The 113783-nt window shown below is 72.7% G+C and carries 94 protein-coding genes, 3 pseudogenes and 1 riboswitch (1 of these 98 running past the window's edge); of the genes and pseudogenes, 32 read left to right on the forward strand and 65 right to left on the reverse strand.

What is annotated here, in order from left to right:
* Nucleotides 1–558: 558 nt before the first annotated feature.
* Both ACFC09_RS13245 and ACFC09_RS13250 read right to left on the reverse strand, forming a co-directional pair.
* Nucleotides 559–1599, reverse strand: coding sequence for an NUDIX domain-containing protein (locus tag ACFC09_RS13245; protein ID WP_376526813.1), 1041 nt, complete (start codon nt 1597–1599; stop codon nt 559–561).
* Between the two features lie 46 nt (nt 1600–1645).
* Nucleotides 1646–1780: a hypothetical protein gene (locus ACFC09_RS13250; RefSeq protein WP_376526816.1), complete on the reverse strand. Its 135-nt coding sequence runs from the start codon at nt 1778–1780 to the stop codon at nt 1646–1648.
* 218 nt (nt 1781–1998) lie between these two features.
* On the opposite strand from ACFC09_RS13250, the gene ACFC09_RS13255 reads away from it, so the two are divergent.
* Entirely contained in the window at nt 1999–2370 is a 372-nt protein-coding gene (locus ACFC09_RS13255) for a YciI family protein (protein ID WP_376526818.1), read from the forward strand.
* A complete protein-coding gene (locus tag ACFC09_RS13260; protein WP_376526821.1) occupies nt 2367–3626 on the forward strand; it encodes an RNA polymerase sigma factor in 1260 nt (419 codons plus the stop codon). Before ACFC09_RS13255 ends, ACFC09_RS13260 begins: the two co-directional genes overlap by 4 nt.
* A gap of 67 nt (nt 3627–3693) precedes the next feature.
* Here ACFC09_RS13260 and ACFC09_RS13265 read toward each other — a convergent pair whose 3' ends face one another.
* Nucleotides 3694–3885 carry a hypothetical protein gene (locus tag ACFC09_RS13265; protein ID WP_376526824.1) on the reverse strand — a complete coding sequence of 64 codons (192 nt, stop codon included), beginning with the start codon at nt 3883–3885 and terminating at the stop codon, nt 3694–3696.
* A 7-nt stretch (nt 3886–3892) separates the two neighbouring features.
* Nucleotides 3893–4219, reverse strand: a complete 327-nt coding sequence (locus ACFC09_RS13270; protein ID WP_376526827.1) for a DUF6191 domain-containing protein — start codon at nt 4217–4219, stop codon at nt 3893–3895.
* Nucleotides 4220–4691: 472 nt separating this feature from the next.
* On the opposite strand from ACFC09_RS13270, the gene ACFC09_RS13275 reads away from it, so the two are divergent.
* Nucleotides 4692–6767: an NPCBM/NEW2 domain-containing protein gene (locus ACFC09_RS13275; RefSeq protein WP_376526830.1), complete on the forward strand. Its 2076-nt coding sequence runs from the start codon at nt 4692–4694 to the stop codon at nt 6765–6767.
* A gap of 48 nt (nt 6768–6815) precedes the next feature.
* On the opposite strand, the gene ACFC09_RS13280 is transcribed toward ACFC09_RS13275, so the two are convergent.
* Entirely contained in the window at nt 6816–7769 is a 954-nt protein-coding gene (locus tag ACFC09_RS13280) for an ROK family protein (RefSeq protein WP_376526832.1), read from the reverse strand.
* 203 nt (nt 7770–7972) lie between these two features.
* Between ACFC09_RS13280 and ACFC09_RS13285 the strand changes: the two genes are divergently transcribed.
* Nucleotides 7973–9034, forward strand: a complete 1062-nt coding sequence (locus tag ACFC09_RS13285) for a LacI family DNA-binding transcriptional regulator (protein WP_376526835.1) — start codon at nt 7973–7975, stop codon at nt 9032–9034.
* 6 nt (nt 9035–9040) lie between these two features.
* Nucleotides 9041–9802: a hypothetical protein gene (locus ACFC09_RS13290; RefSeq protein ID WP_376526838.1), complete on the forward strand. Its 762-nt coding sequence runs from the start codon at nt 9041–9043 to the stop codon at nt 9800–9802.
* A gap of 156 nt (nt 9803–9958) precedes the next feature.
* Here ACFC09_RS13290 and ACFC09_RS13295 read toward each other — a convergent pair whose 3' ends face one another.
* The gene (locus ACFC09_RS13295; RefSeq protein WP_376526841.1) at nt 9959–11263 is read right to left on the reverse strand and encodes a DUF6986 family protein; all 1305 of its coding nucleotides are present in this window, start codon (nt 11261–11263) and stop codon (nt 9959–9961) included.
* Nucleotides 11264–11472: 209 nt separating this feature from the next.
* Here ACFC09_RS13295 and ACFC09_RS13300 point away from each other — a divergent pair, with 209 nt between their 5' ends.
* Nucleotides 11473–12378, forward strand: a complete 906-nt coding sequence (locus ACFC09_RS13300) for an endonuclease/exonuclease/phosphatase family protein (protein ID WP_376526844.1) — start codon at nt 11473–11475, stop codon at nt 12376–12378.
* A 68-nt stretch (nt 12379–12446) separates the two neighbouring features.
* Here the strand turns inward: ACFC09_RS13300 and ACFC09_RS13305 are convergent, their stop codons facing one another.
* The 4 genes from ACFC09_RS13305 to ACFC09_RS13320 all read right to left on the reverse strand — a co-directional run bounded on the left by ACFC09_RS13305 (nt 12447) and on the right by ACFC09_RS13320 (nt 15572).
* Complete coding sequence (locus ACFC09_RS13305; RefSeq protein WP_376526846.1) at nt 12447–13409, reverse strand: electron transfer flavoprotein subunit alpha/FixB family protein; 963 nt, start codon at nt 13407–13409, stop codon at nt 12447–12449.
* 51 nt (nt 13410–13460) lie between these two features.
* Nucleotides 13461–14249, reverse strand: coding sequence for an electron transfer flavoprotein subunit beta/FixA family protein (locus tag ACFC09_RS13310; protein WP_376526849.1), 789 nt, complete (start codon nt 14247–14249; stop codon nt 13461–13463).
* Nucleotides 14250–14467: 218 nt separating this feature from the next.
* Nucleotides 14468–14977: a flavin reductase family protein gene (locus tag ACFC09_RS13315; RefSeq protein ID WP_376526852.1), complete on the reverse strand. Its 510-nt coding sequence runs from the start codon at nt 14975–14977 to the stop codon at nt 14468–14470.
* 208 nt (nt 14978–15185) lie between these two features.
* Nucleotides 15186–15572 carry a thioredoxin family protein gene (locus ACFC09_RS13320; RefSeq protein WP_376527142.1) on the reverse strand — a complete coding sequence of 129 codons (387 nt, stop codon included), beginning with the start codon at nt 15570–15572 and terminating at the stop codon, nt 15186–15188.
* A 405-nt stretch (nt 15573–15977) separates the two neighbouring features.
* On the opposite strand from ACFC09_RS13320, the gene ACFC09_RS13325 reads away from it, so the two are divergent.
* On the forward strand, nt 15978–16703 hold the full coding sequence (locus tag ACFC09_RS13325; RefSeq protein ID WP_376526855.1) for a lysophospholipid acyltransferase family protein: 726 nt from the start codon (nt 15978–15980) through the stop codon (nt 16701–16703).
* Between the two features lie 96 nt (nt 16704–16799).
* Here ACFC09_RS13325 and ACFC09_RS13330 read toward each other — a convergent pair whose 3' ends face one another.
* The 5 genes from ACFC09_RS13330 to ACFC09_RS13350 form a co-directional block, all read right to left on the reverse strand.
* Nucleotides 16800–17516, reverse strand: a complete 717-nt coding sequence (locus ACFC09_RS13330) for a B3/4 domain-containing protein (RefSeq protein ID WP_376526858.1) — start codon at nt 17514–17516, stop codon at nt 16800–16802.
* Between the two features lie 10 nt (nt 17517–17526).
* Nucleotides 17527–18099 carry a transglutaminase domain-containing protein gene (locus ACFC09_RS13335; protein ID WP_376526862.1) on the reverse strand — a complete coding sequence of 191 codons (573 nt, stop codon included), beginning with the start codon at nt 18097–18099 and terminating at the stop codon, nt 17527–17529.
* A 117-nt stretch (nt 18100–18216) separates the two neighbouring features.
* Nucleotides 18217–19296, reverse strand: a complete 1080-nt coding sequence (locus ACFC09_RS13340) for a threonine aldolase family protein (RefSeq protein WP_376526865.1) — start codon at nt 19294–19296, stop codon at nt 18217–18219.
* Nucleotides 19293–20045, reverse strand: a complete 753-nt coding sequence (locus tag ACFC09_RS13345) for an SDR family NAD(P)-dependent oxidoreductase (protein ID WP_376526868.1) — start codon at nt 20043–20045, stop codon at nt 19293–19295. The genes ACFC09_RS13340 and ACFC09_RS13345 overlap by 4 nt, the downstream gene beginning before the upstream one ends.
* Before the next feature lie 41 nt (nt 20046–20086).
* Nucleotides 20087–21484, reverse strand: coding sequence for a DUF6421 family protein (locus tag ACFC09_RS13350; protein ID WP_376526871.1), 1398 nt, complete (start codon nt 21482–21484; stop codon nt 20087–20089).
* 418 nt (nt 21485–21902) lie between these two features.
* Between ACFC09_RS13350 and ACFC09_RS13355 the strand changes: the two genes are divergently transcribed.
* Nucleotides 21903–22586 (forward strand): glycerophosphodiester phosphodiesterase, encoded by a 684-nt coding sequence (locus ACFC09_RS13355; protein ID WP_376526874.1) that lies wholly within the window; start codon nt 21903–21905, stop codon nt 22584–22586.
* A 3-nt stretch (nt 22587–22589) separates the two neighbouring features.
* Here the strand turns inward: ACFC09_RS13355 and ACFC09_RS13360 are convergent, their stop codons facing one another.
* Nucleotides 22590–23129: a GNAT family N-acetyltransferase gene (locus ACFC09_RS13360; protein WP_376526876.1), complete on the reverse strand. Its 540-nt coding sequence runs from the start codon at nt 23127–23129 to the stop codon at nt 22590–22592.
* Between the two features lie 71 nt (nt 23130–23200).
* Here ACFC09_RS13360 and ACFC09_RS13365 point away from each other — a divergent pair, with 71 nt between their 5' ends.
* The 5 genes and pseudogenes from ACFC09_RS13365 (at nt 23201) to ACFC09_RS13385 (ending at nt 27094) form a co-directional block, all read left to right on the forward strand.
* The gene (locus ACFC09_RS13365; protein ID WP_376526879.1) at nt 23201–23593 is read left to right on the forward strand and encodes a VOC family protein; all 393 of its coding nucleotides are present in this window, start codon (nt 23201–23203) and stop codon (nt 23591–23593) included.
* Nucleotides 23594–23975: 382 nt separating this feature from the next.
* The gene (locus ACFC09_RS13370) at nt 23976–24521 is read left to right on the forward strand and encodes a DUF5134 domain-containing protein (protein ID WP_376526881.1); all 546 of its coding nucleotides are present in this window, start codon (nt 23976–23978) and stop codon (nt 24519–24521) included.
* 164 nt (nt 24522–24685) lie between these two features.
* Nucleotides 24686–25621: a M56 family metallopeptidase gene (locus ACFC09_RS13375; protein WP_376526883.1), complete on the forward strand. Its 936-nt coding sequence runs from the start codon at nt 24686–24688 to the stop codon at nt 25619–25621.
* A 45-nt stretch (nt 25622–25666) separates the two neighbouring features.
* Nucleotides 25667–26367: pseudogene (locus ACFC09_RS13380) on the forward strand (phosphatase PAP2 family protein).
* 10 nt (nt 26368–26377) lie between these two features.
* Nucleotides 26378–27094 (forward strand): HAD family hydrolase, encoded by a 717-nt coding sequence (locus ACFC09_RS13385; protein WP_376526885.1) that lies wholly within the window; start codon nt 26378–26380, stop codon nt 27092–27094.
* Here the strand turns inward: ACFC09_RS13385 and ACFC09_RS13390 are convergent.
* Nucleotides 27082–27330, reverse strand: a complete 249-nt coding sequence (locus ACFC09_RS13390) for a DUF2630 family protein (RefSeq protein WP_376526887.1) — start codon at nt 27328–27330, stop codon at nt 27082–27084. The genes ACFC09_RS13385 and ACFC09_RS13390 overlap by 13 nt on opposite strands.
* A gap of 215 nt (nt 27331–27545) precedes the next feature.
* Between ACFC09_RS13390 and ACFC09_RS13395 the strand changes: the two genes are divergently transcribed.
* Nucleotides 27546–28268: a TetR/AcrR family transcriptional regulator gene (locus tag ACFC09_RS13395; protein ID WP_376526889.1), complete on the forward strand. Its 723-nt coding sequence runs from the start codon at nt 27546–27548 to the stop codon at nt 28266–28268.
* Here the strand turns inward: ACFC09_RS13395 and ACFC09_RS13400 are convergent.
* Nucleotides 28253–29758 (reverse strand): LVIVD repeat-containing protein, encoded by a 1506-nt coding sequence (locus ACFC09_RS13400; protein ID WP_376526891.1) that lies wholly within the window; start codon nt 29756–29758, stop codon nt 28253–28255. The two genes, ACFC09_RS13395 and ACFC09_RS13400, sit on opposite strands and share 16 nt — an antisense overlap.
* Before the next feature lie 263 nt (nt 29759–30021).
* Between ACFC09_RS13400 and ACFC09_RS13405 the strand changes: the two genes are divergently transcribed.
* Nucleotides 30022–30615 (forward strand): DUF305 domain-containing protein, encoded by a 594-nt coding sequence (locus ACFC09_RS13405; protein ID WP_376527144.1) that lies wholly within the window; start codon nt 30022–30024, stop codon nt 30613–30615.
* Between the two features lie 167 nt (nt 30616–30782).
* On the opposite strand, the gene ACFC09_RS13410 is transcribed toward ACFC09_RS13405, so the two are convergent.
* Nucleotides 30783–31250, reverse strand: coding sequence for a DUF6214 family protein (locus ACFC09_RS13410; protein ID WP_376526893.1), 468 nt, complete (start codon nt 31248–31250; stop codon nt 30783–30785).
* 197 nt (nt 31251–31447) lie between these two features.
* On the opposite strand from ACFC09_RS13410, the gene ACFC09_RS13415 reads away from it, so the two are divergent.
* Nucleotides 31448–32794, forward strand: a complete 1347-nt coding sequence (locus ACFC09_RS13415; RefSeq protein WP_376526895.1) for an FAD-dependent oxidoreductase — start codon at nt 31448–31450, stop codon at nt 32792–32794.
* Nucleotides 32795–32993: 199 nt separating this feature from the next.
* Here ACFC09_RS13415 and ACFC09_RS13420 read toward each other — a convergent pair whose 3' ends face one another.
* Nucleotides 32994–33347 carry an ArsR/SmtB family transcription factor gene (locus ACFC09_RS13420; protein ID WP_376526897.1) on the reverse strand — a complete coding sequence of 118 codons (354 nt, stop codon included), beginning with the start codon at nt 33345–33347 and terminating at the stop codon, nt 32994–32996.
* 123 nt (nt 33348–33470) lie between these two features.
* Here ACFC09_RS13420 and ACFC09_RS13425 point away from each other — a divergent pair, with 123 nt between their 5' ends.
* Nucleotides 33471–34550, forward strand: a complete 1080-nt coding sequence (locus ACFC09_RS13425; RefSeq protein WP_376526899.1) for an NADH:flavin oxidoreductase/NADH oxidase — start codon at nt 33471–33473, stop codon at nt 34548–34550.
* Between the two features lie 163 nt (nt 34551–34713).
* On the opposite strand, the gene ACFC09_RS13430 is transcribed toward ACFC09_RS13425, so the two are convergent.
* The gene (locus tag ACFC09_RS13430) at nt 34714–35472 is read right to left on the reverse strand and encodes a PaaX family transcriptional regulator C-terminal domain-containing protein (protein ID WP_376526901.1); all 759 of its coding nucleotides are present in this window, start codon (nt 35470–35472) and stop codon (nt 34714–34716) included.
* Nucleotides 35473–35543: 71 nt separating this feature from the next.
* Between ACFC09_RS13430 and ACFC09_RS13435 the strand changes: the two genes are divergently transcribed.
* On the forward strand, nt 35544–37205 hold the full coding sequence (locus tag ACFC09_RS13435) for an acyl-CoA dehydrogenase family protein (RefSeq protein ID WP_376526903.1): 1662 nt from the start codon (nt 35544–35546) through the stop codon (nt 37203–37205).
* Between the two features lie 345 nt (nt 37206–37550).
* Nucleotides 37551–38716, forward strand: a pseudogene (locus tag ACFC09_RS13440) (WD40/YVTN/BNR-like repeat-containing protein).
* A 46-nt stretch (nt 38717–38762) separates the two neighbouring features.
* Here the strand turns inward: ACFC09_RS13440 and ACFC09_RS13445 are convergent.
* The 11 genes from ACFC09_RS13445 to ACFC09_RS13495 form a co-directional block, all read right to left on the reverse strand.
* Nucleotides 38763–39785 (reverse strand): helix-turn-helix domain-containing protein, encoded by a 1023-nt coding sequence (locus ACFC09_RS13445; RefSeq protein ID WP_376526905.1) that lies wholly within the window; start codon nt 39783–39785, stop codon nt 38763–38765.
* A 129-nt stretch (nt 39786–39914) separates the two neighbouring features.
* Nucleotides 39915–40949: a hypothetical protein gene (locus tag ACFC09_RS13450; RefSeq protein WP_376526907.1), complete on the reverse strand. Its 1035-nt coding sequence runs from the start codon at nt 40947–40949 to the stop codon at nt 39915–39917.
* Nucleotides 40946–42214, reverse strand: coding sequence for a CHAT domain-containing protein (locus ACFC09_RS13455; protein ID WP_376526910.1), 1269 nt, complete (start codon nt 42212–42214; stop codon nt 40946–40948). The genes ACFC09_RS13450 and ACFC09_RS13455 overlap by 4 nt, the downstream gene beginning before the upstream one ends.
* A 6-nt stretch (nt 42215–42220) precedes the next feature.
* The gene (locus tag ACFC09_RS13460; RefSeq protein WP_376526912.1) at nt 42221–47734 is read right to left on the reverse strand and encodes a tetratricopeptide repeat protein; all 5514 of its coding nucleotides are present in this window, start codon (nt 47732–47734) and stop codon (nt 42221–42223) included.
* Nucleotides 47735–47817: 83 nt separating this feature from the next.
* The gene (gene folE / locus ACFC09_RS13465) at nt 47818–48477 is read right to left on the reverse strand and encodes a GTP cyclohydrolase I (RefSeq protein ID WP_376526914.1); all 660 of its coding nucleotides are present in this window, start codon (nt 48475–48477) and stop codon (nt 47818–47820) included.
* Complete coding sequence (gene folP / locus ACFC09_RS13470; RefSeq protein ID WP_376526916.1) at nt 48474–49334, reverse strand: dihydropteroate synthase; 861 nt, start codon at nt 49332–49334, stop codon at nt 48474–48476. Before folP ends, folE begins: the two co-directional genes overlap by 4 nt.
* Before the next feature lie 69 nt (nt 49335–49403).
* Complete coding sequence (locus ACFC09_RS13475) at nt 49404–50759, reverse strand: aminomethyl transferase family protein (protein WP_376526918.1); 1356 nt, start codon at nt 50757–50759, stop codon at nt 49404–49406.
* Between the two features lie 462 nt (nt 50760–51221).
* Nucleotides 51222–52133 (reverse strand): formyltetrahydrofolate deformylase, encoded by a 912-nt coding sequence (purU, locus tag ACFC09_RS13480; RefSeq protein WP_376526921.1) that lies wholly within the window; start codon nt 52131–52133, stop codon nt 51222–51224.
* A complete protein-coding gene (locus tag ACFC09_RS13485) occupies nt 52130–53071 on the reverse strand; it encodes a bifunctional 5,10-methylenetetrahydrofolate dehydrogenase/5,10-methenyltetrahydrofolate cyclohydrolase (RefSeq protein ID WP_376526923.1) in 942 nt (313 codons plus the stop codon). The genes purU and ACFC09_RS13485 overlap by 4 nt, the downstream gene beginning before the upstream one ends.
* On the reverse strand, nt 53068–53700 hold the full coding sequence (locus ACFC09_RS13490; protein ID WP_376526925.1) for a cyclodeaminase/cyclohydrolase family protein: 633 nt from the start codon (nt 53698–53700) through the stop codon (nt 53068–53070). Before ACFC09_RS13490 ends, ACFC09_RS13485 begins: the two co-directional genes overlap by 4 nt.
* A 27-nt stretch (nt 53701–53727) precedes the next feature.
* Nucleotides 53728–54591, reverse strand: coding sequence for a methylenetetrahydrofolate reductase (locus tag ACFC09_RS13495; protein ID WP_376526927.1), 864 nt, complete (start codon nt 54589–54591; stop codon nt 53728–53730).
* Between the two features lie 168 nt (nt 54592–54759).
* On the opposite strand from ACFC09_RS13495, the gene ACFC09_RS13500 reads away from it, so the two are divergent.
* Nucleotides 54760–55335, forward strand: coding sequence for a MarR family winged helix-turn-helix transcriptional regulator (locus ACFC09_RS13500; protein WP_376526929.1), 576 nt, complete (start codon nt 54760–54762; stop codon nt 55333–55335).
* A gap of 196 nt (nt 55336–55531) precedes the next feature.
* Here ACFC09_RS13500 and ACFC09_RS13505 read toward each other — a convergent pair whose 3' ends face one another.
* Complete coding sequence (locus ACFC09_RS13505) at nt 55532–56209, reverse strand: uracil-DNA glycosylase (protein WP_376526931.1); 678 nt, start codon at nt 56207–56209, stop codon at nt 55532–55534.
* 384 nt (nt 56210–56593) lie between these two features.
* Between ACFC09_RS13505 and ACFC09_RS13510 the strand changes: the two genes are divergently transcribed.
* Both ACFC09_RS13510 and ACFC09_RS13515 read left to right on the forward strand, forming a co-directional pair.
* Entirely contained in the window at nt 56594–57571 is a 978-nt protein-coding gene (locus ACFC09_RS13510; RefSeq protein ID WP_376526933.1) for an N-acetylglucosamine kinase, read from the forward strand.
* A 174-nt stretch (nt 57572–57745) separates the two neighbouring features.
* Nucleotides 57746–58669, forward strand: coding sequence for a sirohydrochlorin chelatase (locus ACFC09_RS13515; protein ID WP_376526935.1), 924 nt, complete (start codon nt 57746–57748; stop codon nt 58667–58669).
* 246 nt (nt 58670–58915) lie between these two features.
* Here ACFC09_RS13515 and ACFC09_RS13520 read toward each other — a convergent pair whose 3' ends face one another.
* Entirely contained in the window at nt 58916–59947 is a 1032-nt protein-coding gene (locus ACFC09_RS13520; protein ID WP_376526937.1) for a lactonase family protein, read from the reverse strand.
* Nucleotides 59948–60607: 660 nt separating this feature from the next.
* On the opposite strand from ACFC09_RS13520, the gene ACFC09_RS13525 reads away from it, so the two are divergent.
* A complete protein-coding gene (locus tag ACFC09_RS13525; protein ID WP_376526939.1) occupies nt 60608–62032 on the forward strand; it encodes an MFS transporter in 1425 nt (474 codons plus the stop codon).
* A gap of 98 nt (nt 62033–62130) precedes the next feature.
* Here ACFC09_RS13525 and ACFC09_RS13530 read toward each other — a convergent pair whose 3' ends face one another.
* Nucleotides 62131–62979 carry a LysR family substrate-binding domain-containing protein gene (locus ACFC09_RS13530; protein WP_376527146.1) on the reverse strand — a complete coding sequence of 283 codons (849 nt, stop codon included), beginning with the start codon at nt 62977–62979 and terminating at the stop codon, nt 62131–62133.
* Nucleotides 62980–63055: 76 nt separating this feature from the next.
* Here ACFC09_RS13530 and ACFC09_RS13535 point away from each other — a divergent pair, with 76 nt between their 5' ends.
* Complete coding sequence (locus ACFC09_RS13535; protein WP_376526941.1) at nt 63056–63445, forward strand: DUF5997 family protein; 390 nt, start codon at nt 63056–63058, stop codon at nt 63443–63445.
* A 24-nt stretch (nt 63446–63469) separates the two neighbouring features.
* Here ACFC09_RS13535 and ACFC09_RS13540 read toward each other — a convergent pair whose 3' ends face one another.
* The 20 genes from ACFC09_RS13540 to ACFC09_RS13635 form a co-directional block, all read right to left on the reverse strand.
* On the reverse strand, nt 63470–64369 hold the full coding sequence (locus ACFC09_RS13540; protein ID WP_376526943.1) for a peptidoglycan-binding protein: 900 nt from the start codon (nt 64367–64369) through the stop codon (nt 63470–63472).
* Nucleotides 64369–65919 carry a DUF6519 domain-containing protein gene (locus ACFC09_RS13545; protein WP_376526945.1) on the reverse strand — a complete coding sequence of 517 codons (1551 nt, stop codon included), beginning with the start codon at nt 65917–65919 and terminating at the stop codon, nt 64369–64371. The genes ACFC09_RS13540 and ACFC09_RS13545 overlap by 1 nt, the downstream gene beginning before the upstream one ends.
* Nucleotides 65920–65987: 68 nt before the next feature.
* A complete protein-coding gene (locus ACFC09_RS13550; protein ID WP_376526947.1) occupies nt 65988–68192 on the reverse strand; it encodes a hypothetical protein in 2205 nt (734 codons plus the stop codon).
* Nucleotides 68192–72022 (reverse strand): putative baseplate assembly protein, encoded by a 3831-nt coding sequence (locus ACFC09_RS13555; protein WP_376526949.1) that lies wholly within the window; start codon nt 72020–72022, stop codon nt 68192–68194. The genes ACFC09_RS13550 and ACFC09_RS13555 overlap by 1 nt, the downstream gene beginning before the upstream one ends.
* On the reverse strand, nt 72019–75183 hold the full coding sequence (locus tag ACFC09_RS13560; protein ID WP_376526951.1) for a putative baseplate assembly protein: 3165 nt from the start codon (nt 75181–75183) through the stop codon (nt 72019–72021). The genes ACFC09_RS13555 and ACFC09_RS13560 overlap by 4 nt, the downstream gene beginning before the upstream one ends.
* Nucleotides 75180–75566: a GPW/gp25 family protein gene (locus ACFC09_RS13565; protein WP_376526953.1), complete on the reverse strand. Its 387-nt coding sequence runs from the start codon at nt 75564–75566 to the stop codon at nt 75180–75182. The genes ACFC09_RS13560 and ACFC09_RS13565 overlap by 4 nt, the downstream gene beginning before the upstream one ends.
* Nucleotides 75563–75898 carry a hypothetical protein gene (locus ACFC09_RS13570; RefSeq protein ID WP_376526955.1) on the reverse strand — a complete coding sequence of 112 codons (336 nt, stop codon included), beginning with the start codon at nt 75896–75898 and terminating at the stop codon, nt 75563–75565. The genes ACFC09_RS13565 and ACFC09_RS13570 overlap by 4 nt, the downstream gene beginning before the upstream one ends.
* Nucleotides 75899–75914: 16 nt before the next feature.
* Nucleotides 75915–76451 carry a phage baseplate assembly protein V gene (locus ACFC09_RS13575; protein ID WP_376526957.1) on the reverse strand — a complete coding sequence of 179 codons (537 nt, stop codon included), beginning with the start codon at nt 76449–76451 and terminating at the stop codon, nt 75915–75917.
* Nucleotides 76452–76484: 33 nt separating this feature from the next.
* Entirely contained in the window at nt 76485–77624 is a 1140-nt protein-coding gene (locus ACFC09_RS13580; RefSeq protein WP_376526959.1) for a hypothetical protein, read from the reverse strand.
* Nucleotides 77617–77979, reverse strand: a complete 363-nt coding sequence (locus tag ACFC09_RS13585) for a hypothetical protein (protein WP_376526961.1) — start codon at nt 77977–77979, stop codon at nt 77617–77619. The genes ACFC09_RS13580 and ACFC09_RS13585 overlap by 8 nt, the downstream gene beginning before the upstream one ends.
* A 10-nt stretch (nt 77980–77989) precedes the next feature.
* Entirely contained in the window at nt 77990–78679 is a 690-nt protein-coding gene (locus tag ACFC09_RS13590) for a hypothetical protein (RefSeq protein ID WP_376526963.1), read from the reverse strand.
* Nucleotides 78676–79218 carry an SUKH-4 family immunity protein gene (locus ACFC09_RS13595; RefSeq protein WP_376526966.1) on the reverse strand — a complete coding sequence of 181 codons (543 nt, stop codon included), beginning with the start codon at nt 79216–79218 and terminating at the stop codon, nt 78676–78678. The genes ACFC09_RS13590 and ACFC09_RS13595 overlap by 4 nt, the downstream gene beginning before the upstream one ends.
* 16 nt (nt 79219–79234) lie before the next feature.
* A complete protein-coding gene (locus ACFC09_RS13600; RefSeq protein ID WP_376526968.1) occupies nt 79235–85768 on the reverse strand; it encodes a DUF4157 domain-containing protein in 6534 nt (2177 codons plus the stop codon).
* Nucleotides 85765–86061: a hypothetical protein gene (locus ACFC09_RS13605; RefSeq protein ID WP_376526970.1), complete on the reverse strand. Its 297-nt coding sequence runs from the start codon at nt 86059–86061 to the stop codon at nt 85765–85767. The genes ACFC09_RS13600 and ACFC09_RS13605 overlap by 4 nt, the downstream gene beginning before the upstream one ends.
* Nucleotides 86052–88085 (reverse strand): ATP-binding protein, encoded by a 2034-nt coding sequence (locus ACFC09_RS13610; RefSeq protein ID WP_376526972.1) that lies wholly within the window; start codon nt 88083–88085, stop codon nt 86052–86054. Before ACFC09_RS13610 ends, ACFC09_RS13605 begins: the two co-directional genes overlap by 10 nt.
* A gap of 33 nt (nt 88086–88118) precedes the next feature.
* A complete protein-coding gene (locus ACFC09_RS13615) occupies nt 88119–89057 on the reverse strand; it encodes a DUF4255 domain-containing protein (protein WP_376526974.1) in 939 nt (312 codons plus the stop codon).
* Between the two features lie 61 nt (nt 89058–89118).
* Entirely contained in the window at nt 89119–89865 is a 747-nt protein-coding gene (locus ACFC09_RS13620) for a hypothetical protein (protein WP_376526976.1), read from the reverse strand.
* A complete protein-coding gene (locus ACFC09_RS13625; RefSeq protein ID WP_376526978.1) occupies nt 89858–90586 on the reverse strand; it encodes a hypothetical protein in 729 nt (242 codons plus the stop codon). Before ACFC09_RS13625 ends, ACFC09_RS13620 begins: the two co-directional genes overlap by 8 nt.
* 31 nt (nt 90587–90617) lie before the next feature.
* Nucleotides 90618–91142, reverse strand: a complete 525-nt coding sequence (locus tag ACFC09_RS13630) for a phage tail protein (protein WP_376526980.1) — start codon at nt 91140–91142, stop codon at nt 90618–90620.
* A 42-nt stretch (nt 91143–91184) separates the two neighbouring features.
* Nucleotides 91185–93044 carry a phage tail sheath subtilisin-like domain-containing protein gene (locus ACFC09_RS13635; protein ID WP_376526982.1) on the reverse strand — a complete coding sequence of 620 codons (1860 nt, stop codon included), beginning with the start codon at nt 93042–93044 and terminating at the stop codon, nt 91185–91187.
* 588 nt (nt 93045–93632) lie between these two features.
* Between ACFC09_RS13635 and ACFC09_RS13640 the strand changes: the two are divergent.
* Nucleotides 93633–94037: pseudogene (locus ACFC09_RS13640) on the forward strand (DUF4132 domain-containing protein); the annotation flags it as partial.
* 119 nt (nt 94038–94156) lie between these two features.
* On the opposite strand, the gene ACFC09_RS13645 reads toward ACFC09_RS13640, so the two are convergent.
* The 3 genes from ACFC09_RS13645 to ACFC09_RS13655 form a co-directional block, all read right to left on the reverse strand.
* Nucleotides 94157–94780 carry a hypothetical protein gene (locus ACFC09_RS13645; protein ID WP_376526984.1) on the reverse strand — a complete coding sequence of 208 codons (624 nt, stop codon included), beginning with the start codon at nt 94778–94780 and terminating at the stop codon, nt 94157–94159.
* A complete protein-coding gene (locus ACFC09_RS13650; RefSeq protein WP_376526986.1) occupies nt 94777–96483 on the reverse strand; it encodes a histidinol-phosphatase in 1707 nt (568 codons plus the stop codon). Before ACFC09_RS13650 ends, ACFC09_RS13645 begins: the two co-directional genes overlap by 4 nt.
* Before the next feature lie 291 nt (nt 96484–96774).
* On the reverse strand, nt 96775–97407 hold the full coding sequence (locus ACFC09_RS13655; RefSeq protein WP_376526988.1) for a DUF1345 domain-containing protein: 633 nt from the start codon (nt 97405–97407) through the stop codon (nt 96775–96777).
* A 221-nt stretch (nt 97408–97628) separates the two neighbouring features.
* Nucleotides 97629–97798, forward strand: a riboswitch (cobalamin riboswitch).
* Between the two features lie 209 nt (nt 97799–98007).
* Here ACFC09_RS13655 and metE point away from each other — a divergent pair.
* Complete coding sequence (gene metE, locus ACFC09_RS13660; RefSeq protein WP_376526990.1) at nt 98008–100326, forward strand: 5-methyltetrahydropteroyltriglutamate--homocysteine S-methyltransferase; 2319 nt, start codon at nt 98008–98010, stop codon at nt 100324–100326.
* A gap of 40 nt (nt 100327–100366) precedes the next feature.
* Here the strand turns inward: metE and ACFC09_RS13665 are convergent, their stop codons facing one another.
* From ACFC09_RS13665 to ACFC09_RS13675, 3 genes are all read right to left on the reverse strand, one after another.
* Nucleotides 100367–100645 (reverse strand): hypothetical protein, encoded by a 279-nt coding sequence (locus ACFC09_RS13665; RefSeq protein WP_376526992.1) that lies wholly within the window; start codon nt 100643–100645, stop codon nt 100367–100369.
* Nucleotides 100642–101487, reverse strand: a complete 846-nt coding sequence (locus ACFC09_RS13670) for an MgtC/SapB family protein (RefSeq protein ID WP_376526994.1) — start codon at nt 101485–101487, stop codon at nt 100642–100644. The genes ACFC09_RS13665 and ACFC09_RS13670 overlap by 4 nt, the downstream gene beginning before the upstream one ends.
* Nucleotides 101488–101987: 500 nt before the next feature.
* Entirely contained in the window at nt 101988–102809 is an 822-nt protein-coding gene (locus ACFC09_RS13675; RefSeq protein WP_376526996.1) for a FadR/GntR family transcriptional regulator, read from the reverse strand.
* Between the two features lie 247 nt (nt 102810–103056).
* On the opposite strand from ACFC09_RS13675, the gene ACFC09_RS13680 reads away from it, so the two are divergent.
* The 4 genes from ACFC09_RS13680 to ACFC09_RS13695 all read left to right on the forward strand — a co-directional run bounded on the left by ACFC09_RS13680 (nt 103057) and on the right by ACFC09_RS13695 (nt 106627).
* Nucleotides 103057–103299, forward strand: a complete 243-nt coding sequence (locus ACFC09_RS13680; protein WP_376526998.1) for a hypothetical protein — start codon at nt 103057–103059, stop codon at nt 103297–103299.
* A gap of 610 nt (nt 103300–103909) precedes the next feature.
* Nucleotides 103910–104965, forward strand: a complete 1056-nt coding sequence (locus tag ACFC09_RS13685; protein WP_376527000.1) for an ABC transporter substrate-binding protein — start codon at nt 103910–103912, stop codon at nt 104963–104965.
* Nucleotides 104966–104979: 14 nt separating this feature from the next.
* Entirely contained in the window at nt 104980–105774 is a 795-nt protein-coding gene (locus tag ACFC09_RS13690; protein ID WP_376527002.1) for an ABC transporter ATP-binding protein, read from the forward strand.
* Between the two features lie 16 nt (nt 105775–105790).
* The gene (locus ACFC09_RS13695; protein ID WP_376527004.1) at nt 105791–106627 is read left to right on the forward strand and encodes an ABC transporter permease; all 837 of its coding nucleotides are present in this window, start codon (nt 105791–105793) and stop codon (nt 106625–106627) included.
* Between the two features lie 214 nt (nt 106628–106841).
* Here the strand turns inward: ACFC09_RS13695 and ACFC09_RS13700 are convergent, their stop codons facing one another.
* Nucleotides 106842–107264, reverse strand: a complete 423-nt coding sequence (locus ACFC09_RS13700) for a YjbQ family protein (RefSeq protein ID WP_376527006.1) — start codon at nt 107262–107264, stop codon at nt 106842–106844.
* A gap of 134 nt (nt 107265–107398) precedes the next feature.
* Between ACFC09_RS13700 and ACFC09_RS13705 the strand changes: the two genes are divergently transcribed.
* A complete protein-coding gene (locus tag ACFC09_RS13705; RefSeq protein WP_376527008.1) occupies nt 107399–108493 on the forward strand; it encodes an NAD(P)-binding domain-containing protein in 1095 nt (364 codons plus the stop codon).
* A gap of 12 nt (nt 108494–108505) precedes the next feature.
* On the opposite strand, the gene mltG is transcribed toward ACFC09_RS13705, so the two are convergent.
* Nucleotides 108506–109393 carry an endolytic transglycosylase MltG gene (gene mltG / locus ACFC09_RS13710; protein WP_376527010.1) on the reverse strand — a complete coding sequence of 296 codons (888 nt, stop codon included), beginning with the start codon at nt 109391–109393 and terminating at the stop codon, nt 108506–108508.
* Between the two features lie 43 nt (nt 109394–109436).
* A complete protein-coding gene (locus ACFC09_RS13715) occupies nt 109437–111239 on the reverse strand; it encodes an ABC transporter ATP-binding protein (RefSeq protein WP_376527012.1) in 1803 nt (600 codons plus the stop codon).
* A gap of 113 nt (nt 111240–111352) precedes the next feature.
* Between ACFC09_RS13715 and ACFC09_RS13720 the strand changes: the two genes are divergently transcribed.
* Complete coding sequence (locus tag ACFC09_RS13720; protein WP_376527014.1) at nt 111353–111802, forward strand: MarR family winged helix-turn-helix transcriptional regulator; 450 nt, start codon at nt 111353–111355, stop codon at nt 111800–111802.
* Nucleotides 111803–112136: 334 nt separating this feature from the next.
* Here the strand turns inward: ACFC09_RS13720 and ACFC09_RS13725 are convergent, their stop codons facing one another.
* Nucleotides 112137–113783: the 3' portion of a peptide-N4-asparagine amidase gene (locus tag ACFC09_RS13725; RefSeq protein ID WP_376527016.1), read on the reverse strand. Its footprint extends 48 nt past the window's final position; the window shows 1647 of its 1695 coding nt (coding positions 49–1695); its start codon lies off the right edge, out of view; it ends in the stop codon at nt 112137–112139.

Here is a 113783-nt window from a genome sequence, read left to right on the forward strand (position 1 = left end):
GTCCCCGTCAGCGGACGGGGACCCTCCCTGCGGTCGGCGCACGGACGTGATCGGGCTGCCGCCCCGCCTCCACCTGCCGCGCTTCCCGGTCGGCCAGGTCTGCCTCCTGGGCCGACGGCGTCACGGCCACGCGGATCGACGCCGGGGCGGTCGACTCCGGCCGGGAGGTCGACTCCGGCGAGGCGATCGGCTCCGGTCGCGCGATCGTCGCCGTGCTCGCCGCGCTCGGCCGGGCCCGTCGCCGGTGCGGCGGATCGTGCCGACCGCCTTCCCCGAGAACCAGGCGGGCGGGGCGGGCGAGTTCTCCGCGCCGGGCGGCGCCGAGTGCCGGCGCACCGAACGGACGCACCGGCGGTCCGGGGTACGGCTGCCGGCCCGCCGCCGGTCTTCGCGGACCGGGAACCACCCCCGCGCGCAGGCCGTGCGGCGCCTGCCGCGGGGGGCCGGTGTGCCCCGGCCGGGTGACCGGCCTGTCCGACGGCGGTGTCGTCGGCCGCGCACCGGATCCCGGCCGCCGCTCGCCGCGGCGCGGCCCGGCAGCGGACGGACCGCATGCGCTCAGCCCTGCGGGACGCCGGCCTCCAGGTACAGCGCGGCACCGCGCTCACGCGCCCGCAGCGCCCACCGCAGCCGCTCGTACCGTACGGGCGGCAGCAGTTCGGCGGCCTCCTGCTCGGTGACGAAGCGCCAGGCGCGCAGTTCGGGCCCGGGCAGCAGCAGCGAGCCGGCCTCCGCGGACGCCAGCCGGCCGCCGTCGAACAGCAGGCGCAGCCCGCCGTAGCCGGGTGGTACGGGCGATTCCCAGTCCACGACGAGCAGCCGCGGTACCTCGGCCAGCCGTATCCCGGTCTCCTCGGTGACCTCGCGCATTCCGGCGCGGGCGGGTGCCTCGCCGGGCTCGACGACGCCGCCGGGGAACTCCCAACCCGGTTTGTACGTCGGGTCGACGAGCAGGACGCGGTCCTGATCGTCGAAGAGCAGCACCCCGGCCGCGAGCGTCTCCGCGGTGGGTTCCGGCGTCTGCACGATGTCGCAGGGGGCGACGGCACCGCCGGCCACGGCATCGGCGATGCGGACCGCCGTCTCGTAGGGGGTGAGCGCGCTGGTGTCGACGGGATGGGCGTCGGCGGCGAGCCAGGAGGCGAGCGCGGCGCGGTACGGCTCGATGTGGTCGTACGCCCACTGACGCATCCGCAGTTCGCCGTCGGGCAGGTCGGGCGGGACGTGCCGGCCGGCTATGCGCGCCCGCAGGATCGTTTCGGCCGGGGCGAGCAACAGATGCCGTACGGCTATCCGGCGGGCGGCGAGGCCACCGAAGATCTCGTCCCGGTACTCCTGGCGCAGCAGGGTCATCGGGACCACGAGGGTCCCGCCGAGTTCGGCCAGCATGGCGGCCGCCGTGTCGATCACCAGCCGGCGCCAGATCGGCAGGTCCTGGAAGTCGCCGACCTCGGCGAGGCGTTTGGGCGGCAGCAGGTGTGCGAGCGCTCCGCCGATGGCCTCGGGGTCGAAGAGCGTGCTGTTCGGGATCAGGTCGATCAATTCCCGTGCGGTGGCCGTCTTCCCCGCACCGAACGCGCCGTTGATCCAGACGATCATTCATACTCCAGAGCTGGAAGGCCGCTGAGCAGCGACGGAGCCGTCTTCAGGAGATCACCTGGGAGCGAACATGGGAAAAGGAGGCGTCCACAAACCCCGCACCCACTTCTTCCTTCTCCCATACGCCCCGAAGGTACTCCACGAACCGCGCCTCCATGACGACCGTCACGTCGCTGTACATACCCTCCACACCCGGAGGCCCGTGCCCCTGCCCGGCCACCGCCGCCGGAAAGGGCATCGCCGGCCCGCGGCCCGGGGCCGTCTCCCCGCACCCGCGCGAGAGAGACACGAGAGAAATTCGTGCGACGGTCGGGACAGGGGATGTCAAGACGGCGGCGCCGGCTCCGACCAAGAGGTCGAAGGGGCCCGCCAGGGCCCGCGAACCACGAGGAGTACGCGATGAAGTTCCTGATCAGCCTGCACATCAACCCGGCCGTGCTGGACGCCCTGACCGAAGCGGAGAAGGAAGCGATCGGCACAGGCCACGGCAAGTTCATCGAGACGCTGAAGGAGTCCGGCGAGCTGATCACCACGCAGGCGCTGGTCGACCCGTCGCAGGCCGCCGTGGTCTCGGTGCGGGAGGGCCGACCGGTGGTGACCGACGGACCGTTCCTGGAGGCCAAGGAGCATCTCGGCGGCTTCTACCTGATCGACTGCGAGAACAAGGAGCGGGCGATCGAGCTGGCGGCGCAGATCCCGGACGCCGCGATCGGGGGGCTGGGGGTCGAGGTGCGGCAGGTCATGTTCGCCGACGGACAATTGGAGGCATGACGGCAGCGCACTTCGAGGACCTGCTGCGGGAACTCACGCCGCAGGTCCTCGGCACCCTGGTACGCCGGTACGGCCAGTTCGAGGGATGCGAGGACGCCGTACAGGAAGCGGTCCTCGCCGCCGCCGTGCAGTGGCCGGCCGAGGGGGTGCCGGACAACCCGCGTGGCTGGCTGCTGACTGTCGCGTCCCGGCGGCTCGTCGACCAGGCGCGCAGCGACCGGGCGCGCCGCGCCCGGGAGTCGGCGGCGGCCACCGAGGTGGTGCCCGAGGACGTACCGGACACCGACGACACGCTCGTCCTGCTGTTCCTGTGCTGCCATCCGGCGCTGACCGCGGCCTCCCAGACCGCGCTGACGCTGCGCGCGGTCGGCGGCCTGACCACGGCCGAGATCGCCCGCGCGTTCCTGGTGCCGGAGGCCACCATGGCGGCCAGGATCAGCCGGGCCAAGCAGCGGATCAGGGCCGCGGGCAGCTCGTTCGGGCTGCCGGACGGCGCGGAGCGCGAGGAGCGGCTGCGGGTCGTCCTGCACGTCCTCTACCTGATCTTCAACGAGGGCTACACCGCCTCGTCGGGCAGTGCGCTGCACCGTGCCGACCTCGCGCGCGAGGCGATCCGGCTGACGAGGACGGTGCACGCGCAACTGCCCGCGGACGACGAGGTGACCGGGCTGCTCGCGCTGATGCTGCTGACCCATGCCCGCAGCAGGGCGCGGACGACGGCGGCCGGGGATCTCGTACCGCTCGACGAGCAGGACCGCGGGAACTGGGACCGCGAGCTGATCGAGGAGGGCACCGAGTTGGTCAAGGCGGCGCTGGCCGGTCCGACGCTGGGGCCTTACCAGGTGCAGGCCGCCATCGCCGCCACGCACGCCGACGCGGCCACGGCCGAGGAGACCGACTGGCGCCAGGTGCACGCCCTTTACCTCATCCTGGAGCGGATCGCGCCCAACCCGATGGTCACCCTCAACCGGGCCGTCGCGCTCGCCGAGGCCGAAGGCCCGCCGGCCGGGCTGGCCCTGCTGTCCCCGCTGGACGCCGACCAGCGGATGGCGGGGCATCACCGGCTGCTGTCCGTACGGGCGCACCTGCTGGAGAGGAACGGGGACCTGGCCGGGGCGTACGCGCTGTACCGGCGTGCCGCCAAGTCCACCGCCAGCATCGCCGAGCAGCGCTTTCTGGAGTCCCGGGCCGAACGGGTGGCGCGCCGCGCGCCGGAGGTGCCGCGCTCGGGTGGCCCGGAGACCGGGCACGGCTGAGGGATCTGCGCGGGTGCCGGTGCGCGCACCGGCACCCGACCGGGGCGGCTGAGCCGGAGCCGGGGGTCTACTCCTCGAACAGGACGTGGTCGGCGGGGGCGAAGCCGTCCTGGCTGACGGTGTGGTCGGCGGTGTCGAGGGTGTCCGAGACGTGCAGATCGTCGAGGACCGCGTGGTCCGCGCCGTGCGACGGGGTGATCGCGGCCACGACGAAGCCGGTGGCGAGGGAGGCGAGGGCGAGCATGCTGCGCTTCTTCATGCCCCTATCAACTGTGCGAGCCGCCCGGAGTCACGCGGATCACGGCCGTTCCCCCCTCCAGGTCCACCGTGCTGCGGTGCGGCGGCGCCCCGTCCTCGTCGTCGTCACGGAGCAGCAGTGCGGACTGCCGTTCCCGCAACTCGTGCTGCTTGCCCGGCGACAGGGTGCCGTGCAACTGCTCGAACCCGGTGGCCGACACCTGCCCGGTTCTCGCTCCGTTGCGCCACGGCAGCACGCCCGCGCGCCCGGCCCGCAGCAGCAACTGGTCGACGAAGGCCACCACGGTGAGCAGGATGACGAGCCCCGGCAAGGTCATGAGGACGGCGAACTGCATGTACCGAGTATCGGGGGTGGTGGTCAGCGGGGAAACCGCCTGGTCCGGGGTTCCGGTCGGGACGGGGGCCGGACCCGGGTGTTCCCGGCCGCGTGCGTCGCTCCCGGCCTGTCGCAGTGGCGGCCGACATGGGGTCGGGGGCAGGTTCCGGAGAGCGTATGACCGGCGATGACCGGCGATGACCGGCGATATAGATACCCCGGGACATCCGATGTCCCGACGGATCGACGGGCGGAGCGCACCGGTCGGGTGAGGAGCGAACCCGTCGGTCTGCTGGAAGGTGATCCCACACAACCGAACGCGTGGTGCGACATCCCTCGCAAATACTCTGCCCCATCAGAGAGTTTGGCGCGATATCGGTCGGCCGCCACCGCTTCTCTTCCACCATAGTCCGACACGTCCTACCGTAAACGCACTGTTATGACGCGCACATGACGTCATCCCATCTTTCGCGAGTCGGAGGAACGTAATGATGCGTCACCCTCGTACCCGCACGACCCGCACGCTCCGCCGAAGAGCGGTCGGGGTCCTCGCCGCAGGACTGCTGTCCTCGGCCGGCCTCGCCGCCCCCGCCGCCGCGGCGGCCCCGGCGGATCAGCCCGTGGCCCCCGCCGCCGCGGCGCCCGCCCCGGCCGGGCCGTCCCGGACGTCCGCGCCCGCCGACGGCCTGGCCCTCACCCCGCCGATGGGCTTCAACAACTGGAACTCCACGCACTGCCGCGCCGACTTCGATGAGGAGATGGTCAAGGGCATCGCCGACATCTTCGTGGCGAAGGGCCTCAAGGACGCCGGGTACCAGTACGTCAACCTCGACGACTGCTGGGCCCTGCCGAGCCGGGACGCGGACGGCAAGCTGGTCCCCGACCCGGTCCGGTTCCCCGGTGGGATCAAGGCCGTCGCCGACTACGTCCACGAAAAGGGCCTGAAGCTCGGTGTCTACACCAGCGCCGGCACGAAGACGTGCAACCCCGCCGGGTTCCCGGGCGCCCTCGGCCACGAGTACAGCGACGCCCAGCAGTTCGCCGACTGGGGCGTGGACTACCTCAAGTACGACAACTGCAACAACCAGGGTGTGGACGCCAAGCTGCGCTACACCACCATGCGGGACGCCCTGCGGGCGACCGGGCGGCCCATCGTCTACAGCATCTGCGAATGGGGCCAGAACAAGCCCTGGGAGTGGGCGGGCGACCTCGGCCAGCTGTGGCGGACGACGGGGGACATCAGTGACAGCTGGGGCTCGATGCTGTCGATCCTGAAGCAGAACCTGCCCCTCGCGCCGTACGCCGGGCCCGGCCGCTGGAACGACCCGGACATGCTGGAGGTCGGCAACGGCGGCATGACCGACACCGAGTACCGCTCGCACTTCTCGATGTGGTCGGTCATGGCGGCGCCGCTGCTCATCGGCACCGACCTGCGCAAGGCGTCCCCGTCGACCTTCGACATCCTGGACAACAAGGAGGTCATCGCCGTCGACCAGGACCCGCTGGGCAAGCAGGGCACGGTCCTCTCGTCGGAGGGCGGACGCTGGGTCGTCGCCAAGGAGATGCGGGACGGCAGCCGCACGGTGGCCCTGTTCAACGAGTCCGGCACCGCCCAGCGCATCACGACGACCGCGCGGGCCGCGGGCCTTCCGGACGCCCCTGCCTACACCCTGCGCGACCTGTGGCAGCACCGGAGCTACAACACCGCGGGCACCGTCTCCGCGACCGTACCGGCCCACGGCACGGTCCTCGTCCGGGTCTTCGCCGACCACGACTGGGCCGCGCACCCGCCGGCGGTCGAACTCGGCCTGGACGGCAGCCCGTACGTGGAGGCGGGCACCCCGGCCGAGCTGACGACCACGGTCACCGACCTCGGCCGCACCCCGGCCCGGCAGGTGTCCGTGACCCTGACCGGCCCCGAGGGCTGGACCGTCACCCCGACGTCGGCCACCCGGGCGGCGTCCCTGGCGACAGACCGGTCACTGCGCACCCGCTGGCGGGTGACCGCCCCTTCGGGCACGCCGACGGGGTCGTACGGCCTGACCCTGAAGGCCGCGTACCGCTCACCGTCGGGAACGCCCGTCGACAGCACGCTGCCCCTGACGGTGTCCGTCGCGGTGCCGCCCCCGTCCGGCACGTCGTACCTCGGTGATCTGCCGTGGCTGGAGGCCGTCAACGCCTGGGGCCCGGTGGAACGCGACACCAGCAACGGTGAGAGCGCGGCCGGCGACGGCCGCACCCTCACCCTGGGCGGAACGGCGTACGCCAAGGGGCTCGGCGTGCACGCCGACAGCTCCGTCGCCTACTACACGGGCGGCGCCTGCGAGACGGTCACCGCGGACGTCGGGGTCGACGACGAGAAGGGCGCGAGCGGCACCGTCACCTTCGAGATCTGGGCCGACGGCACGAAGGCCGCCGCCACCGGAGTGCTGACCAACGCGATGCCGGCCCAGCCGCTGACCGCGGACGTGACCGGCGCCCGGGTGGTCCGGCTCGTCGTCACCGACGGCGGCGACGGCATCGACTCGGACCACGCGGACTGGGCGGACGCACGGCTCAGCTGCTGAGCCCGGCCATCGACAGGTGAACGTCGCGGCGGCACCGGGCGACCGGTGTCAGACCCCCGCCGCGGTCGCGTCCGGCCTCCGCGCCAGCGCGGCCGCGGCGGCGCCCACCAGACCCGCGTCCGTGCCCATCTGCGCGGGGGTCACCGTCAGCCGCTGGACGAAGGAGAGGGTCGCGTAGTCGCCGAGGGCCTTGCGCAGCGGCGCGAAGAGGATGTCGCCCGCCTTGCCCACGCCGCCGCCGATCACCGCGATGTCGATCTCGACGAGGGTCGCGGTGGCCGCGATGGCGGCGGCCAGCGCCTGCGCGGCCCGCTCGAAGGACGCCACCGCGACCGGGTCCCCGGCGCGGGCGGCGGCCGCGACCGCGGCCGCCGAGGCGTCCCCGTCGGGACCCGGCTGCCAGCCGCCCTCCAGCGCGCGCCGGGCGATGTTGGGGCCGCTGGCGATCCGCTCGACGCAGCCGCGCGAGCCGCACGGGCACGGATCGCCGTCGAGGTCGACGCTGATGTGGCCGATGTGCCCCGCGTTGCCCGTGGGCCCGGGATGCAGCTGGCCGCCCAGGACGAGACCGCCGCCGACACCGGTCGAGACCACCATGCACAGCGCGTTGTCGTGGCCGCGGGCGGCTCCTTGCCAGTGTTCGGCGGCCGTGATCGCCACGCCGTCGCCGATCAGCTCCACCGGCAGGCCGCCGGTCGCCGCCCGGACCCGCTCCACCAGCGGGAAGCCACGCCAGCCGGGCACGTTCACCGGGCTCACCGTGCCCGCGGAGGCGTCCACCGGACCGGCGCTGCCGATCCCGATGGAGCCCGCGCGTGACCACAGGGGCGATCCGGCGAGTTCGCCGAGCACCTCCGTCACGGCTCGCATGACGGTCTCGCCGTCCTGCCGAGCGGGCGTCGCACGCTGGGCGCGTACCTGAATCCGTCCGTGGCCGTCCACCAGCGCGCCGGCGATTTTGGTGCCGCCGATGTCGAGCGCAGCCACGAGGTCGGTGTGCATCAGAGTCGAATCTCCCCGTCAAACATGAGAAAACGAAGTGCGAGACAGCCCGGTCTCGTCATCGGGCGCAGGCCGGTGATTGCGGTGGACAGTCTCCCCCGGATCTGACAACGTTGTCCAGGCTCTATGCTCGACGCCACATCCTCATACGACCCCATGGGCCTTCGCACCACCCCGTGGACGACAGGACAGGACGCCGCATCGTGCCAGAGACCACCCGCCGCGCCGACCGGCTCGCTGACCGCCACTCCGGGTCCCGCTACGGCAACCGTCCGACGATGAAGGACGTGGCGGCCCGGGCCGGTGTCGGGCTCAAGACGGTCTCCCGGGTGGTCAACGGCGAGCCGGGGGTCACCCCTGACACCGAGCGCCGCGTCCAGGAGGCCATCGACGCGCTCGGCTTCCGGCGCAACGACAGCGCGCGGGTGCTGCGCAAGGGGCGGACCGCCAGCATCGGCCTGGTCCTGGAGGACCTGGCCGACCCGTTCTACGGTCCGCTCAGCCGCGCCGTCGAGGAGGTGGCCCGCGCCCACGGCGCCCTGCTGATCAACGGTTCCAGCGCCGAGGACCCGGAACGCGAGCAGGAACTGGCGCTGGCCCTGTGCGCGCGGCGGGTGGACGGGCTGGTGATCATCCCCGCGGGAGGCGACCACCGCTATCTGGAGCCGGAGATCAGGGCGGGCGTCGCGACCGTGTTCGTGGACCGTCCGGCCGGGAAGATCGACGCCGATGTCGTGCTGTCCGACAACTTCGGCGGCGCCCGCGACGGTGTGGCCCATCTGATCGCCCATGGGCACCGCCGCATCGGGTTCATCGGTGACATGCCCCGCATCCACACCGCGGCCGAGCGGTTGCGCGGCTACCGGGCGGCCATGGAGGACGCCGGGACAGAGGTCGAGGACGGCTGGATGTCCCTGGGCGCCACCGATCCGGAGCGGGTGCGCCGGGCCGCGGTGGACATGCTGGCCGCGGACTCCCCGGTCACCGCGATCTTCACGGGCAACAACCGGGTGACGGTGACGGTGATCCGGGTCCTGGCCGAGCACACCCGGCCCGTCGCCCTGGTCGGTTTCGACGACATCGAACTCGCCGACCTGCTCCGGCCGGGTGTGACGGTCGTAGCCCAGGACTCGGCGGCCCTCGGCCGCACCGCCGCCGAACGCCTCTTCCGGCAGTTGGACGGCAGCCTCGTCACCCCGGAGCGCATCGAGCTGCCGACCCGGCTGATCACCCGTGGCTCGGGCGAGCTGCCGCCGGCGGGCTGAGCGCCGATGACCGGACGGACCCTGGAGGAACTGGGTCTCGCCGAGGCGCCGCGGGACCATCCCCTGAGTTATCCGGGTGCCTGGCCCGCGGACTCCGGAATCCTGTGCGGGGACCGGATGCTGCCGGTCGACCGCCTGGTGCACCCGGACCGGGTTCCGGTCCTCGCGGTCGGCTCCAACGCCTGCCCCGGCCAGTTGCGGCACAAGATGGCCGAGTCCGCCGAGTTCTCGGTCACCTCCGGCATCCCCATGGTGAAGGCCCGGGTGACGGGCCTCGGGGTCGGCGTCTCCGCGCACGTGAGCCGCATGGGGTACGTCTCCGCCTCACCGTTCCGCGCGCCCGCGGCGGTGCGGGAGCTGTTCGTGACCTGGCTCGACGCACGGCAGCTCGCGGTGGTCGACGCCAGCGAGGGCGTGCCGCTGCCCACCGGGAACTACGCCCGGGTCTGGCTGCCCGCGCCCGACGTGCGGATCGAACTGGCCGACGGTACGGCGCTCGCGGGAGCGTACGCGTACGTCAACCGGCACGGCGTCCTGCGCGACGGGGACGGAGCGCCTCGGCACCATCCGGGCCAACGGCCGCTGCTCGCGGGGCTGCTACGGGCATCCGCCGAGCTGCGCGAGCTGTTCGGGGGCACGCCCGAGGAGTTCTGCGCGCGGGCGCGGGCCGAGGCGGGGCTGTGCGACCGCGGCACGGAGCTGTTCGCGCAACGGGGCTGGGCGACGGCGTCCGGCCTTGAGCGGTACGCCGACGCGCGGCGGTCCTAGGAGCGGACCGGCGGCCCGGGGCCGGTCCGTGGGCGGCACCGCCCTTGAAGTGGACGTTCCTCGCCCCGGACACCGTGTCGCGTGGTCGCCGCCGGATCTCGTCCATGGGATCCCCGCGGAGTCGGGAGCCGCGGCGCGCCGCGCGCGCCGGGGCCGTTACCCGGCCGACGCGGTGAGGTCGCCGCGCCTTGGCGCGGCGAAGCCCTCCAGGTCCGAGCGGGTCAGACCGGTGCGCCTCGTGACCTCCGCGAGGTCGAGGGCGCCGCAGTCCAGGCCGCGCAGCAGGTAGCCGCCGAGGGCCTTGGCGGTGGCGGGCTCGTCCATGATGTCGCCGCCGGTCCGGTTGGCGTACCGGGCCAGACGGTCCGCGGCCGGTGCGAAGCCCTCGCGGTAGAAGGCGAACACGGCGGCGTAGCGGGTGGGCAGGTGGCCGGGGTGCATGTCCCAGCCCTGGTAGTAGGCGCGGGCCAGCGCGCGCCGGGTGAGTCCGTAGTGCAGTCGCCAGGCGGCGTGCACCTGTTCGGCCGGGCCGACCGGGAGCACGTTGGTCGAGCCGTCCGAGAGCCGTACGCCCGTACCCGCGGCCGCGACCTGCATGACCGCCTTGGCGTGGTCGGCGGCGGGGTGGTCACTGGCCTGGTGGGCGGCGGAGACACCGAGGCAGGCGCTGTAGTCGAAGGTGCCGTAGTGCAGTCCGGTGGCGCGCCCCTCGGCGGCCCGGATCATCCGGGCGACCGTCGCGGTGCCGTCGTCGGCCAGGATGGACTGGCTGGTCTCGATCTGGATCTCGAAGCCGATCCGGCCGGGCGCGAGACCTCGTGCCTTCTCGAAGGCGTCGAGCAACCGCACCATGGCGGTGACCTGTTCGGCGTAGGTCACCTTGGGCAGCGTGAGGACCAGCCCCTCCGGCAGGCCCCCTGCCTCCGTCAGGCCGGTCAGGAAGATGTCGAGGGTGCGGATGCCGCGCTCGCGCACCGCCGCTTCCAGGCACTTCATGCGGATGCCCATGTACGGTGCCGCGGTGCCCCGCGCGTACGCCTCGGCGATCAGCCGGGCCGCGCGCGCGGCCGTCTCGTCCTCCTCGGCGTCCGGACGCAGTCCGTAGCCGTCCTCGAAGTCGACCCGGAGGTCTTCCACGGGCTCGCGCTCCAGTTTGTCGCGCACCCGGTCGTACACGGGCCCGGCCAGTTCGTCGGCGAGGCCGAGGACGGCGGCGAAGGAGTCCGCGTCGGGGGCGTGTTCGTCGAGTGCCGCAAGGGCCTGCTCGCCCCAGGTGCGGATGGTGTCGGCGGCGAACAGGTCGCCGGGGACGTAGACGGTGTGGACGGGCTGGCGGGTGCCGGGGTCTCCCGGGTAGCGGCGCTCCAGTTCGGCGTCGACGGGGGCGAGGGCCGCGCCGATGTCCTCGCTGACGGCGGCCGCGAGGCTCGTCGAGACCTTCTCCTGCCGGCCCTGGCCCATCGCCACATCCTCCACTGTCCGCCTGATCTTCCGCCCTGCGGAATCAACAATCCGTTGAATGAAGGTATCCGGGCGCCTTCCGGATGGTCAACACCGTGTCCGCGGGCAGCCACTCGGCCATGTCGCCATGTTCACGCCCATCCGGTAGGGCAGTGTCACGCGTAGTCCGCCCACCGACTCGTCCGGCCGTCACGACCGAAGGAGCCCCTGTGCCGAACCACAGCCGAGTCACGCGCCGTCTGGGCCTCAAGGCCGCCCTGTCCGCGGCGGCAGCCCTGCCCCTCACCAGTACAGCACCGTCCGCCTCGGCCGCCCCCGCGGCGCCGGAGCCGAGTCGCGGGCTGGAGGTCATGTCCTTCAACCTGCGCTTCGCGAGCACCACCGAGCCGAACAGCTGGGCGGTCCGCCGGCCGGTGCTGCACGCCCTGCTGCATCGCGCGGCCCCGCACGTCATCGGCACTCAGGAGGGCCTCTTCCCGCAGTTGCTGGACATCGCCTCCGACCTGGGGCCGCGCTACGACTGGATCGGCACCGGCCGCCTGCACGGCAGCCATGACGAGTTCATGGCCGTCTTCTACGACACCCAGCGCCTCACCCCGACCGAGTACGACCACTTCTGGCTGTCCGACACCCCGGACGTGATCGGCTCGAACACCTGGGGCGCCTCACTCCCCCGCATGGTCACCTGGGTGCGCTTCCGGGACCGGCACGCGGACGGCCAGGAGTTCCACCTCCTCAACACGCATTTCGACCATGCGAGCCAGTCCGCGCGCGAGCGCTCCGCCGCGCTGGTCGCCGAGCGCGTCCGGAGCCTCGACGGCTCGCTGCCGCTCGTGGTGACCGGCGACTTCAACGTCCCCGCCCACCATAATCCGGTCTACGACACGCTGCTGGCCGCCGGTCTTGCCGACACCTGGGACACCGCGGGCGAGCGCGGCCCGCTGTACGGCACCTTCCACGGCTACAGGCCGCTGACACCGGACGGCGACCGCATCGACTGGATCCTGACCACCCCGGGGGTGACCACGCGGCGGGCGGTGATCGACACCTTCTCCGCCGACGGGCAGTTCCCGAGCGACCACCTGCCGGTGCGGGCCTTGCTCACCCTGGGCTGAGCGCGTCGGAACGAACCGGGGCCCCGCGACCGGCACTCGGTCGCGGGGCCCCGTACGGCCGGCGGGGATCAGCCCTTGCGGGCCTTGATCTCCTCGGTGAGCTGCGGGACGACGTTGAAGAGGTCGCCGACGACGCCGTAGTCGACCAGGTCGAAGATCGGGGCCTCCGGGTCCTTGTTGATCGCCACGATGGTCTTCGAGGTCTGCATGCCGGCCCGGTGCTGGATCGCGCCCGAGATGCCGGAGGCGATGTAGAGCTGCGGGGAGACCGACTTGCCGGTCTGGCCCACCTGGTTGGTGTGCGGGTACCAGCCCGCGTCCACCGCGGCGCGCGAGGCACCCACCGCGGCGCCCAGCGAGTCGGCCAGTCCCTCGATGATCGCGAAGTTCTCCGCGCCGTTGACACCGCGTCCGCCGGAGACCACGATCGCGGCCTCCGTCAGTTCGGGACGGCCCGTCGACTCGCGCGCCGTGCGGCCCGTCACCTTGGTGCCGGTCGCCTGCGCCGAGAAGGTCACGTCCAGGGCCTCGACCGTGCCGGCCGCGGACGCCGCCTCCACGGCCGCGCTGTTCGGCTTGACCGTGATGACCGGAGTGCCCTTGGCGACGCGGGACTTGGTGGTGAAGGACGCGGCGAACACCGACTGGGTGGCCACCGGGCCCTCGCCACCGGCCTCCAGGTCGACGGCGTCGGTGATGACGCCCGAGCCGATGCGCAGCGCCAGCCGGGCGGCGATCTCCTTGCCCTCCGCGGAGGACGGGACCAGGACGGCGGCCGGGGACACGGCCTCGTGGGCCGCCTGCAGCGCGTCGACCTTGGGCACGACCAGGTAGTCGGTGTACTCGGCGGCGTCGTGCGTGAGGACCTTCACCGCGCCGTGCTCGGCGAGCGTGGCGGCGGTGCCGGCGGCGCCCGCGCCGAGGGCGACGGCGACCGGCTCGCCGAGCCGGCGGGCCAGGGTCAGCAGCTCCAGGGTGGGCTTGCGGACGACACCGTCCACGTGGTCGACGTAGACGAGGACTTCAGCCATGGGATTGCTCTCCTGCGTACGAAAGTTGAGGGGCGGTCGGCGGTTGCGGGCTCAGATGAACTTCTGGCCCGCGAGGAACTCGGCGAGCTGCTTGCCGCCCTCGCCCTCGTCCTTGACGATCGTGCCCGCCGTACGGGCCGGGCGCGCGGCCGCGGAGTCGACCTTCGACCAGGCGCCCGCCAGGCCGACCTCCTCGGCCTCGATCTCCAGGTCGGACAGGTCCCAGGACTCGACCGGCTTCTTCTTGGCCGCCATGATCCCCTTGAAGGACGGGTAGCGGGCCTCACCCGACTGGTCGGTGACCGACACGACCGCCGGAAGCCGGGCCTCCAACTGCTCGGAGGCGGCGTCGCCGTCGCGGCGGCCCGTGACCGTGCCGCCCTCGACCGCGACCTCCGACAGGAGGGTGAGCTGCGGGACGCCCAGGCGCTCGGCGAGCAGGGCCGGGACGATGCCACCGGTGCCGTCGGTGGAGGCCATGCCGGAGACCACCAGGTCGTACCCGGCCTTCTCGATCGCCTTCGCCAGCACCAGGGAGGTGCCGATGGCGTCGGTGCCGTGCAGGTCGTCGTCCTCGACGTGGATCGCCTTGTCCGCGCCCATGGACAGCGCCTTGCGCAGCGCGTCCTTGGCGTCCTCCGGGCCCACCGTCAGGACGGTGATCTCAACGTCGTCATCGGAGTTCTCGGAGATCTGCAGCGCCTGCTCGACCGCGTATTCGTCCAGTTCGGAGAGCAGACCGTCCACGTCGTCCCGGTCGACGGTCAGGTCATCGGCGAAGTGCCGGTCGCCAGTGGCGTCGGGCACGTACTTCACAGTGACAACGATCCTCAAGCTCACGCCGGCTCTCCTACTGCTTCGTCTGTTCCGGTCTGCCTCTTCCAGGCAGCATAGGCGCCTGCGGCGGCCGATCCCGGTCGGGTCGGCCACGCGCTCCGAACTGAATATTACTCACCAGTACACCCAGTTCATTCCCGCTGAGCAAGCGCTTTGAACTGTGACCTGCGCAACGCAGCGTAACCGGAACCCGACAGCTTCGCAGAAGGGCGGGAGCGTGCTCAGTCCCTCAGCGCGCCGAAGCCGCCCTCGTGGTAGAGGAGGGGGCGGCCCGCGCCGGCGGGGTCGCCGAGGACGACCTCGGCGAGCACGATGCAGTGGTCGCCGGCCGGGACCCGCCCGACGACCCGGCACACCAGCCAGGCGAGCACTCCGCCGAGCACCGGTACGCCTTCCGGCCCCTCGCGCCAGGCGGTGGGCGCACCGAACCGGTCGGCGCCGCTGCGGGCGAAGGTCGCGGCCAGCTCGCGCTGGTGCTCGCCGAGTATGTGGACGCCGACATGGTCGGCCTCGGACATCGCGGGCCAACTGGAGGCGCCGACGCCGATGCCGAAGGAGAGCAGCGGGGGCTCGGCCGACACGGAGGTGAGGGAGGTGGCGGTGAAGCCCACCGGCCCCAGGGTGCCGCGGGCGGTGATCACCGCGACCCCCGCGGCGTGCCGTCGGAAGGTGGAACGCAGCAGGTCGGTGGAGGCGGGCCGGGAAGTGCCGAGACCGGGCGTGGCCGTCATGGAGGTGTCCTTCTCGGAGAGGTGGAGAGCGGTTCCGTTGCTGCTCAACGGCCCGGACAGCGCGCACTCGCGGTACGGGACAGGTCGACGTGGGCCCGTCCGAAGAGAAGGAGATCCTTGGGCATGGGGTCAGATTGACGATAGGTGGTGTGCGCAGTCAAGTACGTTCCGGCATCCGGGAGCTGTCTCGCCGTCACGGGCAGCGTCATCACACCGCCTCCCCCAGCGCCGCGATGACATCTGCCTTGCGCGGTTGTCCCGCGGCCCGCCGCACCACGCGGCCGACCGCGTCCAGGACCAGCACGGTGGGGGTTGCGCGGATACCGAGTTCCCTCACGAGGTCCAGCCGGGCCTCGGCGTCGATCTCCACATGGGCGACCCCGGGGACCAGGCCGGCCACCTCGCCGAGGACCCGCCGGGTCGCCCGGCAGGGCGCGCAGAAGGCGGTGGAGAACTGTACGAGCGTGGCCCGCGCCCCGAGTTCGCCGCCCAGCTCGGCCGCCCCGAGCCGCCTGCCCTCGTCCTGTCCGCGCACCCGTGTCCTCCCGCTCCGCCGCCGGTGCGGCACTCCTTGGCCGCGCGCCGCGGCGCGCACCGCCGGCCCGGTCCTTCTCAACAGGAGCACTCGCGCCACCGCAAAGATTCCCGGTACCCGCACCTGTTTCCACCGCGGAACGCTGCCGGGCCCGGGCCGGCCGGGGCTCGCGGCCACCCGCTCCGCGCTCGCCGCCGCCTTCTCGAACGCGGCGTTCGCCCACTGCCCGGGGGCGAGTCGTCCCGGCTGCCGCGGCGGCCGGTGCGCGTGCCGGGCGGAAGGGAACGTGACGGGCCGGTGCGACCGCTGGGCCGACGTGACGAGTATCTCGCCGCGTCGGGGTGCCAAGGCTGGCTCCCCGTCCGTTCTTCGGGCACGATCTGCGATGCGCCGTAAACCTACGGCTGCGTAACTTGTCCGCCGGGAGTGCCTTCCCAGGCTGAGCAGGAAGGGTCCGCCCCGCCCATGGAGCTGGTCTACCGTCCCGTCATCGGTTTCGCCAAGACGATGTTCAAGGTCTGGGACCTCAGGATCGACTGCAAGGGTTCGGAGAACATCCCGCGCTCGGGCGGCGCCGTCCTGGTGAGCAATCACATCAGTTACCTGGACTTCATCTTCAACGGGCTGGCGGCACTGCCGCAGAAGCGGCTCGTGCGTTTCATGGCGAAGGAGTCCGTCTTCCGCCACCGGGTCTCCGGGCCGCTGATGCGCGGGATGAAGCACATCCCGGTGGACCGCGGACAGGGCGAGGCGGCGTACGCGCACGCGCTGGACTCGCTGCGCTCCGGCGAGGTCGTCGGGGTGTTCCCGGAGGCCACCATCTCGCAGTCCTTCACGCTCAAGAGCTTCAAGTCGGGTGCCGCGCGGCTCGCCCAGGAGGCGGGCGTCCCGCTGGTCCCGATGGCCGTGTGGGGGACGCAGCGGCTGTGGACCAAGGGCCACCCGCGCAACTTCAGACGCAGCCACCTCCCGGTCACCGTCCGGGTGGGCGAGACCGTCGAAGCCCCTCGTGACCAGTACGCCGGCGCGATCACCCGCCGGCTGCGCGGGCGGGTCCAGGACCTCCTGGACTCCGCCCAGCGCGCCTACCCGGGAGGCCCCAAGGGCGCCCACGACTACTGGTGGCTGCCGGCCCATCTGGGCGGCACGGCCCCGACGCAGGAGGAGTTGCGCGCCGCCGAGGCACACTGACGCCCGCCGCCGCGCCGCCGCGGAGTGCCGGAGCGGCTTCCGCGGCGCGGTCGCGCCGGCCGCGCGTCGTACCGGCCGGCCGCCGGGACGCGCCGGTCATCCGTGTGCTCGGCCGTCGGCGGGCTCGGGGGCGCCGACGGAGATCCGGGCGCCGGGGCTGAACTTCTCCAGCAGTTCGGCGAGTTCGGCCGCGGCCCGTTCGACGTCGGCGGCCGGCATCGGGGCCAGGCCCTCCAGCAGGAAGACACCGGAGGCCGTCGCCTCGGTGAGCCGGGTGCGCGGGCCCTGGCGCCAGTTCCAGCGGCGGCACGTCACGCCCGTGTCGTCGCGCCACACCACTTCGCCCGGGGCGGGGTGCTCGACGGTCTCCTCGCCGCCGGCGACGGTCACGAAGTCCTCGTCGCCCGTGGCGCGCACGAGCCGCATGGCGCCCTCGACGCGGTCGGCGTCCTCGCCGCCGACGGGGAGCAGACGGGCGACGCTGACGGCGTTGTAGACGTCGACGAGGAGATTGATCCGGGGCAGCCCGGACTCCGACAGGGCTCGCTTCGCCAGCGCCTCCGCCGAGTTGCGGGTGCGGGACGGCTTGGCGCCGAACGCCGTGTACACCTCGCGCCAGGCCGCCATGTGCGGGTCCTCGTGCGGGGCGCGCCCGGCCAGGCGGGCGGCGAGCCTGCGGGTGGCGTCGTCGAGCAGCGCCGAACTCGCCTCGGTGCTGGGCCCGCCCCTGAGGCCGTGCGCCTCGATCACGACATGGGTGAAGCCGGGTGCGAGGGCACGCACCTCGTCGGACACGGTGAGGGTGCGGGGCATGTGTCTCACCTCAGAGTGCGGTGGGGAGCGTCTTCCAGAGGCCGGGCCGGTCCTGGGCGGCCCGCAGGGCACGCAGCACGGCCGGGTGAGGTGCAGCATACAGGACCGGATAGTCCACCTCATTGGACTCCGGGTCGGGCGTCCAGGCCAGCCGCTCGCCGTCCAGGGAGAACCGCGCGTCGACACCGGGCTTGTTGCCCCGCGGATCCTGCCGGTGCCACGCCCCGTTGAACCGGACGGCGACCAGTCCGTGCACCACGTCGAGCTTCTGGTAGCACAACGCCGTGGGGATGTCCTCGGCCCGCAGCAGCGCGGCCAGCGCGTGGGCCTTCGCGTAGCAGATGCCGGTCCGCAGCGCGAGCACGTCGGAGGCGCGCCAGGTGACCCGCGGGTCCCCGGAGTCCTGCGAGTGCGGAACGGCGTCCCGGACGAACTCGAAGGCGGCTCGCGCATAGGCATACGAGTCCGCGACCTTCGCCGCCAGCCGGGCGGCCGTCTCGCGCACCACCGGGTGACCATGGTCGATGGCCTCGTCCGCGGCCAGATAGGCGGACAGGTCAGGGGTGTTCTGGATCAGCTCCATGCCCGTAGAGCATAGGAATGCGATCACCCAACAGTCAATGACTTTTCAGGTGACCGCATATCTATGCACTATGCGATGTGGCCTCTGTGCCAGGGGCCTGGCGCCGCGGCCCACTGCCTACCGGTGCGCGTGCGCCATCTCCTCCTTGACCGCCGCCACGAACGCGTCCACGTCCTCCTCGGTGGTGTCGAAGGCGCACATCCAGCGCACCACGCCCGCCGCCTCGTCCCAGAAGTAGAACCGGAACCGCTTCTGCAACCGCTCGCCCACGTCGTGCGGGAGCCGGGCGAAGACACCGTTGGCCTGCACCGGGTAACAGATCTCCACGCCGTGCACCGCGCGCACGCCCTCGGCGAGCCGCTGGGCCATCTCGTTGGCGTGCCGCGCGTTGCGCAGCCACAGGTCCTTGGCCAGCAGTGCCTCCAACTGCACCGAGACGAACCGCATCTTGGAGGCCAACTGCATGGACATCTTGCGGATGTGCTTCATACGGCGCACGGCGTCCTGGTTGACGACGACGACCGCCTCGCCGAACAACGCGCCGTTCTTCGTCCCGCCCAGGGAGAGGATGTCGACGCCGACGGCGTTGGTGAAGGACCGCATGGGCATGTCCAGGGAGGCCGCCGCGTTGCCCAGCCGGGAGCCGTCCACGTGCACCGTCATGCCGTGCGCATGGGCGTGCTCGCAGATCGCGCGGATCTCGCCGGGCGTGTAGACGGTGCCCAGTTCCGTGCTCTGGCTGATCGAGACCACCTGCGGCGTCGCCCGGTGCTCGTCCTCCCAGCCGTACGCCTGCCGGTCGATCAGCTCCGGCGTGAGCTTGCCGTCCGGCGTGGGCACGGTGAGCAGCTTGAGCCCCGCCATCCGCTCGGGGGCGCCGCCTTCGTCCGTGTTGATGTGCGCGCTCTCGGCGCAGATCACCGAGCCCCAGCGGTCGGTGACCGCCTGGAGGGCGACCACGTTCGCGCCGGTGCCGTTGAAGACCGGGAACGCCTGGGCCGTGGCCCCGAAGTGACTGCGGACGATCCGCTGGAGGTGCTCGGTGTAGGCGTCCTCGCCGTAGGCGACCTGGTGGCCGCCGTTGGCCAGGGCCAGGGCGGCGAGCACCTCGGGGTGGGCTCCGGCGTAGTTGTCGCTGGCGAAACCCCGGACCTGCGGGTCGTGATGGCGGCGGGCGTCGGTCCTGGGCGGGTTCATGGCTTCTCGGTCAGCCACAGATGGTGTCCGTTCACTTCTGCGGCGGGCTTGCTCCAGACCTCGGCGATGGCCTCGGCGAGGTCCCCGACGTCCGTGAAGCCCGCGAACTTCGCGTTGGGGCGGTCGGCGCGCATCGCGTCGTGCACCAGTGCCTTCACCACCAGGATCGCAGCCGCCGAGGTCGGCCCCTCGGGGCCCCCGGCCTTGCGGAAGTAGTCGGCCAGGGCCAGCGTCCATGCCTCGGCGGCGGCCTTGGCGGCGGCGTAGGCCGCGTTGCCCGCGGTGGGCCTGCTCGCACCGGCGGCGCTGATCAGCACGTACCGGCCGCGCTCGCTGCGCTGCAACGCCTCGTGGAAGGCGAGGGTGGTGTGCTGCACCGTGCGGATGAGCAGCAGTTCGAGGAAGTCCCAGTCGTCGAGGCTGGTCTTGGTGAAGGTCTCGCTGCCCCGCCAGCCGCCGACCAGGTGCACGAGTCCGTCGATCCGGCCGAAGTCCTTCTCGATGTGGGTGGCCCACTCGCGAGTGGACCGCAGGTCGAGCAGGTCCACCGTGTCCCCGGTGACGGTGGCGCCACCGGAGGCGTAGCGGGCCGCGTCCACGGCCTCGAACAGCCGTTGCGGATCGTTGTCCGCGCCGACCACCGTCGCCCCGGCCTCGGCGAGCCTGCGCAGCGTCGCCCGGCCGGCGGGTCCGCCCGCGCCCGCCACCGCGATGACCGCCCCGCTCAGTGCCCCGTTCCCGTTCCCCATCGTCGCCTCCTGAGCCTGCCGAGCGTCTGTCGTACGGCCGCTCACGCGGCGACCCGCTCGGCGCTGTCCGCCGTGATGCCCCGAGTGGAGGCGATCACCTTCTTGAGTTTCTTGGACAGTGCCTCATAGAACATGCTCAGCGGAAACTCGTCCGGAAGCACATCGTCCACGAGCTTGCGCGGCGGCTGGCTCAGATCGAGGGCGTCCGGGCCCTTGGCCCACCTGGAGCCCGGGTGCGGGGCGAGGTAGGTGGCGACGAGTTCGTAGCCGGCGAACCAGTGGACCAGCTTGGGGCGGTCGATGCCGTCGCGGTAGAGCTTCTCGATCTCGGCGCACAGCTGGTTGGTGACCTGCGGAGCCCGCTCCCAGTCGATGGAGAGCCTGTTGTCGGTCCAGCGGACGACATCGTGCCGGTGCAGATAGGCGAAGAGGAGCTGACCGCCGAGCCCGTCGTAGTTGCGCACGCGCTCGCCGGTGACCGGAAAGCGGAACATGCGGTCGAACAGGACCGCGTACTGCACGTCCCGGGCCTGCGGCACGCCGTCGGCCGCGAGCTTCACGGCCTCCTTGAAGGCGGTGAGGTCGCAGCGCAGTTCTTCGAGGCCGTACATCCAGAACGGCTGCCGCTGCTTGATCATGAACGGGTCGAACGGCAGGTCGCCGTGGCTGTGGGTGCGGTCGTGCACCATGTCCCACAGCACGAAGGCCGCCTCGCAGCGCTTCTGGTCACCCACCAGCGCGGCGACGTCATCGGGCAGCTCAAGGCCCAGCACGTCGACGGCCGCGGCGGTCACCCGGCGGAAGCGGGCGGCCTCGCGGTCGCAGAAGATGCCACCCCAGGAGAATCGTTCCGGCGCTTCCCGCACGGCGATGGTCTCGGGGAAGAGCACGGCCGAGTTGGTGTCGTAGCCCGCCGTGAAGTCCTCGAAGGTGATGCCGCAGAACAGCGGGTTGTCGTAGCGGGTGCGCTCCAGTTCGGCCAGCCAGTCGGGCCAGACCATGCGCAGCACGACCGCCTCCAGATTGCGGTCCGGGTTGCCGTTCTGCGTGTACATCGGGAAGACGACCAGGTGCTGGAGGCCGTCCGCGCGCTGCGCCGCGGGCTGGAAGGCGAGCAGCGAGTCGAGGAAGTCGGGGACCCGGAAGCCGTCGTCGGCCCAGCGGCGCAGGTCCTGGGCGAGCGCCCGGTGATAGGCCGCGTCGTGCGGCAGCAGCGGGGCCAGCCGCCCGACGGCGTCGATCATCCGGTCGACGACCTGCTCGGCCTCGGTCCGGTCCGGCGCGTCCTGCGCGTCGAAGTCGATCGACCCGTCCTTGGACTGCCATGGCCGGATCTCTTCCACGGCATCCTTGAGCACGGGCCACGCCGGGTGCTCGATCACCCTGGCCACCGGAGGAACCTTCCCCTCCGCACCCACTTGCACAAGAATTTCCGTCATCTTCCATCCTCCACGGGAGAACCTCGCGTAAGGACACCGTATGCATCCAGCCTTTCCCCTAGCAAGGGGGCCCTCGGGAAATTATCCTGCCGCACCGCACAGTCACCGCTGTTTTTCCTGTCGTCAACCAAGACGACGCTCACTTCGCCTTCACAGCGGGCGGATGCCGGGTCGACGGAGCGTGTCGGGCAGGGTGCGGATCCGGCCGGTCAACCCCGTGGGGGACTCGCCCACGCCGGGGTGACCGCCAACCGGCGGTACGGGCGCGGAACCGCCCCGCCCGTCACCCCAATCCCCCGTGTACGCGCGGGTTCAACGGCCCATGCGGCGGTTAGGCTGCGATTCCGCCGCGTGGACGATGGGGTCCGTCCGGTCCGCGCGTGTGCCGAGCCGCCGTCGACGGAAAGCGAGTCGAACCTTGAACCTCCTTACCATCGGTCACCGCGGAGTCATGGGCGTCGAGCCCGAGAACACCCTCCGTTCCTTCGTCGCCGCCCAGCAGGCCGGCCTCGATGTCATCGAACTCGATCTGCACCTGAGCAAGGACGGTGCCCTCGTCGTCATGCACGACGCGGAGGTGGACCGCACGACCGACGGCACCGGCCCGATCGCCGAGAAGACCCTCGCCGAACTGCGCGCGCTCGACGCGGGCCGCGGCGAGCGGGTTCCGGTCTTCGAGGAGGTGCTGGACGCCGTGAAGGCGCCGTTGCAGGCCGAGATCAAGGATGTGGCGGCGGCCCGCGCGCTGGCCGAGGTGATGACGCGCCGGGACCTGGTCTCCCGGGTCGAGGTGTCCTCGTTCCACGACGAGGCGATCACCGAGATCGCGCGGCTGGTGCCGGGCGTGCGCACCGCGCTCGTCGCCGGCCGCTACGGCACGGACGTCGTGGAACGCGCCGTCACGGCCGGTGCCGCGACCCTCTGCCTCGACATCCGGCGGCTCACGCTGGAGGTCGTCGAGCACGCCCGCAGGGCGGACCTGAGGATCATCGGCTGGGTGGTGAACACGCAGGAGCACCTGCGGCTGGTGCGGGCCCTGGAGCTGGACGGCGCGACGACCGACTACCCGCAGATCAAGCGGACCGGCCGGTTCACGGCGTGACGGTCAGCCGAGTTCCTTGACCAGCAGCTCGAACTGGAGGTCGTCGCGCTGCGGGATGCCGAAGCGCTCGTCGCCGTACGGGAACGGCGTCATCCGTCCCGTACGGCGGTAGCCGCGCCGCTCGTACCAGGCGATGAGGTCCGCCCGCACGGAGATCACTGTCATGTGCATCTCGGTGACGGCCCAGGTCTCGCGGGCCCGCCGCTCCGCCTCCGCGATGAGCAGCTTGCCGACACCCGCGCCCTGGAGCACGGGGCTGACCGCGAACATGCCGAAGTAGGCGTGGTCACCGCGGTGCTCCAGCTGGCAGCAGGCGACCACCTGCTCCTGCCGCCACACCGTCAGCAGCTTGCTGTCGGGCGACTTGATCACCTCCAGCACGCCCTCCGGATCGGTCCGCTGCCCTTGAAGGATGTCGGCCTCGGTGGTCCAGCCGACCCGGCTGCTGTCCCCGCGGTACGCCGATTCGACCAGCGCGACCAGCGTGTCCACATCGGCGTCGGTGGCGTCGCGGAAGACGAGTCCGGCGGTGGCGGTGTCCATGGGCAGGTGTCTCCGATCTGAGGCGCGGCTCGGCACGGACGAGGGTAACCCTGCCATTAGGGTGCTGGCGCATGGTGCATGTACTCAGCAGCCGGACGCTTCTGCGGCCCACCGACCCCGAACGCTCCAGGGTCTTCTACGGCGAACAGCTCGGTCTCCCCGTCTACCGCGAGTTCGGCACCGGGCCCGAGCGCGGGACGGTCTACTTCCTCGGCGGCGGCTTCCTGGAGGTCTCCGGCCGGTCCCGGACCTCGCCGTCCGCGGCCCCGCAACTGTGGCTCCAGGTCGAGGACGCGGAGGCGGCACACGCGGAGCTGCGCGCGAAGGGCGTCGAGATCGCGCGTCCGCCGGTGCGGGAGCCGTGGGGGCTGATCGAGATGTGGATCACCGACCCGGACGGCATCGGAATCGCCCTGGTCGAGGTACCGGCCGACCATCCGCTGCGGTACCGGCCGGGGATCTAGTGCCTCGGCAGGCAACGTTTGCCCCGGCCGCCCGGGTCCACCGGCCGGAAGCATGCGGCCACGGCATGCGGCCACGGCATGCGGCCACGGCGTGCGGTCCCGGTCGAGGAACGCCGGGCGCACGGTGGGCGTACGGCGCCGAACCGCTCGGCGAGCACGGCCCGCTGCCAGGCGCCGCCGGCGGCTCGCCCCGACCCCCGGACGGCCCCGGCGGCCGTCCCGGAAAAGACGCACCTCACCGACTGTGCTCCACCGAGTGCTCCCCGTGTACATCCTTGCGCTCGCGTGCGCGCCTCATGTCCCGGGCATCGCAACCAGTGAGGCCCCATGGAGCGCGGAACGGGCAACGGGGAACTGGTGACGGGGAAACCGGGAGGCGCGCGTGCACGGACCGGCTTCACCCGGCTGGCTGCTGGTCGCGCTGTGCGCGGTCACCGGCGCCTACTGCCTGGTGCGGATGCGCAGCGTCGTGGCGGAACAGCGGCGCTCTGCGGGCGGCGAGGCGCTCATGGGCTTCGGCATGGCGGCCATGGCCGTGCCCGCCACGGTGTACACCCCTCCGTCCTGGGCGTGGCCGCTGTACGCGGCCGTGTTCGGCGCGGCCGGGCTGCACGCCCTGTGGGTGGCGCGGGGCAGACCGCACCATCTGCACCATGTGGTGGGCACCGCGGCGATGGTCTACATGGCGGCCGCGATGGCCCTCTCCCCGGGCGCGCCGCACCACGCGCACGGCGGCGCCGGGATCCCCCTGGTGACCGGGGCGCTGCTCCTCTACTTCACCGGGTACGTGCTGCTGGCGGGCGTCCGGCTGGCCCCGGTCGCCGCAGCGGCGGGCGGCGGGCCCGGCTGGAGCGACCGGCCGGAGCTGGCGCTGGCCTGCCGGCTGTCCATGGGCATCGGGATGGTCGCGATGCTGCTCGCGCTGTGACGGGGCGGCCCGGGACCTCCATGAGGTCCGGATCGTCGATGGTCGCGATGCTGCTCGCGCTGTGACCCGGGGCCCGGGTGCCGCGCGGGTCACGGACGTTGTCTGCGTCACTTTGCCGCGACCGACCGTACCCCTGGAGGGTGCCCGCTCATAGGGTGCTGACCATGATGGTCCCCGCGGCACTGTTGCTGCTCGGCGCCCTGACCGCCGTCGTCGCCCCGAGGCTGCTCGCGCGGGCGGACTGGCCGGACCGGGAACCGGTGGTCGCCCTGTGGATGTGGCAGTGCGTGGTCGCGGGGGTGCTGCTCTGCTGCGCGCTGTCGATGACACTCAGCGCGGCGGCCGCCTGGCAGGCGGTGCACGGGCACGTCTTCGCCTCGGCGCCGCGTGCGGTCGTCGACGCGTACCCGTTCGGCACGGCCGGTCCCTGGCCGGCCACGACCGCCGTGGCCCTGGCCGGGGCGGGCCTGTGGAGCGCGGCGATGCTGGTCCGCGAGGTGGCACGGGCCCGGACACGGCGGCGCAGGCGACGGGCCGAACTCCTGGTGCGCGCCCCGCTGCTGCCCGGTGAGGAGCCGGCGGCCGGCCGGCTCGTGGTCCTGGAGGGCGAGCGGCCCGACGCCTGGTGGCTGCCCGGCCCGACCTCCCAGCTCGTCGTCACCACGGCCGCGTTGCGCCGTCTGAAGGGGCAGCAGTTGGACGCCCTGCTGGCCCACGAACAGGGGCACGCGCAGGCCCGGCACCACTGGCTGCTGCACTGCTCGGCCGCGCTGGCCGACGGGTTCCCGCAGGTGCCGGTGTTCGGCGCGTTCCGTGACGAGATGCACCGGCTGGTCGAACTGGCCGCCGACGACGTGGCCTCCCGTCGCTTCGGCCGGCTCACCACCGCGCTGGCCCTCGTCGAACTCAACGAGGACCGCGGCGTGTTCGGCCCCGGACCCGCTCCGCTGGCCCATGTCCCGCAGCGCGTGCACCGGTTGCTGGCGCCACCGGACCGGCTGACCGCGATGCGCCGTCTGCGGCTGACGGCCGCGGCGGCGCTGGTGCCCGCGATTCCGGTACTGGTCGCGCTGCTGCCGGGGCTGCGGGCGCTCAGCTGACCCCGTGCCGCCCGCCCGCTGCGCGCATCCGCGATGATCGGCCTCATGCGCCGCGCATCCACCGACTCCTCGTACCGCCCACCGGGACACCGCGGCACCGCCCGCCTCGCCCTGGCCCTCGCGGTCTGTTCCGCCCTGCTCCTCGCCCTGGTCGCCGCCGAGTGGCACCCCCTTCTCCGGCTGGACGGCGCCGTGGCCCGCACCACGCACCGCTGGGCGGTCGCCGAGCACGGTCCCACCCACGCCGCGCGGATCCTCACGGACTGGATCTTCGACCCGCTGACGATGCGACTGGTGTGCGCGGCGGCGGCCGGGTGGCTGGTGTGGCGCCGCCGGGCCTGGTGGACGGCGCTGTGGCTGGGCGTGGCCTGTGCGCTCGGCACGGCGGTGCAGCAGTCCCTGAAGGCCGCCGTCGGCCGTCCGCGCCCCCTCGGCCGGACCCCGTCGACTCCGCGCACTACGCGGCCTTCCCGTCCGGGCACGCCATGACCGCCACCGTGGTCTGCGGCCTCCTGCTGTGGCTGCTCCGCCACCTGGGTGCGGGCCGCGCCCGGTGGCGGGCCGCCGTCGCGGTGGCCGTGGTCTGTGTGCTCGGCGCCGGACTGACCCGGGTGTGGCTCGGCGTCCACTGGCCCTCGGACGTGCTGGGCGGCTGGCTGCTCGGGGCGCTCGTCGTGGCGCTCGCGGTGCTCGGGTACGGCAGGGGCCTGGAGCGGGGCGGCGGGCCGCGCGCCGCGCACCGGTAGAGTGCGCCGCATGGCTGCCGTGCTGTTCGACTTCTCCGGGACCCTGTTCCGCGTCGAGTCCACCGAGTCCTGGCTGCGGGCCGTCCTCGCCGAGGCGGCCCTGACGCTGCCCGAGCCGGAGCTGACCGGGACGGCGCGTGCGTTGGAGGCGGCGGGCGCGCTGCCGGGCGGCGCGTCCCCGCGGCGGGTGCCCGCGGACCTGGCCGGGGTGTGGGCCGTGCGGGACGAGAGCGCGGAGCTGCACCGGACGGCGTACACGGGCCTGTCCCGCCGCGTACCGCTGCCCGACCCGGACCTGTACGACGCGCTGTACGAGCGGCACATGTCCCCGGACGCCTGGTCCCCGTACCCGGACGCCGCCGAGGTGCTGCGCGGCCTGCGCGAGCGCGGTGTCCCGGTCGGCGTGGTCAGCAACATCGGCTGGGATCTGCGCCCGGTGTTCCGCGCGCACGGCCTCGACGCGTACGTGGACGCGTACGTCCTGTCGTACGAGCACGGCGTGCAGAAGCCGGACCCTCGGTTGTTCTCCGTGGCCTGCGACGCGCTCGGGGCCGCGCCGCAGGAGGTGCTGATGGTGGGCGACAGCCGGTCCGCGGACGGCGGTGCGGCGGCGCTGGGCTGCCGGGTGCACTTCGTGGACCACCTGCCGGCGGCCCAGCGGCCGGACGGGCTGCGGCCGGTGCTCGACCTGGTGGGTCCGCCCGGCCGGCCGGTTCAGCCGCGGTAGTCCTCGACCTGGGACGCGGGGCGCACCCGGGCGTCGTCGGGGTTCTCGCCGAACTCGGACTTGGCCCGGCGCTGCCGCAGCAGATCCCAGCACCGGTCGAGTTCGCGCTCCAGTTCACCGAGCCGCTGCCGCTCACTGGCGCCGTCGGAGTCGCCCGACGCGAGCGCCTCGCGCAGCTTGTGCTCGTCCTCCACCATCTCCGTGATCCTGGCCAGGATCCGCTGGTCCTGTTCCATCTCCGCCCGCCTCCTCGGCTCGCTTCCCGTGCTCACTGTAGGGACGGGTGGGCCGCTGTGCGACAGGGGTACGGATGGGGCGTGCCGGCCGCCCGCCGAGGCGATCCCCCGTGTCGCCCCGGACGGACGGCAGCCCTCAACAGGCCCGCTCAACGGCCGGGCCCGATGCCTTGAGTATAGTTGGCTGGCAGCCAGTCAACACAGGAGTTTTCAGCATGTCCCCGCGCAGCGCCTCGGTCAACGAAGAGTTGCGGCGGCGTTCCCGGGAACGGCTTCTGCAGGCCGCGGTCGAGCTGGTCGACGAGCACGGTTTTGAAGCCACCACCCTGGGCGCCATCGCGGACCGGGCGGGCTCGGCCCGCGGACTGGTCTCGTACTACTTCCCCGGCAAGCGCCAGCTCGTGCAGTCGGCCGTGCACCGGCTGATGCACCGCACGCTGGAGGAGGCGCTGGAGTCCGAGCCGCACACCGAGGACGGCCCGGAGCGACTGGCGCGGGCCATCGACGCGATCCTGGGCCTGGCACGCGACCGGCCCAAGCTGATGCGCCAGCACATGGCGGGCCTGTTGCAGGCCGAGGGCTTCGTGCAGTGTCCCGAGCAGCGGCGCCTGTCCGAGCTGCTGAGCGACACCGTCGACCGGTGCGGCTCCCAGGACGTCGGCGCCGACTACCCGATGCTGCGCGCGTTGCTCATGGGCGCGGTGTTCGCGGCGCTGGTGCCCGGGGTGCCGATGCAGGTCCCGGTGCTGCGGGCCGAGTTGTTCGAACGCTACCGGCTGGACTGGGAGATGGGCGTCCCGCCGGACACCGCGGGGGTGTCCGGCGGGAGGTGCGCATCGGATCTGTCACGGTTCTTCGCCACCGACGCGGAACCGGTGGACCGGTCCGACGGCTCCGACCGGTCCGGTCCGCCGGATCAGGCTCAGCGGTCGAAGTAGTCCGGCTGGGTCTGGACGTTGAGTTCGCCCAGGCGGATCCGGCTCGCCTGGTCCGTGCGCCGGTCGCTGAGCTTCAGGACGTCGAAGCCCTTGGCGATGTCGTTCGAGTAGATGTAGCCGTTGTAGTAGTACGCCGACCACGAGCCGCCGACCGTGAGGGTGTCGGTGGTCAGCGGGCCGCGCTCGAAGTAGGCGATCTCCTTCGGCTTCGTCGAGTCGGTGAAGTCCCAGACGGAGACACCGCCCTGGTACCAGGCCTGGACCATGATGTCCTTGCCCTTCACCGGGATCAGTGAGCCGTTGTGGGCGACGCAGTTCTCGGTGTCCGCCTGGTGGCGCGGGATCTTGTAGTAGCTGCGGAAGACCAGCTTGCGGTCATCGCCCTTGCCGACGATGTCGTAGATGCCGTCCGCGCCGCGGTTCGGGCCGATCGCGGCGTTGCAGGTGGCCGCGCCGCCACCGCCCAGCTCGTCGGTGAACACCACCTTGTCGGCGGTCTGGTTGAAGGTCGCCGAGTGCCAGAACGAGAAGTTCACGTTGTCCTGGACCCGGTCGATGACCTTCGGGTGCTCCGGGTCCTTCACCGAGAACAGGATGCCGTCGCCCATGCAGGCGCCGGCCGCCAGGTCCAGGGAGGGCAGCACCGTGATGTCGTGGCAGCCGGTCGTCTTGGACACGCCCGGGTTGGTGGGCGCACCCGGGTTGCCGCCGCCGTCGGGGCCGTCACCGGGGAAGAGGACCGGGAAGCCGACGACCGCCGCCTTCTCGGGGTGGCTGCGCGGCACCTTGATGACGGAGATGCCGTCGTGCGGCGGCTGGCAGTCGGGGTAGGTGGCGCTCGGCGAGTACGAGGAGACGTAGATGTAGACGTTCTTGCGCTCGGGCACCAGCGAGTGGGTGTGCGAGCCGCAGGCGGTCTCGACGGCGGCGACGTACTTCGGGTTCTTCTTGTCGCTGATGTCGAAGACCTTCATGCCCTCCCACGAGGACTTCTCGGTCGCGGGCTGGGTGGTGCTGTTGCAACTGCTGTCGCTGCGCGAGGAGTCGGTGGACAGGAAGAGCAGGTCGCCGGAGACCGAGACGTCGTTCTGCGAGCCCGGGCACAGCACCTGGGCGACCGTCTTCGGCGCCTTCGGGTTGCTGATGTCGAAGACGCGGAAGCCGTCGTAGTTGCCGGCGAAGGCGTACTTGCCCTGGAAGGCGAGGTCCGAGTTCGTCCCGGGGAGCGCGTCCTTGGGGACGTTGACCAGATGGTCGATGTTGGCGGAGTGGACGACCTCGTCCTGGGCGGGTATCTCTCCGGTGGAGATGGCGTCCCGCACCTCGGCCCGGACGCTCGCGGACACGTCGTCCCGCGTGGCCGCGCCGTCCCCCGGGTCGGGGGTCGCGACGGCCGGCTGGGCCGTCAGCAGGGCCGCGAGCAGTCCCGCGGCCGCCGCGGCAATGCCCAGACGTCTGCGCCGCGTTCGGGGATCATTCAACAGGATCACTGTTTCCTCCCTAGTTCCGTTCACGTCGGAACGGGTCACGCACCCTCGAAGTATCGTCTTCATCATGCACATATCAATAGTGGGCAACGAAGTCGTAATGAAGGTTTTTGATCAGTCACGCGCGGAAGCGTGCTAACACGTTCATCGGCACCCTCCAGGTGCCGACCGGCCATCACCCGCCCCACCTGCCACCGGAGGTCGTCGTGCCCCACCGCCGAGCGTTCCGCGCGTCCCTCGTCACGGCCTCGCTGGCCGCGGTCGCCATGCTCGGACTGGCCGGCTGCGACTCCGGGCCGGACCCGGAGCCGCCCGCGGCCGGCGGCCCTTCGGTGATCGTGCCCGGCGAGCCGGGCGGGGAGAACCACACCCTGTCCGCCGCGGACGCCGCCGAGCAGCGCGCCGAGGACGACTCGCCCAACTCGGCGGACGTCGACTACGCGCGGATGATGATCCAACACCATTCCCAGGCCCTGGAGATGACCGAACTCGTCCCGGACCGCGCCCGGTCCGCCCAGGTCAAAGGGCTCGCCGAGCGGATCGCCGCGGCCCAGGGCCCGGAGATCACCGCCATGCGGGACTGGCTCGTGTCGTACGGCAAGGACGCGCGGCCCGCGCAGCACGACCACGCCGGGATGCCCGGAATGGCGACCGAGGCCCAGCTGAAGGAGTTGCGCGCGGCCCGGGGCAAGGCGTTCGACGCCCTGTTCCTGACGCTGATGATCACCCATCACGAGGGCGCGATCACCATGGCCACCGACGTGAAGGCGCAGGGCAACAACATCCGGATCGAGGAGATGGCGGACGACGTGGTCGCCCAGCAGACGAGTGAGATCGCACGGATGCAGGACATGCGGTGACGCCCCGCCGCGGCAGGGCGGGGCGGTGACACGGCATCAGCAACCGGCGCCCGCCACGGCGGGCCCGCCCCGCGGGCGAGCGGGACCGCGCCCCGCCCACGCCCGCAGGGGGCACCAGGCGTGACGGGCCGCGGGGCCCACCGCGGCGGCAGGACGCCTGCGGCCGGTCAGCGCCGTGCGTGACGCGGGGTCAGGAGGCCCGCTTCCCGGGCCTGTCCGATCAGCACGAGCGACTGGCGGCGGCCGTAGCCGGTCGCGGACATCACCGCGAGGACCGGGTCCCGGCCCTCCTCCTGGGCGGTCCGGTACACGCACGCGGCCCGCCGGCACCCCTCGGTGCCGCGCGGCCAGGCCGGGCGGGCCCGCCGCGCCCCGGCCGAGATCCCATCGCCCACCCGGGAATCCGCGCCGAGGCCGCACGCCGCCAACAGCGGCTCCTCGATCCAGTCGGCGAGCACCGTCAGGTCGTCCGGGGACAGCGCGGGCCGGGCCCGGACGTCCTCGAAGAAGACGCACGCCTCGCAGACCACGGCGAGCACGTCGATCCGGGCGCCGTCGGCGAACGCCAGCCGGACGGTGAACCACGACGCGGCGCCCTCGTCCTCCCGCACTTCCCAGGCCGGCCCCACGGACACCGTGCCGTCCGCCGCGCAACGACCGGAAAGATTAAGAAAGGATGCTTCTAGCACACACGCAACGTAACCGCATGATCACATGCCGTTGGCAACAGACACGCGTGCCTGTCACCCCGTCGCACCCTGTCAGCCGACCCCCGGCAGTGCGATGCTGGAGCCACCAGCGCCCCCTGCGCCCCCAGGGTTAGGAGTCCGCCGTGCTGCGTGTCGCCGTCGTCGGTTCCGGGCCGAGCGGGTGCTACACCGCCCAGAACCTGGTCCAGCAGGACGCCCATGTGCTCGTGGACGTCCTGGACCGCCTGCCCTGCCCGTACGGCCTGGTGCGCTACGGGGTGGCCCCCGACCACGAGAAGATCAAGTCCCTGCAGGGGAACCTGCGGACGGTCCTGGAGGACGACCGGGTGCGGTTCCTGGGCGGCATCCGGGTCGGCGGGCCGGGTGGGCCGGGCGTGGCGCGGCTGCGCGAGCTGTACCACGCGGTGGTCTACTGCGTGGGAGCCGCCACCGACCGGCACCTCGGCATTCCGGGCGAGGACCTGCCCGGCAGTTGGTCGGCGACCGAGTTCGTGTCCTGGTACAGCGCCCATCCCGACGCCGTCGACGCCGGTTTCGTGCGGGACGCCCGGTCGGCCGTGGTCATCGGCGTGGGCAATGTCGCGGTGGACGTCACGCGGATGCTCTCCCGCGGCAGGGCGGAACTGAGCCCGACCGACATGCCGCAGGACGCGTTGACCACGCTGGCCGCGAGCCGGGTGTCCGAGGTCGTCATGGTGGGCCGGCGCGGCCCCTCGCAAGCCCGCTTCACCACGAAGGAACTGCGCGAGCTGGGCGCCCTGCCCGGCACCGGCATCGGCGTGGACCCCGCCGAACTGGCCATGGATCCGGCGTACCGCGATCCGTCCGGGCTGGCCGGGCCGCAGCGCCGCAACCTGGAGGTGCTGCGCGGCTGGGCGGCACTGCGCCCCGGGGACACGGCGCGCAGGATCGGGCTGCGCTTCTTCCTGCGGCCGGTGGAACTGCTGGCCGGCGACGGGCGGGTGGCCGCGGTGCGTTTCGAGCGGACCGCGCCGGACGGCCACGGCGGGGTGACCGGCACCGGCCGGTTCGAGACCGTCGAGGCGCAACTGGTGCTGCGGTCGGTCGGCTATCGCGGAGTACCGCTGGCGGGGCTGCCGTTCGACGCGCGGAGCGCGACGGTGCCGAACGAGCGGGGCCGCGTGCTCCGGTCGGGCGTCCCGTCGGAGGGCGAGTACGTGGCCGGCTGGATCAAGCGCGGCCCGACCGGGGTCATCGGCACCAACCGCCCGTGCGCCAAGGAGACGGTCGAGTCCCTGCTCGCGGACGCCCCGGTGCTGCTGCGCCGGGAGGTGCCGCGGGATCCCGCGGCGGTGCTGCGGGCTGAGGGGGTCGAGCCGGTGGAGTGGCCGGGCTGGCGGGCGATCGAGCGGGCCGAGGCGGAGCTGGGCGCGCGGCTCGGGCGGCACGTGGTGAAGCTCGCCGACTGGGACTCGCTGCTCGCGGCGGCGCGCACGGCGGCACCGTAGCGGCGCCGGCCGCCGCCGCGCGAGCAGGACACCCGGCGGCAACGGCCCGGACGATCGACAGCCGGGTCGGCCGCCGGCGGCCGACCCGGCGTACCCGGTCACCGCCGACCCGCCGGCCCGCGGTGGGGCGACGCCCGTCCGGTGTGCGGTCCGGCCGCGATCGCGCCGAACCCGCCACCGCCTTCCCGGGGCGGGCGGTTCAGCCGACGGCGAGTCGCGCGGCCTGCCGGGCGGCTGCGGCGAGAAGGCAGTCGAGCAGCCCGGGGAAGAGATCGTCCAGGTCGTCCCTGCGCAGGCCGTTCATCTTGGCCGTGCCCCGGTAGACCTGCCGGATCACCCCGTTCTCGCGCAGCACCCGGAAGTGGTGCGTGGAGGTCGACTTGGTGACCGGCACGTCGAAGTGGGAGCAGGGCAGCTCGCCTCCGTCGGCGGCGAGCTGCTGCACGATCCGCAGCCGCAGCGGGTCGGCGAGCGCGTGCAGCACGCCGGCGATGCGAATCTCGTCACGCCCGGGATGCGGGAGGTCCCGGCTGGTCACGGAGGCAGTTGTCACGGCGGCTCACCTTCGTCCTGGAGCCACCATTGTAGGAAACTCATCGTAGTTTGACACCTCCCATACTACGATGCCTATCGTACGAATCGACCGCTGGTCCCGTGCCGTCGATTGGAGCCCGCCGTGAGCGCCCTCTTCGAACCCCTCACCCTGCGTGAAGCGACCTTCCCCAACCGGATCTGGATGGCACCCATGTGCCAGTACTCGGCGGAACCGGACGGCGCCGCGGCGGGCACGCCGAACGACTGGCACTTCGCCCACTACGCGGCACGGGCGACCGGCGGCACCGGCCTGATCATCACCGAGGCCACCGCGATCTCGCCCGAGGGCCGGATCTCCCCGTACGACCTGGGGATCTGGAACGACACCCAGGTGGCGGCGTTCCGCCGGATCACGCGCTTCCTCGCCGGGCAGGGCACCGTGGCCGGGATCCAGCTCGCGCACGGCGGCCGGAAGGCGTCGACGGAGCGGCCGTGGAAGGGCGGCGCGCCCGTCGGACCCGAGGCCCACGGCTGGCAGCCGCTGGCGCCGAGCCCGGTCCCCTTCGCCGCCGGCCATCCCGTGCCGGACGAACTGTCGGCCGATCAGATCGGTGAGATCGTGGACCAGTTCGTGGCGGCGGCCCGCCGCGCGCTGGCCGCCGGATTCGAGGTCGCCGAGATCCACGGCGCCCATGGTTACCTGATCAACGAGTTCCTCTCCCCGCACTCGAACCACCGCACCGACGCCTACGGCGGCTCGTACGAGAACCGGACCCGTTTCGCCCTCGAAGTCGTCGACGCCGTGCGCGCGGTGTGGCCGGACGGGAAGCCGCTGTTCTTCCGCATCTCCGCGACCGACTGGCTGGAGGACGGCGGCTGGACCGCCGACGACACGGTCCGCTTCGCGGCCGAGCTCCAGACCCATGGCGTGGACCTCGTCGACGTGTCCACCGGCGGCAACGCCGCCCGCGTCAGCATCCCCACCGGCCCCGGCTACCAGGTCCCCTTCGCCGCGCGGGTCCGTCGCGAGGCGGGCGTGCCGGCCGCCGCGGTCGGCCTGATCACCGAGCCGCAGCAGGCCGAGAAGATCCTCTCGGACGGCGAGGCGGACGCGGTCCTGCTCGGCCGCGAGCTGCTGCGCGATCCGTCGTTCGCCCGGCACGCGGCGCGCGAGCTGGGCGGCGACGTGCACGTGCCCGACCAGTACCACCGGTCCGTCTGACGGAGGCTGGCGGACGGCCCGGCGCGCCGACGACCCGGCGCCCCGGTCCGCGCCCTGGCCGGTCACCGGTCGTCCCGCGCGGCTCTCAGGTCCCGGCAGTCCCCCCGCCGCCCTCGGGCCCCGGCAATCCCGCCGCCCTCGGGCTCCGACGATCCCGCTGCCCTCAGGCCCCGGCCCCCGCTCCGTGCACCGTGCCGGTCAGTTCCCGCTGGTAGTCCGCGTAGGCGGCGCGCAGGGCGGGGCCCGGCCAGTCGGCGGGCAGGAGGGCGTCCGGCAGCACGGGGTCGGTGAGCAGGTGGCGCACCACCGCGGCGAAACCGGTGAAGCGGTCGGCGGGACGGTCCGCACCGGCCCCATGGGCGAGCAGGGCCCGGCCGGTGGCGGCCCAGGTGTCGAGCGGCCACAGCCCGGCGGCGAGGTCGCGCGGGGGCCGGTCGGGACGGGCGGTGTAGCACTGGGCCACCTGGTCCAGGTCTTCCGGCAGCGGGCGGCCCAGGTTGGCGGGCCGCAGCCACACGCCCTCACGGAGTTCGGCCAGCCGCAGGACGGCGAGCCGGGCGCGCAACTCGGCGCGTTCGGCCGGGCCCCGGCCCGTCGCCGTGATCACCACCATCTCCCAGTCGCCGCGCCACGCGCGCGTGCGGGGGCGCAGCGCGTCGTCCTGACGGCGCTGACGGGCCAGCAGCCGGTCGCTGAGCCCGTAGACGGCATCCGTGCGCCGCAGGTCGCCTGCGGTCACCATCCTGCTGAGCGCGGCCCGCAGGGTGGAGCCGCCGACTCCGAAGGGCTCCACCAGCCGTACGAGGTCCTTGACCGGCAGCCGCGGCGGATGGACGCCGAGCAGCAGGCTCAGCACCACCGACCGGGCGGACAGCGGCCTCGGACAGACCTCGTCGGACGGCTCCGACACGTTCATCCGCATGGACACGTACTGTACGGGCGACTTCTTATTGCACTATTGCTACAGTCGCATGAAAAGCGCAACATGGGTCCATGGCCTCGACACCCGCCTCCACCCCGCCGCGGTACGCCACCCACGACGTCACCAACCAGCCCCCTCCCCTGGCCCCGTACGACGCCGCCGAGGATCCGGCCCTGCTGGAGGGGCTGCGCCGGGAGGGCGCGGGCTGGGCCGAGCAGGACGTCCGGCTGCTCGGCCGACGGGCCGGCAGCGCCGAGGCCCAGGAGTGGGGGGAGCTGGCCAACCGGTACGAGCCGCGGCTGCGCACCCACGACCGGTACGGCAACCGGATCGACGAGGTCGAGTTCCACCCCGCCTGGCACCACCTGATGCGGGTCGCGGTCGGCGCGGGCCTGGCGGGCGCCCCATGGGCCGACGAGCGGCCCGGCGCCCATGTCGCCCGCACCGCGGGCGGGCTGGTGTGGGGCCACACCGAGGCCGGGCACGGCTGTCCGACGTCGATGACGTACGCGGCCGTCCCCGCGCTGCGCGCCCAGCCCGACCTCGCCAAGGTCTACGAACCGCTGCTGACCGCCCGGGAGTACGACCCGGTGCTGCGCGTCCCCGCCGAAAAGCCGGCTCTGCTGGCCGGGATGGGCATGACCGAGAAGCAGGGCGGTTCCGACGTCCGGACCAACACCACCGCGGCCACCCCCACCACCGAGCCCGGCGTGTACACGCTGCGCGGCCACAAGTGGTTCACGTCGGCGCCGATGTGCGACGTCTTCCTGGTGCTCGCCCAGGCACCGGGCGGCCTGTCCTGCTTCCTGGTGCCGCGCGTGCTGCCGGACGGCAGCCGCAACACGTTCCGGATCCAGCGGCTGAAGGACAAGCTGGGCAACCGCTCCAACGCCTCCTCCGAGCCGGAGTTCGACGAGACCGTCGCCTGGCTGGTCGGACCGGAGGGACGCGGTGTCAAGACGATCATCGAGATGGTCAACTGCACCCGCCTCGACTGCGTGATGTCGTCGGCCACCCTGATGCGCAAGACCCTCGTCGAGGCGGGGCACCACGTGCGGCACCGCGGCGCGTTCGGCGCGCGGCTGCTCGACCAGCCGCTGATGCGCAACGTCCTCGCCGATCTCGCGCTGGAGTCGGAGGCCGCGACGACCCTCACGCTGCGGCTGGCCGGTGCGGCGGACCGCGCGGTGCGCGGGGACGCCGGGGAGCAGGCGTTCCGCCGGATCGCGACCGCTGTCGGCAAGTACTGGGTCACCAAACGCGGTCCGGCCTTCACGGCGGAGGCCCTGGAGTGCCTGGGCGGCAACGGCTACGTCGAGGAATCGGGCATGCCGCGCCACTACCGGGAGGCTCCCCTGCTGTCCATCTGGGAGGGCTCGGGGAACGTCAACGCGCTCGACGTACTGCGGGCGCTCGGCCGCGAGCCCGGCACGGCGGACGCCCTGTTCGGCGAGCTGGCCCTGGCCCGCGGGGCGGACGCCCGGCTGGACGCGGCCGTGGCCCGGCTCAAGGACCGGCTCGCCGGGACCGACCAGGCGGGCGCCCGCCGGCTGGTCGAGTCGATGGCCCTGGCGCTCCAGGCGTCGCTGCTGGTCCGGCACGCCCCGGCCGCGGTCGCCGACGCGTTCTGCGCGTCCCGGCTGGGTGGGGACTGGGGCCACTCGTTCGGCACGCTGCCCGGCGGAACCGGACTGGACGCGATCCTGGAGCGCGCCCTGCCGGACGGGGGCTGACCGGCGCGGGCACGCAGGCGCCGCGGGCACGCAGGCGCCGCGGGCACGCAGGCAGCACGGGCACGCAGGCAGCACGGGACGCGGGGCAGCACCGAGGAGCGCGGGCGGCGCGCGGCGCGTCCGCCCGCGTCCACCCGGGCGGTTCGGTTCGGGAGGCCGTCGGGGGCCGGGGCGGCGCCGCGCGGAGGCGACGGACGCCGCCGACCGGTCCACCGCTGCCCACACGCGTGGCCGCCCGGCACCGGCCCATGGCCGCCTGGCCGGAACCGTTCTCGCACCACCGCGTCCGATGCGCCGACGGCACCGCGCTGACCTGCGATGCCGTCGGATCGAGGATGACTGTCAGTGGCGGGGTGCAGACTGGCCGGTGTCCGAGGACCAGCTGTACGACGACGCGATGCGACAACATCCCGGAGGTGATCGGCATGACCGAGGTACTGCTCGCCGTGGGCACCCGCAAGGGCCTGTTCATCGGGCGGCGGCGAGGGGACGTCTGGGAGTTCGACGAGAGTCCCTGCTTCAACGCACAGGCGATCTACTCGGTCGCCATCGACACCCGCGGCGGCACCCCTCGCCTGCTGGCCGGCGGCGACAGCGCCCACTGGGGTCCCTCCGTGTTCCACTCCGACGACCTGGGCCGCAGCTGGACCGAACCCGCCCGGCCCGCCGTCAAGTTCCCCAAGGACACCGGGGCTTCGCTGGAGCGGGTGTGGCAGTTGCACCCGGCCGCCGCCGAGCCGGACGTGATCTACGCGGGCACGGAGCCGGCCGCGCTGTACCGCTCCGAGGACCGCGGTGAGAGCTTCGAGCTGGTCCGGCCCCTGTGGGAGCACCCCACCCGCGGGCAGTGGGTGCCGGGCGGCGGCGGAGAGGGGCTGCACACCGTCCTCACCGACCAGCGCGACCCGAAGGCGGTCACCGTCGCCGTCTCCACGGCCGGTGTGTTCCGCACCACGGACGGCGGCGCGAGCTGGCTGCCGTCCAACTCCGGTGTGTCCGCGGTGTTCCTGCCGGACCCCAACCCCGAGTTCGGTCAGTGCGTGCACAAGATCGCCCAGGACGCGGGCAGCCCGGACCGGCTGTACCTGCAAAACCACTGGGGGGTGTACCGCAGCGACGACGCCGGGGCGCGCTGGACGGACATCGGCGAGGGGCTGCCGTCCACCTTCGGCTTCGCGGCGGCGGCCCATCCGCACCGCTCCGGCACGGCGTACGTCTTCCCGATCAACGCCGACGCCGACCGGGTGCCCGCCGGCCGCCGCTGCCGGGTCTTCCGCACGGCGGACGCGGGCCGGAGCTGGGAACCGCTGACGGCCGGCCTGCCGCCGGAGGACCACTACGGAACGGTGCTGCGGGACGCGCTCTGCACCGACGACGGCGACCCGGCGGGCGTGTACTTCGGCAACCGCAACGGCGAGGTGTTCGCGTCGGGCGACGACGGCGACAGCTGGCGGCAGTTGGCCTCCCACCTGCCGGACGTCCTGTGCGTACGGGCCGCGGTCGTCGGCTGAGGCCGGGGCGCCGGGGCCGGAGAACCGCCCCGGTGCGTGCCGGTCCTCAGGCCGCCGTCCTGATCAGGAACTCCTGGTCCGTCGCCCCGTTGCAGGGTTCCATCGTGACGTCGGCCCCGCTCTCGGTGGCGTCGTCGCGCAGACCCACGCAGCGCCGGGTGCCCTCCTGGCGGATGCGGAAGCGGGCGTCGGCCGGTCCGACCGGCTCGATGCGGAAGTGCTGATAGGTGCGAGTCGCGTCGCAGCTCCTCGCCGGCCAGGGTTCCAGCAGGTCCTTGCCCGGCCCCTCACGACGCAGGGTCAGGCAGCCCCGGCCGTTCACCGGGTGCTGCCACTCGATGAAGTACGGCGTCCGCGACGCGGCGGTGTCGACCGGCCTGAGGTAGGTGTGCGGCGGCCTGGCCTCCTCGCAGGGGAGCTGCGCCGCGACGGCGTGCACATACTCGCCGCGGGTGTCCCGGCCCTCGCTGAGACACAGCTGGGGCGTGCGGGCCGGGCGGATCTCCACATAGCCCCGCAGGGAGTCCTCGGCCACCGCCGCCACCTCGGGGGATGCCCTCGGTGCGGGCGGAGGGGGCTCGGCCTGCGAGTTCGTCCGGACGACGACGGCGACCAGGCCCGTCGCCACCGCCGCGGCCAGCATCCACAACCGGGGCCGACGACGCGGCCCGCCGAACCGCAGGGCGGTCAGGGCCGGTACCCGCAGACCGGCCGGCCGCCGCGCCTCTGCGGCGTTCGAGGGGTACGGACCGGGCGCGGGCCCGGACGCTGCCGCACCGGTCCCTTCCTCGGCCCGTCGGGCAGCCGCCAGCCAGAAGCGGACGTCGGTTTCCGGTGCACCGCAGGCGCGGACGAACGCCGCCAGCGTCCCGGGGGCAGGCGGGTGCTTCCCGCGGAGCATGTCGCTGACCGTGCTGCGGGCCAGGAACTCGCCCTGGCAACGGGCCCGTTCCTCCAGCTCGCGCAGGCTCAGGCCGGACCACTGCTTCAGTTCGCGCAACAGACCGACGAGCGCCGCCACGTCCCGCACGGCACACAGCTCGGACTCCCCCACCCTGTCTGCGCCCACGATCACATGCTCACGGATCCGGTTCTCTCCGACAAACGCGGATCAGGACAACGAGTGGAGGTAACCGGACATCCCCGTCACAGCCTCCCCGTCGTCGCGAGGACGGCGGACCGCTCGGCCGCCGCCGCGTCAGCGGGAGCGTTCCGCCAGCGTCAGCATCAGGTGCGCGGACTCGGGCCGGAGGAAGTCGGAGTGGGCGCCCGAGGGATGCAGCCGGGTGCGCCGGCTGCCCCGGTAGAGCCAGTCGGCGTCCACGTTGACCATCCGGTGGTCCAGGGCGCTCTGCTGGTAGGTCTGGTGGGTCGGCAACAACTTGGTGGTGAACTGCGGCACCGGCGCCGCGCCGGCACCCGAATGACCGATGCCGGGCGCCCTCTCGGCACGAAGGTGCCAGAAACCCGTGGCCCGGTCCCAGCGCGAGTGGGTCAGGACGAGCGGGCCGCGCAGCGGGGCGCCCGGCTGTCCGTCGCCCGGGAACAGCGTGCCGAAGTGGCGCACGAAGGCGTCGCGGGGGGCGGCCATCTGGAAGATCAGGGCACTGTCGACGGTAAACGGGCGGCGGGGGTCGTGCGGGGTGCTCCAACCGAGCACGGGGGGCCGCTCGGCGGCCCGCTGCACCGCCTCGCACAGGAACCGCCCGCCGAAGGAGTGCCCGACGAGGTGCAGGTACTGTCCGCCACGGCCCGCCAGGACGGCCGGGCCGGACGGGTCCGCCCGCCCGGTGTCCAGATAGCCGAGCAGATGCCCGAGGACGTACGGGGCGTGCCCCGTGCCCTCGGCGCTCATGGCATGAGCACGGTCGCGGATCTTCCGGTAGCCCTTGAGGGTGGGCAGGCTGGAGGACGGCCAGCGGACCACGACACCCCAGGGCCGGTAGCCGCCGCCCTTCAGCCCCGGGTACCGGTCGGGCTCCGCCTCGTACAGCTCAAGGGCCTGCCGCAGCAGCCGTGCCGCGGTCCGGGTCGCCGCGTGCGGCGAAGTCTGCCAGCCGTGGACGTACACGTGGATGTCGGTGGCCCAGCGCGGAATCGGCAGCCGTCCGGCCAGGTGTTCGGCGACCCGGCCGACAGGAACGGGCGCCGTGCCGCCCTGCACGGTCAGCCGGCCCTTGTCGTCCAGGTCGATCTCGGCGGGGGCGACGAGCGGCAGTGGTGCGGCGCTCACGAGGCGAGGTCCAGTCGGCTGTTGATGCCGCAGTGCAAGGCGTAGGTCAGGCCGAGGGGATTGTGGTATTTCCGCGCGAAGTGCTGCGCCAGCAACTGGTTGATCTCGCCCGCCGTGTGTTCGCCGGTCAAGTACATCTCCAGGAAGGCGTAGGCGTATTCCGTCGCGAAGACCTGCGGGATCTCGATCTGCGGGGCCAGGACGCCTTCGGCGCCCATGGCCCGTAGCTCCTGGCCCAGGTGTTTCAGCGACCCGGGTGCCGCGCCCCGGCCCGTGTGGCACGCGTTCAGCAGGACGAAGGGCCTGAACCGGGCCTGTGCCGTGCGCGGGATGCGCCGCCGCCGCCAGGAGACCGCCGGGCCGTCGATTCGCTCCGCGTCGGAGAGACTGACGGACAGGCCGAAGCCGGATCCGCCGCCGTCGACGAGATGGCCGTGGCACCAGAAGTACATGATGTCTTCGTTGAGCACGTGTTGGGAGAGGGCTTCCAGCAGCTCGTCGCTCCGGGTACGCACGACCAGCCGGGAACGCTGGTCCAGCAGCCGGTGCACCTCCGCCGCCCGGCCCACGTGATCCAGCGCCGTGTCCTTGTTGAGGCTGGTGGCGGCGTGTTCGCGCAGGCCGAGCGGAGCATGGTCCCAGCCGTCGTCGCCGCCCTGCTCCAGCTGGTGGCGGTGGCCGAGGAACGCCTCCCAGGGATCGGCGCACTCCGCCGGGTCCACGGCCAGCATGGACCAGGGCAGGTGGACACAGGAGTCGAAACTGACCCGCAGGGACCCGCGCTCGGTCAACGCCGACGTCAGGAAGTCGCGGACCAGGCGCAGTTCATCGCTGTTGCCCTCCAGCATGGTCTGCATGAGCGCATGTCCCTGGTCGGCGAGTTTCCTGGCCAGGGACTCGGTCAGGGCGGCGTATTCGCTCAGGTCCGCGGTCCGGGCGAGGGGGAAACCGCCGACCTGGCCGCCGTAGTCGCCGTGCGGGCTCTGGTGGCGGACCACCAGTTCGCACCAGAGCGCGCGCAACCGGACACCCAGGCCCCACAGTTCGTGAGCCGGGGTTTCCAGCCTGGCGCTGTGCCACTCCCGGTCGTGCGGGGCGCGCGGTCTGGGGGCACTCACCTCGATCCGCAGCGTGTCCGTGGCGTCTTCGCGCACCATCACGCGCAGTTCCTGCGGTGCCCGCCGGGCCTCACCCCGCCGCGGTGGTACTCCCGTGAAGCCGTGGGACGGGTCCCGCACTATCTCCACGGCCAGATCCTGGGCCATTCCCGGTCAGTCCTCCCCTGGTGCCTGTCGAACGTCTCCTGGCCCCTCCTGGTCCTCGCCGGTGGGTGAGGGGACCGCGACGACCGCCCTGATCTCCTGCAGCACGTGCCCGGACGCGTGGTCGTAGAGAGTGAAGCGGACCGCGTGGGCGCCCGGCTCCCACGCGGTGAGGGCGAAGCGGGCGGTGCCGTCCGGCGGCTCGTACTCGGCCATGGGCGGTTCCACCGAGGCATGTGTTCCGCAGCCCGCCGTCACCACGATCCGGCCCAGTTCCACCTCCGGCGCCCCGGCCGTGTGCTCCAGCCGCACTTCGAGCCGGGCGGGGTGGGCCACGGCAGGACGGTCCGTCAGCAGGGTCACCCGGGTCCGCCAGGCCGGTCGCGCGGTACGCAACCGCCAGCGCAGCTCCACGACATCGGGATGGCCCGGTCCGAAGACCCGCTCCCAGGACTCCACCACCTGCTCGTGCGTCGGCCCGGAGCGCGGGTCACCGGCCTCCAGGCACGCGAACGCCAGCTCGGCCAGGCTCTCCAGGGTGTCCGGATGGTCCGGCCCGAACATCCGGGCCCGGCCGGCGTGTACGGCGGTCAGCAGGACCACGGCCCGGTCCGGGGACCCGGTGTCGGACAGGGCGTGCGCCAGTTCCACGGCGAGGGAGGGCAGGAACCCCTCGTGGCGCGCGGCCAGCAACTCGACGACGACGCCCAGCCGGGTGCTCTCCGGTCCCTCCGTCGACCACCCCGGGCGCACCGGGGCGTGCGCCGCTCGCAGATGGACGTCGGTGACGGCGTCGGACGTCGCGGGAAACCCGAGGTGCGGCAGGAGCCCGGCGTACGACCGCAGCAGACCGCCGAGCACGTCCAGCGCCTCGTGCGGTTCACCGGCCTGGAGCAGGGCGTGTGCCAGGACGGGTAGTTGGTCCAAGGTGCGCCGGCCGCCTCTGCCGTGGAGCCGAGTGGCGTCGCGCACCAGGTCGCGGGCATCGCGCACCGCCCGGTCCGCCGGTCCCGTGTCGGCGGTCAGCCAGGCCAGATGCCCGCGGACCCAGAACCGGGCCCGGTGTTCCTCCGGAAGCTCCTTCTCGCACTGCCGCAGGAGTTCTTCCAGCACCGCCGTGGCCTGCCGGGTGTCGCCCATCTCCCAGCAGGCGTAGGCCAGATCGATGCGGCAGTCGATCGTCCCGGAGTGGTTCGTTCCGCGCACCCGGTCGCTGTCCAGGGCCAGTTCGTGCAGTTCCCGGACGGCACGCAGGTGTTCGCCTCGGCAGCGCCGGGCCCAGGCCAGCTTCAGACGGGTGGTCAGGACGGCCTCGTGGTCCGCTCCCTGCGCCCGGCGGCGGTCCTCCAGCAGGGACGTGTACTGCGTCAGCGCGCCCTTGAGGTCGCCGCTCTCCCCGAGCGCGTCCGCGAGTCGGGCGCGGGCGGCGAGCGTCGTGCCGTGGTGTGCGCCCAGCACCCGTTCGCATCTGCTCACCAGATCGCGGGCCGTCTCGGCAGCCGGGCCGGCGGCCGACTGGCCCAAGTACACCCAGGCGATGTCGTCCCGTACGTCGAGGGTGTCGGCGTGGTCGGGGCCGAGGAGGCGTTCGTGCACGTCCAGGAGTTCCTTGAGTTCCCGGAGCGCGCCCACCCGGTCGTCGGCGGACTCCCGGCAGATGGCCAGGTACCGGCGGCATGCCAGCGTGGAGGAGTGTTCCGCGCCCTGTGCCTCGGCCCGGTCCGCCGCCAGCCGTTCCAGGACGGCGACGGTCAGCTCGTAGTCCTTCCGCCTGCCGTGGGCACTCGACAGCAGGTCGCGGGTGGCGAGGGTCTGGAAGTGGTCCGGGCCGAGGATGCGCTCCCGGTCCGCGACCAGTTCCTCGAAGCCCGCAACGGCCTGCCGGTACCGCCCGGACAGCATGTGCGCGTAGGCCAGGAGGACCCGGGCGTTGAGCGTCGCCGGGTGTTCGGCACCGCGCACCCGGGTGTGCAGGGTGACGGTCTGTGCCGCGCGGGCCACCGCTCGCTCGTGGTCGCCGGCCGCGCAGTTCCCGCTGACCAGGTCGAGGTGGAGCCCGAGGACCGCCGGGTGCTCGGCTCCGCTCAGCCGGGTCCGGATGTCGAGCAGGGACTCCAGTTCCCTCATCGACGACGCGTGGTCCCCGGCGGCCTGCCGTACCGCCGCCATGTCCTGCCGGACCGACAGGGTGCGCGGATGGTCCTTGCCGGACGTCCGGGTCAGGGACGCCACGACCTGTTCGTACTCGGCGAGGGCCCGTTCGTGGTCGCCGGCCGCCGAGTGGGCGTCCGCCAGGTTCTGCCGCACGAGCAGGGTGCTCGGGGAGTCGGCCCCGAACAGTCGGCGCCGGTCGTCCAGCAGAGCCGAGAACTCCGCCACAGCGGCCTTCTGCTCCTTGGCGTCCGCCCGGGTCAGGGCCAGGTCGTTGCGGACGCCGAGGGTGCCCGGCGCGTCGGGGCCACCGATCCGGCGGTGGTCGGCGAGCAGTTCTTCGTACGCCGCGACGGCCCTCGGGTACTCGCGTGCCGAACGCAGCACCAGGGCCCGCCAGCTACGGGTGTCCAGGGTGTCCGGGTGGTCCGGACCCTGGATCCGGGTCCGGTCGGCGATGAGCGCTTCGAAGACCTCGCCGGCCCGCGTGTACTTCCCGGCCGCGTGGAGGGTGACAGCGACCCGCTCCCGCAGTCCGAGGGTCGCGGGGTGCTCCGGGCCGTGCACCCGTTCGTACGCGTCGACCAGTGGGCCGTGGCGCCGCAGGGCCTCCGCGTACTGCCCTTCCTCGAAGAACACCTCGGCCAGACCGCGCCGGAGGGCGAGGACTCGCGGGTGGTCGGGGCGTTTCACCGCGGCCAGTTCGGCGAGCAGGGCCTCCAGTTCCTCGACCGCGCGCGTGTGGTCGCCCGCCTCCTGCCGGGTGCGGGCCAGGTTCTCGCGGGTGGCCACGACCCGGGGGTGCAGTGGGCCGAAGACGTCGGTCCGGTCCTTCACCAGGGCTTCGTAGAGCCGGATGGCGGTGCCGTACCGGCCGGCTGCCCGCTGGGCGAGGGCCAGGTTCGCACGGGCGGCCAGCGTCGCCGGGTGCAGCCTCCCGCGCACCTCCTGGTGGACGGTGACGAGTGCCGTGCGCTCTCGTACCGAGTGGTCGTGCGCGCCGGCCAGTTGCCGGGTGAAGGCCAGTGCCGCCCGGGACCGCAGGGTGTCCGGGTGGTGCTCCCCCATGGCCCGCGTGCAGTCGTCGACGACCGCATGGTAACCGGCGACGGCCCGCGCGTAGTCGCCCCGCGCGCGGTGGATCAGAGCGATGTCGTCGCGGTAGTCGAGCGTGGCGGGGTGGTCCGGACCCTGCACCCGGGCGCTGTGCGCGGCCAGTTCCTCGAACTCGGCCAGTACCGCGTCCGGGCCTGCCACGTCCCACCGGGCGTAGGCCAGTTGCTGGCGTTCGCGCAGCGTGTCCGGATGGTCCGGGCCCTGCACCCGCCGGCGGTCGTCAACCAGTTCCCCGTACAGGTCGAGGGCCGTCCGCGCGTCGCCGGCCGCGGAGTGCGCGGCGGCCAGCCAGCCCCGGCTGGTCAGTGTGTCGGGGTGGTCCGGCCCGTGCACGTGCCGCCGGTCCGCGACGGCCTCGTCGTACAGCCGCAGCGCCGTACGGTGTTCGTCGGCCGCCCGGTGGGCGTACGCGAGGCTGGTACGGGCGGCCAGCGCGTCGCTGTCCCAGCGGCCCAGGACCCGGTCGCGGTCGTCGACGATCGACTTGAACTCCGCGACCGCGTCCTCGTACCGGCCCGCCGACTGGAGCGCGTAGGCCAGTCCGGCGCGGCTGGCGAGCGTGTCCGGGTTGTCGTCGCCCTGCACCCGCCGGCGATCGGCGACCACCGCGGTCAGCTCCCGCACCGCGCGCGTGGCCTCGCCCGCCTTGCGGTAGGCGTTGGCCAACTGGTCGCGGCTCGCCAGCGTCTGAACCGCCTGCGGGCCGTGCAGCCGGTAGCGGTCGAGGTAGAGGTCCCGGCACAGCTCGACCGCGACGGCCGGGTCGCCCGCCTTCGCGTGCAGCTTCGCGAGCCGGTCACGGTCGGCCAGGGCCTCGGCGTGATCGGTGTCGAGCAGCCGGGTGGTCCCATGGACGACCTGCGTCATCAAGGGGATCGCCAGGACGTGCTGGTCCCGGGCGACCAGTTCGTCGGCGCCCCGGCGGTACATCTCGACCACTTCGGCGCTCGGTTCGCCGGCCGGACCGGACGCCGCCAGGGCCTGGATGTGGGTGAGCAGGCCCCGGACGCGGTCCGGTGTCGCCTCCGCGGCCTCGGCGGCGAGTGCCCGCTCCATGAGGTCGCGGGCCTTCGGGGCCTGGGCGGGGGCGGCCTCGCGCAGCGTCCGCTGGACCAGCCGGTGCAGCGCCAGACCGTCCGGGCTCAGGGTCACCAGGTGGTAGTCGGCCAGCGCGGCCAGCGCGCCCTCGGTCTCGGCGGCGGGGCCGGGCCGGCGCAGGACGACCTCGCGGGGCACCGGCTCGGGCGCGCACCAGGCCAGGGCGTACAGCAGCGGGACGGCCGGCGGATGGCTGGTCCGGATCGTCTCCAGGCTGGTGCGCCAGATCTGCGCGATCGTCCGTCCCGAGTTTCCCGTCCCGTCGGTGAGCACCGTCTCCGGCACCCGGGCCAGTCGCGCCCGGTACGCGGCGAAACCGGTGCGCGTCTCCCGGAGGTACGCCCCGGCCTGGGTGAGTGCCAACGGCAGCCGGCCGAGATCGACGGCGAGTTGCTCGATCTGCGCCAGTTCGTCGGCGGACACGGGGGTTTCGCGGCCGGCGGTGGCACGCAGCAGTTCGACGGCCTCCTGCTGGCCGAGCACGTCGAGGTCGACCAGGCTGGCGGCCTCCGGCCAGCCGTGACGGCTACGGCTGGTGGCCAACTGGTGCCCGCGTCCGAGGAGACGGCCCATGAACGGGGTGAGGTCCTGGGGGCGCTCCACGTTGTCGTAGACCAGCAGCCATCCCGGGTGTCCGTCGAGCCAGGTCAACGCCCACTCGGTGCGTTCCCTGGCGGAGGCGTCCCGGGCCCAGGACGGATGCAGTCGCGACGCCAGCTCGGCGAATCCGGTGGCGATCTGCTCCTCGCTCTCCCCGACGATCCACCAGGTCAGCGGGTATCTCCCCCGCGAGACCTCGGCGTAGCGCAGCGCCAGCGCGGTCTTGCCGATGCCGCCCAGGCCGCTGACGGCGGTGGCGGCACCGCTCGCCTGGGTGATGATGCCCTGGCCGGACTCCAGAAGACCTGCCAATCGGTGCAGATCGGCGTCACGGCCGACGAAGGGCCGGGAGGGCAGCACGGGCAGGTTGTCCAGGCCGTCGGCCGGCGGTGGGATCCGCGCGGCGGCGGTCCGCGCGGCACGGGTCAGCACCGTGGTGGGCTTCTCGGCGTACGGGTCGGCGCCGAGCCGGGAGCCGCCGTCGTCCTGCCCGAGCCTCAGTGACTCGCTGCGCAGGAGGTCGGTGCTGGTGCCCTGTGCCTCGTGAGTGATCGTCATGGTCCCCCGGTCGGCCCTCAACTACACGTCCGCGCACGGAAGTTACCGGCCGACACCAACGGTAGCCGCATGGGCGGTGGTTGTCAGCGGCTCGGGGGCGTGGCCAGGGCGAGGAGTTCCGCGCGGACGGCCGGGTCGTCGTGGCACACCCCGAGCAGGTGGGTGGTCGCGGTGTGGGCCGCCGGGGCGGGGGTGCCGTGCGGGTTCCCGCACGCGTGCGAGGCGCGGATCACGCAGGCGGCGCCGAGGGTGTCCAGCCTGCTGTCGATGGCGTGCACGATCTGCTGCCCCAGCCGCTCCTGGGTCTGCGGGCGGGCGGCCAGTCCTTCGACCAGGCGGGCCAGTTTCGACAGGCCGACGATGCGGGCGCCGGGAGCGGGCAGGTAGGCCACGGTGGCCGTGCCCGCCCAGGGCAGCAGGTGGTGCCGGCACAGCGAGACGAACCGGACGCCGGAGACCACGATCATGCCGGGGTCGGCGGACTCGGCGGGAAAGGTGACGTCCAGCGACCGGAGGGGGTCTCGCCGGTGGCCCGCGGTCAGGTCGGCCACGGCGTGGACGAACCGTTCGGGGGCGTGGACCGTGTGCTCGTCCGCGCAGGGAATTCCCAGGCAGGCGAACATGGCGCGGGCGTGCCGGGCGGCCTGGGTGAGGTCCGGGGCGGTCTGTTCGTCCGGAGCACCGCCGTGTTCAGGCTCGGACGGTCCCTCGGGCCGTGGTTCGAGTGGGGTGATGGTGGTCATGGGGTCTCCTCGGGAGCCGACCCCCAACGGCCCGTTCCCGGCCGGGTGTCCTGTGTCCAGGCGGCGGCGACCCGGACGGCGTCCAGTGTCGGGGCCACCTCGTGCACCCGGACGCAGTAGGCGCCGGCCGCGGCGGCGAGAGCCGAGACCGCCGCGGTGGCCGCGTCCCGCGCGCGCGGCCGGGACCGGTCCGCGTCCGTCCCGGGCAGTTCGCCGAGGAAGGACTTGCGGGAGGCTCCGACCAGGAGGGGACGGCCCAGCGTGGACAGTTCGCCGAGGTGACGCAGCAGCTCCCAGTTGTGGGCGCCGTTCTTCGCGAAACCGAGTCCGGGGTCGAGGATGATGCGCTCGGCACTGATACCGGCGTCGACCAGGGCATGCAGCCGCCGGCCGAGTTCCGCCCTGACTTCGCTGACGACGTCCCGGTAGACCGCGTGCCGCCGCATCGTCCGGCTCGGTCCCCGCCAGTGCATGGCGACATAGGGCACGCCGGCCCGCGCCACCGAGGCGGCCATGGCGGGGTCGGCGAGCCCGCCGCTGACATCGTTCACGAGCCGCGCCCCCGCTTCGAGGGCGGCGCACGCGACCGCGGAGCGCATGGTGTCGATGCTGACGATCACCCCGGAGTCCGCCAGTGCGCGCACGACCGGTACCGTCCGGCTCAGTTCGACGTCGAGCGGGACCCGATGGGCTCCTGGGCGGGTGGACTCGCCTCCCACGTCCACGATGTCGGCCCCGGCCACGGCGAGCGCGAGACCGTGCTCCACGGCCCGTGTGGTCGCCAGGTGGTCGCCCCCGTCGGAGAACGAGTCCGGGGTCACGTTCAGGATGCCCATGACCAGGCAGCGCTCTCGCATGGGAAGTCCCCCGACCGACCGGGTACCCGTCGAAGTCGTCGTCATCTCAGCGGAACTCTCTGCACGACGTCACACGAGCGGGGTGGTGTGGACGGTGGCCCGGATCGGCGTCTGGACGTGCCGCTCGACGGAGGGCTTCGCGGACCCGCCGTTCTCCTCTCCCCAGACGAGGGTGACTTCGGTGCCGTCCTGGGCGTCGGCCTCGTCGATCGACGCCACCGAGGCCCAGCCGCCGATGTTGACGGTGTAGGCGCCCTTGAAGGACACTCCGGCCGGCCGGTCGCCGATCAGCACCTTGTCGTACTGGAAGGTGGCGTAGACGCTGTAGGGGATGTCCAGGTACTTGGCGCGGTCCTTGCCGCCGAAGAGGCTGGCGGCGATGGCTCGGGCGACATCGTCGTCGTTCCAGCGCAGCCATACCTCCTTGCGGTGCGGCTGGTCGGCGAGTTCCTCCAGCGCGGCCCGGCCGATGAAGTCGTGGTCGAACTTGAGCACGCGGTCGTAGCCGAGGTCCCACGGCGTGAGGTAGTAGTCCTCGATGTCGTCCGAGGTGAAGCTCCCGCCGAGCGAGGCGCTCGCCTCGAAGCCCTCGGCGCGCAGCCACTCGCGGTACGGTTTCATCCGCTCACCCGTGTAGATCGCCGGCACGCACAGGCCGGCCCAGCCCGACTCGACCCCGGTCGTCGGGTACGCGATTGAACCGCCCTGGCGGAGGCCGAATTCCGCGCCCGCCGTCAGGAGCGCGTCCAGCACGGCCGGCGCGTCGTCGGCGGGGCCGAACATCTCCAGCCCGGTCATCTCCTGGCCGGGAATCCCGATCATGGTGTGGTTCAGTGCCCGCACCGGGCGGCCGGCGAGGGTGAACTCGCCGATGTTGAAGAACCTGATGCGGTCTATCGGCCCGCCGTGCGCCTTTTCGATGATCTTGAGGGCGTTGGGCCCCTGGAGCTGGTAGCGGTAGGTCCGCCGCTTCCCCCCGTTGTCGACGCTGCGTTCGTCCCGGGTGACCTCGACGTCGTATCCGCCGGTCTCCGCCTGGTACGCCACCCAGTTCGGCGCCAGTGGCGTACCGACCAGCTGGAACTTGTCGTCCTCCAGGCCGAAGAGGATGGCGTCTCCGATGAAGCGGCCGTCCTGGTTGCACACGATCAGCTGCTTGGCCTTGTTCTTCCCGAAGGTGCGGAAGCTGTTCAACGCCACGTCGGACATCAGCCTGCGCGCGTCGGGCCCCTCGAAGTAGACGTCCGTCATGTGGAACGACTGGTCGAACAGGACCGCTGTCCTGTTCCATGCCTCCTGCTCGTCACGCCAGTTGCTGTACTCGCCGCGGAACGGGAACGCGTACACACCGACGGGCGCGTCGCGGAGCATGCGCGCGGGATTTCCCGCCTGCTGGATCTTGTCCTCAAGGCTCTTGCTGGACATGCTGCTTACCTCTCTCTGCACGGGACTCTTGCGGTGGGCCCGGCCTCGGGCACGAGCGGGGGCCGGGAGTGGAGGTGCACTGCGACACGGCGGACGGGCCGGGGCCGGCCGGTCCGGACGGGAACTGTCCTGCCGGTGCGCGCCGTGGCGGTCTGCACGCGGTGACCGTCCGCCGCCGACGGGCGGCGATCCGGTGGGACGGGCACCTCTGCGGATGCTCGTCGTGCCGGGGCCCCGACCGTGGCCGATGCCGAGGTGCGCTGCGGACCGGCGATCCGGTCATGCTGTCGCCACCGCCGGGCCGTCGGCCTCCGCCACCGCCTCCGCCTCCGCCGGGACCGGGTACGGTGAGGCCGTCGCGCCGACGGCGCCGTGCTCGTCGGCCCGGTGCGCGGCCCTGCGCCGGACCGGCCATCGTGTCCATGGGGCTCGTCCCTTCGCCTTCGCGCCGCTTCCGCGCCGTCAGTGGAAGAGGACCGTGCGGCCGTTGTCGAGCAGCACCCGGTTCTCGGTGTGCCAGCGCACGGCCCGTGCCAGCGCCAGGCACTCGTTGTCCCGGCCCAGCGCGGTGACCTGCTGCGCGGTCATGGAGTGGTCGACCCTGGCCACCTCCTGCTCGATGATCGGTCCCTCGTCCAGGTCCGAGGTCACGTAGTGCGCGGTGGCCCCGACCAGCTTCACCCCCCTGCGGTACGCCTGCTGGTAGGGGCGGGCGCCCTTGAAGCTGGGCAGCATCGAGTGGTGGATGTTGATGGCGCGGCCCTCCAACTGCTTGCACAGGTCGGCTGTCAGGACCTGCATGTAACGGGCCAGCACCACCAGGTCGATCCGCAGGTCGGCGACCAGCTCCAGCAGCTTGGCCTCGGCCGCGGCCTTGGTGGCGGCGGTGACCGGGACGTGGTGGAACGGGACGTCGTAGTTGTCCGCCAGCACGGCCAGGTCCGGGTGGTTGGACACCACGGCCGCCACGTCGATGTCCAGCCAGCCGCTGTTCGCCCTGAACAGCAGGTCGTTCAGGCAGTGCCCGTACTTGCTGACCATGATCAGGACGCGTTGCCGCTCCGCGGCGGCCAGCAGCCGCCAGGACATGCCGAGCGGGCCCGCCACGTGGGCGAAGCCCCGCCGCAGCCGGGCGAGATCGAGTCCGGTGCCGGTGACGGGTTCGAACTGGACCCGCATGAAGAACATGCCCGTCTCGCGGTCGCCGAACTGCTGGCTCTCCACGATGTTGCAGCCGTGGTCGACCAGGAACCGGGCGACGGCGTACACGATGCCCGGCTGCTCCGGGCACGAAAGGGTCAGCACGTAGTCCGAGACCCGGGAGGCGGCCTGGGCGGTCGGTACCTGGGCGGTCGGTACCTGGGCTGTGGTCATGACCTGCTCCCGTCCTTCTGTGCGGGGATCGACGACGGACGGCCGCCCGGGGCGTTGCGGGCGGCGGCGACGGTGTTGCGCAGCAGCCACACGTCGGTCACCGGCCCGATCCCGCCGGGCACCGGTGTCACCGCCCGGACCCTGGGCAGGACGTCTTCGGTGTCGACGTCGCCGACCATCCGCACGGCGCCGGTGTCCGGATCGCGCAGCGGGTTGATGCCGACGTCCAGCACCACGGCGCCCTCTCGTACGTGTTCCGACCGGATCAGGCCGGGCACACCGGCCGCGACGATCAGCACATCGGCGCGTCGGGTGTACCGGCCGAGCCGACCGGTCCGGCTGGCCCACTCGTCCACCGACTCCACCGCCGCCCCGCGTTCGTACGCCAGCGACACCGCCGGCTTGCCGACGTTGTTCGACCGGCCCACGACGACGATCAGCGAGCGGTGGTAGAAGGCCGGACGGTCCTCACCGACCGAGTCCAGCCACTGGTCGAGCACGTGGTACACCGAGGCCGCCGTCGACGGGACGTAGCGGGGTACGCCGAGCGCCAGCAGCCCGGCGTTCTCCGGATGCACCGCCTCGATGTCCTTCACCGGGGACAGCGACCGGAACACCTCGGCCTCGTGGATGTGGGCCGGCAGCGGCCGCAGCACGAGGATGCCGGTGACCGAGGGGTCGTCGTTGAGCCGGTGCACCTCTGACCGCAGGTCGTGCGTGCTGACCGGGGGCAGTGCCACCCGGCGGTGGGGCACCCCGAGTTCACCCGCGACCCTGGCCAGCCGGTGCTCGTACGCACGGGCCCGGTAGTCGTCGCCGACGATCACGGTGGCCAGGCCGCAGGCGATGCCGTCCGCGGCGAGCTGCTTGACCTCCCGGGCCACGTCGGCCTTCAGGCGTTCGGCCCTCGCGCGGCCGTCGATCAGCTGTGCGGTCATGACGTGGTCCGATCCGGTAGGTGGTGCGACGGGGCGACGAGGTCGGCGGCGAGCGACGCGGCCCAGACGGTGTTCCGTTCGGCCGCGGCCGTGCGGGGGTCGTCGGGGTGGGCGCGCAGGTTCTCCCGTACCAGGAGGGCCGCGCTGCGGGCGGTCGCGGCGGCCAGCAGGGCGGCGGTGCACGCGTCCGACCGCAGCCGGGGATTGCCGGAGGCGGCCAGTTCGGCGGCGACCTCCACGACCTGCGTCGCCACCGCGGCCAGTGCGGCGGGTACGTCGGCTGCGGCGTCCAGGGCCGCCCGGACCGCCGCGCGCCGTGCCTCGGCGTCCGGTTCCTTCGGCAGCCGGGACGCCTCGACGTAGCGCTGGTAGGCGGCCGCGTCCTCGTCGGCCAGTCGGCCCGCCCGCGCCCTCAGCGCCCTGCTCCGGGCCACCAGGCCGGCGAGCTCGGCCGGGTCGGCGGCGTGTCCTCGCGCGTATCTTCCGGCCATCTCCGCGAGCGCGGCGGCCAGCGCGGTCACCGTGCCGGCCACCGCTCCCCCGCCCGGGACGGGCACCTCGTCCGCCACCGCGTCGAGGAACGCGCCGACCGTCCATGACCCGACCGAGCCGCTCGACCGGTCCGCCATCATGCGCCTCCGCTGCCGCGCACGGGGTCACGCCGTCCGAACGGGCGCGGGGCCGCCGATGCGCTGCTGCCAGTCGACCGTCGCGGGGATCTGGTTGAACGAGAACAGGTGGAGCCCTTCGATGCCCAGTTCGCCGAAGGCGGGTTGCGCGCCGATCTGGTAGAGCAGTTCCTCGGGCCGGTAGGAGCTGCCTCGCACGAGGTTCCCGACGAAGCCGTGCTGCTTGGTCAGGTACCGGACCGACGATCCGACGCCGATCCTGACCGACAGCTCCATGAGTTTGCGCAGGTTCATGGGCGCCGCGAGGCCGAGCCGCAGCGGCAGCTCGATTCCCGCCGCGCGCGTCCGCCGCAACCAGCCGACCAGGGTGTCGACGTCGAAGCAGAGCTGGCTGACCATGTAGTGGGCGTGCGGCTGCTTGCGCCGCAGGGCGTCGAACAGCACGTCGTCGGCGATCTTCGGGTGTCCTTCGGGGTAGCAGGCGACGCCGATGCGCTCCAGGCCGTGGTCGATCGCGGCCAGCGCCTCGATCAGTTCGGCCGCCGACGCGTACTGGCCGGCCGGCGTGGCCGCGTCACCGCCGATGACGTACAGGTCCTTGACGCCCAGGGTGTCGAGCCGGCCGACGACGCGGCGGAGCTCCGCCTCGTCGGTCACCTGCCGTGCCGCGAGATGCGGCACCACGCGGTGGCCCGCCCGCACGGCCGATTCCGTGCAGTCGAGTGTCCGGTCAAGACCGAACTTCGGCGAACACGTGACCGTCACGGTGGTGTCGACCGGTATCCCCGGCAGCTTCTGGTCCACCCCGCGCAGCGGAATGATCTCGACGTTCGCGGACGCCGCCAGCGCTGCCACCACGCCTCGGACGTCATCCGGCTCCCCATTGCTCATGACCCACCTGCCTCCTGCTCCGCGCGGCGGCCGTCACTCGGCCCCGCCGACGAAAGTAGTTCACGAGTAAGCTATTCGTCTAGCTTTACGAATAGCTTTTTGGAGTGCGTCCGCTGGTAGACTCGGGGTTGTGGCAGAGGTTCGGCAGTGCACCCACCAGGGGGAACGATGAAGCGCAGGGCTGGCGAAAGAGACCTCACCGACGGCCTCGTCGACTCCTGGCGGCGCGAGAAGCCCGAGCTGGAACGACCGGAGTACGCGGTGGCGCGCCGCGCCGTCCGCCTGGGCGTCCTGCTGGAGGAGACCCTGAACGCGGCGCTGGTGCCGTGGAACCTGACCAAGACGGACTTCGCCGTGATCAGCGCCCTGCGCTTGGTGGGCGCGCCCTACGAGCTACGGCCCAGCGACCTCAAGAACCGGCTCCTGATCACTTCCGGCGGGGTCACCACCGTACTCAAGCGGCTGGAGAGGGCGGACCTGATCGAGCGGGAGCAGGACACCGTCGACGGACGCAGTTCCTGGGTCCGGCTGACGCGCACCGGCGTCGAGACCGCCGACGCCACCATGGAGACCTGGTCGGAGGCCGAGTCCCGGTTCTTCCGCGAAGTGCCGCCCGAGGTGACCCGGGCCGCGTCGGAGGCGCTGCGCGAAGTGATGATCGCCGTCGGCGACCTGGAACCGCCCCTGGCACAGGCCGGGAAACGCCGGGCCCGGTCGGCCCCCGAGGCCCTCACATCGCCCTGACCGGCGCTCACTCCTCCTCGCCCACAGGACACCGGGGCGGTGCCCACGTGATGGCTTCGGGCCTCGGCCGAGGCGCGGGAGCACCGGACGAAGCCATCACGCGCACCGTGTCCTACGGCAGGCATCACGCGCACCGTGTCCCATGGCAGGCATCACGCGCACCGTGTCCCATGGCAGGCATCACGCGCACCGTGTCCTACGGCAGGCGCCAGTCCACCGGCTGCGCGCCCTGCCGGCCCAGCAGGTCGTTCGCCCGGCTGAAGGGACGCGAGCCGAAGAAACCACGGTCCGCGGACATGGGCGACGGATGCGCGGACTCGATCGCCGGAAGGTCCCCGAGCAACGGGCGCAGATTGCGGGCGTCCCGGCCCCACAGGATGGACACCAGCGGCGTGCCACGTCCGGCCAGCGCCCGGATCGCCTGCTCGGTGACCTCTTCCCAGCCCTTGCCGCGGTGCGCGCCGGGACTGCGCGGAGCCGTGGTGAGCGCTCTGTTGAGCAGCAGCACGCCCTGCGCGGCCCAGGGCGTCAGATCGCCGTTGGAGGGCCTGGGCAGCCCCAAGTCCGTATGCAGCTCACGGAAGATGTTCTCCAAGCTGCCCGGCAGCGAACGCACCTCGGGCGACACGGCGAAACTCAGCCCGATGGCCATCCCCGGCGTGGGATAGGGGTCCTGACCCACGATCAGCACGCGGACGTCGTCGAAAGGCTGCTGGAAAGCCCTCAGTACGTTCGCCCCGGCCGGGAGGTAGGTCCGGCCCGCGGCTATTTCCGCCCGTAGGAAGTCCCCCATGGCCGCGATGCGTCCGGCCACGGGTTCCAGAGCCTTCGCCCAGCCCGCTTCGACAAGTTCATGCAAGGGTCGTGGTGCCACCCGCGTCACTCTACTGGCACACCTCGGCACCCCTTGCACACGGAGACGGCCACCGCATACGGAGACGACCGCTCCGAAGACGACGGCCAGGGCGCGGACGGCCGTTCCGCGGCGCTAGTCTTCCTCCCCGTCCGCACCGTCGGCATCGCCGCCGGTGCCGTCGGTGCCGTCGGTGCCGTCGAACCGGTCGGAGCGGATCGCCCAGCCGGTCACCGGGAAGGAGCGGAGTTTGCCGCGTCCAGTGCTCCAGCCGCTCCACCGCCGCCGTCACGCCGGGTCGGCCGCTCGCCTCCGGTGCCCGGATCCCGGCGCCCCCGCACCCGCGCTCGGCCCGGTCCTCCCGGTCATGCCCGAGGCGCGCCCGCTGTCACCTGGCCGCCTCCGGTGAGCCCCACCGGGACCGGAGCCGGATTCCTGGCCGTCGACTCCGGGGGTTCCGGCCTCCGCGTCACAGTCGGCGTCCCCGGCCGGGAGCCGGCACCTCCGAGGGAATCGCGGGAGCCGGTCAGGACCGGTGCGCGGGGCATCGATCCCGCGCACCTGCTGGCACAACTCCTGCCCATGGCCCGCGCGTCGGCCGCCGAGACCGGGGTGAGCGAGTTGACGACGGCGGTCGTCGGCGCCGCCGGATTCGCCACCCTCGGCGACGCGCTGCGCGCCGAACTGCCGGACGCGCTCGGACGGGAACTCGGTGTACGGTCCGTCGCGCTCGCCGCCGACGCGGTGGCCGCCTACGCGGGCGCCCTCGGCTCCCGTCCCGGCGCCGTGGTCGCGGGCGGCACGGGGCTGATCGCGGTCGGCACCGACCTGACGAGCTGGCGGCGGGCGGACGGCTGGGGCCATCTGCTCGGCGACTGCGGCGGCGGCGCCTGGATCGGCCGGGCCGGCCTGGAGGCGGCGCTGCGCGCCCACGACGGACGCGACGGCGGCTCGGCGGCACTGCGCACCTGTGCGCAGGAGCGGTTCGGCCCGTTGCCGCAGTTGCCCGGTCTGCTCTATCCGCGCTCCGACAGGCCCGCCGTCCTCGCCTCGTTCGCACCCCTGGTGGCCGCCTGTGCGACGCGGGACCCGGTCGCGGCCGGCATCCTGCGCGCGGCGGCCCGGCACATCGCCGAGTCCGCCGCGGCGGTCTGTCCCGCCTCCGGCGGGCCGCGGGTGGCTCTCACCGGCGGCCTGTTCCGGCTGGGCGACCCGCTGCTCGTCCCCTTGGCGGAGGAGTTGGCACAGCGGCTGCCGTACGCGCCGCGTGTGCCGGCCGAGGGCGATCCGCTGCACGGCGCGGTACGGATCGCCACGGACCTCGTGGCCGGACGGCTCACCCTGCCGGGTGATGAAAAGATGTTGTACGTGGTGAACCGCTGAACGCTTCGCCGGTCGGGCCGTGCCGGAACGCCGTTCTCCCTGCTGGGCATTGCCGGAGGCAGGTATCGCCCACTTCTGATCTGTACGTAACTCGTCAGACAAAAGCGGACGTATACCGTTCACCTGCACCCTCCCCGAACAGGGGAGCCCAGGAAGCCAGTAACATGCGGCGCCATGAGCTCCCCCACTGGGCCCGAGTCCGGCCTGCCCGTACGAATGCCGCGACCCCGCCAGCCCGGACGGCACCGCCGCCCCGAACCACTGGTGGCCCCCGAGGACGCGCCCGCGCTCGTCCTCGCGGTGCCGGGTGCGGTCGGCACCGCCACGCGCAGCCTCGCCGAGGAGGTCGTGAGCATCGCCCGCTCGGAGCTGCCCGGCCTGGACGCCCGGATCGGGTACGTGGACGGGGACGGTGCGGAGTTCCCCACCGTGCAGGCCGTGCTGACGCGGGCCGCCGACGAGCGCACCGCCCGCTATGAGCAGGCTCTCGCCGCCGGTTCCGAGGCCAAGGAGCCCGACGGCCCGGTGGCCGTCGTCGTGCCGCTGCTGGCCGGTCCGGACAACGCGCTGCTGCGACGGATCCGCCAGGCCGTGATGGAGAGCCGGGTCGCCGCCGAGCTGACCGACGTCCTCGGCCCGCACCCGCTGCTCGCCGAGGCGCTGCACGTGCGTCTTTCGGAGGCGGGCCTGGCCCGCGCCGACCGGGCCCGCCTGTTCACGGTGGCGACGGCCGCGGACGGCATCGTCCTGGCCTCCGTGGGCGGTGACGAGGCCGTACAGGCCGCCGGCATCACCGGCATGCTGCTCGCCGCGCGCCTGGCCGTGCCGGTGATGGCGGCGGCCCTGGACGAGGACGGCTCGATCGCCTCCGTCGCCGAGCAACTGCGTTCCTCGGGTTCGCAGCAGCTGGCGCTGGCGCCGTACCTGATCGGCCCCGAGATCGACCCGGACCTGCTGGCCGCGGCCGCCACCGAGGCGGACTGCGCCACCGCGGAACCGCTCGGCGCGTACCCGGCGGTCGGCAAGCTCGCCCTGGCGAAGTACACCACGGCACTGGGCATCGCACCGCAGCAGCCGCAGGGCGCCCAGGCCCGCTGACGCACCACGCGTCGGCGCCACGGCAGGCGCACACCCACGGGCCCGCTCCAGCAGGAGAGCGGGCCCGCGGCATATGTATCGATGTCAGGCAGTCGGCGAACAACATCGGCCGAAGGCAGCACCGGACAAGACCGCTTCGGACGAAGACCGTTCCGGACGAAGACCGGGTTCAGTCGAAGACCGTTCCAGACGACCGGAGTCAGTCGAAGGCCGTTCCAGACGACCGGAGTCAGTCGAAGGCCGCTTTCAGTCGAAGACCACGCAGGACGCCGCGGGCGCCTCCACCGAACCGTCGTAACGCGGCAGTCCGGTCTCCGGGTCGATCGCGAACCAGGTGACGTTCCCTGACCGCTCGTTGGCGGCGTACAGGAAACCACCGCTCTCGGCCAGCGCGCGCGGCCAGTGGCCGCCGCAGGGCACCGTGCCCGTCAGCCGCAGCCCCTCGCCCTCGACGGCGAACACGGACAGCACGTCCTCACCGCGGGTCGCGGTCCACACGAAGCGACCGTCGGGCGAGACGACGATGCCCGACGCGTAGGCGTCACCGGCCGGCGCGCCCGGCAGGAGCGGCGTCTCGGTCAGCGGCCGCAGCAGGCCCTCCTCGGCGTCCCAGCGGCACACGGTGACCGTCGGGGTCAGCTCGTTGACGACGTAGGCGTACGTTCCGCCCGGATGGAAGGCGAGGTGGCGGGGGCCGGAACCGGGCCGCAGGGCGATCTCTCGGTGCAGCACGGGGACGCCCCGCTCCAGGGTGCACACCCGCACCGAGTCCGTGCCGAGGTCGACGCTGACGGCCCAGTGGCCACTGGGGTCCGGCTGCACCTGATGGGCGTGCGGGCCCCGCTGGCGCCGCTCGTGCGGGCCCGCGCCGACGTGCTGGAGGACCCCGGACCGGGTGCCGGCCAGGGCGCCGTCGGCGCGCACGGGTACGGCGGTGACGCTGCCGGAGCCGTAGTTGGCGGTGAGCAGGTGACCGTCGTACAGGCCGAGATGGGTGGGTCCGCTGCCGCCGACCGGCACCGGCGCCCCGGCCAGCACCGGCTTGTCGCCTTTGACCCGATACGCGGCCACCGCGCCGTCGGCCGTCTCGCTGACGGCGTACAACGTGCCCCCGTCGGGCGACAGGGCCAGATACGACGGGTCCGGGACACCGTCGACACTGTCGAGCACGGCGAGCGCGCCGCTGTGCGGGTGGACGGCCGCCGTCACCAGCCCGGGGCCGCCCGCCGCCGTGAACGACCCGATGAAGGCCCTGCGCCGCCTGTTGCCGTCTGCCACCGTTGTCCCCTCTCGTGCGTGCCACGTCCGGGGCCGACGGTAGCAGTCGATCTCCGGCGGTCTAGACCAGGCCCGCCCGGTCCGGACCCGGCCGCCGGCGGGACGTGAACCGGACGGGGCCGGTGCCGGCCCGGCCGGGTTCGCAACGGCTCGGTCAGGTCAGTGTGGTCGGCGGCAGCGCGGCGCGCACCGTGGCGGTGGACCGGCACCGGCCACGGCTGACGCGGATGCCGCGGTCCGCCGGACGACGGGCTCGCCCGGCGGCCTGCGCCGGGCGGGTGACCCGCCCGGGGGCGCCCCGGTGTGCGCAGGCCGCGCCGCGCGCGACGCCGAACCGCCGGTCCCCGCCCCGGTCGGCCGGGCCCGGCCGGTTCCCGGAACGGGGCCGCCACCCGGACGGCGCAGCACGGCTGTTCGGCTCCGAAAAGCGGCACCGGCCTTGTCGTCCGGCCGCTGCACGGCCGGCGACGACCCGTTCTCCCGACGTCCCGGCGCGCGGGGCGCGACGTCGGTTCCTACGGTGAGCGCAGGACAGCACAGGAAGGTCTGCCCCATGCCCACCGACCCGATCCCTCCGCACCGGCAGCCCGCGCTGTCCCACCGCGCCGCCCCCGCGCTCACCGGGCCGGGCGTGCGGCGCCCCGGCCTCTTCGGGTCGCCATGACGACCGTCCAGGCCCAGAAGACCGAGCCGCTCGCGGACGAGCGACGCTGGAAGGCGCTCGCGGTCTGTCTGACGGCGGGCTTCATGACCCTGCTGGACACGTCGATCGTGAATGTCGCCGTGCCGTCGATGGAGCGCGGCCTGCACGCCGACGCGGCCGATCTGTCCTGGGTGGTCTCCGGCTACGCCCTCACCTACGGCCTGTGTCTGGTGCCCGCCGGACGGCTGGCCGATCTGCGGGGCAGCCGGCAGGTGTTCCTCACCGGGGTCGCGTTGTTCACGCTCACCTCCGCGGCCTGCGGACTGGCCCCCACGGGCGGTTGGCTGGTGGTGTTCCGGCTGCTGCAGGGCGTGGCGGGCGGCCTGATCGCACCTCAGACGTCGGCGCTGATCATGCAGTTGTTCCAGGGCAGCGAACGGGCCCGCGCGTTCGCCGCGTTCGGCAGCGTCGTAGCCGTGTCCACCGCCGTCGGTCCGCTCGCGGGCGGTGTGCTGATCGAGGTGTTCGGCAGTTGGCGCTGGGTGTTCTACCTCAACCTGCCGATCGGCCTCGTGGTGTTCGCGACCGCGCTGCGGCTGCTGCCGCGAATCGCGCCGCGCGGGAACGCCGGGGAGGGCTTCGACGTGCCGGGCGTGCTGCTGCTCGGCTGCGGCGCGTTCGCGCTGATGCTGCCGGTGGTGCAGGAACAGGCGTGGCCCGGCCGGGGCAAGTGGGCCCTGGTCCCCGTGGCCGCGGTGCTGCTGGTGGCGTTCTGGGCGTGGGAGCGGCGGCAGGGCCGGCTCGGCCGGGGGCCGCTGCTGGACCTGGGGCTGTTCAGCCTGCGGTCGTTCTCGCTGGGTTCGCTGCTGAGCCTGGTGTACTTCGCCGGGTTCACCTCGGTGTACTTCATCTACTCCCTGTACCTGCAGAACAGCCTCGGCTACAGCGCGCTGGCCGCCGGAACGGCCGCGATGCCGTTCGCGGTCGGGTCGGCGGCGGCCGCCCTGGCGGGCGGACGGCTCGTCGTCCGCTACGGCCGCGGGCTGGTGGTGATCGGGCTGCTCGCGGTGGCGCTCGGGGTGCTGGGTGCCCTGGCGGCCGTGCGGCTGGTGCCGGGCCCGGAGGCCGGCTGGGCGGCGGCGCTGCCGCTGCTCGTCGCCGGTGTCGGCTCCGGTCTGACCGTGTCGCCCAACACCACACTGACGCTCGCGGGGGTCCCGGTGCGCCGCGCCGGGGCGGCCGGCGGAGTGCTGCAGACCGGGCAGCGGATCGGATCGGCGGCCGGGATCGCCGTCGTGGGCTCGGTGTACTTCGCGCATCTCTCCAACCACGGTCGGGCCGCCGACGCGCTCCGGCTGGGGTTCGTCACCGCGCTGGTGTTCGTCCTGGTGGCGCTGGTACTGGCCGTGGCCGATCTGCGGGGCCCGTCGACGAGCGGCTGACCGTGCGCCGCCCGCCCGGCGGGTGACCGCACCAGGGGAGCCGACCGGGAACGCGGCGGCCCGCCGGGGCCGCGGGCGGCACCGCGGCGCCCGTGGGATCAAGACCGGCGACGCGGCCTGCCGCCACCGGTCCCCTTGGCCCCCTTGATCCCCTTGCCGCTTTTGCCGCTTTTGCCGCTCTTGGTGTTCGTGGAGTCCTTGGACCCCTTGGCGGCGGCGGAGCGGTTCTGCCGGGTGCGGCCGGCCGAGCCGCCCGCCGCGGACTCCTGCCGGGCGGCCCCCTCGGGGCGCTTCCGCTTCGGCGGGGTCTGCTGGGACTGCCCGGCCTGAAGGGTGCCCCGGCCGCGGGTGCTGTTGGCGGTGCGTCCGCGCACGATCCCGATGAAGTCCTCGACCAGGTCGGTGGTGGCGTGCTCGGGCCAGCACAGGGCGACACCCGACTGGGGGGCGTCGACGACCGTGCGGTAGGTCAGGTCCCTGCGGTGGTGCAGGCGGGCCAGCGACTGCGGGACGACGAGGAGACCCACCCCGGCCGCGACGAGCTGGACGGCGTCGTCGGTGGTGGCGGGCCGTTCGGCGGCGGGCTCGCCCGGCGGGGCGGCCCAGCCGAGGACGTCGTCGAGGGGGTGCCAGACGACCTCGTCGGCGAGGTCGGCGAGGGTCACCTCGTCCGCGGCCGTGATCAGGTGGTCCTTGGGGACCACCACCACCGTCGCCTCGGTGTACAGCGGGATCGCGCTGAAGAACGTGCGGTCGACCGGCAGCCGGACGAGGCCCGCGTCGGCCGCGCCGTCGCGCAGCGCGTCCGCCGCCGCCGCGGACGGCACCGGCAGGAGGGCGAGCGGGACACCGGGCAGGCGTTCGTGCCAGATCCGCGCCCACTTGCCGGGCGTCGCCCCCGGTACGTACGCGAGACGGAAGGACGGTGTCTCCTGCGGGCCCGCCACCGGGCCATGGCCTGTCACCGGGCCAAGGGTACCGGCCGTGGCGGGGCCTCCCGTGGCCGGCCGATATCCTTGACCCATGACGTCGCAGCAGAGCCCCCAGACGATGAAGCCCGCGACCGCGGCGAAGAAGCTGGGTGTGTACCTCCCCGCCACCCCCGCAGAGTTCCAGGAGGGTGTCGTCTCGCGCGCCGAGCTGAACCGGCTCCAGGCCGAGCCGCCGCAGTGGCTGCGCGAGCTGCGGCGCGACGGCCCGCACCCGCGTCCGGTGGTCGCGGCGAAGCTGGGCGTGTCCATCGCGGGCCTGGCCCGCGGCGGAGTGACCGACGCGCTCACCACCGAGCAGATCGAGTCGCTGAAGCGGGAAGGGCCCGCGTGGCTGGAGCGGGAGCGCACCACCCAGGCCGGGGTCCGCAAGGAGGCGACCCGCCTCAGGGAGCTGCGCGAGGAGCGGGCCGGGCAGGACTGACCGCCCCGCCCGGCGCGCGCCCGCTCAGCCGTCCGACGGCACCTTCAGCTTGTCCCAGCTGGCCCGGCCGGGAATGCCGTCCGCGTCCTTGCCCTTGAAGCCGAGCTTGCGCTGCCAGGCCGCGTAGGACTTGCGGTCGGCCTCGGTCCACTCCGGGCCCGGTCCCTGCTCGTAGTGGCCGCATCCCTCGGCGACGAGCCGGCGGCCCATCGCCGTGATCACCGCCGACTTCTGCCCGATGTGGAAGAAGCCGCCGCCCGGGAAGGGCGCGTACTTCGGCTTGGGGGCCGGTTTGGGCTTCTCCGGCTCCCCCGGGCCCTTCCCGCCGCCCTTTCCGGCCAGCCGGGCGGCGATGCGTCCGCGCATGCTGTCCATGGTGAAGCCGCGCGGGTCCTGCTTGCCCGGCTGCCACTCCTTGTGGCCGATCACCGAGCGCTCGCTCCAGCCGTGGTGGCGGCAGATGGCGGCGGCGACCCGTGCGATGGCGTCCTTCTGCGCCTCCGGCCAGGGGTCCTTGCCGTCGCCGAGGTTGACGCACTCGAAGCCGTAGAAGTGCCGGTTGCCGTCGGTGTCGGCCTCGTTGTCGGACGGCAGCTTCGTCTCGCCCACGACGGCCCGCAGCACGTCGCCGTCGCCGAGGCCGGCGTGGTTGGCGCGGCCGTTGCCGACGAGGTGGACGTGGCCCTGCTTGTCGATGACGCCGTGGCACAGCGGGCCGGGCAGCCCGGAATAGCCGTTGTAACAGATGTTCACCGAGTTGTCGGTGCCCGAGGTGACGGTGTGGTGGATCATCACGCCGTTGATCGGACCCCAGGGACCCTTGGTGTTGCGGTTGTGGGTGCGCCAGTTGCGCACCTCGTGGACCGTGACGCCCTCCGCTCGCAGGATCTCCACCAGCTTGGACGCGCTCATCGGCTGCGCCATCACTCGTCTCCTTCCACGGCCGCCTCCGCCGTCGCTGTGGTCTGTGACCGGCCGCCGGAGGGGTCGGCCTCCGCGGCCCGTTCCTCCCGCGCGGCGGACGCCTCCGCCGCGAGGGTCGCCTCGTCCGCCGCCGGGATGCTGCTGGCGAGCGGTCCGAAGGCGAGTCGCAGATCGACGGCGCCCTCCTCGCCCTTGACCAGGGCGAGCGGCGCGAAGTGCCGCTCGACACCGGCCGGTTGCCGCAGCAGGGGGCGACGCGCCGGGTCCGTGGGCCAGTCGACGCCGCCGGTGGCGGTGCGGGCGGGGATCAGCCAGTGATCGCCGGTGCGGTAGGTGCCGCCCGCGGCGAAGTACACCTCGACACCGTCCTCCAGGGACAGCCACTCCCCCTCCGTCACCGGGATCGCGCCGCCCTTGAGCGCCGCGGAACGGCCCTTGCGGCGGGGCCCTTCGTGGTGGTCCCAGCGGCGCAGGAACGGGTGCAGGTGGGGCAGTCGCCCGACGTGCGCGTCGGGTTCGGCGGACAGCCGGACCCGGCGGCCGGGCAGGTCCAGTTCCTCGACCCGCAGCAGCGGCAGGGCATCGGGACGGGAGGCGTACGCGGTGTCCGTGACCTCCACCAGGTCGCCGACGTCCAGGTCCAGCTTGTCGTCGAAGCCGAGGGTCGACAACTCCACCCAGGTGCCGTCGAGTCCGTCGATCGGGAAGACCACCGAGCCGTTCTCCCGGGACCACTTGAAGGTGGCGTCCTTCGCCTCGCCGCCGACGTGGACCTCCACCCGGTACAGTTGGTTCTCCTGGCCGCGGTAGCGGGCGTCGGGGCGGACCAGACACGGGTCCTCGTCGGCGTGCTCGGGCCGTTCGGCGCGGGCGGCGAGCCGGGTGGCGGGCGCGGCCTGGCGCTGTGCCCAGCGGTCGAAGGCGGCCCGGACGACCTCCTTCGAGGGGTCGGCGTCCTCGATCTCCAGCTCGCCCAGGGACAGCGGCAGCACCTGCCAGACGACCTTGGAGCGGACGGCGGTGTCGGGCAGCGCGGCGCCGAGCGCGACCTCGCGCAGCGCGGGGTCCTCGGCGGCCGAGACGGTCCGCTCCCACACCTTGAGGTAGGCCACGAACGGGGACTGTCCCGGCGAGGGCAGGCGGTCGCCGGGCCGCTCCGGGTCGCGGAAGCCGTCGGGCTGGTTCCAGTAGTCCCAGAACGGCTGTGTCGCAGCCGGCTGCTGGTCCGCGGCGGCCTCGTCGGGTACGGGGGTGTCCGGTACGGGACGGTCCGCGTCGCACAGGATGCCGTCGACGTAGTAGCGGCCGCCGCCGATGTACAGGGTGTCGATGTCGAGCTTGCCGCCCACGTACTCGATGTGGAAGCCGGTGGCGTCGCGCGGTCCGCCGTGCCGGCCGATCAGGTCGGCGGTGCGGACCCGGGCCTCGTGGAGCTGGATGGCGGTCTGCTCGTTCAGGTCGGCGTCGAGCTGGACACGGCCCTGCTGGGCGATGACCGCGGAGTAGTGCCGCTCGGGGCGGAAGGTGGAACGGGAGAGATCGGCGTGCATGAAGGGTGTCCCCCTGGTTCAGGAAGTGGTCTCGAAGGCGGCGGGCGGCTCGCTCACGGACGGGCGGCTCATGTCACGAAGAAGATCCCGGCGTCGGTGCCCGCGGGCGCGTACTCGGCGAGCCGGGCCCGCAGGCCGTCCTCGCGCTGCGGCCGGTACAGGTCGTGATACGCGCCGAGTTCCGCGCCGTCGTCCGCGCCGCGCCGCAGCTCCGGGGCACAGCGGTCGGCGAGCAGCCCGTACCACGGGGTGCCGTAGCGTTCGCCCGCGAACAGCGGCCGTACCCGCGCGGCCTGCGCCGGGCCGGCCAGGTCCGGCTGGCAGCGGTGGCGGCGGGGGGTGCGCGAGCCGGGCGGCACGTAGCAGTACCGCAGGCAGCCGATGCCGCGCCGGGCGACGTGCAGTTCGCCGGTGAAGACCGAGTTCTCGGCGATGCGCACCGCGTGGGTGCGCACCTCGCCGATGACGGTGGTGCGGTGCAGGTGCAGGACGGCGTGGGCGTGGCGGCAGTCCGGGGCGGACAGGGCCGTGCGGTCGTGCCCGGTGGCGTCCAGGATGCTGTCGCGCAGATGGATGTCGAGGGGGTCCTCGCCGACCTCGTCGCCGATGACTTCGATGGTGCCGAGGATGCTGTGTTCGATCTGCAGGCAGGCGGTGGTGCGGTCCAGGACGATGCTGGGCTCGTCGGGCGAGTGCGGCTCGCACTCGGGCTCCAGGGACCAGCCGGGCACCAGCGTGCTGTGCCGGACGACCACCGCGCCCATCGGGCCGGTGACGTTGATGCCGCGGCCGGCGACCAGCAGCCCGTCGAGGACGACGCGGGGCCGTTCGTGCGGGGCGCAGTCGTCGGACACGGCGCGGATGTTGAGGGCGTCGGGCCGGTTGCTGTACCAGTCGAGCAGTCTGATCACCGGCCGGGAGCCCTCGGCCGCGCGCAGTTCGAGACGGTCGCCGGGGTCGAGGTCGAAGTCCAGTTGCTCCTGGTGGGCGCCGCTGTGGGTGATCTCGATGATCCCGGTGCGGTGCCGGCCGCGGTCCTGCTGCCAGGCCCGGTAGGCGTCCATGATCCGCTGGTAGGGCTGGCCGGGTCCGACCCTGAGGACGGTGGCGTCCGGGCGGGGTTCGCGGTCGCGGTCGTACTCGCCGCCGCCCAGGTCGGCGGCGGTGGCGTGGTGGTAGTCCACCCAGACGCCCTGGCGGGGCGCCGACCGGGACCCGAAGGCGATGCGGCCGAGTTCGGGGTCGACGGCGACCTGGCCCCGCTTGGGGCGGTAGCGCCAGTCCGACAGGTCGGCGACCACCACGTCGGCCGGCGGCACCGGCCGGTCCTCGCCGTCGCACCGGATGACCAGGCTCTTGCCGGGACCGTAGTAGTCGGCGAACCGGTCGTGCAGCAGTCGGCGGGTGATGAACGCCGGGACGTTGTCCACGGCGGCGATGGATGCGGGCGACGGCTCCGGGACCGGCCTGGTGACCAGCGGGGTGTCGGTGCCGAGGATGGAGAAGGTGTAGAGGTTGCGGGCGCGGTCGATGCAGTAGGCCGGGGACGAGGTCAGCGCCTGCGCCTTCAGCCGCCACACGAACAGCCCGACCCCGGCCGGCGTCCAGCCGCCCTGCTTGCGGCGGGAGTCGGCGCGGCGTACGTCGACCGTGCGGGCCGACTGTTCGAACGGTCCGCCGGCGACGGCGAGCGCGGCCCCGTCCCGCAGATCGACCAGGCGCCCGCGGTCCCCGCGCCGGCCGCTGCCGTACAGCTTCACCGGTTGGGTGTGGGCGACGAGCCGGGACAGTTCGACGGCCCGCGCGGGCCAGTCGGCGACCTGTTCGGCCAGTTCCTCCAGCAGGTGGAGGGTGCCCTTGCGGCGGCGGTGGGCGACGGTGGCGGCCACGTCGCGGCGCGGGGCTACGGCTTCGGCAAGAGCATCCCGCCCGCCGGCGTGCGGTCCGGTGGTGAGGACGCTCCCCCAGCCTCCGGCCGGGGGTGCCCCCGCCCCGCTTCGCTCGTGACCCGGCAGGGTGCGGTAGCCCACCAGGTCGCCGAGGTACGGCAGCACCCAGGGGGCCGCGGTCTCCACGAACAGGTCCTCGTAGCCCTGGGCGACGCCGTCGCGGACCCGGTCGAGTTGCTCGGCGATCACCGCGAGCAGGGCGCGCAGCGGTTCGCCCTCCTCGGCGTCGCGCAGCCGGTGCCAGCGGGGCAGCAGCTCGGCGAGCCCGTCCGGCTCCCGCGGCGCGACCGAGGCCGGGGTCTCCAACTCGGCGTCGGGGGACATCACTTGACCTCCGTCAGGATGAGGGTGTCGGCGGCCCGCGCCGACAGCAGAGCGAGCTGTGCGGGGCGGATGCCACGGAAGACGAACACCGTCCGGCCCTTGTCCAGGCGCCGGGTGTCGGTGATGTCGGGGTTGAGGCGGAGCAGGTCGGCGAGCGGGACGCCGTACCGGGCGCAGACGGACGACAGGGTCTCGCCGTGTTCGTCCCGGACGGTGTGGGTGCGTTCCTCGTACGCGGCCGGGCGGGCCGGTACGGAGGGCCGCGGCACCCCGGGGGCGGCCAGCAGTTCGCTCAGTTGCTCCGGTCCCGCGGAGGCGGGCACGCCGGTGAAGACGTCGACGTCCACGTAGTCGACGCCCGGTACCGAGTGGGCGGTGGCCAGCGCCTCGGAGAGCCGGGCGGGCTGCGCCAGTTCCCGTCCGGCGTAGCCGAGCCGGGCCAGCAGCGCCTGGCGCAGCCGGGGTTCGACCACCTCCCAGGTGTGGTCGGGTGCCAGTTTCACCTTGGCGGAGACGAGCAGCAGGACCAGTTCGCGCACGTCCACGCGGACGGGCAGGTTCGGGTCGCCGTACTCGGTGAGCGCGCCGCGCAGGGCGCGCAGCACGTCCGCGTCGTCGGCGATGGGCACGTCGTCGGTCCCGGCCACCGTCACCTGGAGCACCCGGCGCCGCCCGTCGAAGAGTTCCCGGGCCGCCGCGCGGCCGATGCCGGCCCGGGAGCGGGCGAAGTCCGCGTAGTCGGACGGCGAGACCAGACGGTCCAGGGCGGAGACGGCGAGCGGGATCGTACGGCGGGTCAGACCGGGCCCGTCGGCGTCCGCGCCGCCGGTGGCCGGACGCGGGTTGGTGACCGCGGTGACGCCGAGCGGGCGGGTGAGGGGCTGGGTGATCCGGTCGGCGGGGACGTTGGCGGCCTTGCCGGTGCCGAAGCGGTAGCGGGCGCGCACGTTCTCGTGGCCGCTGGGCAGCCGGGCGCCGTGCACGCCGTCGCCGAAGGTCACGGTCGTCCGGCCGTCCGCCGTGGTGCCCGTGATGTACACCCGCTCGGTGGGACCGCGCCCGGCGAGGCTGTCGACCTCGTGCCACAGGACGCCGTCGACCCGGATCTCCAGGACGGGGGTGGCGCCCAGCGGTTTGTCGGCGGCGAGCCAGGTCAGCGGGGACTGCCAGAGCGCGAAGGTCTGGCCCGCGCGGTCGAAGTCGCCGCTGCCGATGGCCTCCTCCCGGCTCTCCCCGTGGGTGGCCTCGACGACGTTGCCGAGGATGTGGACCGTCGAGCGGCGGTAGCGGTGGACCAGGTCGGTGGTGAGGGTGAGCCGGGTGTGCACGTGGTCGCCGGGCAGCCGGGGGTCGACGGCCGGGTCGGCGGCGGCGATGGTCACCACCTCGGTGGCGGGGACCCCGGCGGCGCCCGGGATGTCGGTGCGCTCACCGGTCACGATCAGCAGCCGGCCGGGCCGCAGCCCGTCGTACAGGTCGGCCAGTTCGATCTCGTTGCCGTGCACCTCGTCGCCGAGCGGTTCGTCCGCGAGGCGCAGCGGTTCGCCCGCCGCGTCCACCGTGGTGTCGCGGATCTGGGAGAGCAGGACGTCGAACTCGTCGAGCCAGGGGTCGGCGAGGGTGAGTTCGCTACCGCGGCCGGTGATGCCGTAGTTGGAGTAGGCGGCCGTGCGCGCGGCGACCACCTGGGTGGTGACGAAGGCCAGTTCCGCGTCGCCCGGGATGCCGCCGTCGGCGCCCTTGGCCGGGCGCCGGACCGCCACCCAGCTGCCGACGGTGATGCCGTCCTGGACCGTGTCGAGTTGCAGGACACGGCGGTTGACGGGCGCCGGTCTGCCGGCGATGACGATCTCTACGTTGGGTTCGGTGGTACCGACGGTGTACTTGAGCGTCACCTCGAAGTCGCCGTGCGTGAACTGCTCGGCGGCGCCCGGCCGCAGGGTGCTCTCGTGGGTGGTGCCGTTGTCGACTCCCACGTGGACGAAGCCGTCGTCGTCGGGGCGGGCCACGAACAGGGTGCATTCGGGCAGCCCGGACTGGAGGCGGGCGGTGACGCCGGGTTCCTGGGAGTCGGCGGGGCGCCGGCCGAGCCAGTTCAGGTCGCGGTCCTGCCCGGCCCGGGTGGAGAGGTCGACCCGGCCGGGGCCGAGCGGGAAGGTGACCGGCTGGGCGACGGGCAGGTTCTCGGCGCGCTGGTCGGAGCCGGCGCCCTCCACGTACTGGAACTCGGCCCGGACCGGGGTCTTGCCCGCGGTGTCGTACACCACGCGCATGCTCGCCAGCACGCCGCCGGCCAGCGGCCAGTCCGCGCTGCGGATGACCCGGCCCCGGTCGTCCTGGACCGGCTTCAGCGGGGCCGTGGCACCGAACGGGGCGGCGGTGACGCGCAGTGCGAGCAGTTCGCGCAGGAGTTGCGGGGCGGCCGGGGCGGCGGCCGTGCGCCAGGCCGGGTAGAGGCTGCCGAGGGCGGGATCGAGAGCGGTGAGGAGGCGGGCGGTGTCGGTGCCGGGGCGCTGGGTGCGGGTGCCCGCGCGGGCGGCGGGTGCGGAGCCGCGCAGGGCCGGCAGGACACCGGCCAGGGCGCGGAGGGCGGCCTGGCGGGGATCCTCGGGACGGGCCTGGGCCTGTTGGCCGCTCGCGGGCTGCGCGGTCGCCGCCCCGGCGTCCTCGGTGGCGGGGCGCTCGCCGGTCCGGGCGGCCTGCCCCGGCTGCGCGGTCTGGACCGGCTGCGCGGGTGCCAGGCCCAGGGCGCGCCGGGCGAGTTCCGCGAGGACCGCCTCCAGCCGTTCGAACCACGCGGCCACGTCCGGATACGGCTCGGCCAGCACCTGTGCCTCGTTCAGCCGGGCCAGCGGCTCGGCCAGCCGGGTCGCCAGGCCCTCCGGAGTGGTGGTGCCGTCCAGGTCCGCCCGCAGCGGCGCGAGCACCTGGTCGTCGAAGTCCTCGATCAGCCGGCTGACCGGGCGCGGATCGGGGACCTCGGGCGTCGGCGGCTCGTCGCCCGGCTCACCGGGAGCGGCGGGCTCCGCGGTCCAGCGCCGCACCTCGTCCACCAGTTCCTTGAGCGTGGGCGGGGCCGACTCGGGCAGCGAGACGGCGGTGATCTCGCCCTCGCGGTCGATGCGCACGCCCGCGACGGGCAGCAGCCGCCGTTGCCCGCCCGCCTGTTCGCCGAAGACGAAGAGGAGCTGGTCACCGGTCTGGAGGGAGTTCGCCGTGCCCTCCACGAACAGTTCGGAGCGGCGGTCGAGGTCCTCGGGCGTGACGAGGGAGGGCCGGCGGCGCCGCACCTTCAGCTCGTTCCAGTCCCAGCGGGCGGTGAGGTCCCGGGCCGTCTCGAAGGTCACTGACTCCTCGTCGGCGGCGGCGGGCACACTGTGGCTGCGTGCCCCGCGCGGGATCAGCACGGGCAGGTCGGCGGCGCGCGGGTCGTGGTCGAGGGTGTACGCGAGATGCGTGCCGGCCGCGACGCCCGGCCGCGGCCGGTGGCCGACGAGCCGGCCGAGCAGCGCCAGTGAGCGGTGTTCGCCCGCGGTGCGGATGTACGCCTCGTCCGCGATCCGCTCGGAGTGGAAGGTGAGCAGGTCCCCGAGGACGGCGGTGGCGTCGAGCAGGCCGATCGCCGGGTCGTCGGAGGTGCGGACGGTCAGGCCGGTCAGCGCCGGGTACGCCGGTGAGGCGAGCCGGTCGAGCAGCGCGGCGAGGAAGGAACCGTACTCGCCGACGCGGTAGTCGAGGGCGGTGCGGCCGGGAGGGTTGTGCGGCGGGGCGGGGGCGAGGCGCTCGTCGTGGCCGCCGCACGCGCCGCCGCAGGAGCAGCCCCGGGTCATCGGGCACCTCCCAGGGATACCGCCAGCCGGCCGTTCTCCGGCCGGTCCGGGTCGTTGTCACAGGTGGCGATCTCCAGCGGGCCGAGCCGCAGCACGCCGTCCTCCCTCTCTCCTCGGTCCGGTTCGTACAGCCGGCGCAGCCGGGTGACCTCGACGCTCTGCACTCCGGGCACGGCCGCCGCGACGGCGACCAGTCGGCTGAGCCGGACGGGTTCGCCGAAGGTCAGCGCGTCCGGGTGGAAGAAGCCCAGGCGCCCGCCGGGCAGCCGGCCGCGGCCGAGCACCCGGTACAGGTCGGCCAGGATCTGCCCGTGCAGGTGGCCGGGCAGGGCGCACACCGTGAGGGCGATGTCCAGCGGGACCAGCCGGGCGGGGTCGACCACGAGGTCGTGCCCGATGCGCCGGTACGTCTCCAGGGCCTGGGCCGTCGAGGCGAGCAGCTCCGGGGAGGGGCTGTCGCTGTCGTAGGCGTCGATCGCGACATGGGCCTCCTGGACGCTGCCGGTCCAGCGGATGGCGGCCGCGGCCCGCTGCACTCCCGGCAGGGCGGAGGCGAGGGCCGCGTAGTCCTCGGCGGTGACCGCGCGCAGCCTGGTGCGGCGCAGGTCGAGCGGGGCCAGCTGGCGTACCTGCTCCAGGGGTTCGGGTTCGGTTCCGCCGGTGGCGGGCAGCGGGTTGCGGACGGTGGCGGCCGGCGGGGTGCCGCCCGCCTCGACGACGAGGTGGTTGATGGCCTCCGCGCCGACGTTGCCCGTGACGCCGCCGCCGAGCCGGTAGCGCACCGCCAGCCGGGCCCCCGGGGTGGGCTCGGCGCCGTACCGTCCGTCGCCGAAGCGCAGGGCGAGCCGTCCGTCGTCCTCCTGCTCGCCCACGAAGTGCCGGTCCCGGGAGGCGCTGTCGAGCAGGTCGCGGCGCGGCTCCCAGGTCTCGTCGCGGTCGTCAAGGCGTACGGCGGGCAGGGCGCGGCGCGGGTCCTGGGTGAGGGCGGCGGTCGCCGAGCCGCGCAGCACCGGCTCCTCCGGGTGCAGTTCGGCCGCGTACCCGGGTCCCCAGCTGTGCGCGATCTCCCAGGCGATGTGCCCGTCGAGGACCGTGCCGGAGCGGGCCCGCGCGGCGAGGATCCCGATGCGCCGGAGCTTGGCGTCGAGCAGTTCGTCGGAGCGGTACAGCAGTTCGCGCAGGGCGCGCACCGGGTGGCGGCGCAGTTCCAGTCGCTCCAGCACCTTCAGGCCGTAGATCAGGGCGAGTTCGGTGACTTCCTCCTCGCCGAGCCCGTCACGGTCGCGGGCGCTGCGCCACAGGTCCACGAGCCGCTGCCGGACCCGGCCCGGGACGGCGGCGATCCGTTCGGCCTGTCCGGCGGCGACCGTGGCCGGGTCCGGGTACGGCACCGCCTGGGTGACAGGTGCCCGGCCGAGGACGGGGCGCAAGCGCGGCCGGATGCCCGGGTAGAGGGACTGTGCGAGCAGCGTCCGCAGCGCCGCGGCCTGTGCGTAGGCGGTGCCCGGCACCACCCTCCCCCAGCCTCCGGCCGGGGGTGCTCCCGTGGACCGCTGCCCGGCCTGTTCCAGGCCGAGCCCGGCGCGTACGGTCGCCTGCTCCCCGACGGTCTCGAACAGGTGGCGGACGTCGTCCGGGGTCAGGGCCCGGCCGCTCTCCGTCCGGTCCGTGAGGAGGGCGATGAGCCGTGCGGGCGCGTTGCCCTCGGTGCGGTCCGGGCAGCCGAAGCCGGGCGAAGCGAGCTGGGGGTACCCCTGGCCGGCGGTGGGGGGAGGGTCGCAGGATGCCACGACGGCCGGGGCCGGCGGCACGGTGACGGTCTCGTGCAGGCCGGAGCGGCCGTGGTCGACGAGGACGGTGTTGCCGCGGGCGAGCGTGACGTCCGCGACGGGCAGGCAGTCCCGTCCGCCGCGCGCGGTCAGGCAGAACGGGAAGCGCAGGGCGTCCTCGGCGGCCCAGGTGACCTCCAGGACGGGCTGGTCCTCGATGCGGTCGAGGCCGGGCGTGACGGAGGTCAGGCGTACGGCCTGGCGGTGGGCGGGGTCGGCGTCGCCCGGGGTGCCGGTGCGCGGGCCCTTGACCTCCTCCAGGACCAGGACGTCGCCCGGTTTCAGGCCGAGGCGGCGTTCCCGGCAGGTCTCGGGGTCCGCCCACTCGTCGCGCAGGGTGGCCGCGGTGGCGCCCTTGGGCAGGGCGGACACCTCGCCGTCCCAGGTCCACAGCCGGATCGCGTTGTGCGCGACCCGCAGGCGCAGCGGATCGGCGGCGACGACCGGTTCGAAGACCTCCACGGAGCCGCGCTCGTCCAGGTCGCCGAGGTCGTTCTCGTCGATGACGGTGCCGGGTTCGGGGCGGTCGTGCGGGTCGAGGGTGCGAACGTCGACCGACGCGAAGCGGAACGTGCCCGGGGCCAGGGTGTGGTCGGCTGCGGTCCCGACGGTGACGTAGGCGCGGGCGTTGCTGCCGTCGTGCATGGCGTAGTCGATGAGCCGGACGTGCCGGCGCACCGAGACCCGGCGGCGCGCGGTGTCGAGGTACGCCTCGGTGGCGACCGCGTCCTGCTGGTAGCTGATCTGGTCGCCGGTGTACGCGAGCAGTTCGACCAGTGTCGTGCCGAGGTCGGCGGGGTTGCGCTCCTGCCAGTCGGGGGTGGTCAGCGCGAGCCGGTCGAGCAGCACCTTGCGGATGGTGTCGTAGTCGCGGGCCGTGTAGTCGATGACGGGCACGGCCGGGAGGTCCGCGGGCCGTTCGGCGGCGTCGACGCAGTCGAACGGGGTGGGACGGTCGGGCCGGAAGGAGAACGACGCGCTGTGGTAGCCCTGGTCGAAGCCGCGGAAGGGTTCGGTGCCGGGGCGGCCGTACGGGTCGGCCTCCACCAGCGACAGCCGGTAGCGGGAGGTGTCGCCGGTCCGGTCGAGGGTGACGTGGAGCCGGTCGTCCAGCTCGGGGTCCTCCTCGCGTTCCACGCTGAGGTCCACGGCGGTGATGCCGGTGATGCGGCGGCCGCCGTCGATCCGGACGTTCTCCGGGCCGAGCCCGTGCGGGGCCTTGCCGAGGAAGGTCACGCTGAGCAGCAGTCCGTCGTCACCGGCCTCGACGGCGTCGATCCCGCCCAGTCGGGCGGCCCGTACCTTGGCCCGCCGGGTGGTTCCCCCGCTCATGCCGCCCTCCCCTCGAAGAGGTCCTCGTGCACCGAACCCGTGGCCCGTACGAGGTACGACAGTTGGACCCGTACGGCGTCGTCCTCGCCGGCGATGTCGAGGGACACGACCTCGACCAGGTCGCCGAGCCAGCGCTGGAGAGCGGCCTGGACGGCGAGTTCGAGGGTGCTGACCAGTTCGGGGCTGTTCGGGGCGAAGACCAGGTCGAGCAGTCCGCAGCCGAAGTCGGGACGCATCACGCGTTCGCCGGGACTGGTGAAGAGGAGTTGCTCGATCAGGTCGTGCACGTGCTCGGCGGGGCGGGCGTGCGCGGTACGTCCGCGCCGGTCGGCGTGGAACGGGAACGCGATGTCGGTGCGGGTGCGGTGGCTCGTCGGCCTCATCGGACGGTGACCTTTCGCTGCGCGGCCTGGACGACGGGCGGGCCCTGGGGGACGAAGGCCGCGCTGAGGCACTGGGCCGCGGAGGTGTCCAGCAGCACGGGTGCGCCGTCGGCCGTGATGCCCGAGCCGTCCGGGGTCCAGCGGACCGAGACGCACGGCGAGGGCACGCCGTCGACGATGTGCGGGCAGCCGGCGACGACGTACGCGGCTGTGGCCGTGGCGACGGCGGCGCCCGCGATCCGCAGGCCGCCCGTGGGCGTGGTGGCCGGCGCGGCACGGCCGCCGTGCGGGCAGCCGATGACGGCGCTCGCGTCCAGCAGACTTCCGGACAAGTTCTTCCCCCGTTGTCTATCGCTTGGAGAGGACGGTCAACTGGCCCTCGTTGATGGTCACTTCACGACCGCGCAGGATGACCTCGGCGCCGGCGCCGGTGGCGATGACCACGGCTTCCTTGGTGATGCGGATGTAAGCACCGCCCTGGGCCTGCAGAAGGACGCCCTGTTCGGCGCCGGCGGTGTCGTTGAGCACGATCTTGTGGTCCTGCGGGGTCTGCACCACGACCGGTTTGTTCGCCGCGTTCGCCTGGAGTTCGCGGCGCGCGTCGGGCGGCAGCTCCGCGGCGTCGCCGTACCAGCATCCGGTCCACACCGGGAAGCTGGGGTCGCCCTGTTCGAACTCCACCCACACGCCCGCGCCGGGCGGCGGCACCACGAACTGGCCCGCCTGGGGTCCGGTGAACGGCAGGCAGGGCAGCGCCCACGTGGACGGCTCGTCACCGAGGACGTCCGGGACCTCGGCCGTGATCCGGCCGATGTGCAGCGGGTCGTTGTTGTCCACCACCCGACCGCGGAACTTGCCGAGATAGCGATTGCTGGGTGCCGCCATGCTGAACTGCTCCTGGTTCCTAGGTGGTTCGGGTCAGGGCCGGACGTAGTCGCTGCGTGCCTCCAGGCCCTCCCGGGAGAGGGTGAAGTTCTGCTGGAACGAGCCCGGGCGCAGGCTGTGGGTGACGGACTTGACGTAGTAGTCGCCGTCGTACGCCCGGCCCGCCCCCCGCACGCCGACCAGTCGGCGCGGCTGGAGGAGGTAGCCGTGCCGGTTGACGTCGAGCGAGCCGGACCCCGAGATGACGTCGGCGGAGACGGCGGCCCTGGCGAGGAGTTCCGCCTCGGCCTGTGCACGCTGCTGCTTGGCGGTGCCGGAGAGCGTCTTGCGCTTGAGGGCCGGGGTGGGCCGACGGCCGAGCGGCGGGCGCAGGGGGCTGATCGGCGGCTGCGGCAGCAGGGTGGTCTGCCGCGTCCCCGGGTCCTGCCAGCGGGCCTGCGGTTCCTCCCGCGCCGTGCCGTCGTAGGAGAAGGTCAGCTGGTCGACCGTCGTGTTGGCGTCCATGTTGACGTTGAGGGCGTGCTGACGGACGCCGAGCCGGACCTCGGGTCCCCAGCGGGCGGCGGACCGGCCGGGGGCGGGTCCGGGCTCCAGGTAGAAGGTGTACCCGTTGGCGCGGGCCAGTTCGGTGACGTATTGCAGGTCGGTGCCGGTCTGGTAGTGCACCCGCAGGTCCTGGTGCGGGGGCTGGGCCACCTTCTCCTTGTAGACGTCCGGCCGGATGCCGTACTCCGAGTAGCGGCGCAGGATGGCGAGGACGCGCTCGGACGGGGGCAGGTTGGGGTAGCGGGCGGTGCGTTCCTCCAGGTCCATGAGCAGCGTCAGGTCCTCGCCCGTGACGGTGAGGGTGGAGTGGCCCGGAATGTTGCTGGCGCCGACCTCCTGCCGGACGATCAGCCCGTCGAACAGCACCTCGGGGGTGCCGCGGACACTGACGGTGAGGATGACGCGGGTCTTCGGATCGAAGAATCCCTCCGGCAGCAACCGGCTGCTGATCAGCCCGTTCTTGGTGAGGTCGAACGCGAACTGGAAGCCGCTGCGCTCCCCGGCGGTGGCGGTGATCTGGGCGGACAGCAGGGCCTCGGCGACCTCCAGCGGGACCGGGCGGGCCAGCGTGGGCCCCATCTGGAGCTGGATGTGGACGGGGCCCTGCCCCACGGGCTGTTCAGACATGGCGCTCCCCGCGGGGGAACCCGCCGCTGAGCGGGATGTCGATGACGCGTCCCGGTTCGTCGGTCAGCTCCCGCGGGTCGAGCACGGGGTTGGCGTCGGCGATCCGCCACCACTGGCCCGGGTCGCCGAGGAAGCGCTGCCCGAGCAGATCGGGCCGCTCCCCGGCGCCGACGGTGTGCGGCTCGGTCTCCTCGTCGAACGGGGGCAGCAGGCGCCGTTTGGTGTACCGGACTTCGGTCCCGTCCGCACGCCGGTGCACCCCGATCTCCGCGTCGTGGTAGCGGCTGGTGCGCGGGTAGGGGTGCGCGCCCGGCAGGGAGTCCAGGGCGCTCTCGTACGGTTCGATGTCGGCCATGGCGGTGGTCTCAGCCCCTTCCGGTCACGAGGTCGGCGCCGCCGAGGCCGAGGGCGCCCAGGCCGCCGCCGCGCGCGGCGGCGGCGGCGAGCCGCTCCTTCTGCGCGAGGTGGGCCATGTACAGATCGGCGCCGCGGTGCCCGGCGGGCAGATCGCTGACGGTGAGGATCTTCATCCCGATGCCGAGGGAGGCCCGGATCGGGTTGAGGTTCACGTCGAAGGCGGACTCGTTGACGGAGAGTTCGGTCAGCCGGACGGGCATGACCCGCTTGCTCCCCCAGGTGAACAGTGTCAGCGGCATCTCGATCGGGCTGATCTCGATGGCCCCTTTCTGCGTCAGCCGGGTCGCCGCGCGCAGCTGCGCGGTGGTGGGCTGTACGAGCATTTCGAGCGTGGCGAGCTGGGGGTGGATGCCGTCGGGCGCGGCGATCTCCAGCTGGTCGGTCGCGTCGATCTCGGCGGTGAACTTCCAGGTCTCCTGGGCCGGTCCCTTCAGCCGCAGGGCTTCGTTCCGGTCGCCGCTGCCGGTGCCGCCTCCTCCGCTGTCACCGCTGTCCCCGGCGGACTGCGGCGCGATGCTGCGTTCCAGGGTGTCCGGGTTGAACTGGAGCACGATGATGCGTTGGGGGATGCCGGTGTCGGGGCTGACGACGACGATTCCGGAGCGGATGGGTTTGGGGATGTCGGCGTAGCGGGTCATGAGCCCTCTTCATGCTCTCTGATCTGCTTGATGGCGATCGACCACCAGGTGTCCGGCTCGCGGAAGGCATGCGGGTCGCGATCAATGAGAATCTCTGCGAGCTCGTCGGCGTCCCGCACGCCTTCGGCGCTCGATCCAGGAGTCGGCGACACATCACGCCGGGCGATGCGGTACAGGAATTCCACGAAATCACCCAGGGTGCTGTTCACCACCTCTCCACGAGGTTCGTCATGGAAAGCGATCAACCCAACGAAACTATCCCGGACATTGAGAAAGTATCGCATTTTCGGGTCGTCACGCGGCCCGCCGAGAATCACCGCGCGATTGGCCCCGTCGTCCGAGAAATTCCGGACGGCGAAAAGCGGCGGACTCCCTTCCACCTCAGTCGTGAAGAGGGCTCCACAATTCTTCGGAAGTCCCACGTGGGAGAGGATGAGCGCGTCCTCTTCATCGAGGCCGATCCGCAGGGCCTCTCTGTAGTCAAACGTTTCGATGTTGCGTTCGCCGAAGATTTCGACGAGCTCGCCATGGGAAGCCATGAATCCCCTCAGCCAGTCAGTACATTTTAATATCGAAAGTATACAGGGCGCCGTAGTCCAGATGATTCACCGAATCCGTGATCTGCCTCCCCATCTTCTTGTTCATGCCCTTATCGATGAGCCGCAGGTTGTCATATATGTCACGGCCACCTGACTGCAGTTCGACTGTGTGGTCGGCCTGCATGTTGTTGATCCGCTCCTTGACTTCGTTCTGGAACGGCCGCCCCTTGGGTTTGGCCAACTGGTCCGCGCGAATGATGACCAGTTGCCTGAACCTAAAACTGAGATCATTGATCCGGGTGGCCAGGGCGGGATCCCGTGACGGCTTGTCCTTCTTCTTCTTCGGCTCCCTGAGTCTCCTCGCGGTCTCACCGAATTGAGCGATCAACATTTCACGGTCGATCTCGTCGAGGAACATTTCATCCGCGCTGCTCTTGAACTTGGAGACCTGACCCCGTTCGCCGGCCTTCTTGAGAGCCAGGGCCTTCCGGGCGAACTCCACCTTGTTCGCCATCTTCTCCGGGGTCCACGTCACCCGGGCGACCCCCTGCGGCAGGTTCGGGTCACCCACGATGGGCGGCTTGGCCCGCTGGATCGCGTCGCTCATGTGTACGCGGTGGAAAGCATCCTCCTCCTGGCTGACCACACCATCCGGAAGCTCACCGTTGTCCGGCTGCCATCTCCCGTTGTTGGCATCTTGGGCACGCAGCTTCTTCCTTGTGTCGCTTTCCGCCGTCCTGATCGTGCCAAGCGCTTTGTCCCTCGCATTGCGCTGATCCGCCTTGTCGAGATCCTTGAGTATCCGCCGGATCTTCATCATGAACTGATCGGCGTTCTCCGCCCCCTTGAACAGAAGCCAGTCGTGGATCGTCGAAATGTTCAGTGCCTGCTCAAGGCGTGCCCGTCGTTCGGGATCCTTGTTGAGGAATTCGTCCAGCCTGGCCGAAAGTTCGACTTTGGCGCGATCTCCCTCGCCGGCGCTTTCGGTCGGGTTCAACCTGGCATTCACCTTGAACGGGCTGCTCTGCGTGTCGCCGAGTTCGGTGAGCCGGTACCAGGTACGGAGCCCGACGAGCACAGCCTTCGAAGCCAGCCGGCCGATGCCCTTGCCCAGCATGTTCTGCAACCGCGGGCGAATCCGCTGGACGATCTTATGGAGCCGCGCTTCCTTCGACTCCTTCGACTTCTCGTCCTTCTTCCGCTGGTCCTGCTTCTGCCTCTTCTGCTCCTGCTGCCGCCTCTTGTGGTCCCGCAGCCGGTCCTTCTTCTTCTTGAAGAAGTTCCGCAGCTTGGACGCACCGTTCTTGAGTGCCTTGCCCAGTTTCGACTTCTTCAGCTTCCGGCCGAGGGTCTTCGCCGCGTTGCCGACCTTCTTCAAGGCGGACTTGACCGCGCCCTTGGCCTTCGCGAGTGCCTTGCCCACCGGAGACTTGGGCTTCTTGGGCTTGGCCGGCTTGGGGCCCTCGATCTCTTTCTTCTTCTTGGGGGTGGTGTCGGGCCTCTTGTCCTTGGCGGGACCCCGGTCCGGCGTCCTGTCCTTCGACGATTCCTGCTCCCGCTCCTTGGCGGGCTTCGGCTCCGAGTCCTTCCGCCCCGACTCCGCCGCGTCCGGCTTCTTCGCCGGCCCCTTCGGTGTCGCGTGCTCCTTCGGCTTCACCGGGGACTTCGGCTCCGGTGACGGTTTGCCCTTCGGTCTCGGTGCGGTGCCGGGGCGGGCCAGGGCCTGTCTGGCCTTCCGCATCGCCCCCCGCGCCGAGTTGACCGCGGCCCCGGCCGCCTTCTTCGCCCCGCCGCCGACCTTCTTCAGGCCGTCCATGATCTTCTGGGCCATGGCCTTGAGCCGTTTGCCGACGCCCTTCGTCGCCCTGGCCAGGCGCTGGAGGAGGAAGTTGGTGATGAAGTCGAGCAGGGCCACGACGCCTGCCGCGACCGCCTCCGCGAACAGGCAGGCCGCCGGGCCCGCCTTCACCGCCTTCAGGTACGCCCAGAACTTCGAGAACGCAGACAGGATCGAGCTGACCGTCGACCAGGCGGCCATCAGTCCCTGGACGATCGTCAGGATGGCGCCGGCGGCGGGGACGATCATCGAGACGACCTTCTCGATGACGAGTGTGGCGATCATCATCGGGAGGGAGGCGATGATCGCGTCCCAGGCCATCTTGCCGATCTGTTTGATCGAGACGCAGCCCTTGACCAGGACGTCGATGACCGCTTTGCCGAGGCCGAGGACGCCCTCGACCTTCGTGTCGAACCACTGCTTGACCGCCACCTTGATGGCGCCCCAGAGGTGGTCGGTGATGCCCGTCCTGGCCGCGCTGCCCGCCTTGGAGACCCAGCCGCCCGGGTCCGGCGCGATGTCGGCGACGAGTGCCGCGAACTTCCCCAGCGCCTCGATGGCCGCCTGGGCGAACTTGATCGCGCCCTCGATGACGGCCTGGTACGCCTTGATGACCGCCTTGACGCCCGCCTCCAGGACGTCGAGCAGTTTGTTCAGGCCCGCCGCCAGGGCGTCCAGGAGCGAGTTGACGGCCTTCTTCAGGCCGTCCGCCAGTTGGTTGACCGTCGCGACGGCCGCGTCCCGCAGGCCCTCGATGGCCTTGCGGAAGCGGTCCCGCAGCGCGGGGAAGGCGGCGAGGAGCGTGTCGCCGAGGGCGATCAGGACGTCCGCCAGCGCGTTGATCGCCTTGATCGCCAGGTCGCGTACGAAGTCGATGGCCTGGTTGGCCCACTCCTTGAACTGGTCGATGATCCCGTTGACCGCCTTGCGGGCGGCGTCGAAGACCGCGGTGACCGCCGCGAGCAGGCCCTTGAAGAAGTCGGCGACCTTGTCGGCGATCCAGCCGAACAGCCCACCGGAGGGCTTCTTCTCCTCCTTCTTCTTCTTGGCCTCCTTCTCGGCGTTCTCCCGCTCGGTGTCGATCTTCCCGTTGTCCGTGTCCTTGCGCGCGACGATCTCCTTGTCCTTGTCGTCGCGCGCTGTGACGATCTCCTTGTTCTGCTTGCCGTGTTCGTCCTCGGACTGCTTGTCCGCGTCCTCGATCTTCTTGTCCTGCTCGGTCCGCCAGTCCTCGCGCTGCTTCTGCGTCTCCTGGGCGACCTTGCCGCGTTCCGCGGTCTGCTGTGCGGTGTTCCGCTCGACCTCGCGGTCGATCTCGGTCTGCTTGTCCCGTTTGGCCTGCTGCTCGCTCTGCTGCTGTTCCTTCTCCTTGGCGCCGAGGTCGCCCTGTGCCTTGCCCGCGGCACCGGTGATCTCGGTGCCCTTCTCCTGCTTGGCGACGGCGCCGACGCCGGCCTTCGGCGCGGGCGTGGCCGCGAGCGCGCCGCCCTTGCCGCCTCCGGATCCGCCGGCCGCCTTCCCGGTGAGCTGTTCCCGGGGCGCGTCCGGGAAGATCTGGTCCTCGCCCATGGGCTTGGCCGCGTCCTCGCGGCCGGTCGTGCGCAGGTCGGACTGCTTGTCCTTGAGCGCCTTGGCCTGGTCGTCGGTGCGGGTCGGGTCGCTGGCGCCCTCCAGCCGGATCTTGGGCGCCGGGCCGACCGTCTTGTTCTCCAGTGCGGGGTCCGTGGTCGGGACGGCGTCGGCGGCGGCCTCCACGTTCTTCGCCTCGGCCTCGCTGAGCCCCTTGTCGGGCACGGCGGGCGGCGGCGGAGGGGGAACGTCCGCGGCGGGCTGGTCGCCCTCGGCCTTCGCGCCGCCCTTGGCCTTCTGCTTCTCCCCCTGGTCCTCGGGGCCGATCCGCTCCACCTTGCCGGTGACCTGCGCGGCCACGGGCGCGGCCGCGGGCGGCGCGGAACGCGTCTGCGGTGCCCCCGAAGGGCGTTCCCGAGTCGGCGGGGCCGCGTCGAGCCGCTTCTGCTCCTCGGCGATCTTCTTGTCCGCGGCCCGGTCGACGCCGGGCATGGCGGCGGCCGCCTGGTCGGGCGCCAGCTTGCTCACGGTCTGTACGGCGGCCTTGGGGTCCTGCCCGGAGACGTCCGGCGGATCCTGCGGCTTCTCCTCGGACGCGGCCTCGCCCCCGCCCCCGCCGCAACTGCCCTGCGCGCCCTCGTCCTTCTCGGGCGCAGGCGCGGGCGGCGCGCAGCCACCGCCGTCCTTCTCCAGGGACGCCTCGGGCCGGGGCGCGTCCGTCGCCGCGGTCTGGCCGGGCCCGTCGGTCTGCTCGGCGGCCGGGCTCACCGCCGCCTGTGCGACGGACGGCGCGGCACCCGGGCCCGCGGCGACGGCCGGCCCGGTCTTCTCCGCGGCGCCCACAGGACCGCGCGGTGCGGCCCCGGGCCCGGTCTCCTTGGGCACCCGGCTCTTGGCCTGGGGCGCCTCGCGCTCGGACCGGGGCGGTTCGGCACCGCGGCGAGCGGCGGGCGAGGGGTCGCGGTCCTCGACCGGTGTCCTGGGGGTCTGCGCACCCGCAGGCCGGGACACGGCGGCCGCGACCGGGCTCGCGACCGAGGGCGCGGAGCCCGGGGCCGACGGGGACGCGGCGCCCGTACGGGACTCGGCGGCCGTACGCTCCCGCTGTTCGGCCTGCTCCTCCTGCTCGTCGTTCGCGTCCGGCCGCTCGTCGTCCCCGGCCGCCCCGTCGGCACCGGAGTCGTCGGCGTCCTTGGTCTGTTCCTGCTCCTGCTGCTGCTCCGCGTCGGGCTTCTCGGTCTCCGGCTCGGGCCGCTCCTTGTCCTGGGTCGCGAGGTCCGGGCCGACCTCCTGGTCGAGCGGCTTGTCGGTCTCCTGGAGTTCCTTGGTGCCGCGGTCCTGGGCCTGCGCGACGGGCCCGTTCTCGGGCTGCGGGGCCTCGCCCTCGACGGGTCCCTCGTCCTGGCCGGGGGCCTTCGCCTCGGGCCCGGCGCCGTCCTCGTCCTGTTCCCCTTCGGCCTTCTCCCGTTCCTGTTCGGCCTTCTCGGCCTTCGTCGGCGGCGGCGCGGGGAAGGTGGGCGGCGACGGATCGGCGTCGCCCGGTCCGAGCTTGTCCGCGGTGGGCACGGCGGACAGGTCGAGGTCGGCCTCGGGCAGATAGTCCTCGGGTTCGAGCGCGGGCTCGTCCCGCCCGCCCGGTGTCCGGGTGTCCGCGTCCTCGCCGCCGGCGACCTCCTGGTCGGCGCCCGCTTCGAGGCCGAGCGGCCGTTCCTCCTCGCGGGGCTCGGTGTCGGCGCCGCCGTCCTCGTCCTTCTCGTCGAGGCCGTGTTCGGACAGCGCCGAGTCGGGTTGCTCGGCGCGTTCGTCGACCTTCTCGGGGCGTACCGGGCCGGGCTGGGCCTGTTGCCTGGGATCCGGTCCGGCCTGCCGCGACCCGGCGGCGGGCTGCGTCTGGTCGTCCCGCTGCTTGCGCTTGTCGGCGCCGGGCGCGGTGGCCTGCCGCGGGTCGGCCTCCTCCCGCTCGCACTGTTCCTTGCGCTGCTCCGTGGCCTGTTCGGTGCCCTCCTGCTGCCCCCGGGTGCGTTCGTCGGCGGCCTGGTCGGTGCGGTCGCGGTCGGTGGCGGCCTGCTCGTCCTCCTGCTGCTGTTCCTCCTTCGCCCGCTGCCGGGAGGCGTTGCGCTCGTCCTCCTGCTCGGTCCGCCGGGCGGCGTCCTGTTCCTCCGTGGCCGCGTCCGCGTGGGCCCGGCTGCGATCGCTGCCGGTCTTCTCGTCGCGTGCCTTGGCGTCACGCTGTTCTTCGCGCGCGTCGGCGGACCGCTGGGCGGCGGTCTTGCGGTCGGCGTCCTGCTTCGTCTGCCACTGGATACGTTCGACACCGAGCTGTTCGAAGAGGTCGATCTCGGGCAGCGGGGTGTCGGCGGGCTGGAGTTCGACGGGGCCGGGACGGGCCTGTTCGGCGATCTCCAGCAGCCGGTCGTACTCGGGGGTGAGCAGCCGGTTCGCCAGGCGCTCGATGACCGCGTCCTCCAACTGCTCGGACATGCGGGCCAGTTGGAGCCGCACCCGGCCGGAGGTGTCGGCCGGGTCGCCGCGCAGTCCGCGCAGCACATGGCCGGCGAGCCGGTCCACGAGGGTCGCCGGGTCCACGGCCTCGGCGCGCATCCGGTCGGCGTCGACGGTGGCGTAGCGCAGCCAGCCGGGTGTGGCCCGGCCCTCCTCGACCTGTGGGGCGGATTCCGCGGCGGCCGGCTGTACGACCGCCTGCGCGGCCGCTTCCGCCTCCCGCTCGATGGCCTGCTGCGGCAGGCTCACGGCGCCGAGTTCGCGGCCGGCCCGCAGGGTGCCGAGGCCGTGCGGGTTCTGCACCGTGTGCTGGAGTTCGTGGGCGAGCAGGCGCCGGCCCTCGTCGGTGCCGGGCCGGAAGGCGCCCTCACGGAAGAGGATGTCCTGGCCGACGGCGACCGCGTCCGCGCCGAGCAGTTCGGTCAGCTGTCCGGCGTCCCGGCCGGTGTGCAGCCGTACCCGGCCGAGGTCGTGGCCCAGCTGCTCCTCCAGCTCCCGTCGCACGCCCGGGTCGAGGGGCTGGCCCGCGCCGCTGACGATGTTCTTCGGTTCGGGCGTGCGGGACTTGGCGGCCCGTTCCTTGCGCTTGCGGCGGCGCTGTTCGGCGGTCTGTTCCGCACGGCCGTCGGCCCGGGTGCTCACCGGATCACCTCCCCGTGACCGCTCAGCCCTTCGTGGACGGCGCGCGCCAGTTCCTGGCCGAGCCGGCGGGCGGACAGCCCGGCCGGCAGCGGCGGAAGGCCGGACAGCGCGTCGACGGCGACCGGGCCGTCCACGGCCAGCGGTACGCCGTGCAGCCGTACGAGCCGGGTCAGTTCCGTCTCGAAGGCGGCCGACACGCGTTCCGGATCCGCCCGGAAGCCGTCCAGCACCAGTTCGCCGATCTCGACCCGGACCGTCGAGGGTGCCCGGTCCCGCGAGCGATTCACACCCATCCGCGGACCTCCGTGGGCGTCAGCGAGCGCTCCAGTTTCAGGTACTCGGTGCGGGCGGCGGCGAGCATGTGCCGCATCTGGAGCCGGTCGCCCTCCTCCGCGGCGAGGAAGGCTCCGGAGAGGGCGATGTTGCGGATCGAGCCGCCGGCGACGGTGAGCTGAGCGAGCAGTCCGGGGTCGATGTCCTTGACCGGGGCCTGCGGCGGCAGGACCCGGCGCCAGATCTCGGCGCGTTCGTGCTCGGCCGGGAAGGGGAAGTCGACGACGAAGCGGATGCGGCGCAGGAAGGCGGTGTCGAGGGCCTGCTTCATGTTGGTGGTGAGGACGGCGAGGCCCCGGTACGCCTCCATCCGCATGAGCAGGTAGCTCACTTCGAGGTTGGCGTACCGGTCGTGGCTGTCCTTGACCTCGCTGCGTTTGCCGAAGAGGGCGTCGGCCTCGTCGAACAGCAGCAGCGCGCCGCCGCGTTCGGCGGCGTCGAAGACCCGGCGGAGGTTCTTCTCGGTCTCGCCGATGTACTTGCTGACCACCTGGGAGAGGTCGACGACGAACAGGTCGAGTCCGAGTTCCTTCGCCATGACCTCGGCGGCCAGTGTCTTCCCGGTGCCGGAGCCGCCCGCGAACATCGCGGTCACGCCGAGGCCGCGGCGCAGGGTGGCCGCGAATCCCCACTCCTGGTGGACGGTCGCCCGCTGCCGCACGTGCGCCACGATCTCCCGCAGCACGCCGGTCTGCCGCTCGTGCAGGACGAGGTCGTCCCAGCCGGCCCGGGGCTCGATCCGCCGGCCCAGCTCGTCCATGCCGATCCGTGCCTCGTCGAGCCCGGCCCGCCAGGCGAGGCCGGCGGCGTCCAGCTCGTCCTCATGGGGCAGCAGACGGCGTACGGTGGCGGCCGCGGACCGCACGACGTGCGGCGGCAGCTGGAACTGGGCCACCAGCGAGCGCAGTTCGCCGTCGTCGAGGTCGCCGATGTCCCGGAACGCGTCACCCCAGAGCGCGAACTGCTCGTCGTCGTCGAGCCGGGGCACGGTGATCCTGGCCCGGTACGACCGCTCCGACCGCGGTGGGTCCTCGCTCGACACCACCACCGGTACGGCGGCCCCGGCCAGGAACGCCTCGGTCGCCGCCCGCTGGTCGCGGTCCAGTTCGCCCACCTCGACGAGGAGCGCCGAGGGCAGCAGGATCGCCTCGCGCTGCCACAGCCGGGCGAGCCGGTCGCGCTCGACGGGGTCGGAGGGGACGTCCTCGGCGCTCATCGAGTACAGCCCGAGGCCCGCGCGTGCGGCCGCCGCCGCGGCGATCTCGGCCCGGCCGTGCGGATCCCCGCCGGTCACCAGGACGAGTGGCGCGTCCGGTCCCGTGCCCGCCGTCCAGCCCTCGGCGAGGCCACTCGCCGCCAGGTCGTAGGACGGCGTCAGCGCCCGCGGCACCGGTACGCGGCGCAGTTGGCCGTGCAGACGGGCGTCCAGGTAGGGCGAGCCGAGCAGGAAGTGCAGGATGCGTTCGTCCAGCCGGAGCCGGGACGTGGTGAGCCGTGCGGGGTCGTCGAGTTCGACGATCCGCCAGCGCCTGAGCGGGGCGACGGGGGTGAGGGCGCTCCAGTGCGGGTCGTCCAGCGCGGCCAGGGCGAGCGAGAAGGTGGGGTGGGCGCGCTGCGGGTCGCCGGCCGCCGCCGCGCACCGGGCGGCGGTCGTGGGGTCGAGTTCGTCGGCGGCGGTGAGCAGGACGACGTCACGTTCGAACGAGGTGAGCCCGAAGCAGTCGACGAGGGCGGCGAGGGCGGCGGATCCCGGGCCGGCGAGTACGACGTCGGCGTCGGCGCCTCCGGCCCCCGCACCGTGGGCGGCACCGGGGTCCTCGGCTCCGCGCTCCGTACGGCCGCCGTCCGGGTGCGCGGTGTCCCGGGCGGCGCGGGCCGCGTGGGTGTCGACGCGGGTGAGGACGCGGTGGATCTCCGTGGTCAGCGGCGTGCCGTCGCCGGGCGCGGCGGCCGTCGCCGGTTCGTGCGTCGTGTGTGCTCCCATGTGGTCGCCCGCCCCCCTCGATCCCACGCCGCCTCAGCTCTCCGTGTCCTCGTCGGCCCCGGACCGCGTCGTGGTGCCGGTGTCCGGGTGCTCGGCGGGCCGGGTGGTCCTCGTCGCCCGCTTGGTGGTCTTGCCCGTCCGGGCGGGCTGCGCCGTCCCTCGGGTGCGGGCGGGCGCCTTCGGTGCGGCCTTGGCGACGGCCTTCCCGGGCCGTTTCGCGGCCCGGCCGGCGCCGGCGCGCTCGGTTGCCTCGTCGGTGCCGGTCTTCCCCGCGCCGGCCCCGCTCTCCGCCGCGCCGGTCTCGTCCCCGCCGGTCGACGGCCGGTCGGCACGTGACGGTCCCGGCGGTACGGGTGCGCCCGGCGCCCCGAACGGCAGCACCCGTACCTCGGGCCGCTCGACGGGCTTCGCCGGTACGGGCGTCTCGCGGCCGTCGATGAGGACGAGGGACGCCTGGTAGACCACGGACAGCGCGTACGGGGTCTGGTAGAGCATCCCCCACAGCTTCGACGTCTCGTCGACGTCCATCACCATCGGGGTGAACCGCACCCGCTGGGCCGCCTCGGCGAGGTCGCTGCCCGCCAAGTACGGCTTCTCCCCGGCGAGTTCGATGACGTCCTTCGGCAGCACCGGGATCTCGTGCAGGGTGCGCACCACCGAGCCGATGAGCCGCTGGCCGACCAGTTCGGTCTCGTCGCCGTACGCGCTGATCACGTAGTGCAGGTCGAGTGCGGCCACGGCGCGGCGCACCAGGGTGCCGTCCGGGGCGCGGGTCGGCAGGTCGTCGTTGCGCCGTGAGACGTTGGGTGTGACCTGGTAGAGGAAGACGGAGATGGTGGGATCCGTCGGCGGGTCGGCGGGCGGCTTGCGCGGCTCCACCTTGACGGCCATGTCGATCTCCGGCTGGAGGTGGGACTCGATCAGCAGGGCGAGGGCCTGGCTGACATGGGCGATGACGAGTGCGTTGCTCATGGCGTCAGTTCCTCGGTTCCTCTCGTCGTGCCGGTGCTGCCGCGGTCACTGCCGGCGTGGTTCACTCGCGCCCCCGGGCCAGGTAGTCGGCCAGGCTGAGGGCGGCGCCCGGCCGTTCGGCCGACCGGGCGGCGGACGGGCCACGGCCGCCGGACGGCGCCTGGCCGGCCGTGACCTCCAGTCGCCCGATCTGCACCTGGACCACCTGCTCCGGCGCCCGTGCGGGGCGGCGGGCGGCGGCCGTGCGTACGGCGTCCCGGGCCGCCGTCGTGTCCGCGGGGCTGGGGTGCGCTGTCGCGGACACGACGACGGCGGGATCGGCGTCCCGGCCCGGGAGGGTGGGCGGGGACGCCGCGGCCCGGTCCGCGCGGGGTTCCGGGCGCCCCGACCCGGGGGTGCGCGATCCGGGCCGGGGCACCGGGAACGGGCCCGGCGCGGGAGGCGCGACGGGACGCAGCAGGGGGGCCTCGACCGGGGCGGCCGGAGCCGGCCGGGCCGCCGGTGCGGCGGGCGCCTGCCGGGTGTGCACGACGGTGCGCTCCCGTTCCGTGTACCGCGGGCCCCCGGCGCCGGCCGGGCCGGGCGCCTCCTGGTCCGCCGCGGCAGTCGGCACCGTGAAGGGCCAGGCGGCCGGGTCGGCGGTGTCGGGGTCCGGGGTGCGGGCCCGTACCGCCTCGACGCGCTCGAACGGGCCGGGCAGCCGGGGCCGTACCCGGGGCGCGGCCGGTCGCGGGGCGGTGTGCCGGGCGATCAGCCGGTCGAGGAAGTCGGGCTCCGCCGGGGGCGCCTCGGGGGTGGAGTCAGACATCCGCACACAGCTCCAGGTAGTAGCGGCGGCGCAAGGGGCTGAGCGCCAGGATCTCCGGCTCGCTCCAGCCGTAGGCGGTGGCGAGCAGGTGGACGTCGAGGAGCAGGTCCCGTGCCCAGGAGTCCAGTTCGGTCCACAGGTAGGAGGCGATGTCGAGTTCGGCGCGGGTGGCGGCGCCGCACTCGGGGCAGCGGATGTCGAGCGTCAGGTCGGCGGCCGGATCGGCGGTTTCGACGGTCTCGGCGAGGCGTCGCTGTACGTGGGCCGGCAGGGCGTCGGCGGGCGCCGGTGCCCCGTCCCGCGCCGCCGAGACCAGGCACCGGGCGAGCAGTGCCGCGCGGGGGTCGGCGGACCGGGCCGCCGCGGTCAGGTCGGCCGGGCCGGGCAGCCGGAACTCGATCTCCCAGCCGTCCTCGGCGAGCCGGACGACCCGCTCCCGCGGCCCGGTCGCCGACCGGGCGAACTGGCCCGCGTCCAGGTCGAACTCCATGTCCTGGCCGCAGTCGCGGCAGTCCGTCCGGACCTGCATCCGCTCCCCGAACAGGGCCCGGCGCAGCGCGAACAGGTCGGCCTCGCGTTCGCCGACCGGCAGCGCCACGAGCGTCCCCGGGTCGCTGTCCGGGCGTGCCGTGCGGTGCAGCAGCAGGGCACGCCCGGCGGGCGCCTCGGCGAGCCCCGCCTCCCAGGTGTCCAGCAGTCCGGCCGTCCCGGTGATCGCCATGTCTCCCCCGCGTTCCTCGACCGGTCCGGGTTCAGGCCGGGTTGAGGAAGGACGGTTCCTCGGGCTCGGGCACCTCGTAGTCCCGCTCCCAGCCCTCGCACTCCAGCTTCAGGCTCTGGATCGCCACCGCGTTGGCGTTGGCGTCCAGTTCGCCGAGCACCTGGTACTCGCTGGGCCAGGCCCGGTAGAGCTTGTGCGACACGGCGACCTGGCCCGCCTCGTTGAGGACCTGGATGACGATGTCCTTGCGGAAGTCGGCGAGGGACACCTCGGAGCCGAGCCCGGCGCCGACCTGCCAGACCTTGTTGGCCCAGCGGTCGAACTCGGGGTCGTGGGTGACCCCGCGTTCCAGCGTGATGCCCTCGAATTCGGAGCGGCCGGGCGACTTGCGCGGGGAGGACGGGTCGCCGCCGTGCCGGTGCTTGACGACCTCCGTGGTCCGCTTGAGCGGACTGATCTTGCTGATGCCTGCGACCGTACGACCGTCCCACAGGACCAGGAACTTGAAGTTCTTGTAGGGGTCGAAACGATGGGCGTTGACGGTGAACTCTGCCATCGGATTCCTTCAGCTCTCCACGTCTTCGGGGTGCCCGTGGGCCTACAGCTCGAACTGCCCGGACGTCTGCTGGATTTTGACGATCACGAACTCCGCCGGGCGGACGGGCGCGATGCCGACCAGGACGTTGACGATGCCGTTCGCGACGTCCTCGTCGGTGGTGGTGTCGCTGTCGCACTTGACGAAGTAGGCCTCGCGCGGGGTGCCGCCCTTGAAGGCGCCCTGCCGGAACAGCGTGTGCAGGAACGAGGAGGCGCTGAGCCGGATCTGCTGCCACAGGTTCTCGTCGTTGGGCTCGAACACCACCCACTGGAGGCCGCGTTGCAGGCTCTCCTCGACGTGCAGGGCGAGCCGGCGGACGGGGACGTACTTCCACTCGCTGTCGAGCGCGTCGGAGCCCTCCAGGGTGCGGGCGCCCCACACCGTCGGACCGGTCAGCGGGAAGGTGCGCAGGCAGTTGACGCCGAGCGGGTTGAGCAGTCCGCTCTCGCGGTCGGTGAGGCTGACGGCGAGGGAGTGCGCGCCGACCAGCCGGGCCTCGGTGCCGGCCGGGGCCTTCCACACGCCGCGTTCGGAGTCGGTGCGCGCGATGACGCCCGCGACCGCGCCGGACGGCGGGAAGGCGCGCAGCCGCCCGGTGAGCGGGTCGGTGAGCTGGAGGTGCGGGAAGTAGAGGGCGGCGTGGTTGCCGCGCACGGCGTCGAAGGCGGCGACTCCGGCGCGTGCCGCCTCCACGCTGACCCAGGCGCCGGGCGCGTCGACGAGCAGGAACATCCGCCGTTCCTGGCACAGCCGCTGGGCGGCGGAGACGACGGTGACGGCGTCCTCGGTGTTCTCGTACGCCGCGAGTTCGGGCAGGACGAGCAGGTTGACGTCGGCGACGTCGCGCAGCGCCTGGATGCCGGTCTTGTCGGCCTCGGAGCCGATGAGGTCGCGCGGTCCGGGGGCCTCGCCGTCCTCGCCGCCGGCCAGCGGGAACACCGGCGGGTTGACGGAGGCTTCCAGGCCGAGGTCGTTGGCGCACTCGCCGAGGAAGCGGACGACGTCCTCGGGGTCGGTGGAGCCCGCGACCACCTGGACGCGGCGGCCGAAGGGGGTGACCTCGACGCCCGCGAAGGCGTGCTTGCCGGGAGCGTCGGGCAGGGCGCGCAGCTTGCGCTCAAGGAGCAGGGCGAGGCCGGTCACAGAGGACGGGGCCTCGCCGTCGGAGTCGGGGTCGTGGAGGGTGAACTCGCGCTCCACGTCGCCGATCTTGACGGTCAGGTCCACGGCCAGGTCGGGCAGGTCGTACCCGAAGGGCTTGGAGACGGTCCCGGACGGGTCGGGGCGGCCCTCGCCGACGGCCTCGACGCGGATCAGCCGGGAGCCGGCGCCCACGACGGTCTGCACGAAGCGGCCGCTCGCCGGGTCCATGGACAGGCCGGTGAAGCTCTCCCTGGCCTCGCCCCTGGCGTCGTAGACGCGCAGGTTGAAGGTGTCGTCGGGGCAGGGCGTGTCGTGGTCGACGGCGACCCGCAGGCCGTTGCCCCAGCTGCCGGGCTCCTTGGCGTGCACGTCGAGGACCTTGGTCTCGCTGCGGCCCTCGGTGGACTTGAGGGTGACGCAGGCGGCCTTGCCGCTGCGCGCCTTGGTGACCCGCACGACGACGGCGACCGTGCCGCCGTTGCCGAAGAACTGGTGGACCGCGTAGCCGACGGCGCTGCGTGCGCTCAGTCCGCCGAAGCGGCGCTCGAACTCCGCGAAGCTGGTGACGCGTACCGGCTCGTTCAGCGGACCGCGCCGGGTGTGGCCCACGAAAGCGGTCACCGACGTGGTCAGGGTCGAGATGGTGCGGGTGCTGCTGGGAAGTTCTTCGACGTAGACGCCGGGATACGTCGGCTTGGCGGCGTTCACCGCGCTCATCGGCTCCCCCTCCTATCCCTGTCTCGGGCACCGGTCATAGGCACCAGGAGGCAGAGAGCGGAGGAGCAAGTTCGGATGGTGCGCTTGTCGAGCCGCGCGCCGAGCACGACGGCAGCCGAGCGCACCGCATCAAGTTCCCCCGTCGTCGCCCGGACGGTTCGGTTGTCCGGGCCAAGCAGCACAGCTTGTGACTCCTGATGCTCAGGTGCTCGAACCACCTTCGTTCGTGTGCGGTTGACTGAACAAGGCGCGTTCCGGCCACCTGGCGAAAAGGTTTCGTGAAGGTCAAGTTCCCGTTACCACCACATCACTTCCGCGCGCCACCGACAGGGAGCACACAGCTTCTGCACAGTCGGGGCCCTGGCTTCACTCGATCGAGTCATACCGAGGCCGCCGGCCTCGGGTCGGTAAGCGATTGCTCCGTGGCCGGATCCACCGGGTGCCCGGTCGGGACCGGGTCCGGCGGACGGAGGGGGCGTTGTCAGTGGCCTGTCCTAATGTTCCCGTCACTTGATCGATGCGGTGCGGGAGGCACACATGGGGTGGGTGACGGCGGGCGACTAAGAGGTCGCCCTCGACGGCGGGAAGGTGGTGTGCCGCAACGCGGCCGGACGGCGGCTGAAGTCGGTTCCGGCCAAGCTCGCGGACGATCCCGCGGTCGCCGGGCTGCGGCAGCTCGCCGGCTGGTTGGAGCGGCACGAACAGCGCTGCCTGGCCGACGTGGAGCGGCGGATGGTGCGCTCGCTGCCGGTGCCGCTCGCCGTCGTCACCGGGGTGTGGGCGGACCCGGCCTGGCGGTCCGCGCTGCGCGACGTCGTCGTCACCGGGGCCGACGGCGAGGTCGTGGGCTTCCTTCGGGACGCCGACGCCGAACACGGGCTCGGCCTCGTCGACCTCGACGGGGACACCGTGCGCATCACCCCCGAACTGGTCCGCGTCCCGCACCCCGTGCTCCTCGACGACCTGGAGGAGCTGCGGGAGTTCGCCGCGGAGGCCGACCGTGCGCTGTGCGCCGCGGCCTGGGGCGCGGGGCACCGCTCCCCCGCACCGGCGGCCGGGGGCGGTGCCGGTGCGGGGCCGGAGTGAACCGGTCGGGACCAGTTGCGAAACCGTCAGGAGTGGTCGGCGCAGCAGGGTGTGGGGTTGGGCACCTCGAAGGGGGCGAGTGTTCCGCCCGCGGCCGGGACCAGGGCGAGGGTCAGCCGACCGTCCCGCCACTCGGGCCGTACGTGGTCCTGGGTCACCACCGGAGTCCGGGGATCCGGCTCGGCGGCGAAGGGCGCGCCGACCACGACGACCCGTTCGATGGCCGACGTGGCCAGCAGGTCGGCCAGGGTGACGGTGCCGGTGAGGCGGTCCGCACCGGGATAGAGCACGGCCCGCCCGCCGCTGCGCCGGACGTGTTCGGCCACGGCCGCCTCCGCCGTGCGGGCGGCCGGTACCGGACCGTGCGTGCGGTCGCCGAGCACGGCGCCCAGGTCGGGCTCCGGGTCGGCGAGGCCGGTCAGCCGCTGCCACACCGTCCCGGCCGCCGCCTCGTCGGGCAGGGCGAACGAGACGGTGGTGCCCCGCCGGTCGGCGGTGCGGACCAGATGGGTGCAGGCGATGGTGCCGTCCGGCAGCCCGAGACCGTCCGCCAGCCGGTGGACGAGGTGATCCGCCTCGCGCAGGCTGACCGTGCCGGCGTCCACCCCGATGACGGAGCGGACGCCGGGCACGTGGTGCGATGCCGTCATGCGGGAAGGACCCACATCGGGTTGGAGTAGAACCAGAGGTCCTTCCACGGGTCGGCGTCGCCGAGGACGTCCATGGCCGGGCCCGCCGGGTCCACGGCGGCGCCGTTCAGGCCGACCGCGGAGCGGTTGCCGTCGGTGCCGCGCAGCCGCACGTACACCGGCTTGTCCACCCGGCCGAGGGAGTAGGTCAGCCGGACGGAACCGGTCGACTTGTTCACCTCGAAGGACTTCACGACCTTCGTGTTCGGGGTGGCGAAGGCGTCCTTGTCCGCGACCCGTCCGGTGACGTCGCCCTGGATGACGTCCACCCGGGCCAGCGTGGGCACGAACTGCGACCAGTTGGGGCCGCCCGCCAGGCTGATCTCGATGACCAGGTCGACCTGGTTGCCCCGGCGCACGTACAGGGAGTCGCCGAGCGTGACCGACTTGGACCCGGAGCGCAGCTGCGCGTTCAGGCCGCTGATCAGGCCGCCGTGGTCGACCCAGACGCGGCCGGCCCGGATGCCGTCCATGACCGCCTGGTACGAGAAGGAGGAGGCACCGACGTGGGTGCGGGAGTACTGGCCCGGCCAGTAGTCGCCGTCCGTCAGGTTCAGACCGCCGCCGTAGACCGGGTCCTCGTAGCGGCCGTTGGCCTCGAAGTTGCTGTTCGGGCCGCGCACGGCACTGTCGGCGTACACGTTGTGGGAGTCGGAGTTGGCGGTGATCCACCAGGGCTTGCCCTCGGCGAGCAGGCTGTCCCACAGGCCGCCGACGGTGGCGGTCATCCAGTCGAAGCCGCCCCAGGTGCGGTAGCTCTCCAGCGGGTAGCCGGCGAACGAGTCGGCGCCGGGGCTGCCGTCGTAGTAGCCGCGGCCGCCGCCCGGACCCTGCGGCTTCGGCAGACCGGCGGCCTGGTGGCCGGGGGCACCCTCCATGCCGACGGCGATGGCGGGTGCGGCGTCGCGCCAGCCGCGGATCTCGTGCGGGGAGTCGATGCCCTTGCGGGCCGGGTGGTTGGCCAGGAAGAGGGCGTCCTTGACCTTGCGGCGGCGCACCTGGTCGGCGAGGAAGTTGATGCCCGCGATGGCCAGCGCCTCGTTGGCCGGGGTGTTCGCGGTGGCCTTCTTGACCGAGCCGTCGAAGGAGTTCTCGAACTCCTTCAGCACGGCGACCTCGTTCTTGCCCGGGTGGACGAAGACCGTGCCGTGCTCGGCGGCGGGGATGTTCCACTCCAGGCCCTGGAAGACCAGGGTGTCGCCGATCTTGTCGCGGGCCGCGACGATGTCGGGGTTGACCTTCTCCACACCGATCTTGGCGTGCGTCTCGCTGCCGTGGTCGGTGATCACCATCCAGTCCAGGCCGTGCGCGTTGCCCTGGCGGACGTGGTCGATGACGCGGTACTTGGCGTCGTTGCTGTGCTGGGTGTGGATGTGGTGGTCGCCGGCGAGCCACAGGTAGCCGCCGGAACGGGAGCCGTGCGACGCGTTCGCCGCCGTGGCCGGGGACGCGGCCGCCTGGCCCGCGCCGCCGAGGACGCTGCCGGCCGCCAGGCCGGCGCCGAGCAGTCCGGTGCGGCGGAGCATGGAGCGCCGGGACAGCTGGCTGGGCGTCAACTCCGCGTCGGGCACCGACAGGTCGAGCGCGGGCGGCAGGGACGTGGTCTCGTCGCCCCCGTGGTGATGGTGGTGGTGACCGTGGTCGTGTCTGTGGCCGTGGCCCATTTCAACTCCCGCTGACAACAGGGACGTACACGCTTGGGACGTGTGGAGTCTGCAAAGCCCTGGTAAACGGCGGGAATCAAGGCAATGGTGTGGCAAAGAAGGCCGGATGTGCAGCGGGCGTCGGCGCCCGCCCGGAGCTGCGCCGACGCCTCTCGCACCGGCGGGTCCGGCCGATCCCGCACTACGGGCCGCACCGCCGGCCGACCGACCGGCCGCCCTCACATCGTTTTCGGCCATCGGCATCACCGGGCGGGCCGTGCAGGACCGTCCGGTACGGCACGGGAACGCCAGTCAGCCCGAGACGATCCCGACGACCAGGTTGATCACGGTGGCCAGGATGCTGGTGCCGAAGACGTACGACAGCAGGCAGTGCCGCAGCGCCACCGCACGGATCGTCGAGCTCGACACACTGGTGTCGGAGACCTGGTAGGTCATGCCGAGGTTGTAGCTGAAGTACAGGAAGTCCCGGTACGCCGGCGGCTCGTCCGAGTTGAAGTCGATGCCGCCGGACGCCGTGCAGTAGAGGTAGGCGTAGCGCGTCGCGTACATCAGGTGCAGGGCCGCCCAGGCCATGAAGACCCCGCCGAGCGCGGCGACCGCGGCGGCATGGCCGTCGGCCGACTTGCCGAACGCCAGCAGCAGCACGATGCCGAGCAGCCCGCACAGGGCGGCCACGACCACGACGAGTTCCTCCAGGACCGGGCGGAAGTCCTCGCGGCGGATGTTGCGGTGGGTCTCCTCGGCGTCCAGGGGCCACAGCACGATCCAGCCCACCACCACGAAGAACGTCTCCGTCGCCGCGATGCCGGCGAGAAGCCCGAGCGGCAGGTCGGTCGGCAGCCCGACGGCCACGCCGACGACCGCGCCGCCGGCCGTCGATCCGAACAGCCGGGAGACCGCCGAGAGCGGCAACCGTGCACCCATGGGCCGCAACAGTAGCGGCCGGGGCGCCGCCCCGAGGGCAGCCGGGGCCGTGCGGCGGAAGGCACACCCGGGTACGGACGGATGCCGTCCGGCGCTCGTCGGGCAGCGGCGCGGGCAGGTCCGCCATCCGAATGCCGGACGCGACCGGACGCGACGGCGGCCCGCCCCGTAGGCTGGCCCGTGCAGCTGGTTCGCCCCCGTCAGCCGGACGGGGCGCGTCGTAAGAGGGAACCCGGTGGAAATCCGGGACTGCCCCGCAGCGGTGAGCGGGAACGACCGCCGTCATACGCACTGGGCCCGATGTACCGGGCCTGGGAAGCGACGGCCAGTAGGAGTCTCGTACGGCTCTGTGCTTCGTACGGACGAGACGTGCCCGCGAGTCCGAAGACCTGCCCGTTGCCCGCGCGCGAACCACTCGTGCGCGGACATCCCGGTGACCCCGAGGGCGGGTCGGGGACGCCTCCGGACACCGTCCGGGGAGTGAGGCCAGGCGGACGAACACACGCTGCCACGCGTGATCGTGCCGTCCCCTCCGGCACCCCTTCGCGCTCTCGTCCCGTCGCCGGGACCTCAGGGAATCGTCTCGCGAAGGAGATCTCCGTGACCACCGAGCCCACAGCCGGGGGCGCACGCGCCACCGTGTACGGCTACCCGCGTCAGGGACAGCACCGGGAACTGAAGAAGGCCGTCGAGGGCTACTGGGCGGGCCGCGTCGGCGCCGACGCGCTGCGCGCCACCGCCGCCGGACTGCGCCGGGCCACCTGGCGGCAGCTCGCCGAGGCCGGCATCCACGAAGTGCCCACCGGTGACTTCTCGTACTACGACCACGTCCTGGACACCACGGTCATGGTCGGCGCGGTCCCGGACCGCCACCGGGCCGCCGTCGCGGCGGACGCGTTGGACGGCTACTTCGCCATGGCCCGTGGCACCCAGGACCTGGCGCCGCTGGAGATGACCAAATGGTTTGACACCAACTACCATTACCTCGTACCGGAGTTGGGCCCGGACACGGTGTTCGCGGCGGACTCGGCCAAGCAGGTCGCGGAGCTGACGGAGGCCCTCGCCCTGGGCCTCGCGGCCCGGCCGGTGCTGGTCGGCCCCGTCACCTACCTGCTGCTGGCCAAGCCCGCGCCGGGTGTCGCGGCGGACTTCGATCCGCTGACCCTCCTCGACCGGCTGCTGCCGGTGTACGCGGAGGTCCTGGCCGACCTGCGGGCGGCCGGCGCCGAGTGGGTGCAGCTCGACGAGCCCGCCCTCGTCCAGGACCGCACGCCGGCCGAACTCGGCGCCGTCGCACGTGCCTACCGTGCCCTCGGTGGTCGCACCGACCGGCCGAAACTGCTGGTCGCCTCCTACTTCGACCGGCTCGGCGAGGCCCTGCCCGTGCTGGCCGACGCGCCGGTCGACGGGCTCGCGCTGGACTTCACCGGGCGCGGGGCCGCTCAGCTCGACGCGCTGGCCGCCGTCGGCGGACTGCCCGGCAGGCGCCTGGTCGCCGGCGTCGTCGACGGCCGCAACATCTGGGTCAACGACCTGGCGGCGTCCCTCGCCACGCTCGGCACGCTGCTCGGTCTGGCCGGCCGGGTCGATGTGGCGCCCTCCTGCTCCCTGCTGCACGTCCCGCTCGACGCGTCGGTCGAGCGGGACATCGAACCGCAGCTCCTGCGCTGGCTGTCCTTCGCCCGTCAGAAGACCGCGGAGGTGGTGACGCTGGCCCGCGGCCTCGCCCACGGCACGGCGGCCATCACCGCCGAACTGGCCGCCAACCGCGCCGACCTCGCCTCCCGGGCGGCCTCGCCCCTCACCCGCGACCCGGCCGTGCGCGCCCGCACGGCGGCGGTCACCGGGGCCGACGCCCGCCGTGACCAGCCGTATCCGGTGCGGGCGGCGGCCCAGCGCGCCCGCCTCGGCCTGCCGTTGCTGCCGACCACCACCATCGGCTCCTTCCCGCAGACCGCCGACCTGCGCACCGCCCGCGCCGACCTGCGGACCGGCCGGATCGACGACGCCGGCTACGAGGAGCGGATCAAGGCCGAGATCCGGGAGGTGATCGCCTTCCAGGAGAAGACCGGCCTGGACGTCCTCGTCCACGGCGAGGCCGAACGCGACGACATGGTCCAGTACTTCGCCGAACGGCTCACCGGATATCTCGCCACCCGGCACGGGTGGGTCCAGTCCTACGGCACCCGCTACGTCCGCCCGCCGATCCTGGCCGGTGACATCTCCCGCCCGGACCCCATGACCGTGCGTTGGACCGCCTACGCGCAGTCCCTGACCGACCGTCCCGTCAAGGGCATGCTCACCGGCCCGGTCACCATGCTCGCCTGGTCCTTCGTCCGGGACGACCAACCGCTCGCCGACACCGGCCGGCAGGTCGCCCTCGCCCTGCGCGACGAGGTCGGCGACCTGGAGACGGCCGGTACCCCGGTGATCCAGGTCGACGAGCCCGCCCTGCGCGAGACCCTGCCGCTGCGGGCCGCCGACCGGGCCGCCTATCTGGACTGGGCGACCGAGGCGTTCCGGCTCACCACCGGCGGGGTGGGCCCGGACACCCAGGTGCACACCCACATGTGCTACGCGGAGTTCGGTGACATCGTGCAGGCCATCGACGACCTCGACGCCGATGTGATCAGTCTGGAGGCGGCCCGCTCGCGCATGCAGGTCGCGCGTGAGCTGGCCGCCCACGACTACCCGCGCGAGGCCGGACCCGGCGTGTACGACATCCACTCCCCGCGCGTCCCGAGCGCCGAGGAGACCGCCGAACTCCTGCGCGACGGCCTGCGGGCCATCCCCGCCGAGCGGCTGTGGGTCAATCCCGACTGCGGTCTGAAGACCCGTGGCTGGCCGGAGACCCGCGCCTCGTTGGAGAACCTGGTCGCCGCCGCCCGCGCCGTCCGGGGTGAGCCGGCCACGTCCTGACCGGCGGTGCCCGGTCCGGGCCGGGGCGGGGCGTCGTGCCTCACCCCGGTCCGTCGGCCGCTTCGCCGGGCGGGTTCCCGGCCGAGATCCACTCGTGGACGAGGCTCGGGGACAGGCCGCCGTCGGCGGCTATGACGCGCTCGGGCACGCCGCTCAGCCAGGCGAGGAGCACGGCCCTGCGCAGTTCGGCCGCGCGGGTGGCGAGGCCGGCCCGGTAGGCGCCCGCGGAGCCGACGACGAGCTTCGGGGCGTCCTCCGCCAGGCGCCGGGCAGCCTTGCGGACGGTGCGTCGTGCGCTCAGTGTGTCGAGGTCGTTCATGCCGCTCTCGCCTCCCGTCGTTCCCGTTCCGTGCCGAGAGAACTCCGTTCCGTGTCGAGGGGATCGTGGTCCGTGTCGAGGGGGCCACGGCGTGTGTCCAGGGGGCCGTGGTCCGTGTCGAGGGGGCTGTGGTCCGTGTCGAGGGGGCTGTGGTCCAGGTGCCAGTGCAGGTCCCGTACGCCGGGCTCCAGGGAGAGCCGGGCGATGAGCCGCTCCAGGCTGCGCGCGGGGTCGCCGGTGACGCAGACACCGGCGCGCAGCGCGGTGGTGTCCTCGCCGTCGCGCAGCACCCGCAGCCCGGTGGGGGCCAGCCCGTCCCCGGTGAGGGCCTGGGTGAGCAGCGCGCGGACGTGGGTCTCGTCGGCGCGGTCGCAGACCAGGTGGACGCTTGCGCGCACACCCTCGGTGTCGGGGTCGCGCTGCGGCAGCCGGTCGATCAGCCGGCCGGCCGGACGCAGCATCAGGTGGACGCCGAGGACGACGGCCGTACCGATCGCGCACAGCGCCAGCCGACCGGACGCGGCCAGCACGCCGACGGCGGCCGAACACCACAGCGTGGCGGCCGTGTTGAGGCCGCGGACGCCGCCGCCCTGGCGCAGGATGACTCCGGCGCCGAGGAAGCCGATGCCGGACACGACGTAGGACGCGACCCGGGTGGGGCTGCCGGTGTCGCCGACGGCCACGCTGTAGAGGACGAACAGCGTGGCCCCGGCGGCCACGAGCGCGTTGGTGCGCAGTCCTGCCATGCGGGCGCGCCACTGGCGCTCGACGCCGATCAGGGCGCCGCAGCTGACGCCCACCGCGAGCCGCAGCAGGAATTCGAAAGTGGTCAGGTTCGCCATGGGAACCTCCCCTCCCCCGTCGCGACGGGGCAGGTCGAGGGCATGGCAGCCGCCGGTGCGGGGCGGGGGGCTACCGGATGCCCGAGGAGCGGGGGGACATGGGAATGCGGGGCCCGGTATGGCCGGGACTGCTACTACCGCTGCTGCGATCCATGTCGCTCACCTCCTCCTCGGTCGGCGGCGCCCGGTCCTCCCGGGCGTCCGGCACTCCTCTATATTTGCACAGCGACGCAAATTCTGCCCGTCCTTGCCGCAGATCGCGCCGGGTGCCCCACCCGGGTCGCCGCATCGCGGGCCGGGGCGCGGTGATGGGGGGAGGCGACGGCGGCGGCCGGGAACTGCGGCACACGGTCCGGCCCGGTCAGGTCAGGTCAGGTCAGGTCAGGTCAGGTCAGGTCAGGTCGCCAGGATGGCGTGGAGGTGGATCGCGCCACCGGTCGTCGCTTTCAGGGGCGTGTGGCGTGGGGTGAGTCCGTGACGGGCGGGCAGGCCGGCCGCGGTCATTCCTCGCGGGGCCTGCTGATCCGCCCGCCGAGTCCGACGTTCGCCCGCAGCCAGGCGGCGAGCGCCTCGGTGAGTCCGTCCGAGCGCTCGGCCTCGTCACCCTTGCGCATCACCATGACCCGCTCGACGGCCTGCCGGTGGTAGTCGCGCACCACGGCGGCGGCCCGCGCCGGATCCCGGGTGGCGACGGCCTCCACGATCTCCAACCGGGCGGGCTGCAAGCGCCCCGCGACCCGGCCCCAGTCACCGCCCTCGCCGCCGGACATCTTGACCGCGAGCCCGATCTGCACCTCGGAGATGAACCGGCACAGTGCGGCGAGCAGCGGGTTGTGCGAGATGTCGGCGAGGGTGGCGAAGAACCGCTGCAACGCCGCGGCGGACTCCTCCACGCTCTCCGCCTCGGTGATCCGCCCGGCCGCCTCGCGCAGCCCGGCGATCTCCTCGTCCGAGGCCCGCTCGGCGGCGAGTTCGGCGGCGAACGCGTTGAGCACGCCGAGCAGGCCCAGCACCTCCCGTGCGCTGACCTTCTCGACCTGGACGACGGAGGCGATGGACAGGGCGAGCAGGGTGTCGCCCTGCGCGGTGACCGTGGCCCGGCTGCCGTTACGACTGCTGACCAGACCCATCGCGGTCAGCACCCGGATCGACTCGCGGATCGTGGGACCGCTGACGTCGTACTGGGCGGCCAGTTCACGTTCGGCCGGCAGCCGCGAACCGTCCGGCAGGGCACCGCTGAGGATCTGCTCTCGCAGGTCCTCGACGATCTGGTCGGCCACCCTGCCGCGGAACACCTTCGCAGGTGTACGAGGCGTGGACATGTCACTCCCCCTGGATCCCCCGAGCCGGGAGGTGAAACGGCTCGGGACCATGACGACCTCCTCACCCTAACCTACTTAGTAGGTACCCACAAGGCACCGGGCCTCCATGTTTTCACACGCATTTGACCGATCCTGAAAAGCTCGTCACCCACCTTGACACGAACCTACCAAGAAGCTTTCTTGATGGAGCCGAGAAGGTTTCTTGGTCGAGCGATGGCACAGGCCGCGCGACAGACGGAGGCGAGCGATGAGGATCGCGCCGTACGACGAGAACGCGTTCACGACGGACCATGCGCGGGGGACGGCGCCCTGCGGTCACCTGCTGGTGGACGAGGGGGCCGGGCCGGTCGGGAACCACCGCGGCACCCACGGCCCCGACGAGGGCCTGGGCGTGCGGGCCGACCGCGACCGCGGCACCGACGACAAGGGATCCCGGGCCGAGCCCCGTGCACACAGATTCGAGACCCCCGAGAACCCCCAAAACCTCTAAAACCCCTAAAACCCCAGGAACCCCAGAAAATCGCAAGAACCCCAGGAACCCAGGAACCCAGGAACCCAGGAACCCCAGGAACCCCAAGAACCCCAAGATCGCCGAGAACGCGGGCAACGGCTGACCCCCAACCGGCCGACGCCCCGGAAAAACCGCCGCCACGACGACCGCCCGCCCCACCCCGAACCGGCCGACCGCCGGACAGACAGACAAGAAGGCTCGGGCCGTCCGACCTCCCCCGTCCCCTTCCCCTCCTTCCCCTCCTCTCCCCCTCCTTCCCCTCCTCTTCCCCTCCTCCGCACGACGCTCGCGCATGCCCGCACTCCCCGGATACGCCCCCACGCAGGCCGCTGCCGCGACAGTCCGCGGTCACGGCCCCCCACACCCGCAAGGCCCGCGCACCCGCACCCGGATACACCTCGCAAGCCGACAGATCGCAGGAGCCGCAGCCGGCAGCAGTGAGCCGCAGTCGGACGTCCGCCACCGCGGACACCGCACCGGGGCCGGCCCGCGAACCGCGCCGGCGCCCGCGGCTCGACCGCGCCCCGCCGGGACCTGACGGCAGCCGTCGGCGGCTGGACCTGCAACGCCACGAGACAAGGGATCTGACATGTACAGAAGCAACGGCGCTTCACCGACAGCTCCGACCGGCATCCGCGCCAGGCGGGCCGGCGGGATGGCCACGGCGATCGCGCTGACCGCGGCCGCCGGCTGCTCCGCGAGCGCCGCCCCGGGCAAGGGCGAGGCCATCACCATCTCCGTCTCCATCGCGGCGCCCGCCAACGCCCCGGTCTTCCTCGCCGACGAACTGGGCTACTTCAAGGACGAGGGACTCGACGTCAAGCTGCAGACCATCGCCAACGCCAGCCTCCAGATCGCCACCGGCAAGGTGCAGTTCGGCGCCGTCAACACCTCCACGGTGATGCAGGCCGCGGCGCAGGACATCAAGCTCCAGGAGATCTGTGTGACGCAGGTGGACCCCTCGTACATCCTCGCTGTGAGCGATGTGGCGTGGAAGCGGAACGGCATGGACGAGTCCATGTCGCTCAAGGAGCAGCTGACGGCGCTGAAGGGCGAGAACATCACGGCGATCGGCGGCCGTACGGTCAACCCCGGCGCCAAGCTGCTGGAGAGCCTGCTGCAGAAGGAGGGGCTCCCGAAGGACTGGATCGGCGTGCTCTCACAGGCCAACACCGCGGCTTCCACGGCCGCGTTCCAGAAGGGCCAGGTGGGTCTGGTCTTCCAGCCGCAGCCGATCCCCGACCAGGTGCTGTCCGTGGCGCCCGGCAAGATCATCTACGACACCGGGTCCTCCGACCTGTTCTCCGAACTGGACGACGTCGCCTGGTCGGGCATCGGCGCCTCGACGTCGTACGCCGCCGACCATCCCGAGGTCAGCAAGAAGGTCTGCAACGCGATCGGCCGGGCCAACGACTATCTCGACCAGCACCCCGAGGACGCCGCGAAGACCCTGCACAACGACATGGACTCGTTCGACGAGAAGGTCCTCGCGGACAGCATGGGCACCTACAAGTGGGCCAAGGGCGCGGACATGAGCGAGGAGCAGTTCGGCAAGAGCATCGAAGTCCTCGCGGGCCTCGGGATGTTCGAGAAGCCGTCCGCGGACGTGCTCCAGAGGGCTTACACGGCGGACTACCAGAAGTGACGAGGCGGGCAGAGATGAAACAGGACATCGGCACCGAGCGGCCCGCGGTGATCCTCGGGGATCTCTCGCACCGGTTCGTGACCCCGGACGGCAAGATGATGGACGTCCTGCGGGACGTCTCCGTGACGATCCGGGAGAAGGAGTTCTTCACCGTCGTCGGCCCCAGCGGGTGCGGCAAGAGCACCCTGCTGAACATCGCGTCCGGTCTGCTCCAGCCGACCGCCGGGACCGTCCGCCGGCTCAAGGGCGACCGGGAGCTGGAGAAGCTGGAGATCGGATACATCACCCAGGACTCCAACCTCTTCCCGTGGTGCACGGTGCTGGAGAACGTGGCGATGCCACTGGAGATCCGCAAGGTCGCGAAGCCGGAGCGGATCGAACGGGCCCGGGAGTGGATCAAGACAGTCGGGCTTGACGGGTTCGAGAACCACTATCCCCGGCAGTTGTCCGGCGGCATGCAGAAACGCTGCTCCATCGCGCGCACCATGGTCTACGAGCCCGAAGTACTGCTCATGGACGAGCCCTTCGGCGCGCTCGACGCGATCACCAAGACGACGATGCAGAAGACCGTGCTGGACCTGTGGCAGCGGCGGCAGACGTCGGTGGTCTTCATCACCCACGACCTGACCGAGGCGATCGCCCTGTCCGACCGGGTCGCGGTGATGACCGGTCGTCCCGGCCGGATCCGGCGCACGGTGGACATTCCGCTCGCGCGTCCCCGTGACGTCTACAACATCACCGATCTGAAGAGTTTTCAGGAGCTGCGCCACGAGTTGTGGAGCCTGCTCGAAACCGACCTGGAGTCCTGAGGACAAGGAGGGCGCGATGACGATCGTCGACGGTCAGGAGCCAGTCGCCATGCGACGGGGGCGGGTGGTCCGGCCGAAGTCCGGCGGCCGCACGCGAGGCCGACACGGCAGGCTCGTCCTGCTCGGACAGCTCGGTGTGGTCCTGCTGATCCTGGCGCTCTGGCAGCTCGTCAGCGGGCGGCTGATCGACTACTTCCTGATCAGCAACCCGGTCGACGTGGTGGCCAAGCTGGTCGACGTCCTCGGGGACGGCGACATGCACCGGCACATCCTGGTGACCGCCCAGGAACTGGTCCTGGGCTGGGCGCTCGGCGCGTCGACCGGTGCCGTGCTGGGCTGGGCACTGGGCGCGGTAAAGATCGTGGGGGAGATCCTGGAGCCGATCCTGAACGCGATCAACGGCATTCCGAAGGTCGCGCTGGCGCCGATGTTCCTGCTCTGGTTCGGCCTGGGCATCGGCTCGAAGATCGCGATCGCCAGCATGATCGTGTTCTTCCTGGTCTTCTTCAACGTCTACTCCGGCATGCGCAACGTGCCCCAGCCGCTCGTCGAGGTGGCGCGGGCCATGGGCGCGTCCCGGTTCTACGTGGTGCGCAAGGTGGTCGTCCCGTCGGTGGCCGTACCGCTGTTCGCCGGTCTGAAGGCCGGGGTGTCGTTCGCGATGATCGGCGTCATCGCCGGCGAGTTCATCTCGGCCGACGAGGGACTCGGCTACTACTCGATGACGTCGACCCAGCAGTTCGACCCGTCGGGGCTGTTCGCCGCGCTGGTGATCATCGTGGCGATGGTGGTGCTCGCCAGCTCGATCATCGGTGTCTTCGAGCGGCGCGCGCTGAAGTGGCAGCGGGACTGAGGGACGCGCCTCGGCCCGGGTCCCGGACCGGCCCGGTGCGGCTGCCGACACCGCCGCACCGGGCCGGTTCCGGCGCTCCACGCGGACGGGGAGATCGGACCGCTGGCCACCCAGGTCGGCAGGTCGCCAGGCGACGCGCCGGTCCGCACCGCTCAGGGCCCCCGTTCACCCCGCACAACGTACGATCCGGCTGCCACACCGAGGCCGGCCTCGCTCAGGCCAAGAAGCTCAGCCGCACCTGCCGGTTCGGGTTGTCCCGGTTGGTGTCCACCAGGCACACGGACTGCCACGTGCCCAGTTCCAGGCGTCCGCCCAGCACCGGCAGGGTCGCGTGGGGAGGGACGATCGCCGGGAGGACGTGGTCGCGGCCGTGGCCGGGGCTGCCGTGGCGGTGCCGCCAGCGGTCGTCGGCGGGGAGCAGCGTGCGCAGGGCGGCCAGCAGGTCGTCGTCGCTTCCGGCGCCGGTCTCGATGACGGCGATCCCCGCGGTGGCGTGCGGCACGAAGAGGTTGAGCAGGCCGTCGCGGCCGGCCGCGGCCTCGCGCAGGAAGGTCTCGCAGTCGCCGGTGAGGTCGACGACCCGCTCCCGGGAGCCGGTGGCGACGTTCAGCACCCGAGTGGTGAAGGCATCTGGCATGCCCTCATCCTGACCCATGCGCCGGCTCCGGGTCGCCCGCCGCCCGCAGGGACCCGTCAGCCGCGCTCGGTGGCGGGGCCTCCCACCGGCCGGCCGCTGGGAAGATCCGCGCCCGCACCGCTGTTGGTACGGCCGTGGACAGCGTGCGCGAGGTCGAGACGGTCGTCATAGGCGCTGGACAGGCGGGCCTGTCCAGCGCCTATCACCTGCGGCGCACCGGCTTCGAGCCGGACCGCGACTTCGTGGTGCTGGACCACTCCCCCGCGCCCGGAGGCGCCTGGCAGTTCCGCTGGCCGTCGCTGACGTACGGCAGGGTGCACGGGATGCACTCGCTGCCGGGGATGGAGCTGACCGGCGCCGATCCGGCCCGGCCGTCGGCGGAGGTCATCGGCGGTTACTTCGACGACTACGAGCGCGCTTTCGACCTGCGGGTACGGCGGCCCGTGGACGTCCGTGCGGTACGCGAGGGGGCGGACGGCCGGCTGCTCGTCGAGACCTCTGACGGTACCTGGTCGACGCGGACGCTGATCAGTGCCACCGGCACCTGGGACCGGCCGTTCCGGCCGGTCTATCCGGGACAAGAGACCTTCCGCGGACGGCAGTTGCACACCGCGCAATACGCGGGGCCCGAGGAGTTCGCCGGGCAGCGGGTGGTCGTGGTGGGTGGCGGCGCGTCCGGCACCCAGCACCTCCTGGAGATCGCGCCGTACGCGGCGGCCACCACATGGGTCACCCGGCGGCCACCGGTCTTCCGGGAGGGGCCGTTCGACGAGGGTGCGGGCCGCTCCGCGGTCGCGTTGGTCGAGGAACGGGTCCGGCAGGGGCTGCCGCCCCGCAGCGTGGTCTCGGTCACCGGCCTGCCGCTCAACGACGCCATCCGGCAGGGGCTGCGGGACGGCGTCCTGGACCGGCAGCCGATGTTCGACCGGATCACCCCGGACGGCGTCGAGTGGCTGGACTCACCGGAACACGGTGGCGCGCGGCACGTCGACGCCGACGTCATCCTGTGGGCGACGGGATTCCGGGCCGCCCTCGACCATCTGGCGCCGCTCCGGCTGCGCGAACCCGGCGGCGGGATCCGTATCGAGGGGACCCGGGTGGCCGCCGATCCGCGGATCCACCTGGTCGGCTACGGCCCGTCGGCAAGCACCATCGGGGCCAACCGGGCGGGACGCGCGGCCGTGCGGGACATCAGGCGACTGCTGGCCACCGAGGCCGCCGCCGCGTGATGTCCCGGCCGCTCAGGTCGGTGACTGCGAGGCAGGGGACTGCGCCGCGGTCCTGTTCGGGCTCTGCTGCGGCTGACCGCTCTTGTGCTGCTGCGCGTTGAACTCCGCGACGTTGCGCTGGTGCTCCGTGTAGTCGGAGGTGAAGCGGGTGTCGCCGGGCTTGACCGTGACGAAGTACAGCCAGTCGCCGGGTGTCGGGTTGAGCGTGGCGCGCATCGCGGTCTCGCCCGGGTTGTCGATCGGCGTGGGCGGCAGGCCCATGCGCTGGTAGGAGTTGTAGGGGCTGTCGATGCGGGTGTCGTCCGAGCTGGTGCGGATCGTGTGGCGGCGCAGCGCGTAGTTGATGGTGGAGTCCATCTGGAGCGGCATGCCGCGCGCCAGCCGGTTGAGCACGACCCGGGCGACCTTCCCCATGTCGTTCCTGGTGGATGCCTCGGCCTGGACGATGCTCGCGATGGTGACCGCCTGGTAGACGTTCATCGCGTTGCGCTGCGGACCGGCCGCGGCGGGGGCGCCGTTGAACTTGTCGTTCGCGGCGTCGACCATCGTCTGGAGCAGTGACTCGGGGGTGGCGCCCTTCGCGACGGAATACGTGGCCGGGAAGAGATAGCCCTCAGGGTTGCCCTCGGCGTCGTGCGGCAGTTTGAGACCGGCCTTGCCGATGGTCTTGGCGGTGGACCCGACGGGCAGGGCGAGCACCTTGTCGACGGCTTCGTAGACCTGGCTGGCTCGCCAGCCCTCGGGGATCACCAGGCTCACGGGCTTGGGCGGCTCGTCGCCCAGGGTCAGCAGCGGCACCGCCACGGCGGTGCCGGCCACGACGGCGCCGGTCACGACAAGGACGAGCTTGCCCCGGCGCGTCAGTCGAATCGTGCTCCGTGACGGAGTGTTCATCTGCATGCGGGCACGTTAACCCGCATACACCCACAAACCTGGCATATCTTCAGCTTGTCGGTTCCAGTTGCGCATCCCGGCGGACCAGGGCCGCGTAGCGTCCGCCGAGCGCCAGCAGTTCCTCGTGCGTGCCGCGTTCGGCCACGCGCCCGGAATCCAGGACCACGATCTGGTCGGCTCCCCGGACGGTGGAGAGGCGGTGCGCGATGGTGAGGGTCGTCCGGTTGGCGGACAGGGCGTCGATGGCCTCCTGGACCGCGTGTTCGGTGCGGGTGTCCAGCGCACTGGTCGCCTCGTCGAGGATGAGGACCGGCGGGTCGCGCAGGATGGTGCGGGCGATGGCCAGCCGCTGCTTCTCCCCGCCGGAGAAGCGGTGGCCGCGCTCGCCGACGACCGTGTCGTACCCGTCGGGCAGCGCCGCGATGTGGTCGTGTATCTGGGCCGCCCTGGCCGCCGTGAACAACTCCTCTTCGGTGGCGTCCGGCTTGGCGAAGCGGAGGTTGTCGGCGACCGAGGCGTGGAAGAGGTACGTCTCCTGCGAGACGACGCCGACCGCCCGGGCGAGCGTGTCGAAGTCGAGGTCGCGCACGTCGACGCCGTCCAGGGTGACCCGGCCCCCGGTGACGTCGTAGAGCCGCGGCACCAGATAGCCGAGCGTGGACTTGCCGGCGCCGGTCGGGCCGACGATCGCCAGGCTGCCGCCCGCGGGGACGGTGACGTCGATGCCGTCCAGTACGGGGCCGTCCTTGGCCTCGTAGCGGAACTCGACCTCCTCGAACCGCACCTCGCCCTTGACCTGGTCGATGTGGACGGGCCGGTCCCGCTCGGTGATGTCGATCGGCAGGTCGAGGTATTCGAAGATGCGCTGGAAGAGAGCGAGCGAGGTCTGGATCTGGACACCGGTCGCCAGCAGGCTCACGGCCGGCCGGAAGAGGCCCTGCTGGAGCGAGACGAAGGCGACGATGGTGCCGATGGAGACCTGGGGTCCGCCCAGTTGGAGCGTCATCCCCGCGGCCCAGTAGATGACGGCCGGCATCGCGGCCATGACGATGGTGATCACGGCCATGCGCCAGCGGCCGGCCATGCTGGACCGCACCTCCAGGTCGACGAGTTGCTCGGACTCGTCAGCGAAGGACCGGGTGAGGGAGTCGGCGCGGCCCATCGTGCGGCCCAGCAGGATGCCGCTGACGGACAGCGACTCGGTGACGGTCGCGGCCATCGCGGCCATCTGCTTCTGGCGCTGGGTGGTGATCCGCTTGCGTTCGTTGCCGACGCGGCGGCCGATCCACACGAACACCGGCAGCAGGACCAGCGAGACGATGGTCAGCCGCCAGTCGAGGGCGGCCATCGCGACGATCGTGGCGACCACACCGGTCAGGTTGGACACCAGGGAGGTCGCGGTGGAGGTGACGGTGGCCTGCATGCCGCCGATGTCGTTGGCGATGCGGGACTGCACCTCGCCGGTGCGGGTGCGGGTGAAGAAGGCGAGCGACATGCGCTGGAGACGGCCGTAGACGGCGGTGCGCAGATCGTGCATGACGCGCTGGCCGACGGTCGTCGAGATCAGCGTCTGCAGCACGCCGAAGACGCTGTTGAGGACGGCGCTGAGGATCATGCCGAGCGCGAGCAGGCTCAGCAGACCGGTACGGCCCTGCGGAATCGCGACGTCAAGGGTCTCCTTCAGCAGGAACGGCGTGGCGACGGACACCAGCGACGACGCCCCGACCAGCAGGCCGACGATCGCGAGCCGCCCGCGGTAGGGGCGGAAGAGGGCCAGGATGCGGCGCACCTGCCGAGGCTGGTCCTTCGCGTCGGCAGGCGGTGTCCAGGAGGGAGTGCGGTCGGGTTGCATGGGCTCCTACGGAGGTGAGGGTGCCGGCCCGAGGACCGGCCGGCGACTACTGGAGGATCTTAGCTCATTGTTACCTATACTCACAATGAACATCCTCCTGATATTGTTCCCGCATGACCACCCCCGACCCCGAGGGCCGGCTCGCCGAGCAGCTGCTGCGCCTCACCCGCCGGGTCCACCGCATCCAGAAGCGCCATCTGGAGCGCCGTGACCTGGGCGTCACCCCGGCCCAGTCCCGGCTGCTGCGCACCCTGGCGCACTACGCCTCACCGCCGCGCATGGCGGACCTCGCCGAGCGCCTGGAGGTGGTGCCGCGCGCGGTGACGACACTGGTCGACGGGTTGGAGGCGAACGGCATGGTGCGCCGGGCACCGGATCCGACGAACCGCCGGGTGACCCGGATCGAGCTGACCGACGAGGGGCGGGCGACGCTCGGGGAACTGCGCGCCGCACGCCGGTCGGCGGCGGAGGAGATCCTGGCCGCGCTCTCCGCCGAGCAGCGCGAACTGCTCGGCGGGCTGCTCGACACCCTCCTGGACGGCACGGTCGCCCAGCGCTGCTGAACCCTCGGGTCGGTGCCGGGCCGGTCCGGCGAGGGCGTGCGGCAACCGGGCGCCGCCGGAGGGCCGGTCGGAGGCGGTCCGCCTGCCGGGACTGCCGCCGCCTGTCTGGGACGGCGGTCCGCCTGCCCGGGACTGCGGGCCAGTACGGGACGGTGGCCGCGTCGCCCCCGGCACAAGGCCCCCGCGGCAACGGCCGTCACTCCGGTACGTCCGTCACTCCGGTACGTCCGTCACTCCGATACGGCCGTCACCCACCAGCAGCCGTCACCCAGCAACGGCCGTCACTCACCAGGGCTGTCGCTCAGCAACGCCGTCACTCAGCGACGGCTGTGTCTCAGCAACGGCTGTCGTCGTCGGCGAGCGCCCCTTGGACTGTCGTCAGTGAACGGTCGTAGCAGCCGTGCGAGCCGGACAGCCGGTAGCGTTCGCTCGTCGTACCGACCGCGTGCCGCTGGTCACGGGGCACGTTCAGGGTGTAGGTCGCGTCGCCGGAGTAGGTGTCGTCGAACCGCGACCACGAGAGGCGCCGACCGCCCAGGCCGGCCTCCACCGACGCCCGGTCGCCGAGGGTGAGAACCGTGCGCAGCCGGTCGTCCGCTCCGATGGTCGTCACGCCGTCCATCGTGTACGTCCGGTCCGTACGCGTGGTCCGGGCCACCCCGCCGGCGCCGACCGTGACGGACTCCCCGTCCGTCCAGGTGGCGTCGAGCCCGTCCGTTGTCTCACCGTCGGTCCAGCGGTGCGCGGAGGTGTTCGCCAGGGTACGGCTGACGGTGGTCGTCACCCGGCCGTGCGAGGTGTCCAGGTAACCCGCGACGGTCAACCGGTGACCGGCCCGGGTATCGACCCGGTGCTCCACGGAACCGGGCGTGTACGTGGAGGAGTTGACGAGGTCGGTCACCCGGTGCGTCGTGAGTCCGCCGGTGACCCGGGCGCGGTGCGGGTCCTGCCAGACGAGGACGTTCACCGGCGCGCTCCAGCCGGACTGCCCTTCGGGAACACCGTCCACGGATATCTCGACCCGGTGCGGACGGCCGTCGTTGAGCAACCCGGCGAACGGGGTCAGGTCGTACTCGACCGGCCGCACGTCGAAGGCGCGTGGGCCCGGAATCACGTACCAGAGGAAGGGGTTGGACCAGCCCCCCGTCCATACGTTCGGGAACGGCGCGGCGATCCCCGCCAGTTGGCCGTCGACCTTGATCCGCACCTCACGGTAGGGGCCCCGGTCGGCCTTGCAGGAGTACGGTGCGGGATCGGCCACGGTCAGGTACCAGAACTCCTCGCAACCGCCGCCGGATCCGGTGGCATACACCTCGGCGACGATGCGCTCGCTGTTGCGCGGAGTGGTGAGGGTGGTGCCCTGGCCGGTGTCGGTGAGGGTGAGGACCCGGTCCGGCGTGGCGACGGCCCTGCCCGCGTAGAAGGTCAGGGTGACCTTGACGTCGATGACACCGGTGTAAGTGTCGTCCACGACGTTCCCGATGAGCATCTCGACGTCCTGCGGATCGTTGAAGGTGTCGCTGTAGCGGGTGACGTCCTTCTCCACGGACCACTCGATACCGTCCGGCGAGGGCTCCGGCGTGGAAGTGCGCAGGATCTCGACCCCGCCGACGTGCAAATAGCCCAGCCGGTCGTACTGACGCCCGCGCACCTTGCCGTCGAGGCGCAGCACGACCTTGCTCCAGCGGTCACCGCAACCGCGCGGTGGCGTGTACCCGCCCCTGTACGGCGTGAAGTCGCGGAACTGGACCTCCGCGAGCGTGACCCGGCAGGACCTGGTACCCGGAACGGCGACCGGCGGCGCGGCGGTCACCGGGTCGTGCCAGTCGGTGCCGAACTCGGCCGGGACGTCGGCCGGAACCTCGGCCGGGGCGGGAACCCGGGGCTGGGTCGGGGCGGAAACCCCGGGCTGGGTCGGGATGTGTGCCCGAACCGGCAGGATCCGGGCCGAGGCCGCCGGGGAGCCGAGGAGGACGCTCGC

The sequence above is a fragment of the Streptomyces sp. NPDC056161 genome (assembly GCF_042268025.1).
GTDB lineage: Bacteria > Actinomycetota > Actinomycetes > Streptomycetales > Streptomycetaceae > Streptomyces.

Excerpts from the sequence above, each read along its gene's own strand:
- ACFC09_RS13615 (WP_376526974.1), bottom strand. The coding sequence starts at position 89,057 with ATGAGCAACGCACTCGTCATCGCCCATGTCAGCCAGGCCCTCGCCCTG.
- mltG (WP_376527010.1), bottom strand. The coding sequence starts at position 109,393 with ATGCAGATGAACACTCCGTCACGGAGCACGATTCGACTGACGCGCCGG.
- ACFC09_RS13350 (WP_376526871.1), bottom strand. The coding sequence starts at position 21,484 with ATGACGGAAATTCTTGTGCAAGTGGGTGCGGAGGGGAAGGTTCCTCCG.
- ACFC09_RS13335 (WP_376526862.1), bottom strand. The coding sequence starts at position 18,099 with ATGGAGCTGATCCAGAACACCCCTGACCTGTCCGCCTATCTGGCCGCG.
- ACFC09_RS13610 (WP_376526972.1), bottom strand. The coding sequence starts at position 88,085 with ATGGGAGCACACACGACGCACGAACCGGCGACGGCCGCCGCGCCCGGC.
- ACFC09_RS13430 (WP_376526901.1), bottom strand. The coding sequence starts at position 35,472 with ATGCGGATGAACGTGTCGGAGCCGTCCGACGAGGTCTGTCCGAGGCCG.
- ACFC09_RS13625 (WP_376526978.1), bottom strand. The coding sequence starts at position 90,586 with ATGGCGATCACCGGGACGGCCGGACTGCTGGACACCTGGGAGGCGGGG.
- ACFC09_RS13540 (WP_376526943.1), bottom strand. The coding sequence starts at position 64,369 with ATGGCGCAGCCGATGAGCGCGTCCAAGCTGGTGGAGATCCTGCGAGCG.
- ACFC09_RS13405 (WP_376527144.1), top strand. The coding sequence starts at position 30,022 with ATGCTCGGACTGGCCGGCTGCGACTCCGGGCCGGACCCGGAGCCGCCC.
- ACFC09_RS13545 (WP_376526945.1), bottom strand. The coding sequence starts at position 65,919 with ATGCACGCCGATCTCTCCCGTTCCACCTTCCGCCCCGAGCGGCACTAC.
- ACFC09_RS13490 (WP_376526925.1), bottom strand. The coding sequence starts at position 53,700 with ATGGCGGACCGGTCGAGCGGCTCGGTCGGGTCATGGACGGTCGGCGCG.
- ACFC09_RS13280 (WP_376526832.1), bottom strand. The coding sequence starts at position 7,769 with ATGCACACCGACCTCGTGGCTGCGCTCGACATCGGCGGCACCAAAATC.
- ACFC09_RS13330 (WP_376526858.1), bottom strand. The coding sequence starts at position 17,516 with ATGCCCCGCACCCTCACCGTGTCCGACGAGGTGCGTGCCCTCGCACCC.
- ACFC09_RS13685 (WP_376527000.1), top strand. The coding sequence starts at position 103,910 with ATGTACAGAAGCAACGGCGCTTCACCGACAGCTCCGACCGGCATCCGC.
- ACFC09_RS13550 (WP_376526947.1), bottom strand. The coding sequence starts at position 68,192 with ATGTCCCCCGACGCCGAGTTGGAGACCCCGGCCTCGGTCGCGCCGCGG.
- ACFC09_RS13585 (WP_376526961.1), bottom strand. The coding sequence starts at position 77,979 with ATGGCCGACATCGAACCGTACGAGAGCGCCCTGGACTCCCTGCCGGGC.
- ACFC09_RS13670 (WP_376526994.1), bottom strand. The coding sequence starts at position 101,487 with ATGGCGAACCTGACCACTTTCGAATTCCTGCTGCGGCTCGCGGTGGGC.
- ACFC09_RS13655 (WP_376526988.1), bottom strand. The coding sequence starts at position 97,407 with ATGGGTGCACGGTTGCCGCTCTCGGCGGTCTCCCGGCTGTTCGGATCG.
- ACFC09_RS13590 (WP_376526963.1), bottom strand. The coding sequence starts at position 78,679 with ATGACCCGCTACGCCGACATCCCCAAACCCATCCGCTCCGGAATCGTC.
- ACFC09_RS13395 (WP_376526889.1), top strand. The coding sequence starts at position 27,546 with ATGTCCCCGCGCAGCGCCTCGGTCAACGAAGAGTTGCGGCGGCGTTCC.
- ACFC09_RS13630 (WP_376526980.1), bottom strand. The coding sequence starts at position 91,142 with ATGGCAGAGTTCACCGTCAACGCCCATCGTTTCGACCCCTACAAGAAC.
- ACFC09_RS13435 (WP_376526903.1), top strand. The coding sequence starts at position 35,544 with ATGGCCTCGACACCCGCCTCCACCCCGCCGCGGTACGCCACCCACGAC.
- ACFC09_RS13245 (WP_376526813.1), bottom strand. The coding sequence starts at position 1,599 with ATGATCGTCTGGATCAACGGCGCGTTCGGTGCGGGGAAGACGGCCACC.
- ACFC09_RS13390 (WP_376526887.1), bottom strand. The coding sequence starts at position 27,330 with ATGGAACAGGACCAGCGGATCCTGGCCAGGATCACGGAGATGGTGGAG.
- ACFC09_RS13275 (WP_376526830.1), top strand. The coding sequence starts at position 4,692 with ATGCGTCACCCTCGTACCCGCACGACCCGCACGCTCCGCCGAAGAGCG.
- ACFC09_RS13560 (WP_376526951.1), bottom strand. The coding sequence starts at position 75,183 with ATGAGCGGGGGAACCACCCGGCGGGCCAAGGTACGGGCCGCCCGACTG.
- ACFC09_RS13665 (WP_376526992.1), bottom strand. The coding sequence starts at position 100,645 with ATGAACGACCTCGACACACTGAGCGCACGACGCACCGTCCGCAAGGCT.
- purU (WP_376526921.1), bottom strand. The coding sequence starts at position 52,133 with ATGACCACAGCCCAGGTACCGACCGCCCAGGTACCGACCGCCCAGGCC.
- ACFC09_RS13565 (WP_376526953.1), bottom strand. The coding sequence starts at position 75,566 with ATGAGGCCGACGAGCCACCGCACCCGCACCGACATCGCGTTCCCGTTC.
- ACFC09_RS13365 (WP_376526879.1), top strand. The coding sequence starts at position 23,201 with ATGGTGCATGTACTCAGCAGCCGGACGCTTCTGCGGCCCACCGACCCC.
- ACFC09_RS13475 (WP_376526918.1), bottom strand. The coding sequence starts at position 50,759 with ATGTCCAGCAAGAGCCTTGAGGACAAGATCCAGCAGGCGGGAAATCCC.
- folE (WP_376526914.1), bottom strand. The coding sequence starts at position 48,477 with ATGACCACCATCACCCCACTCGAACCACGGCCCGAGGGACCGTCCGAG.
- ACFC09_RS13620 (WP_376526976.1), bottom strand. The coding sequence starts at position 89,865 with ATGTCTGACTCCACCCCCGAGGCGCCCCCGGCGGAGCCCGACTTCCTC.
- ACFC09_RS13715 (WP_376527012.1), bottom strand. The coding sequence starts at position 111,239 with ATGCAACCCGACCGCACTCCCTCCTGGACACCGCCTGCCGACGCGAAG.
- ACFC09_RS13345 (WP_376526868.1), bottom strand. The coding sequence starts at position 20,045 with ATGGGGAACGGGAACGGGGCACTGAGCGGGGCGGTCATCGCGGTGGCG.
- ACFC09_RS13695 (WP_376527004.1), top strand. The coding sequence starts at position 105,791 with ATGACGATCGTCGACGGTCAGGAGCCAGTCGCCATGCGACGGGGGCGG.
- ACFC09_RS13595 (WP_376526966.1), bottom strand. The coding sequence starts at position 79,218 with ATGGCTTCCCATGGCGAGCTCGTCGAAATCTTCGGCGAACGCAACATC.
- ACFC09_RS13700 (WP_376527006.1), bottom strand. The coding sequence starts at position 107,264 with ATGCCAGATGCCTTCACCACTCGGGTGCTGAACGTCGCCACCGGCTCC.
- ACFC09_RS13360 (WP_376526876.1), bottom strand. The coding sequence starts at position 23,129 with ATGGACACCGCCACCGCCGGACTCGTCTTCCGCGACGCCACCGACGCC.
- ACFC09_RS13515 (WP_376526935.1), top strand. The coding sequence starts at position 57,746 with ATGAGCTCCCCCACTGGGCCCGAGTCCGGCCTGCCCGTACGAATGCCG.
- ACFC09_RS13675 (WP_376526996.1), bottom strand. The coding sequence starts at position 102,809 with ATGTCCACGCCTCGTACACCTGCGAAGGTGTTCCGCGGCAGGGTGGCC.
- ACFC09_RS13635 (WP_376526982.1), bottom strand. The coding sequence starts at position 93,044 with ATGAGCGCGGTGAACGCCGCCAAGCCGACGTATCCCGGCGTCTACGTC.
- ACFC09_RS13485 (WP_376526923.1), bottom strand. The coding sequence starts at position 53,071 with ATGACCGCACAGCTGATCGACGGCCGCGCGAGGGCCGAACGCCTGAAG.
- ACFC09_RS13680 (WP_376526998.1), top strand. The coding sequence starts at position 103,057 with ATGAGGATCGCGCCGTACGACGAGAACGCGTTCACGACGGACCATGCG.
- ACFC09_RS13580 (WP_376526959.1), bottom strand. The coding sequence starts at position 77,624 with ATGTCTGAACAGCCCGTGGGGCAGGGCCCCGTCCACATCCAGCTCCAG.
- ACFC09_RS13525 (WP_376526939.1), top strand. The coding sequence starts at position 60,608 with ATGACGACCGTCCAGGCCCAGAAGACCGAGCCGCTCGCGGACGAGCGA.
- ACFC09_RS13455 (WP_376526910.1), bottom strand. The coding sequence starts at position 42,214 with ATGGCCCAGGATCTGGCCGTGGAGATAGTGCGGGACCCGTCCCACGGC.
- ACFC09_RS13375 (WP_376526883.1), top strand. The coding sequence starts at position 24,686 with ATGATGGTCCCCGCGGCACTGTTGCTGCTCGGCGCCCTGACCGCCGTC.
- ACFC09_RS13385 (WP_376526885.1), top strand. The coding sequence starts at position 26,378 with ATGGCTGCCGTGCTGTTCGACTTCTCCGGGACCCTGTTCCGCGTCGAG.
- ACFC09_RS13605 (WP_376526970.1), bottom strand. The coding sequence starts at position 86,061 with ATGGGTGTGAATCGCTCGCGGGACCGGGCACCCTCGACGGTCCGGGTC.
- ACFC09_RS13650 (WP_376526986.1), bottom strand. The coding sequence starts at position 96,483 with ATGGGCCACGGCCACAGACACGACCACGGTCACCACCACCATCACCAC.
- ACFC09_RS13575 (WP_376526957.1), bottom strand. The coding sequence starts at position 76,451 with ATGGCGGCACCCAGCAATCGCTATCTCGGCAAGTTCCGCGGTCGGGTG.
- ACFC09_RS13315 (WP_376526852.1), bottom strand. The coding sequence starts at position 14,977 with ATGACGGCCACGCCCGGTCTCGGCACTTCCCGGCCCGCCTCCACCGAC.
- ACFC09_RS13295 (WP_376526841.1), bottom strand. The coding sequence starts at position 11,263 with ATGGGCCAGGGCCGGCAGGAGAAGGTCTCGACGAGCCTCGCGGCCGCC.
- ACFC09_RS13645 (WP_376526984.1), bottom strand. The coding sequence starts at position 94,780 with ATGACGGCATCGCACCACGTGCCCGGCGTCCGCTCCGTCATCGGGGTG.
- ACFC09_RS13460 (WP_376526912.1), bottom strand. The coding sequence starts at position 47,734 with ATGACGATCACTCACGAGGCACAGGGCACCAGCACCGACCTCCTGCGC.
- folP (WP_376526916.1), bottom strand. The coding sequence starts at position 49,334 with ATGCGAGAGCGCTGCCTGGTCATGGGCATCCTGAACGTGACCCCGGAC.
- ACFC09_RS13690 (WP_376527002.1), top strand. The coding sequence starts at position 104,980 with ATGAAACAGGACATCGGCACCGAGCGGCCCGCGGTGATCCTCGGGGAT.
- ACFC09_RS13500 (WP_376526929.1), top strand. The coding sequence starts at position 54,760 with ATGAAGCGCAGGGCTGGCGAAAGAGACCTCACCGACGGCCTCGTCGAC.
- ACFC09_RS13250 (WP_376526816.1), bottom strand. The coding sequence starts at position 1,780 with ATGTACAGCGACGTGACGGTCGTCATGGAGGCGCGGTTCGTGGAGTAC.
- ACFC09_RS13325 (WP_376526855.1), top strand. The coding sequence starts at position 15,978 with ATGGAGCTGGTCTACCGTCCCGTCATCGGTTTCGCCAAGACGATGTTC.
- ACFC09_RS13270 (WP_376526827.1), bottom strand. The coding sequence starts at position 4,219 with ATGCAGTTCGCCGTCCTCATGACCTTGCCGGGGCTCGTCATCCTGCTC.
- ACFC09_RS13495 (WP_376526927.1), bottom strand. The coding sequence starts at position 54,591 with ATGAGCAATGGGGAGCCGGATGACGTCCGAGGCGTGGTGGCAGCGCTG.
- ACFC09_RS13255 (WP_376526818.1), top strand. The coding sequence starts at position 1,999 with ATGAAGTTCCTGATCAGCCTGCACATCAACCCGGCCGTGCTGGACGCC.
- ACFC09_RS13290 (WP_376526838.1), top strand. The coding sequence starts at position 9,041 with ATGACCGGACGGACCCTGGAGGAACTGGGTCTCGCCGAGGCGCCGCGG.
- ACFC09_RS13260 (WP_376526821.1), top strand. The coding sequence starts at position 2,367 with ATGACGGCAGCGCACTTCGAGGACCTGCTGCGGGAACTCACGCCGCAG.
- ACFC09_RS13555 (WP_376526949.1), bottom strand. The coding sequence starts at position 72,022 with ATGACCCGGGGCTGCTCCTGCGGCGGCGCGTGCGGCGGCCACGACGAG.
- ACFC09_RS13340 (WP_376526865.1), bottom strand. The coding sequence starts at position 19,296 with ATGAACCCGCCCAGGACCGACGCCCGCCGCCATCACGACCCGCAGGTC.
- ACFC09_RS13535 (WP_376526941.1), top strand. The coding sequence starts at position 63,056 with ATGACGTCGCAGCAGAGCCCCCAGACGATGAAGCCCGCGACCGCGGCG.
- ACFC09_RS13720 (WP_376527014.1), top strand. The coding sequence starts at position 111,353 with ATGACCACCCCCGACCCCGAGGGCCGGCTCGCCGAGCAGCTGCTGCGC.
- ACFC09_RS13305 (WP_376526846.1), bottom strand. The coding sequence starts at position 13,409 with ATGGCTGAAGTCCTCGTCTACGTCGACCACGTGGACGGTGTCGTCCGC.
- ACFC09_RS13265 (WP_376526824.1), bottom strand. The coding sequence starts at position 3,885 with ATGAAGAAGCGCAGCATGCTCGCCCTCGCCTCCCTCGCCACCGGCTTC.